We start from the raw sequence: 86,463 nt of genomic DNA, 5'->3' as shown, positions 1-86,463 counted from the left end.
CCCGGACGCGGGGAGCCGTACGGCTCCTTCGTGTGGCTTTCCGCGCCCATAAAAGCCCAAGGAGGGCAACCCATGACCACGGCAACCGCCCCGACCGCCGGCATCCCGGTGGGGCCTGGCCTGTCGATGTTCGACCCGATCTTCCTCGGCATCGACGAGTTCGGCCAGCCCGTCTACATCACCCTCGCCTACCGCAACCTCCTCGCCGGCGGTGAACCCGGTGGAGGCAAGTCCGGCCTGCTCAACGCCATCGCCGCTCACGCGGCGCTGTCGGCGGACTCCCGGCTTGTGCTGCTGGATGGCAAGCTCGTCGAACTCGGCCAGTGGGAAGACTGCGCCGACGCCTTCATCGGCCCCGACATCACCGCCGCTCTCGACGTCCTGCGACGTCTTCAGCAGGTGATGAACAACCGGTACGCCTGGCTGCGCGCCCACGGACGCCGCAAGGTCACCGCCCTCGACGGCCTCTCCGTCATCACCGTCCTGGTCGACGAGATCGCCTTCTACTCCGCCACCATCGGCGGCAAGCAGGAACAGGAAGAGTTCGTCGCCCTCCTGCGAGACCTGGTCGCCCGGGGCCGGGCCGCCGGCATTCCCGTCGTCGCCGCCACCCAGCGGCCGTCCTTCGACATCATCCCCACCAGCCTGCGAGACCTGTTCGGCTACCGCGCCGCGTTCCGCTGCACCACTCCGAACAGTTCAAACATCGTCCTCGGCCACGGCTGGGCCGAGCAGGGCTACAGCGCCACCGACATCGCTCCGACCAACCAGGGCGCGGCCTACCTCATCGCCGAGGGCGGCGTCCCCCGCCGCATCAAGGTCGCCTACCTGTCCGACGCCCAGATCGCCGGCATTGCCGACTACGCAGCCTGGATCCGGCGTCCCAGCGGCATCACTACCCCGACCGGCTCTCCTTCTGACTGGGGGATCGCGGCATGACCACCCGAGAGCGCACCGTCATCCGCATCAACAACCAGCGGGCCGCCCAGTACACCGAACTCTGGGTCATCGGCACCCCCGAAGACCTGGCCCTGATGTTCGAGGCCGCCAACCGCACCGGGCGACTCGTCTTCGTCTCCGCGCCCACCCCGATGGGCGGCGACGACACCCGCTTCCGCCGCTACGTGCGGCTGCGCAACCAGTAGCAGTCGACAGGACCGGACCACGCCTGGCAGCAACGCCGGTCCTGCCGACCTCCGCCAACAGCCCTCGAAAGGACGTGGCTGCCATGAAGGCTACCCAAATCCCACCCATCACCGGAACGGTCACTCCCGCTGACCTGCTCCGGATGGCTGCCCTTTATCTGCGCCGGCACGGCTGGCACCAGGGCACCTACTACGCCCTTACCACCGACACGGTCACCCCGCCGGCCTGCGCCGCCGGGGCCATCGGCATCGCCTGCGCCGGCCACCGGGTCGAGCACTTCTCCCAGCTCGACGGGGACGCCCTCGCCGACTACCTCACAACCCTGGCCGTGTTCGTCGACTATCTCGACACCCACGAGCCGATCTTCCACATCGACGAGGACGGCTACCTCGTCGACGAGCACACCTCGCCGTACTCGTGGAACGACGACCCCGGCCGCACTGCCAATGAGGTCATCACCGCCCTTGAAGCCGCCGCCGACGAGTGGGACCGCCTCCACACCACCGGGGGTAAGAACCGGTGAGCACTGTCAAGAAGACGTTGACGCCCCACCTGCCCCGGCAGAAGCGCCGGGAGGTTGTCGAGAACGACGAATTCGCCGCCTTCGCGCGGCGCATCATCCGCGCCCACGGCCGCCGCGTCGCCACCGGCGACGTCGAAGCCCTCCGCGACCTGACCGCTCTGTCCGCCGACCTCGACCAGGCCATCAGCGAAGCCGTCATCGGCCTCCGCGCCTTCGACTACTCGTGGGCCGAGATCGGCTCCCGGCTCGGTATCTCCCGTCAGGCCGCCCAGCAGCGCTGGGGAGACCGGCCATGACCACCACCACCTACCCGGCCGACAGCGCCGAGGAGTTCCCCACCTACCGCTACCGGCTCGCCCCTGCCGGGCTTGCCACCCGCCGGCAACTCCGCGCCGCCGGCCTCCGACCCGGAGGACATGACCCGGTCGCGCAGATCCTCTGGCGGCGCGGCAAAAGAGTCGCCTACCTCTACCGCCTCGACCTCGCCGCACCAAAGCGCACCGCCACGCCCGCCCAGCGGGCCGCCATCGACAAGGCCCTGCGCGCCCGACGCACCTGCGCCGTGTGTGGCCTGGTGCAGCCCTACTACATCCCCCGCCGCTACGGCTGCTGCCTCGACTGCCACGGAGGCCACTGACCATGACCGCGAAAACTCCGACCGCCGGCACCCGGGTCGAGGGTGTCGTCCTGGTCCTCATCCTCCTCATCGTCGCCGGCTTCGCCGGTGCCGCCTCGTTCACCCACGTCAAAGACTGGACCCTCGCCAACTCCCCGGCAGGCACCGGCGCATGGTTCGGCTGGGTTAACGCCGTCATCTCCGAACTCGTCCCCATCGCCTGCCTGTTGACCATCCGCCGACGCCGCCGCATAGGTGCGCCGATCGGCTACCCGCTGTTCCTGCTCATCGCCGCCGCCGGCCTCTCCCTGGCCGCACAACTCGCTGTCGCTAAGCCGGGCATCTCCGGCTGGCTCCTGTCCGCCGTCCCCGCCCTGGCGTTCATGGCCCTGGTCAAACTCGTCCTCGCCCCCACCAAGGGCACTGTGCCGGCTCCCACGCCGGTCAACCAGGCCGACCCGATCCGCGTCCAGGTGACCGAGCAGGTCACCACCGAACCGGCACCACCAGCCGCCATCACCCCGGCCCCGGCCACCGAGCCGGAACCCGTTCCCGCCCCGGCCGCCGAGCCGGAGCCCGTCGCTACCCCGGCCACTGAGCCGGTCGACGTTCCTACCCACCTGCTGCCCATGGCCCGCTTCGCCGCCGTGCAGCACGAACAATCCACCGGCACCCCGATTACCCCGGGAGAGCTGGCCGACCGACTCGACGTCACCCCGGCCGTCGCCGGGCGACTCCTCACCACCCTGACCGGTGGTGCCCGATGACCATCTACACCGTCGACGTTGTGCACGTCCTGCACACCTGCCCCGCCGAACCGGAGCCGCACCCCTACGACACCCGTCGGACGCTCGTCGACGTCATCCCCGGCGGACCCTGCCGGGCACCGGTCACCATCCGATGCGGCCAGGTGACCACCACCATTCCCTGCTCTCGGCACGAGCCGGCCAAACGCCAATGCGGCGCCTGCCGGACCATCGTTGTCGAACGCACCATCACCACCCGCACCCTCGACGCTGAGGTTGCGGCTTGATGGCCTCGACGCTGGACCTCACCCCCCGCGCCTCCGTGGCCCGGGGGGTGGGCTCGAACGCCGACACCATCCCGCCCGTCTACGGCTACACCGCCGCCGGATCCGCGTTCGAACGCGCCACCCGCCCGGACTACTTCGGCTGGATCGAACACGTCCGCGCCGCCGCCGGCTGCACCCGCCCCATCCGCCTCGCCGGCAGCCTCTACACCGTCGACGCCACCACCGGCAGGGTCATCGAGCAGCGGCACACCGACGCCATGCCCGACGCCGCGATCTACACCGCCTGCGGCAACCGCCGCGCCACGGTCTGCCCGTCCTGCGCGCAGACCTACCAGCGCGATGCGTTCCAGCTCCTGCGCGCCGGCCTGATCGGCGGCAAGGGCATCCCCGACACGGTCGCCCAGCACCCGGCGGTGTTCGCCACCTTCACCGCCCCATCGTTCGGCACCGTCCACGCCCGAGTGGTCAAGCGGCACACCTGCGCCAACCGGAAGCGCTGCGACTGCCGCGCCGAACCCTGCCACGCCCGCCGCGACGCCGGCCTCTGCCCGCACGGTCGGCCTACCGTCTGCTGGGCCAGGCACGAGGCCGGTGACGCGGTGTTGGGGCGGCCGTTGTGCCTGGACTGCTACGACCACGACCACCAGGTCGTCTGGAACCTCTTCGCCGGTGAGCTGTGGCACCGCACCAAACAAGCCGCGGAACGCTACCTGGCGAAGGTTGCCCGTCGCCGCGGCATCCCCCGCGTCGAGATCGTCACCGCCTCGGGCAAGACGCGGACAGTGTCGCCGGTCCGGCTGTCACCCGGGAAAGTCGCCGAACTCCAAGCGCGGGGAGCGGTCCACTTCCACGCCATCGCCCGACTCGACGGCGTCGACGCCCTGGACCCGGACGCCATCGTCCCCCCACCAGCAGGCTTCACCCTCGCCGACCTCGTCGACGCCCTCCGCCATGCCGCCGGACAGATCACCTTCCACACCCCGCCACATCCCGACCAGCCTGACGGCTGGCCCATCTGCTGGGGCGAGCAGGTCGACCTGGAGCCCATCGCCACCGACGGCACGGGCGAGGTCACCGACGGCATGGTCGCCGGCTACCTTGCCAAGTACGCCACCAAAAGCACCGAGGCCACCGGGCACACCAGCACCCGCCTCACCGCCGACACCATCGGCGACTACGCCGACCCCGACGGCGACCACACCGCCCGCCTCATCGACGCCTGCTGGCGCATCGGCCGACCCACCGGAAACCCGGTCCCCCTGTCCGAGCGACCCCGCGACCCTCGGCCCCGGCCCGGCTTCGTCCAGCCGTGGGAATGCCCCGACTGCGGCACCCACACCCGCTACGCCGCCTGCCCCACCTGCACCGCCGCCCGTCAAGCCAGCCTTGACACCCAACCGACGAAACCCGCGACGACCAACCCGTACGCACGGCTGCGCCGATGGGCGCACATGCTCGGTTTTGGCGGCCACTTCCTGACCAAGGGCCGCCGTTACTCGGTGACGTTCCAGCTCCTGCGGGACACCCGGGTGAACTTCCGGCGGCACGAGGACCAGGCCCACGAGCACCCAACCGCCGGCGGACAGCTCGTCGACGAGCGTCACGAAGACACCACGCTCATCGTCGGCACCCTCACCTTCGCCGGAGTCGGCTGGCACACCACCGGAGACGCCCTCCTCGCCAACACCGCCGCCGCCATGGCCCGCGAGCGAGCAGCTACCGGCCGCGAAGAAATGGCCCACGAGTTCGGCACCGTCCCGGCCGGCATCGCGCCGGCTGCTGCCCGATCCCGACAGACCTGGGGAGGTCATCCGTCATGAGCACCACCGTCCGCCCGAGTCCCGTCGTCCGGCTCGTCCCGCGCACCGGGGCAACCGTCGTCGGGCCGGTCACCTACACCGTCCGGGAGGTCTCCAAGCTGCTGGGCATCTCGCTGGGCAGCACGTACGCCCTTGTCCGGGACGGCACGATTCCAGCGACCCGCCTGGGTGGCCGCTGGCTCATTCCCCGTACCCGGTTCCACGCCTGGCTCGACGGCGTCACCGAGGAACCGGCCGCCGCCACCGGCACCGAGCACGGGCGGAGGCGCTGATGGGCTTTGTCCGCAAGACTCCGGCCGGCACCTACCGCGCCTGCTGGCGTGATCCTGCCGGCGGGCAGAAGTCCAAGAGCTTCCGCACGAAGCGGGAGGCCAGCGCCTACCTGACCGAGGTCGAGGGGAGCCTGAACCGGGGCACCTATGTCAACCCGCACGCCGGCCGTCTCCGCTTCGGCGACTTCGCTCAGCAGTGGCTCGCCACCCGGACCGTCGAGGCGCGCACCACCGAGCGGACCGTCTCCATGCTCCGCACGCACCTCCTGCCGAAGTGGGGTGACTGGCCGCTCGGGAAGGTCGACTTCATGTCGGTGCAGGAGTGGGTGGCGGGCCTCGGTCGGGTCCTCGCACCTTCCACAGTGGCCAAGTGCTATCAGCTCCTCTCGATGATCCTCCGGACGGCTGTTCAGGCTCGGCTGATCGCTACCAACCCGGCCGAGGGGGTGAAGCTGCCGCGTGACCGGTCCCGCGACGTCAAGCCGGTCACGATCAGCCGGGAAGACTTCCTCGGCCGGCTGCTGCCCGCCGTGCCGTCCCGACACCGGGCGATCGTCTGCACCGCCGCCGGGGCCGGCCTGCGCTGGGGTGAGTGCGCAGGCTTGACGTGGTCGTCAGTCGACCTCGACCGGGCATCGCTGCGCGTCGTCCAGGTGGCCGAGGAGACCCACGGCGGAATCGTGCTGCGCCCGTACCCGAAGAGTCGCGCCGGGGTCCGAACCGTTCCGCTGCCAGGCTTCCTCCTGGCCTCGCTCCGCGAGCTGCGCGCCGCCGCCGACGACCCGGACCCGCGCACGCTGGTCTTCCGTGACCGGGTGGGCCGCCCACTGCGCCGGTCGAACTTCCGCCGTCGGGTCTGGCTGCCGTCGCTGGTCCGTGCCGGCCTGCTCGGCCAGGTCGTGGCCACCGGCCCGCACCGGTACCGCGCGGTCTGGCCCGACCAGGACGGCGTCGAGTGGTCGGCCGAGTTCACCACGGAGCGGGAAGCCATCGCCTGCGTTGCGGCCAAGGCCGCTGGCGGGATGAGGTTCCACGACCTGCGGCACGCCTACGCCACCTGGCTGGTCACCGACGGCGTCCCGATCAACCTGGTGCAGCGGGTCATGGGCCACGAGCAGGCGTCCACGACGCTCAACCGGTACACCCACACCCCGGACGACTACGCGGCGCGCGTCCTGGAGGCGTTCGACGGCTCTGCTGCCTCCCTGCTGCCTCCGGGCGGGGAAACGCCGTCAGAAGGCCCTGTCTACGGGGACGGAGACGACATGTGACCTGCGGCGCAACGCTCAGCCGGGAAAGGGACGACCCCCGTCGGGGGGAGACGGGGGTCGTCGGGAGGTTCGGCTCCGGGGGGGTTTGAGCCGAACCGCTCAGCGGTTACGGGGGGTGCAACCGCCGAGGGTCTGCAACTGTCCGAGATATGAGCACTCGTCGTGATGACAAGCATGCCCGAGCGCGCTGTTCACGTCGAGTGGTGTCGACCCCACTCATCGCCAAAATGTGACCGAAGAGTGTGATCGTGATCACTCAGAGCAGGGAAGGGTGCGCCTCGGTGCCGGACCGGAGCTGCCGCGCGCCCCAGGCACCCCGCCGACGATAGATTATGGGACTAGACTTGCGCGCCGTGGGCCGAAGCGCCGCTTTCTTCGATCTGGACAAAACCGTCATCGCCAAGTCGAGCGCCCTGGCGTTCGGTAGGCCGTTCTACCGGGACGGTCTGATCACCCGGCGGGACGTGGTGAAGTCGGCGTACGCGCAGCTGATGTTCCGGCTGGGCGGCACCGACGAGCAGACCATGGCCCGCACCCGGGACTACCTGGCCACGCTCTGCAAGGGCTGGTCGGTGGACCAGGTCCGCCAGATCGTCGCGGAGACGCTGCACGAGCTGATCAACCCCTACGTGTACGCCGAAGCCGCTGCCCTCATCGAGGAGCACCAGGCCGCCGGACGCGACGTCGTCCTGGTCTCCGCCTCCGGCGAGGAGATGGTCCGGCCGATCGGGGAGTTGCTCGGTGTGACCGACGTGATCGCCACCCGGATGGCGGTCGAGGACGGCCGATACAGCGGCGAGGTGGAGTTCTACGCCGCCGGGCCGAGCAAGGTCGAGGCGGTCAGCGAACTCGCCACCGCCCGGGGCTACCACCTCGCCGACTGTTTCGCCTACTCGGATTCGTACAGCGACCGGCCGCTGCTGGAGTGCGTCGGCCATCCCACCGTGGTCAACCCGGACCGGGCCCTGCGCAGGCTGGCCACGGAGAACGCCTGGCCGGTGCTGGAGTTCCGGCACCCGATCCCGCTCGGCCGCCGGCTGCGCGAGCGCCCCGCCGTCCCGGTCGCGGCTGCCGCTCTGAGCGTGGGGGTGGGCGTGGCGATCGGCATCGCCTGGTACGGCCGCCACCGCCGCATGCGGACCGCTCCCGCCGCCTGACCCATCACCGTGGCCGAAGGGCGCGCCGACAGTGCCCTGCTCTTCGTGGGGCTGCCGGTGCTGCTGGCTGCGGCACTCGCCCTGACCCCAGGCCGCACGACGCACGGCCGGGTATTCGTCGCCACCACCATCGCGCTGCTCCTGGCGTCGGTGGCGCTGCAGGAGGGCGCGATCTGCGTCATCCTGTCCGCGCCGCTGGTGTACGCCATGGCGCACGGCACCACCGCCCTGATCCGGCTGGCCTGCCGCGACACCACCCGGGCGTACTCGCTGGTCGCCGTGCCCCTGCTGCTCGTACCGGGACTCGAGGGCAGCGGGATCGGCCCTCGGATAGCCCCGGAGCAGTCGGTCGAGGTGGTCCGCGTGGTGACGCTCCCCGCCCGTGCGGTCGAGGAGCGCCTGGCGACCGGCCCTCGCCCGGTGCCGGTCCGATCGGTGCCGCTGCGTCTGCTCGGCGTTCCCGTGCCGACCCGGGTCAGCGGCGACGGCCTCGCCACCGGCGACCGCTGGATGTTCGCCTACCACGGCAGCTCGCACGGCCCGGGCGGGCACCTGCTCACCGAGGTGACCGGCGCCGAGCCGGGCCGGGTCCGCTTCCGGTTCGTCGAGGACACCGCGATCACCGGCCGGTGGGTCACCTTCCGGCACGCGGAGGTGACCTGGCAGGCGGTGGACCGGGAGCACACCGAGGTGCGGGTCCGGGTGGCGTACGAGCGCGGCCTGGATCCCTCCTGGTACTTCGGACCGCTCCAGGACGGTCTGCTCCACGAGGGCGTGGGGCACCTGCTCGACATGCTCGTCCTGCGGTGACCGCCGCCCGGTGGCTCGCCCTGGGAGTACCCCTGCTGGCGGTGCTGGCCGCGGCACGGCTGGAACGCGACCGCCGGGCGCGGGGCGCCGCCCTGCTCGCCGCCGTGGCCGCCGCACTGGGCGTCGCCGCGCTGAACGAGGTGGCACGCCAGACGGGCTGGTACGCGTTCGCGCCGGTGGACGGGGCCTACCGGGGGATGCCGGTCGACCTGTGGCTGGGCTGGGCGGCGCTCTGGGGCGCGCTGCCGGTGCTGCTGCGCCGGTTCCTGCCCCTGCCCGTCACTCTGGGCCTGCTGCTCTGGCTTGACGTGGTGGCGATGCCGGCGTTGCACCCGCTCGTCGTGCTCGGGCCGCACTGGCTGGTGGGCGAGGTCGTGGGGCTGTTCGCCGTCGCGCTTCCCGCGCAGCTGCTCGGCCGGTGGAGCGCCGACGGGCGGCACCTGCGGGCCCGGGTGCTGCTCCAAGTCGCCGTCTTCGCCGCGCTGGTGCTGTGGTTCGTGCCCGGGGTCGCCTTCGAGCTGGGTGATGGCTCGTGGACCCCGCTCACCGGGCTGCCCCGGGCCGCTCTCCTGACGCTGGGCCAGGTCGCACTGCTGGTGGCCACACCGGCGCTGGCCGCGGTACGCGAGTTCGCCGGACGGGGCGGTGGCACCCCGTACCCGTGGGACCCGCCCGTCCGGCTCGTCAGCACCGGGCCGTACGCGTACCTCGCGAACCCCATGCAGGTCGGTGCGGCTGCCCTGCTCCTGCTGACCGCGACTCTCACCCGCAGTCTTGCGCTGGTGGCCGCGACGGTCCTCGCCGTCGCCTTCAGCGCGGCCGTGGCCCGGCCACACGAGGAGCACGACCTGATCCGCCGGCACGGGGACGCGTGGCGGGACTGGCGACGGGCGGTACGCGACTGGTGGCCGCGCTGGCAGCCGTACGCCTCGGGCGCGCCGGCGGTGCTGCGGCTCGACGCCGGGTGCAGACCGTGCGTGGGGGTCTGGCGGTTCCTGGCGCGGCGGGACCCGGTGAACCTGACGATCGCGCCGGCCGAGGAGGGGCAGATGCGGGCCGGATACACGGGCGGCGACGGCCACACGGAACGGGGGGTGGCCGCCGTCGCGCGCAGTCTCGAACACCTCAACCTCGGCTGGGCCTGGGTGGGTTGGACCCTGCGGCTGCCCGGCATGACATGGCTGGCGCAGTTGGTGACGGATGCGATGATCGCACCGCCACACCCGGCGGGAGGAAAGCGATGTCCGACACCAAGCGACGCCTGCTCGACGGCACGCTCGCCGCGATCCGCCGGCACGGCATCGCCGGCGTCTCGGCCCGCACCATCGCCGCCGCCGCCGGCGTGAACCAGGCGCTGGTCTTCTACCACTTCGGGACGCTCGACGAACTGCTGTCGGCGGCGTGCCGGACGGGCACGGCCGAACGGGTCACCCATTGGTCGGCCCGGCTGCGCCGGGTCGGGTCGCTGCGCGAACTGCTCGACGTCGGGCGTGGCCTGCACCAGGAGGAACGCGAGCTGGGCAACGTGTCCGTGCTGGCCCAGATGCTCGCGGGCGCACAGACCGACGAGCGGCTCGCCGGCCCCACCGCCGAGTCCCTGCAGCTGTGGGTGGACGAGATCGAGTCGGTCCTGCGCCGGCTGTTGGCCGGGTCGCCGTTCGCCGAGGTCGCCGACGTTCCCGGGCTCGCCCGCGCGGTGTCGGCCGCGTTCATCGGCCTGGAGTTGTACGACGGTGTCGATCGGCCCGCGGCCGAACGCGCCATCGATGCGCTGGACCAGCTCGCCGTGCTCATCGAGATCGTCGACGACCTCGGCCCGATCGCCCGGCGCGCCCTGCAGAGCAAGATCGGCAAAGCGACCGGACGCTAGGCCGCCGCGAGCACCTCGTCGCCGATGGCGGTGAGCTGGTCGGCGCCCACCTCGACGGCGGACATGTAGTGCCGCAGCCAGGAGCGCAGCCCGTCGGGGGTGCCGGTGGCGAACGCGCCCGCCGCTCCCACGTACTCGGGTTCCCGCTCGCGGTGGCCCACGTCGACGGCGACCAGCCCGCGCGGGTCGAAGCCACGGGACATCAGCACCAGGCGGGCGGCGGCCCGGGCCACCACGCCGGACGGCCCGGCGAACGGACGCAGGTTGAGCAGCTCGCCGTGCACGACGGCGGCCAGCACCAGCGGCGGAACGCTCGTCCCGCCGGCAACCAGCTCAGCCAGCCCGTTCAGCCGTGCGGCCACCACCGGGTCCGTCACCGGGCGACCCAGTTCGGCCTCGGCGACCACGTCGCGGGCGGCGAGCACGTGCAGCTTCGCCAGGGCCTGCCGGGGCGACTTCGGCCACAACTCGGTCAGCGCGGGCAGGACCCCGGCGATCCGCAGCGCGCCCTGCAGCACCGGCTCGGTGATTGTGCCGGCGCGGACCGCCTCACGCTCGTGGGCGTACCCCTCGAGGGCGGCGCTGGCCACCGCGGACCGGAGGCTGACCTCGGCCGCGACCTGGCCGCCGTGGCGGCGCAGCGCGCGGTGCCGCATCGCCTCGTCGACCCGCTCGCGGGCCCGCTGGACGGCGGGGGCGATGTCGGCGAGCGCGAGCAGCGGGGCGAGCGGATCGGTGGTCACCCCGCCACGCTAGCGACCGCGCCCAGGTTGCCGGCCGCCGCCCGGCCGCGACGCGACCGGCACCACCGCCGTCCGGTGAGGCAGCCGGCACGGGATACGGCAAGTGAGGCAATCCCGCGCCCGAGACACCGCCGCCCGCCGCAATCGGCCCCTGATGTGACGGGTTGCCGTCGGGCGCGTGGCGTGGGCCGCTGGGCGCGGACGGCGGGCAAGCCGTCGCGGGCGTCGAGCCTCCCGACTAGCCTCGGGCGGGTACGAGACGCAGGTCACAGGACGAAGGAGTCACCGCATGAGTGAGGCATTGGCCAACCTGCTCAACGAGACGCGCCAGTTCCCGCCGCCGGCCGCACTCGCCGCGGAGGCCAACGTCACCGCCGACGCGTACGCGGAGGCGGCTGCGGACCGGCTCGCCTTCTGGGAGAAGCAGGCCGGGCGGCTGACCTGGGCGCAGCCGTGGGAGCAGACGCTGGACTGGTCGAACCCGCCGTTCGCGAAGTGGTTCGTCGGTGGCCGGCTCAATGTGGCGTACAACTGTCTGGACCGGCACGTGGAGGCTGGCCGGGGCGACAGGGTGGCGATTCACTGGGAGGGCGAGCCGGGGGACACCCGCACCCTCACCTACGCCGACCTGCACCGGCTGACCTGCCAGGCGGCGAACGCGCTGACCGAGCTGGGGGTGACCGCCGGCGACCGGGTGGCGATCTATATGCCGATGATTCCCGAGGCGGCGGTGGCGATGCTGGCCTGCGCCCGGATCGGCGCCACCCACAGCGTGGTCTTCGGCGGCTTCTCCGCCGACGCGCTGACCAACCGGATCCAGGACGCCACCGCCAAGGTGGTGATCACCGCGGACGGCGGCTACCGCCGGGGCAAGCCGTCGGCGTTGAAACCGACCGTGGACGAGGCCGTGGCGAAGTGCCCGTCGGTGGAACACGTGCTGGTGGTCCGCCGCACCGGTGAGGAGGTCGCCTGGTCGGCCAAGGACCGCTGGTGGCACGAGACGGTGGAGGCGGCCTCGCCGGAGCACACCGCCGAGGCGTTCGACGCCGAGCATCCGCTGTTCATCCTGTACACCAGCGGCACCACGGCCCGACCGAAGGGCATCCTGCACACCACCGGCGGCTACCTCACCCAGGCGTCCTGGACGGCGCACGCGGTCTTCGACCTGAAGCCGGAGAGCGACGTGTACTGGTGCACCGCCGACATCGGCTGGGTCACCGGGCATTCGTACATCGTGTACGGCCCGCTCTCCAACGGCGTCACGCAGGTGATGTACGAGGGCACCCCGGACACCCCGCACAAGGGCCGGTTCTGGGAGATCGTCGACAGGTACAAGGTCACCATCCTGTACACCGCACCGACGCTGATCCGCACCATGATGAAGTGGGGCGAGGACATCCCCGCCGGGTACGACCTGACGTCGCTGCGTCTGCTGGGCAGCGTCGGCGAGCCGATCAACCCGGAGGCGTGGATGTGGTACCGGCAGCACGTCGGCCGGGGTGAGCTGCCGGTGGTGGACACCTGGTGGCAGACCGAGACCGGCGCCGTCATGATCTCCCCGCTGCCGGGGGTCACCGCCGCCAAGCCGGGTTCGGCGATGACCGCGCTGCCCGGGATCAGTGCGGACGTGGTGGACGACCAGGGTCAGCCGGTGCCGAACGGCGGCGGTGGCTACCTGGTGCTGCGTGAGCCGTGGCCGTCGATGCTGCGCACCATCTGGGGCGACGACAACCGGTTCATCGAGACGTACTGGTCCCGGTTCGGCGCGGGTGCCGGCTCGGGCGGCGAGGGTGACTGGGTCTACTTCGCCGGGGACGGGGCGAAGAAGGACGACGACGGGCACATCTGGCTGCTCGGCCGGGTCGACGACGTGATGCTGGTGTCCGGGCACAACATCTCCACCACGGAGGTGGAGTCGGCGCTGGTGTCGCACCCGGCGGTGGCCGAGGCGGCGGTGGTGGGTGCGACCGACCCGACGACCGGCCAGGCGATCGTCGCCTTCGCCATCCCGCGCGGCACCACGGACACCTCCGGCGCGGCGGGCGAGCAGTTGATCGCGGAGCTACGCAACCACGTGGCGAAGACGCTCGGCCCGATCGCCAAGCCGCGGCAGATCATGCTGGTGCCGGAGCTGCCGAAGACCCGCTCGGGCAAGATCATGCGTCGGCTGCTGCGGGACGTGGCGGAGAACCGGTCGCTCGGTGACGTGACCACGCTCCAGGACTCCTCGGTGATGGAGCTGATCTCCTCAGGAATGAGTGGCGGCAAGTCCGACGAGGACTGACGGCAGGCGTACTCCCGGTGGGTGGCGGTCCGCGCGGACCGCCACCCACCGTCGTCTTTTTCCGGGTACGGAAGCCGACCGGGGTGGCGATTACGGAGAGCACTCACAAACGGATCGAAATCTGTCACTTCTGTTGCCGCGACTCACATCCAACCTGCTCAGAAGGGGTGGCAAGGCGCAGAGCTGTGACAGTGAAAAGCGTTCCCATCAAGAAGTTGCAACAAACTGACGGGGGCATCTTCCCAGCGCTGCGGCCAATGTCTATCTTCACCATGAGTCCCACTGGTCTCACCCAGTTGGACGCCTACTACCGGCCCCTACCCCCGTTGGGCCGGTTCCCTCACACCGGAGGTACCACGTGCGCAAAGTCGCAGTGGGTGTGCTCGGGCTTTCGCTGACGGCGACAGTGCTGTTGACCAGTCCGTCGGCCAACGCCGCGCCGACGCCGAAGCCGGCGGCCCAGAACCCCGACCTCGCCCAACTCGACCACGATCTGCCCAACCCGCTGGAAACCAAGCGGCGGGCACTGCGCCAGGAGGGCCTGAGCAAGGTTCTCTCGGGCAAAGCCAAGGCGCAGCGGATCAACGGCAGCACGGTCGTCAAGGTCGGCAAGACCCAGGCGGAGGGTCGCAGCGCCCGGACGTTCGCGGCCAGCGCCCCGACGCAGGACCAGTACGTCGAGTTGTCCCGCGAGAAGACCGACCAGATCTTCGTGATCCTCGCCGAGTTCGGCAACCAGCGGCACCCGGACTTCCCGGACCAGGACACCGACCCGGAAACCGAGGGTCCGACCCGGTTCGACGGGCCGCTGCACAACGAGATCCCCAAGCCCAACCGGGCGGTGGACAACTCCACCGTCTGGCAGGCCGACTACAGCGCCGACTACTTCCGGAAGCTCTACTTCGGAACCGGTCAGGGCGACGAGTCGCTGAAGCAGTACTACGAGGCCCAGTCCTCGGGCCGCTACAGCGTCGACGGCACGGTCACCGACTGGGTCAAGGTCCCGTACAACGAGGCCCGGTACGGCCGCTCGGGCGGCTACCCCTGCGGCTCGAACGTCTGCACCAACACCTGGGCCCTGGTCCGCGACGCCGCCAACCAGTGGGTTGCCGACCAGAAGGCGAAGGGGCGCTCCGACCAGGAGATCGCCGCCGACGTCCAGGCGATGGACAACTGGGACCGGTACGACCACGACACCGACGGTGACTTCAATGAGCCCGACGGCTACATCGACCACTTCCAGATCGTCCACGCCGGCGGCGACGAGGCCGACGGTGACCCGCACCAGGGTGAGGACGCCATCTGGAGCCACCGGTGGTACGCCTTCGCCTCCGACCAGGGCAACACCGGCCCGGTGAACTTCCCGGCCGGCGGCACCCAGATCGGCAACACCGGCGTCTGGATCGGCGACTACACCATCCAGCCGGAGAACGGTGGCCGGAGCGTCTTCTACCACGAGTACGGCCACGACCTCGGCCTGCCGGACGACTACAACGTCACCAGTGGTGGGGACAACAACAACGAGCACTGGACCCTGATGGCCCAGAGCCGGCTCGGCGCCAAGAACGACGGCGGCATCGGCGAGCGCGGCGGCGACTTCGGCGCCTGGAACAAGCTCCAGCTCGGCTGGCTCGACTACGAGGTCATCGTCGCCGGCCAGAAGCGCACCCTGGAGCTGGGCCCGCAGGAGTACAACTCCGACAAGCCCCAGGCCGCGGTGGTGGTGCTGCCGGAGCGGGAGTACAGCTTCGACAACGGCAAGCCGTTCGAGGGCACCAAGCAGTTCTTCTCCGGCAACGACGACGACCTGAACACCTCGATGACGCGGACCATCGACCTCACCGGGAAGACCAGCGCCGCACTGTCGATGAAGGGTCGCTACAACATCGAAGAGGACTACGACTACCTCTTCTTCGAGGCGTCCACCGACGGTGGCCAGACCTGGGCGACCCTGCCGGGTACGGCCAGCGGCAAGGCCCTGAAGGAGATCTCGGCGGGGCGTTACGCCCTGGACGGCTCCAGCGACGACAAGTGGGTCGACGTCAAGATCCCGCTGAACGCGCTCGCCGGCAAGGTCGTGCAGGTCCGGCTGCGCTACCAGACCGACGGTGGTGTCTCCTCCGGCGGCTTCTTCGGTGACGCCCTCACCGTGACCGCCGACGGGCAGACGCTGCTCAGCGACGGCGCCGAGGCCGGCGCCACCGGCTGGACCCTGAACGGGTTCAGCGTGGTGGAGGAGACCTACAAGCGCAAGTTCGCCAACTACTACATCGCCGGCAACCGGTCGTACGTCTCGTACGACCAGTACCTGAAGACCGGCCCGTACTTCTTCGGCTACGCGAACACCCGACCGGACTACGTGGACCACTACGCGTACCAGGAGGGTCTGCTGATCTCCTACTGGAACCTCCGGTGGGCGGACAACGACACCTTCGTCCACCCGGGTGAGGGTCGTAACCTGATCATCGACTCGCGTCCGCGGCCGCTGTACAACCTGACCGGTAACCCGTGGCGGGCCCGGGTCCAGGTCTACGACGCGCCGTTCAGCCTGAAGAAGGCCGACTCGTTCACGCTGCACCTCAACAGCCAGCCGCAGTACGTCCGTGGCCAGGCCGCGCAGCCGCTGTTCGACGACACCCAGAAGTACTGGTACGAGGAGCTGCCGAACCACGGCGTCAAGCTCCCCGCCACCGGCACCAAGATCAAGGTGCTGGAGCAGAACGGCACCTCGGTGAAGGTTCGCTTCTCCTGATCTGCTGATCAGCGCAGTACCGATGCCCGGGCAGGTCACCTGCCCGGGCATCGCCCTGTCCGAGCCGCCCTGCCGACGCGCGGCCCGTCTGGCCGATGCCCGGCCCATGTCCGGCCCGCCCGGGCCGAGCCAAACCCGTGCCGGCCCTCGGAATGCGGCAGATAGCGGTATCGGCGTTGCCGGAAACCACGACCTGCCGCAATTCGCCGAGGCGCACCGGCGGGCGGGTGCGGAACGGAGCCGATCACCTGTCCGTGCCACAGCCGGCGTCGGGCGCTCGGTCGAACCGCGGATTACGCCCCAGGCCCTAGGCTGTGGCACATGACCGAGCAGCGTGGCGGGCCCCCAGACGAGTCCTGCGTCCTCACCGAGGGGCCGTGGACGCACCGCTTCGTCGGCGCGAACGGCAGCCAGTTCCACGTGGTGGAGGCCGGTGCCGGGCCGATGGTGCTCTTCCTGCACGGTTTCCCCGAGTATTGGTGGGCCTGGCACGAGATCCTGCCGGCGGTCGCCGACGCCGGTTTCCGGGCGGTCGCCGTCGACCTGCGCGGCTACGGCGCCAGCGACAAACCACCCCGGGGGTACGACGGCTACACCCTCGCCGCCGACGTCGCCGGGCTCATCCGCGGCCTCGGTGAACGTTCCGCTACGGTGGTCGGCAGCGGCGCGGGCGGCATGGTCGGCTGGACCGCCGCCGCCTTCCACCCGGCCCTGGTCCGCCGGCTGATCGTGCTCGGCGCACCACACCCGCTGCGGCTGCGGGCGGCTCTCTTCGCCGACCCGCGTGGCCAGTTCGCCGCCTCCACGCCCACGCTGAAGTTTCAGCTACCCAGGTACGAGCATGTGCTGACCCGCGACGGCGGCGCCGCCGTGGCCGAGATGCTGCGGCGTTGGGGCGGGCCACGCTGGGTCGACAGCCCGCAGTTCGAGACGTACGCCCAGCGTTGCCGGGAGGCCATCCAGATTCCGCAGGCCGCCTTCTGCGCCCTGGAGGGCTACCGCTGGGCGTTCCGGTCGGTGCTGCGGCTGCACGGCTACCGCTTCGTCCGGTTGATGCAGACACCGCTGGTCACCCCGACCCTGCAACTGCACGGCGCACTCGACGCCGCCTCGCTGCCCCGCACCGCGCAGGGTTCCGGCCGCTACGTCAGCGCGCCGTACGAGTGGCGGCTGCTCGACGGGGTGGGGCACTTCCCCCACGTCGAGGCCGGTGAGGTGGTGCTGGGCGAGATCCTGCGGTGGGCGAAGTCCTGACTCAGATCCGCTTCTGGCGCAGGTCCGCCACCTCGTTGGCCGGCGCCCAGCCCTGGTAGACGCCGAAGTCGAAGACCTCCAGCCCCAGCGCCTGCGCCACCGGCCAACGGCCGCCGGTGTACTCCACCCGCAGCCAGCCGTCGTGTTCGCCGAGCACGATGAACGGTTGGCCCTGCCAGGTGCAGGTGGTCCGCACGTACGCCAACTCCTCGACCTCGGTCGCGGAGAGGACCCGGACGTAGCGGCCGGGGCGTACCTCCTGGAAACCCTCGCCCGGCTCGGGCTGGTAGATCCGCACGTTGTCGCCGTCCGGGCTGGCCTGGTATTCCCGCCCGCGCCAGCGGGCCACGTATCCGTCGCGGGTCACGGCACCCCTACCTGTCGCCACAGCAGTGCGTCGGTGTCGAGGACGGCGACCAACCGTTCGGTGCCGTCCGCGCCGATTCGCCACAGCTGCGCGCCGTGCGGCAGCCGGGCGCTGTCCACCTTGAACTCGGCCACCACGTCGCTGCTCTCCCCCGGGGCGAAGCCGTTGCCCCGGAACGGCGCGCGCTCGATGACCCAGCCCTCCATCGCCCGCATGGCGGCCTCGTTCTGCCCGCCGTACGGGATGCGGTACAGGCTCGGCCGGTAGGCCGGCCACCGCAGCACATAGATCTTCTCGGCGTCCGGCGCGAAGGGCGAGTCGGGGTAGCCCAGGCCGAGCGCCTCGTGCAGCTTCGCCGGGGTGGTGAGGTGTGCCAGTTCGTTGGCCCGGTGCACGAAGCCGGAAACCCGGTCGTAGCCACGCTCCAGGTAGTAGGCGAGCTGGCTGGGGGCCACCGCCTTCTGCATGATCACCGGTTTGGTCGGGTCGACCGCCGGCGGAACGTGCCGGCGGGTGTCCGCCGGCGCCGGCGCGCTCGACGCCTCCGGCTCGCTGCCGGCGTCGTCGCCGAGCCCCACCTCGGCGGCCCAGTTGGCCAGCGCGACGATCTGCTCGCCGGGGAGTTTCGCCCCGACCGGGGTACCCGGGTTGACGGCGAAGGACCAGTCCTCCTCGGGCCAGCGCCGGATCAGCTGCACGAACCGGACCTCGACCGTCTCCACGCCCTCGCCGCCGTGATCGGTCAGGCGCTGGGGGGAGGTGTGTACCACCACGTACCGTTCCCCGTCCAACTCCTCCGTACGCCACACGAAACCGGGTTCGCCGGGGCGGCTGCCGGGTGCCGAATCCGGCGCGACCGGCAGCAGCACCCGAGCCAGCAGGAGGGTGGACAGGAAGGTGTCGGTGCTGCCGGAGCCGGCCGCGTCCAGCAGTTCCTGCTCCACCTCGTTGGCCGGTTGGAACGCCACGTCAGTGGTCGGGACGGTCGGCGACGGAGGCCCGGTCTGGCCCGAAGTGGACCGTTGCGGGTCCGCCGCGACGCCGACCGGCGCGGGGTCGGATTGGCCCACGGTGGAGGGTTCGGCGGACGTCGCCGCGGCCTGCGGTGCGGCAGGCCGGTCCGCCACCGCGTCGGCGGCCGTCGTTCCGGCAGTCGAAGACGGCGACACGCGCGCATCGGGGGACACCGCCGGGGACGGCGACACCGCCGCGTCAGGCGACACCGCCGGGGACAGCGACACGGTCGGCTCGGATGCCGGGGGGAGCGCGCCGGGCCGGACGAGCCGCGCGGTCGGTTCCTCGTCCGGAGGCACCGTCGTGGCGGGCTCGCCGGCCAGCCGCCAGGCGGTCGTGACGGGCTCGCCCGGGTCGGGCGTGGTCGGCTCACCGGTCGGCCGCCAGCCAGTCGTGGCGGGTCCGGAGCCGGCCTGGACCGGCGCGGTGCCGGGTCGGGCACCGGCGGAGACCGGCAGGTCGTGGGCCTCGATGACGACGCCCTCTATCACGATGGGCGAGAAACCGCGCCGCGACTCGGGCGGCGCGAACGAGGCCGACACCTCCTCCACGGCCGGCCCGTCGACCGGGGTGCCGGCACCCGAGGTCGAGCGCGCAGCCGGGTCGGGAAGCGGCTGGGTGGGTTCCTCGGCCGGACGTGGCGCGGGCGTGGGTGTACGTCGCGGCAGCGCCTGGAGGGACTCGGCGGCCGGCACCCGGAAGGCCCGGGTGGGTTCCTCCGTCGCCGGGTCGGGGCGCGGGCCGGGCGGCGCCGGATCGGGACGCGGGCCGGGCGGCGCCGGATCGGGACGCGGGCCGGGCGGCGCCGGCCGCCCTTCGGCCGGGTCCATCCGGAACGCGCGAGCCGGGTCCTCGCCGGGCGGCCCGGCCGGCCGGCGGCGGGGGAACGGCTGGCCGCCGAGCCCGGGACGCAGCGGCGGCGCGGCGCGTTCACCGGCGCGCAGCGGATTGTCCCGCATCGGCCGGGATGCCGCGCCTCGACCGGAGGCCGGCTCGAAAAACGAGTTACGCCCGTTGGGGGAGGCGTCGGACGCCGCGAGGCGAGCGCCCAACCCTTCACCGAGCAACCGCCGGCGGGGCGGGACCGGCCACGGCTCGCCGGGCCGGCCTGGGCCGCCGTGCGGATCCGTCCGGGTGCCCGTGCCGGGTTCACCACTGTCGGGCCGGGCGGCTGGGTGAGCGCCGGCGTCGGCCGGCACGGCCCGCGGACCCGGCCCGGGCACCGGGCTCGGGGAGCCGCCGTTGGTCGGACCGACGCCCGTGGTGTCGGGACGGGTGGGATACGGCTCCCCCACCGCGCCCGGCCAGCCGGGCGGGCGCTCCGCCGGAGCCCGGAGAGCCACCGGCGGCACCGGCTCGGGCTGACTCCAGGCGCCGCCGGCGTCGGTGGCCAGGGCCTCCGCGGGTGGCGGGGCCACCCGCGAGCGGGCTGCGGTGCGGCCAGGCAGTCGCACGTCCCCGCGGGAGAGTTGGGAGACGAACCAGGCCGGGAGGTAGCCCTCGACCGGCAAACCCGGGTTGACCGCCAGCCACCACTCGTGGTGGGGCCAGGCGGCGGCGAGCTCGGCGAACGGGACACGCCGGCTGGGACCGGCGTCCACCCCCAGGCAGGCTCGCATCGCCGTGGGCGAGGTGAAGGCCAGCACGTGGGTGCGGCCACCGGTCGTCCAGGTGCCCCAACCCATCGGCGCCTCACCGGCGAGGGCCTGGGCGGAGACCGGGAGGTACAGGTCGGTGCCGGCCAGGATGCGGAAGTAGCGCTCCTGGTCGTCGGCACGCAGCGCGTCCCGCAGCGCCGTCTCGGTTTCGGTAGCCGGCTCCCAGTCGGTCACGGCCACCTCTCCTCCCGCTAACAGGCCATAGGCATCGCGTACAACCTACAAGGTGAAGGCAAGATCACGGCGGGTCGACCGACGCCGGGCCACCCGCCGGTCCACCGGGCGCTAACATCCCGTTCCGACGTCGACACGATACGGAGGCGGTCGATGTATCGGCCCAGTGCGCGACCAGCGTCCGCAGCTCTGGCGGCGGTCCTGCTGACCGGGCTGCCCACCCTCGCCGTGTCGTCGGTCACCCCGGCCGGTGCGGCGGCGCCCGCCCGGGTGGCCGCGCCCCTCTGCTCGACCCCGCTCGCGCCGGCCCGCCCGGTCGCCGCCGTTCCCTGGGCCCAGCAGCGGTACGCCCCGGAGCGTCTCGCGCCGCTGGCCGACGGCGCGGGGATCACCGTCGCGGTCATCGACTCCGGCGTCGACCGCCGGCATCCACAGTTGGGCGGTCGGGTGCTCGACGGGACGGACTTCCTCGACCCGGGCGGCGACGGCAGCCGGGACTGCGCCGGCCACGGCACCGGAGTCGCCAGTATCATCGCGGCCGGCCCCGCCGTCGGGGTGGCCTTCGCCGGGCTCGCGCCGCAGGCCCGGGTGCTACCGGTCCGGGTCAGCGAGCAGCAGGTGGTCGAGGGGCGGGAGTCGGGGCGTACGGTCGGGGCCGCCGACTTCGCCCGGGCGATCCGGTGGGCGGTGGACCAGGGTGCCGACGTGCTGAACCTCTCCGTGGTGCTGTACGCCGACGACCCGGCCGTTCGGGAGGCGGTGGCCTACGCGTCGCGCCGGGACGTGGTGGTGGTGGCCGCCGCCGGCAACCTGCACGGCAGCGGTGACCCACGCCCCTACCCGGCCGCCTATGAGGGAGTGCTCGGGGTGGGAGCGATCGGGCCGGACGGCACCCGGGCCGACTTCTCCCAGACCGGCCCGTACGTCGATCTGGTCGCCCCCGGCAGCGACGTGCTGATGGCCGCGCCGGGACAGGGACACCACCGGGCGGAGGGGACCAGCTACGCGGCACCGTTCGTCGCGGCGACGGCAGCCCTGGTCCGGCAGTACCGGCCCGACCTGAGCGCCGCGCAGGTGGCGCAGCGCATCCTCGACACCGCCGATCCGGCACCTGGCGACAGTCGGAGCGACGAGTACGGCGCCGGCGTGCTCAACCCGTACCGGGCGGTCACCGACACCGGACCGGGATCGGCGGTGACGCCGGGCGGGCCGTCCGCGTTGCCGGCGGACCAGCCCGATCCGGCGCTGCTGGCCCAGCAGGCCCGGCGGGCGGCAGCCCGGGAACGCGCGCTGCTGGTGGCCGGGTTCACCGGTGCCGCGGTCGCGGCGGCGGTGCTGCTGGCGCTGGTGCTGCCCCGGGGGGCCCGGCGCGGCTGGCGCCCGGCCGGCCCCGCCTGACCCGCGCCCTGCGCCACGGCGGCCGCGCCGAAGGGTGGTCGGCGCAGCCGCCGTGGCGGACCCGGCGGAGGCCAGACGCCACCGCAGGGCAGGCTCCACCGGAGCGCACAGCCCGGTGGGGGGCAGAACTCACCGGAGGGTGGGGCTCACTGGAACAGGCCGGTGTTGCGCTTCTCGGTGTTGAGGTAGTCGACCGCCGAGTCGTCGACGGCGAACTTGATGTCGCGCAGCATCGCCTGGAGATCCTGTGAGACGGCGCGCCACCGCGCCTGCCGCTGCTCGTACGCCTGCTGCGCCTCGCCGGTCCAGGTGGCCACCAGTGGGGCCGCGTCCTTTTCCAGTTGGCCGAGCTGTGAGTCGAGCGTGTTCAACGCTTTCTGGATGTCCGCGCCGGCCTGTTGGAGCGCGGCGAAGTTGACGACCAGGACACCGTGGTCCATCGGATGTTCCTCCCCCTCGATCGGTGGTTACAGCGGCAGTTGGATGCCGCCCCGGTTCGTGCCGGCGATCCGGCCGGCGGCCTCGGTGTCCGAGACGTCGTACTGCTGGCCCGCGGTGCGGATCGCCGAGGCGGTCTCCCGCAGTGCCCGCTGCAACGCGGCCTGATCCTGCGACCACTGCTGCTTGACCTGCTCGAAGGAGCGCCCACCGGCGCCCCGCCATGCCTGCTGCAACACCTCCAGCTCGGCCATCAGGCCGCTGAGCATGCTCTGCAGCGACTGGTCCACCTGCTCGAACTTCGCGGCGGTCTGCTGCATCACCGCGGCTTCTGCCTGGGTCTGCGACACCTTGGACGTCACCTCGCCTTCCCGGTTGTGGCGAACCGTCGGCCTGTCCATCGTGGACCTGAAGAGCCGGGAGCAGGCCCGGCGGCCGCGGTCGGCCGAACTCGTCGCTGACGGTAGCGGTCAGATAGCGGTCGTGCTACCCCCCGGCGCTCCCCTGTGGACGACGCGAAGCCGGTCCGGCTCTTACCATGGGTCACGCCCCCGTCGCGCTGCGGCAGAGCAGGCGCGGTGCCGGGTTGGCACGTCGAGTGCGGAGGAGGCACGGTGACGGCGAGCACGACCGGAGAACCGGTCCGGGTGGTTTCCCGCCCGCCGGTGCCGGGGCGGTGGATCGGCGCGGGCCGGTCCGGCACCGCCGTGCGTGCCGGTCAGATCGTGGCCGCCCAGCTCGCGGTGGCGCTGGTCGTCGCCGCGTCCGGCCGGGGTCCGGCGCTGGTCGGGCTCGCCCTGCTGACCGCCGGTCTGATGGTCGTTACCGCCTGGGTGCGCTGGCGGGGCCGGTGGCTGTTCGAGTGGCTGATCACCGCCGCCGGGTACGCCGGCCGGCGGCACGTGTCCCCGCCGGCCGGCGGTCCGAATGCCCTGCTGGACCTGGTGCTCCCCGGCGCGGCCGTACGCCCGGTGGAGCTGGCCGGGGAACCGGCCGCCGTGGTCGACGACGCCACCGGGCTGACCGCGGTGCTGGAACTGGGCGACCCCGGCGACCTGCTGGGCGATGCCCGGCGGGCACTGCCCACGCCCAGCGCGCTGCTGCCGCCGGCCGACGGCGAGCATCCGCCGGTCCGGATCCAGTTGCTGCTGCACGCCGCGCCGGCCCCCGCGCCGGTCACGGCCGGCGGCACCGCGGGCACGTCGTACCGGCAGTTGACCGGGGGCCGGCTGCCGGGGCAGGAGCGGGCGCTGCTCGCCGTCCGGGTGTTGCGGGTCGACGGCTGGCGCGACGAGGAACTGCGGGTAGCCCTCTCCGGCACCGTACGCCGGATCGTCCGACGCCTCGGCCCGGCCGGGGGGCGACTCCTCGGTGAGCATGCCGCGCTGCGCGTACTCGGGGAACTGGCCCACCACGACGGCGCTTGGCCGACCCGCGAGACCTGGCAGGTGGTCTGTGCCGGCGGGCTGCTCCAGGCCAGCTTCCGGCTGCGCCGCTGGCCCGACCCGCACGCCGAGTTGGGCCGCCGGCTGGTGACCCGGCTACTGGCGCTGCCGGCGACCGCGACCAGCGTCGCGCTCTGCGCCGGCCCGCGCACCGGCGCCGACACCGCCGGGATGCCAGCGGAGCTGACGGTACGGCTGGCCGCCTGGACGCCCGACGAACTCGCCCTGGCCACCCAGGCGTTGGCTCGGCTCGTCGCGGACGCCGGGGGCGAGGTACGCCGACTCGACGGCGATCAGCTCGACGGGCTGGCCGCCACGCTGCCGCTCGCGGTGGCCGGCGCTGCGGTGGCCGTCGGTCCGGATCCTGAGCCGCTGGAACTGTCGATCGGGGGCGGCGGGCTGATGGTCGGCGCCAACCGGCACGGCGGTGCGGTCACCGTGCGGCTGTTCCGCGCCGAGGGCACCCGGCTGGTCCTCGTCGGCGGGGTCCGCGCGGCGCAGCTGCTGGTCCTGCGGGCGATGGCGCTGGGCGCGCGGGTGGCCGTACAGACCGGCCGCCCACGGGTGTGGGAGCCGTTCGTACGAGGGGTGGGCAGCACCGGTGGCGGCGTCGCGGTGCTGCCGCCGGGGCGCACGGTCGGCGGTGGCCCCGGCTCACCGATATGCCCGGTGCTGCTGGTGGTGGACGCGGGGGCGACGCCGACCGAACCGACGCCAGGGCCGGCCTGGCAGGCCACCCTGGTGGTACGCGACGAGCTGACCGCCGCCGACGTGGACGTCCTGGGCCGGGCGGACCTGGCGGTGCTGCAACCGCTGGACCCGCGGGAGGCGGCGCTGGCCGGGGCCGCGCTCGGGTTGGGCGGGTCGGCGGAGTGGCTGACCCGGATCCGCACGGACATGGTGGCGGTGGTGAACCGGCGGGCGTTGCGCTGGGCGCTGCTCTCCCCCACGGCGATCGAGTCGCAGCTGATCGGCCGACCGGGGCGGCGCTGAGGCCGGCGGTCATCCGCCGGCGGCCTGCCCAGAGGGTTCCCACAGTGGATCTCCCGTGACACCATCCCTGCATGAAGGGCATTTTCATCCGGCTGGGTGCCACCGCCGTCGCGTTCTGGTTGGCCACGCTGCTCATCCCCGGCATCTCCCTGGATTCCAGCTCGGCGGTCGACACGGTCGTCACGCTGCTGCTGGTCGCGGTGATCTTCGGAGTGGTCAACGCGGTACTCCAGCCGATCATCAAGACCGTGGGCTGCGGGCTGTACCTGCTGACCCTGGGGCTGATCGCGCTGGTCGTCAACGGCCTGCTGTTCCTGCTCACGAGCTGGATCGCCGGCGAGGCCGGGCTGCCCTTCCACGTGGACGGCTTCTGGCCGGCCGCCGTACTCGGCGCGCTCTTCGTCGGCATCGTGACCTGGATCCTGGGCGCGGTCCTCGACCGGGACTGAGCGCACCGGGGCGGCGACTGCACCGGGGCGGGCATACGGGTCACCAGTCACCGCAACAGCCGTTGGGACCGCGCTGCTCGGCTCGAACCGAAGAGCCAGGACGGCCGTTGACGGCAAGCAATAAGCCCCATTTGTCGGGTCACACCAATCGCCCTACGCCGATATTCTTGTCGGGCACCTCACAGTGAGCGCCGGTCATCTCTCTCTGCGTGCACCGAAGCAGGCTCACGCCGGCAGGAAATAATCGAAAAAGGGTGAATGCGCATGGAACGACGGGCCATCGTCTCTGCCATCGGAGCGTGGACCGCCTTTGCGGCGACCGCCTCCCTGCTGGGAGCGCCACCAACCGGCGCACACGCGGTACCGCCCATAACCCCGGCTTCCGTCGTCACACCGCCCGCGTCCGAGGCCAGGGCGCTCGCCGAGTCGGAGGTCACTCCCGCGGAGCGGGCCGAGGCACTCGGCGAGGACTGGCAGAAGTCGACCGACATCGCCTGGACGACCGCTGGAGACGACACCGGCTTCCATCTACTGATGGCGCCAGCGGCCAGCGGCTACGCCTGGCGCACCGTCGCCACACTACGTGAGGCCGGCATCGAGACCGACCGTTGGATCGGCAATGTCTGCCTGACCGAGTCCGGTCGTAAGGCGGTCGTCGTCTATGCCCCCCGCAGCTTCACCAACCGTGATCAGCTCTTCGACCGCGGTGCATTTACCGCGGTCGTCGACACCACCACTGGCGCTGTCACGAAACTGCCGGTCCGCGGTTCAATCGCCTACTTCGATCCAGGCTGCGGTGCTGGGGAGCGGGCGGTGATTACCCAGGCCCGCGGTGAAGTGGACCCGTCTGGCGCACCACCCGCGACCCGTCTGATCGCAATCGACGCGTCTACCGGCGAGGTGGTCCGCTCACACGAGCTACCCGGTCAGGTCACCTCGGCGGTACCCGCACCGGCCGACCGGATCGTCGCCGCGAACGGGGCAAGCCTGGTCTCGATCGACACCAGGGGTCGCCGTCGCACCCTCACCCGGACCTCGTCTGTTCCGTTCCGGCTGACCATCGATGGCGAGGGCGGCCTCGTGTACCTCGACCCCGGCACCCGTACCAGCACCCTGCGCCGCCTCGCGCACACGGCCGCAGCAGGCCGGCCAGTGACTCTGGCCTCCGGTCCGGTGGACCGACTCGATCTGAGGCCGGGCACCGGGCTTCGGGCGTTCGTCCTCGGAGAGGCGAACGTCACGGGTCGCCTACCAGCCGGGGCGAAACGCCTCGAGGTGCCCGCCACGTCGGAGCCGTCCACGGGCGGTGGGCTGGCAATTTTGCACTCGTCTAGGCCCAAGCCCAGTGCCGGCACCGACCCGCTGCCCAAGGCGTACGTGGACGCGATGACCAACCCTCATGCCTCGGCTTCGGGCACCCCCGATACGCTCACCCTGTCGACCCGTGTGCTGACCACCGGCCGTCAGGCGTCGTTCACGGTGCAGCCCGGCGTGCGGCCGGCGCCGCTGCTTTCCGATGGCTCGGCCCCGCACCCGCTCAACGCGGCACCGGCCGCCAATGCGCAACGTACCCGTGCCGCCTCCACGTCCTCACCGACCGACCCGGTTGACACCGACGCATGGTGCTCGGTGGCCCGCAACGACGCCCGCACGCAGACCTACCAGCCCACCGCCCGGCAGGTCGAGTGGGCGGCGGACCAAGCCGTGGTCGGCAACCTCAACCTGGTTCGGCCGTTGAATTGGAAGGGGTCCGGGCTTCCGTCCTACCAACCGCAGAAACTGTTCCCACCGTTGGCCCTGACCGACGGGGGCCGAGTCCCAGTGCAGATCTTCCTCGGCATCCTGGCGCAGGAGTCGAACCTCTGGCAGGCGTCGGGCCAAGTCAAGTCGGGCAGCACCGGCAACTCACTGATCGGTAATTTCTACGGAAGGGACACCTACAACAACGACGCAGGAGACGACTGGGTCATCAACTTCGCGGACAGCGATTGTGGGTACGGGTTGACCCAGATCACCGACGGCATGCGCAAGCCCGCGCACCCGAAGCCCGATGAGGTCATCCTCAGCACGACCCAGCAGCGCGCTGCGGCGCTGGACTACACGGCCAACATCGCCGGCGGCCTACGCATCCTGCAGTCCAAATGGAACCTGCTCAAAGCAAAGGGGATGCTGCCCAAGGACCGGTTCGACCCGAAGTGGCTGGAGAGCTGGTTCATGCCCGTTTGGGCGTACAACTCCGGCTTACAGCCCAATGCCGCCAACGGCAACACCTCCGGCTGCGACCCCGGGCCGACCTGCACCGACGCGCAGGGTAACTGGGGTCTCGGGTGGCACAACAACCCGGCGAACCCGAAGTACCCGCCGAGTCGCCTGTTCTTCAACGAGGACCCGCACGACGCCGCCCACCCGCAGGACTGGCCGTACCCGGAGAAGGTGATCGGTTGGGCCGCGTACTCGATCTCAACCGTCGACGGACCGGGCTTCCGACCGGCATGGTGGGTGACCGCACTCGACCGCCGGGCGGCGCAGCCGCCCCGGGGCTTCTTCTGCTTCCCCCAGGAGAACAAGTGCGACATCAACCACAGTGTCACCCCCGACGACCCCTCCGTGGTGGGTGAACCGGCCGGCCCATGCCTGAGCAAGAATGCTGCAGGCAAGTACGACCTGCACTGCTGGTGGCACTCGTCGATCGCCAACTACCGGGACTGCTCCTCCGGCTACTGCGGCAACGAGCTGCTGCGCTTCGACACCACGTACCCGGAACAGCCAGACGGCACGAACGACGAGCCCAACTGCTCCACCGCCGGGCTTCCGGCCGGCGCCAAGGTGATCGACAATTTGGCAGACTCGGTGCCCTCGATCCGCCGCCTCAACGACGGGTCGGCCTGTACCCGTCCCGCCTCGGCCGGCACGTTCGGCCTGATTTTCAACCGGGACGGCGCCGGCATGTTCCGCTCGAAGGTTGACTTCCACCAGCGCGGCGTCGGATTCGGCGGACACATCTGGTACAGCTTCACGCACACCCCAGACGGCCAGGGCACTCCCTTCGGGGTCACCGGCAAGTGGACGCTCAGCAGCGCAGTCAACGGTCCGGCCCAGATCCTGGTCCATGTGCCGAACACCGGCGCCCAGGCACGGGTACGTTACGACATCAAGACCGCCAGAGGCGTCCGGTCCCGTATGGTCAGCCAGGACAGCGCGACGAACCGGTGGGTGTCGCTGGGCGCGTTCCTGTTCAACGCGCCACCCGAGGTGACTTTGAGTAACCTCATTGACGGTGGCACCGGAGACGAGCCCGTCGCCTGGGACGCGATTGCGGTCGTGCCGATTTCCGGCACGTACCAGGAGAAGACCGTGGACGCCGTGGCTTACTTTGACGAGAACCAGGACATCAACACAACTGCACCGACCTCCTGGGCGGACACTCCGCTCGCCTCGCATCAGTCGCTTTACGACTGGGCGATGCAGATGTCGCTGCCACTCACCCGGATGCCCGTGTGCACTGGTAGCGGAAACGCGACCTGCGTTACCCCGAAGCTGCGCAACGCAATGCAAACCTGGCAGAACTGGGTGATTGCCTCGGGTACCAGTGCCACTTCCCACCCGGCTGGTTCGTCCGTGGCGGCGTGGATCAACTTTGCGAACAAGTACACCCAACGACCGACCACCGACAGTATGCCGGCGCACTTCCAGACCGACGACGCGAGCTTCAAGATCCGCGCTCAGGCGCAGGTATCGTTCGTCAAGACCGCCGACGGTAAGATCGTGCAGGGCAGCGAGTCGGTCGCCTACAGCCACCGGACCGCGGACACCCACCTGCCGGACTTCGTCCTGGAGACGTTCCGGGCGATCAACGCGGACTACGGCGTCCCGCTGCCCGACCTGTCGTACCGGCTACCGGACCTCAACACCCATGATGGTGTCGTCCGGCTAGCAGAGCCGCAGAAGGACGGAGTCCTGCCGGGGCGGGCGTACTCCTTCGCGGGCAAGAAGCCGACAGTGACCGACCTCAATGGCAATCCCACCACCGACGGCAACTGCGTCGCCGCCTTGTTCACCGCCGGCGGATCGATCGGGTATCGGCCGGCGTTGGGCACCTCGGTGTCGGCCAACTACCGTACGTGGAGCTCTCGCGTGAGGGGCGACTCGCGGGTACCGCCCGAGGTGGACGTCCTCGTGGAGAACATCTACAACCTGTTCTTCAAGGACGGGACGACCGGGTCGATCTTTGGCCAGTCCCCGCCGATTTGGCAGGAGCTGAACTTCCGCTACTGCGCCGACGGTTCACTCCGGAAGAACAGCGACCGACCGATCCTGCGGGCCAGCCTGATGCCCAGTCAGTACCTCTACGCCGACGGCAAAGCAATCAACGCCGACGGTGCCGCCCGAACCAGCGCGGCACCGCTATGGACAGGGGACTTCGCCGCCTTCAGCCGAGTGCCGGACCCCAACGTCGACTCCCCCCTGTGGCAGAACCCGTACGGCCCCTGCGGAGCCACGACCAACAAGAGTGGCAACCCGTGGGACATCACGGCGCTGCCGCCGGCCGATCCGCACGTCAACCCGTCCAGGGTCCACTTCTGCGTCGACCGTAACCTGACCGGCGACCCCGACTACAGCAGTCAGTAACCGAGAGGTAGCCCATGGTGATCACGGGTATCGCACTGGCCTGCCTGTTCGTCGCGATCGTCTGGACGGCGGCGGCATCGGTACCCATACGACGGCCGGCAGTGCAGTTGTCCTACCTGGCCCTGATGGTGGCGGCATCGGTGGCGCTGGTGGTGTGGCTGGTGGCAGGGCAGCGCGCCCCCCTCGCCCTCCCGCTGATCATCTTCGGTTGGGGTGGCGCTATCGCGCTGGTGCGGCTGGTGCTGCTGGTGATCCGAAGCCGCACCGCCGACCGATGAGCGAATGCCACGGTCACCCGGGCCGGTGGAGAAACCCCACCGGCCCGGCGCGGCCGGTGCACCAGGCGCAGTGGAACTGGCGAGTGGTGAACGAGGTCACCGGAAAGGATCCGATCGGCTCACCGGGCCTTACGGTGGAGGCGTGAACCAGACGCGACTCGGTTACCTCTACGGCTTCGGGGCGTACCTGACCTGGGGTTTCTTTCCGGTCTACCTGAAGCTGCTGCGCCCCGCCGGCCCGGTGGAGATCCTGGCCCACCGGATCGTCTGGTCGGTGCTCTTCGTCGCGCTGGTGCTGGCCGCCATGCGCAACGTCGGCTTCCTGCGGGCGCTGGTCCGCCGGCCCCGGACGCTGGCCGGGGTCGGTACGGCGGCGGCGCTGATTGCGGTCAACTGGACCGCCTACATCTACGGGGTGAACTCCGACCGGGTGGTGGAGACCGCCCTGGGCTACTTCATCAACCCGCTGGTCGTGGTGCTGCTCGGCGTCTTCGTGCTCCGCGAGCGGCTGCGCCCGGCGCAGTGGGTGGCCCTGGGCGTCGGCGCGCTCGCGGTGGCGGTACTCACCGTCGACTACGGCCGGCTGCCGTACCTGGCGCTGACCCTGGCGTTCACCTTCGCCGGGTACGGGCTGGTCAAGAAGCGGCTCGGACTGCCCGCCGCGGAAGGGTTCTTCGTCGAGTCCGCGGTGCTGGCACTGCCCGCCCTGGCGTACCTGGGCTGGCTGGCGGCCCGGGGCGGGTCCACCTTCGGCCACGTCTCGGCCGGGCACACCGTGCTGCTGGCGCTGGCCGGCGCGGTGACCGCCGTCCCGCTGCTGCTCTTCGCCGGGGCGGCCAACCGGTTGCCGCTGACCGGGCTGGGCATGCTCCAGTACCTCGCCCCGATCCTCCAGCTCGGCTGCGGTGTGCTGCTGTTCCACGAGCCACTGCCACCGGCCCGGCTGGCCGGTTTCGTCCTGGTCTGGGCGGCGCTGATGATCTTCACGGTGGACCTGCTGCGGCAGGGGCGCCGCAACCGGATCGCCGCCCGCGCCCCGGCGCCGGTCGCCGCCGGTTGACCCACCGGCGCGCCCCGAGCCGGCCGGGACCGGCCGGGGGCGACGCTCAGCGCACCTCGTAGTCCAGGACGGTGGTGCCGTCGGCGCGGATCAACTCCAGCCGGACCAGCTCCGCGTCGGTGAACCGGGTCGCGCCGGTGAGGCGGACGTCGTCGCCGGGGCCCGCCAGCCAGGAGGCGATCTGTTCGGTGGCGTCGTCCGGGCCGTACGCCACCAGCCGGAAGGTGTAGGCCTTGCCGTAGCCGGCCGTGGCGTCGTACCCGCAGTGCATGGTGATCTCGGTGCCCCACTTCTTGCCGGTCAGCCCGATTTCCGCGTGCACCGCGGGAGTCTTCGCCGACACCGGCGCCATGGAGACCATGCGGATCGCCTGCACGGTCGGCGTCGGCGTCGGACCAGGGGCCGGACGCAGCACGGTGGCCCCGCCGAAACCCACCACCACCGCGAACCCGGCGGCGACCAGCGCGGTCAGCGCGTACCTCAGCCGGCTGGCGGAGCGTTCCCGGCGGCGGCGCCTGCGCGCCACGGCGAGCAGGTCGGGCACCCGGTCGATCTCCGGCGGCGGAGGCAGGAACTCCGCCAGGTCGGTCGGGTCGAGCCGCCCCAGCAGCCCGGGCAGCACGGCGATCTCGGCGACCGCCTCCCGGCACTCGAAACAGCCGGCGAGGTGACGCTCGTAGGCCGCCCGGTCCGCCGGGGCGAGAGCGCCCAGAACGTACGCGCCGTCGTCGAACGCGAACTCGCAGCGGGTCATCCGGTCACCCCCATCTCAGCCAGGACCAGCCGTAGTGAACGCAGTGCGTAGTGGGTGCGGGACTTGACGGTCCCCGCCGGCACGCCCAGCCGGGCAGCCGCCTCGGACACCGAACGCCCCTGGTAGAAGCACTCGACGAGCACCTCGCGGTGGGTCGGGCTGAGCCGGTTCAGCGCCTCGGCGACGGTCCACGCCTCCACCGCGCGCTCGGCCTCGTCGACCGTCTCGGGCGGCTCGGGCAGTTCCTCGGTGAACACCTCACCCACCCGGGTGGACCGGCGCCGCCACGCGTCGATCGCCAGGTTCCGGGCGGTGGTGAACAGCCACGCGCGGACCGAACCGCGACGCGGGTCCAGCGACTCCGGATGGCGCCAGGCCCGCAACAGGGTTTCCTGCACCAGATCCTCCGCCCGGGTCCGGTCGCCGTTGACCAGGCGGAGCGCGTGCGCGTACAGCGCCTCGGCATGCTCGTCGTGCAACGCGCGCAGCAGTTGGGCATCGTGGTCGCTGACGGTGATCACCTCGCTCTGCGCGCCGGGTCGGACGGTGTGGGGTCCGCTTGTGGATACGCGCGACCCCACCGATCGGTTCATCCGCTCCCGCTGTTCACATGAGGTTCACACTCGCGCCGAGGCCCGCTCACCGCGCCCTGGCAGCCTCCGGCCGGTACGCACGTCCACCCGCTGTTCCGGCCGTGCCAGTGAACCTGCTTCCAGGAGGCTTCCCCGATGAGCGACCGTCCCCGGCTGCTCCCGCTGCTGGGCACCCCCCGGCACGGCAGCCGCGATGCGATGACCTGCCTGTACCGGTGCGGCAACGCCTGCGACCACCCCGTGCCCAACACCTCCGACAACGCGTACTTCGGCGACATCGTCTCCGCCGAGGTGAACCGGCGCGGCGTGCTGTCCGCCGGGGCCGTCGGTGCCCTGGTCCTCGGCTTCGGCACCGCCGCCGGCGCCACCGGCGGATCGGTTCCGGCCGCCGCCGCGCCCGCCGCCGCCGAGGTGACCGGCTTCCGCCGCCCCCGTCCGCCCGCCGGCACCGGAGCACTCACCTTCAAACCGATCCCGCCGAACAAGCTCGACACCCTGGTCGTGCCGAACGGGTACGACCACTCGGTGGTCATCCGCTGGGGTGACCCGGTCGTCCCCGGTGCCCCCCGGTTCGACCTGCGCAACCAGACCGCCGCCGCCCAGGCCAAGCAGTTCGGCTACAACAACGACTTCGTCGGGGTGCTGCCGCTGGACCGGCGTGGCCGGCGGGCGCTGCTCGTGGTGAACCACGAGTACACCAACGAGGATCTGATGTTCCCCGGCTTCACCAGCATGGACGCGCTCACGGTGGAGCAGTTGCGGGTGACCATGGCCGCGCACGGCATGTCCGTGGTGGAGCTGGAGCGGGTCGACGGCACCGGGCAGTGGCGTCCAGTCACCCAGGGCCGCCGTCCGTACAACCGGCGGGTGACCGCGCTGGCCACGAAGTTCGACCTGACCGGACCGGCCGCCGGGTCGGCCTGGTTGCGTACCGCCGCCGACCCGAAGGGCCGTACGGTCGTCGGCACGCTGAACAACTGCGCCGGCGGGGTCACCCCGTGGGGCACGGTGCTCTCCGGCGAGGAGAACTTCAACCAGTACTTCGTCGGCGGCGACGCCGTGCCGGAGGAGGTCAAGCCGAAGCTCGCCCGGTACGGCATCACCACCACCGCCCGGTACCCGAGCGGCAGCCGCAGGTGGGAGCGGGCCGACGAGCGGTTCGACCTGGCGAAGCACCCGAACGAGGCGAACCGCTTCGGCTGGATCGTGGAGATCGACCCGTTCGACCCGGAGAGCCGCCCGCGCAAGCACACCGCGCTGGGCCGGTTCAAGCACGAGGGCGCCAACGTGATCGTGGCGCGCAACGGTCAGGTGGTCGCCTACATGGGCGACGACGAGCGCTTCGACTACCTGTACAAGTTCGTCTCGGACAAGAAGTTCATGCCGGGTGACTCGTGGGTGGCCCGCAAGCACAACCTGACGCTGCTGGAGTCCGGCACCCTCTACGTGGCGAAGATCGAGCAGACCAGCGCCGCCGAGATCGACGGTTCCGGCAAGCTCCCCGCCGACGGCGCGTTCAACGGCCGGGGGCGGTGGATCAGGCTGGTCAGCGGCACCCGCTCGTACGTCGACGGGATGACCGCCGCCGACGTGCTCACCTTCACCCGGCTGGCCGCCGACAAGGTCGGCGCGACCAAGATGGACCGGCCGGAGGACGTCGAGGCGAGCCTGCTCACCGGCAAGGTGTACGTGGCGCTGACCAACAACACCGACCGGGGCAAGCCCGGGAAGGCACCGGCCGACGAGGCCAACCCGCGCAACCTCAACAAGCACGGCCAGATCCTGGAGCTGGTCGAGGACCGCGCCGACAACACGGCGGAGACCTTCGCCTGGTCGCTGCCGATTGTCGCCGGCGACCCGACCGACCCGTCGACCTACTTCGCCGGGTACGACAAGACGAAGGTGTCGCCGATCTCCTGCCCGGACAACGTGGCCTTCGACGCCGCCGGAAACCTGTGGATCTCCACCGACGGCAACGCGCTGGGCAGCAACGACGGTCTCTTCGCCACCCCCGTGGAGGGCCCGGAGCGGGGCCACCTCAAGCAGTTCCTGACCGTGCCGGTCGGTGCGGAGACCTGCGGCCCGTTCATCACCGAGGACAACCGTTCGGTCTTCGTGGCGGTGCAGCACCCCGGTGAGCTGACCGGGGCGAGCGTGGAAAAGCCGGCGTCGACCTGGCCGGACGGTGACTACGCCAAGCCGGGTGTGGTGGTCGCCTGGCGGCTGGACGGCGGCCCGATCGGCAGCTGACGTTCCCCTCCGGTGGCCTACCCCGGCCACCGGCCGACGGGCCCCGCTCTCCGCCCGGGACGGGGCCCGTCGGCGTGTCGGTGATCGGCCGGGCCGGGCGGGAGGTCAGGTGTCGGCGGTGATGATGTCGGCGAGGGACCGGGCGACGGTCAGCAGCTTGGCCCGTACCACCCGGGCGGAGGTCATCATCTCGCTGGCCGGCAGCGCGCAGGCCAGCGCCACCCGACGTTCGATGTCCTTGTCCGGGGCGACCAGCACCGCCGCGCAGGCCACCCCCTGCCGGAACTGCCCCAGCTCCAACTGCATGCCACGGCGTTCCCCGGCGGCCAGGTCCGCCTCGAACGCCTCCACCGTGGTCAGGGTGGCGGTCGTGAACGGGCGCATGCCGTACTCGCGCAGGTAGCGGAAACGCTGGTCGGGGGTGAGCGTGGCGAGCAGGCTCTTGCCGAGCGCGGTCGCGTGCGCGCCCTCGTCGAAGCCGGGCACCAGCTCCTCCAGGTGCGGCGAGCGGACGCCCTCGGCGACCGCGGTGACCGCCACCTGCCCGCCCACGAAGCGGCCGAGGTAGTGGCTCCAGCCGGTGTCGGCGGCGGCTCGGCGCAGCGTCTCCCCGACCGCCGGCGGCCCTCGGAAAGCGGTTACCAGCTCCCGGTACCGGTCGGCGACCTCCAGCCCGACGATGTAGGTGCCGTCCTCCCGGCGAATCACGTAACCCTCGTACGCCAGAGTGCGGACCAGGTGGTAGGTGGTGGCGACGGTCAGCTCGCACCGCCGGGCGATCTGCTTGACGGTCAGCCCCTTCGGGGCGCGGCCGACCGACTCGAGCACGCGCAGGGCGCGGGAGACGCTCCGGATGAGATCCGAAGGCTCCGCCAGGGGGTCGCGCACAACCACCTCCGCAGCCGGGGACTTACACCATATGAAAAAACGCCCAGGGACGGAACGCCCGTTCGGGTCGAGAATGCCAGACCAGCGTGTACGTGACGGGTATCGCTGCGCCACGTCGGGCGGTCGGAAAGCAGACTCACGTACGTTGGCCGCACCATGACCGACACCGACCTCACCTCATCCACGCACCGGCCCGAGGTACGCCCGCTGCGCGCCGGTGCCGGCGCCGTCGCCACCACCATCGCCTGCGTGCTGCCGGTGTTCCTGGTCGGTGGTCTGGCCGTGCAGATGGGCGACGACCTCCATTTCTCCCCGGCCGGGCTGGGGTTGGCCGTCGCGGTGTACTTCGGCGTCAGCGCGCTGGCCTCGGTCCCGTCGGGGCGTCTCGTCGAGCGGTACGGGCCGGTCACGGTGGCCCGCGCCGGCATCCTGCTCGCCGCTGCCTGCCTGCTCGCCATCGCGACGTTGGCCCGCTCGTACCCGGTGCTGGTGGTCCTGCTGGGGTTGAGCGCGGCGGCGAACGCGCTCGGTCAACTCGCCAGCAACGCGGCGCTGGCCCGGCACGTCCCGGCCCGCCGGCAGGGGCTCTCCTTCGGCGTGAAACAGGCCGCGATCCCCGCTTCCACCCTGCTGGCCGGCGCGGCGGTACCCGCCATCGCACTCACCGCCGGGTGGCGTTGGGCGTTTGTGGCCGCTTCGGTCGCCGCGCTGGCCACCCTGCCCGCCGTACCCCCGGGCGACGCCGGGCCGAAACGGCGCGCCGCGTCGGCGCGCGGCGGGCGGGCCACCGCGGCGCTCGTGGTGGTGGGGGTGGCGGCGACCCTCGCGGCGGCTGCCGCGAACGCACTGGGCACCTTCCTGGTCGACTCTGCGGTGGCACGTGGTCTCGCGCCGGGGCTGGCCGGGCTGACCCTCACCCTGGGCAGCGCGGTCTGCGTGACCGCCCGGGTGGGTGGGGGCTGGCTCGCCGACCGGCGTGCCGAGGGGCACGTCGCGCTGATCGCCGGAATGCTGGTGGTGGGCGCGGCCGGGTTGGGTCTGCTCGCGGTGGCCGGCACGGTGCCGCTGGTGGTGGGCGTGGTGCTCGGTTTCGGTTTGGGCTGGGCCTGGCCCGGGCTGATGAACTTCGCCGTGGTCAAGCTGCATCCGCAGGCTCCGGCCGCCGCCACCTCGATCACCCAGACCGGGGTGTACGCGGGCGGCTGCCTCGGCCCGCTCGGGCTGGGCACCATCGCCGCCGCCTTCGGCTACCCGATGATGTGGTTGGCCGCCGCCGCGGCCATGCTCGCCGCCGCCGCCTTCATGCTCACCGGCAGCCGCCTCCTCGCCCGCTGAGCCCGCGTCCGGCCAAGCCGCGCGCCGGGGGCGGTCAGCCGGTGCGGTCGGCGATGTGGTCGCAGAGCGATTCGAGGGCCCGGCGGGCCGGGCTGTCCGGCAGTGGGGCGAGTTGCGCCCGAGCGCCCTCGGCGTAGCTGCGTACCGTCTCCCGGGCCCGCTTGAGCGCCGGCGACTCGCGCAGCAGGCCGAGCGCCTCGGCGTGCAGCGCGTCGTCGACCAGCGGGCCGGTGGCCAGGATCTCCCGCAGCCGCACCGAGGCGGCATCCGAGTCGTCGGCGGCCCGGGCGTAGAGCACCGGCAGGGTCGGCACGCCCTCGCGCAGGTCCGTCCCGGGTGTCTTGCCCGACTGCCGCGACTCGCTGGCGATGTCGAGCAGGTCGTCGGAGAGCTGGAAGGCCACCCCGATGGTCTCGCCGTAGCCTGCCAGAGCCTCGGTGTGCGCGACCGACGCGCCGCCGAACATGCCACCGAAGCGGGCCGAGGTGGCGATCAGCGAGCCGGTCTTCTCCGCGATCACGTTCAGGTAGTGGGCGATCGGGTCCTCGCCGGCGCGAGGGCCGACGGTCTCGGCGATCTGGCCGTGGACCAGCCGGGCGAACGTGCGCGCCTGCAGCCGGACCGCCTCGGGGCCGAGGTCGGCGGCGATGTCTGCGGCCCGGGCGAAAAGGTAGTCGCCCACCAGGATGGCCACCGAGTTCGTCCAGCGGGAGTTGGCGCTCGGCGCACCGCGCCGGACGGCTGCCTCGTCCATCACGTCGTCGTGGTAGAGCGTCGCCAGGTGGGTGAGTTCCATCACCACCGCGGCCGGGATCACCTGCGGGGCCCCCGCGTCACCGAACTGGGCGCCCAGTGCCACCAGCAGCGGCCGGAATCGCTTCCCGCCGGCCTCCACCAGATGCCGCGCCGCCTCGGTGACGAACGGATCGGCGCTGGCCACGCTGGCCCGCAGCTCGGTCTCGACGGAGTCGAGCAGACCCAGCACGGACGACTCGACGTGCGGGTCGGCGAGATGAACGCCGAGCGCGCCGATCTGGCCCGTGCCCGCCCGGCCCCGACGACCGCCGGAACCGACCGCCTCTGAACGCTCGCCAGCCGGATTCACCACGCCCTCAACCATGCCACACCCGTTCGACCTGCTCCGGGGCGGGGATACGGCCCGGGGCCGGTGCGCCACCGCGCACCGGCCCCGGATCCGAGGAACGACGGTTCACCTGACGAACGTCGCGGCGTCTGTCGCCAGATCGAGCAGCGGCGCGGGAAGCACCCCGAGCACCAGGGTGGCCGCCACGCCGATCATGAGCGCGGTGGCGGTCAGCCCACCCGGCACGGTGACCGTCGGGGTGCTGTCCCCCGGCTCGGACAGCCACATCATCACCACGACCCGCAGGTACGGGAACGCCAGCACCATGCTGGTCAGCACACCGGCCACCACCAGCCACGCCTGACCGCTCTCCAGGGCGGGACCGAAGACCGCGAACTTGCCCATGAAGCCACTGGTCAGCGGGATACCGGCGAAGGCCAGCAGGATGAAGGTGAAGACGCCGGCGTAGAACGGCGAGCGGCGACCCAGCCCGGCCCAGCGGGACAGGTGGGTGGCCTCGCCGTCCGCGTCCCGGACCAGGGTCACCACGGCGAACGCGGCCAGCACCGAGAACCCGTACGCGGCCAGGTAGAACATCGTGCCCGCGACGCCCGCGCCGGTGGGCGCGAGCACACCTACCAGCAGGTAGCCGGCGTTGGCGATCGACGAGTACGCCAGCAGCCGTTTGATGTCGGTCTGGGTCACCGCCAGCACCGCGCCGACCAGCATGGTCAGCACCGCCACCACGCCGAGGATCGGGGTGAAGTCCCAGGCGGCGTCCGCGAACGCCACGTGGAACACCCGCAGCAGGGCCCCGAAGGCGGCGACCTTGGTGCAGGCCGCCATGAAGGCGGTGACCGGCGTCGGGGCGCCCTGGTAGACGTCCGGCGTCCAGACGTGGAACGGCGCGGCGGCGGCCTTGAACAGCAGGCCGATGGCGAGCAGCGCCATGCCGGCGAAGAGCAGCACCGGGCTGGCCGGCGAATCCTTCACCGCCGCGTGCACGGTGGCGAAGTCGACGCCCGCCGCCCGGTCCGGCATTCCGGCGGTGAAGCCGTAGACCAGCGCCACACCGAACAGGAAGAACGCCGAGGCGTACGCGCCGAGCAGGAAGTACTTCATCGCCGCCTCCTGGCTCAGCAGCCGCCGACGGCGGGCCAGCGCGCAGAGCAGGTAGAGCGGCAGCGAGAAGACCTCGAGCGCGATGAACATGGTCAGCAGGTCGTTCGCCGCCACGAAGATCAGCATGCCGCCGACGGCGAAGGTGGTCAGCGGGTAGACCTCGGTCGCACCGTTGCTCCCCTCGGCCTGCCGCCGGTCGTCGTCCGACTCGGCGGTCACCGCGGCCTGGGCGACGAACGCCCCGCCGCGTTCCACCGAGCGCTCCCCGATCAGCAGCAGCGCCATGGCGGCGAGCACCAGGATGGCGCCCTGGAGGAACAGCGTCGGACCGTCGACGGCGATCGCGCCACCGATGGTGACCAGCCGCTCGTCGGCGTTGAACACCACCATCACCAGTGCGCCGAGCACCGCCACCAGGGCGAGTGAGAGCTGCGTCAGGTGCCGGTGGCGGCGCGGCACGAAGGCCTCGACCAGCACCCCGAGCAGAGCCACGCCCAGCATGATCAGGATCGGGGAGAGCGCCGCGTAGTCGATCGACGGCAGTTTCAGCTCGGTCACTGGTCTGACCTTTCGTTCGCGACTGCGGGGCTCACTCGCTGCGCTCGTTCACTCCTCGCGCTCACCGGCTAGCCTCCTGGACGCTGCCGACCTCAGGGGCGGGATCGGTCTTGCCGACGTCCTGCATGGTCGCCTGGACGGCGGGGTTGATGACATCGGTGACCGGCTTCGGGTAGAAGCCGAGCAGCAGGACCAGGGCGATCAGCGGGGCGACCACGACCTTCTCCCGCAGGCTCAGGTCGCGGCGCATCGCCTCGATGCCGGTCAGCTCCGGGTTGAGGGTGCCCTGCGTGGTGCGCTGTACCATCCACAGCACGTACGCGGCGGCCAGGATGATGCCCAGGGTGGCGATCACCGCGACCGGCTTGTTCACCGTGAACGTGCCGATCAGCACCAGGAACTCGGAGACGAACGGTGCCGTGCCGGGCAGGGCCAGGGAGGCCAGGCCGGCGAAGAAGAGCACCCCGGCCAGCAGCGGCATCAGCTTGCCCGCGCCGCCGAAGTCCTTGATCAGCGCCGATCCCCGGCGGGCGATCAGCATCCCCACCACCAGGAACAGCAGGCCGGTGGCGAGCCCGTGGTTGAGCATGTAGAGCACCGCGCCGGTGCCGGCCTGGGTGGTGAAGGCGAAGATACCGACCCCGATGAAACCGAAGTGGGCGATCGAGGTGTACGACACCAGCCGCTTCAGGTCGGACTGCCCCACCGCCAGCAACGCCGCGTAGATGATGCCGATCAGGCCCAGCGCCAGCGCCCACGGCGCGAACCACTTCGACGCCTCGGGGAACAGCGGCAGGCAGTACCGCAGGATGCCGAAGGTGCCGACCTTGTCCAGCACCCCGACCAGCAGTGCGGCGGCGCCCGCCGGGGCGGCCCCACCGGCGTCCGGCAGCCAGGTGTGGAAGGGGAAGAACGGCGCCTTGATGGCGAAGGCGAGGAAGAAGCCGAGGAACAGCCAACGCTCGGTGCCGGTGGAGATGTCCACCTGGGTCAGCGTCTGCCAGTCGAGGGTCTTCCCGCCGACCACCCAGAGGCCGACCACCGCGGCCAGCATGAACAGACCGCCGACGAGCGAGTAGAGGAAGAACTTCACCGCCGCGTACTGCCGCTGGTGGCCGCCGTAGCTGCCGATCAGGAAGTACATCGGCACCAGCATGACCTCGAAGAACACGTAGAACAGGAAGACGTCGGCGGCGGCGAAGACGCCGATCATCGTGCACTCGAGGACGAGCAGCAGGGCGAAGTAGACCGGCACCGACCGCTTCGAGGACTCGGCGTCGTGCCAGGACGCCAGGATCACCAGCGGCACCAGCACCGCGATCAGCATCAACATGACCAGCGCGATGCCGTCCGCGGCGAAGGTGAAGTTGACCCCCCAGGTCGGGATCCACGGGTACGACTCACGGAACTGCAACCGGTCGCCGTCGACCTGGAACGACACCCACATGACCACGGAGAGCGCCAGCACCAGCAGTGACCAGCCGAGCGCCACCTGCTTGGCCAGCTCGGGCCGCCGCCGGGGCAGCAGGACCACCACCAGCGCACCGACCAGCGGCGCCACGGTGAGCACCGAGAGGAACGGGAAGTCGGACATTATTCGGCCTTACCTCCGTCGTCACTGCGCGGTCCGCCGACGACGGCCGCCTGAAGGTCGATCACGCCAACCACCCCGCCTGTACGGCCAGGAACGCCGCCACCACCAGCAGCGCGCCGGTGAGGATGGACGTCGCGTACGACCGGACGAAGCCGGTCTGTAGCCGGCGGAGCCGGCCGGAGCCGCCACCGACCGCCGCCGCCAGGCCGTTGACCAGCCCGTCGACGCCCCGGTTGTCCAGGAAGACCAGCGCCCGGGTGAGGAAGATACCGGGCTTCTCGAAGACCGCCTCGTTGAAGGCGTCGGTGTACAGGTTGCGCCGGGCGGCGGTGACCAGCACCCCGGCCGGCTGCGGCTCGGTGGCCGTACCGGCCCGGAACAGCATCCAGGCCAGCCCCGCGCCGAGCACCGTGACCAGCAGCGAGAGCACGGTGATCACGACGTGCGACAGGACGGCCTCGTGCCCCTCCGTCTGGCCACCCAGGCCGGCGGTGGCGGTCAACCAGTCCGGCACCGACGTGGCGAGCAGGAAACCGGCACCGACCGACCCGATCGCCAGCAGGATCAGCGGGATCGTCATCAGCTTCGGCGACTCGTGCGGGTGCTCGATGTCCTCGGTCCACCGCTTCGGTCCGTGGAAGGTGAGCACGAACAGCCGGGTCATGTAGAAGGCGGTCAGCCCCGCACCGAGCAGCGCCGCGCCGCCGAACAGCCAGGCCGTCCAGCCCTCCCGCTCGAACGCGGCCACGATGATCGGCTCCTTGGAGAAGAAGCCGGAGAAGGGGAACATGCCGATGATGGCCAGCCAGCCCATCATGAAGGTGATCCAGGTGACCTTCATGTACTTCGACAGGCCGCCGAAGCGGCGGATGTCCACCTGGTCGTTCATGCCGTGCATGACCGAGCCGGCGCCGAGGAACATGTTGGCCTTGAAGAAGCCGTGCGCCAGCAGGTGCACGATGGCCAGCGCGTACGCCCCGCCGCCCAGACCGACGCCGAGGAACATGTAGCCGATCTGGCTCACCGTCGACCAGGCCAGCACCCGCTTGATGTCGTCCTTGGCCGCGCCGATGAGGCAGCCCATCAGCAGGGTGACCGCGCCGACACTGACCACCACGAGCTGGAGCGTGGCGTTGGCCGAGAAGATCGGGTTCGAGCGGGCGATCAGGTAGACGCCGGCGGTGACCATGGTGGCGGCGTGGATGAGCGCCGACACCGGGGTCGGGCCCTCCATCGCGTCCGGCAGCCACGCCTGGAGCGGGAACTGGCCGGACTTGCCGCACGCGCCGAGCAGCAGCAGCAGGCCCAGCACCAGCACGGTGCCGCCGGCCAGCCCGCCGACGCCGGTGAAGACCTCGTCGTACTGGGTGGTGCCGAGGGTGGCGAACATGATGAAGATGCCGATCGCCAGGCCGGCGTCACCGACCCGGTTCATCAGGAACGCCTTCTTGCCGGCGGTGGCAGCGCTCGGCCGCCCGTACCAGAAGGAAATCAGCAGGTACGACGCCAGACCGACGCCCTCCCAGCCGAAGTAGAGCATCACGTAGTTGTTGCCGAGCACCAGCAGCAGCATCGCGGCGACGAACAGGTTGAAGTACGCGAAGAACCGCCGCCGGCCCTCGTCGTGCGCCATGTACTCGACCGCGTAGAGGTGGATCAGGAAACCCACCCCGGTGATCAGCAGGACGAAGACCGCGGCCAGCGGATCGAAGAGCAGCCCGAAGTCCACTCTCAGGTTGCCGACGGCGATGAAGTCCCAGAGGCTCAGCTCGACGGACTTGTTCTCCAGGCCGCGCAGCTGGAGGAAGGAGGCCACCCCGAGCACGAACGCGACGCCGATCGCGGCCACCCCGAGCCAGTGCCCCCAGCGGTCCGCCCGCCGGCCGAGCAGCAGCAGGATGGCTGCGCTGACCAGCGGAATCGCCACCAGCAGCCAGACGCTGCTCAGCAGACCGCTGGCCGCCGCGTAGGTGACGGCACCGGTCGGCTCTGCCTGGGCGTACGTCAGAATGTGATCCACCGCAGGGCCCCTTTAGTACTTCAGCAGGTTGGCGTCGTCGACGCTCGCCGAGCGCCGGGTCCGGAAGATCGACATGATGATGGCGAGCCCGATCACGACCTCGGCCGCGGCCACCACCATCACGAAGAACGCCATGATCTGGCCGTTGAGGTCACCGTTGATCCGGCTGAAGGTGACCAGCGTCAGGTTCGCCGCGTTGAGCATCAGCTCGACGCACATGAACAGCACGATCGCGTTACGCCGAACCAGCACGCCGACGGCGCCGATGGTGAAGAGCACCGCCGCGAGGATGAGGTAGTAGTCGGGGGTCATTTGTCAGTCCCCTTCAGGGAGGTTTCCTCGGCGGTCATCTCCCGCACCGGCAGGATCTCCGGGGTGCTGCGCTCGGTCAGCCGGCCGTCGGGCAGGCGGGCCGGGGTGGCCACCGAGGACGAGGTGGCGAAGACACCGGGGCCGGGCTTCGGACCCGGGTAGTTGCCGGGGCGGAACCGGGCCTTCATGGTGGCGACCTGGTCCATCCGGTCCTCCCGGCGCCGCTCGATGTGCGCCAGCACCATCGCGCCGACGGCCGCCGTGATCAGCAGCGCCGAGGTCAGCTCGAAGGCGAAGACGTACTTGGTGAAGAGCAGCCGCGCGATGCCCTGCACGTTCCCCTCGGCGTTGGCCTGTTCCAGGCCCACTCCGGCGGTCCCGCCGAGCGCCCGGTGCAGACCGGTGCCGATCAGGCCGGCGAAGCCGAGACCCAGCACCACCGCGGCGATCCGCTGCCCGCGCAACGTCTCGATCAGCGAGTCGGAGGCGTCCCGGCCGACCAGCATCAGCACGAAGAGGAAGAGCATCATGATCGCGCCGGTGTAGACGATGATCTGCACCATGCCGATGAACGGTCCGGCCTGAAGCACGTAGAACACGCCCAGGCAGAGCATGGTCAGCACCAGCCATAGCGCGGAGTGCACCGCGTTGCGGGCCCACACCATGCCGATCGCGCCGATCAGCGCCAGCGGGGCGAGGATCCAGAAGGTGACCTCCTCACCCCCGGACACCTCACCCGCCGCGGCGAGCACCGTAGACGTGGTCATGCTTCTGCTCCCTTGCCCGCCTCGGCCCGCTGGGCGTGCTGCTCGGCGCCGGGGAAGGTCACCCCCGGGTGTTCCTCGAGCTGGTAGCGGCCCGGGTTGTTGGCCGATCGCTCGGCACCGGCCGAGGTACCCGGGTTGTCCAGCGCGCCGACGTAGTAGTCCTTCTCACTGTCGCCCAGCCGCATCGGGTGCGGCGGCTGCTCCATGCCCGGCAGCAGCGGCGCGAGCAACTGCTCCTTGGTGAAGATCAGGTCCTGCCGGTTGTCGCGGGCCAGCTCGTACTCGTTGCTCATGGTCAGCGAACGGGTCGGGCAGGCCTCGATGCAGAGCCCGCAGAAGATGCACCGGGCGTAGTTGATCTGGTAGACGCTGGCGTACCGCTCACCTGGCGAGAAGCGTTGCTCCTCGCTGTTGTCGCCACCCTCGACGTAGATCGCGTCCGCCGGGCAGGCCCAGGCGCACAGCTCGCAGCCGATGCACTTCTCCAGGCCGTCCGGATGCCGGTTCAGGATGTGCCGGCCGTGGTAGCGCGGCGCCGAGACCGGCGGCTTGAACGGGTAGTCGGTGGTGACGACCTTCCTGAACATGTGCGAGAAGGTGACCCCGAAGCCCTTGAACGTTCCGGTGATCGCGCCCACGTCACACCTCCCTGGAGTCCGAGCCGGCAACGATGTTGGCCGGCTCCCGCTCGGCGACCACGCGCTTGGTGCGCGGGCTCGGTGGTACCTGAAGGTCCAGCGGGGGCAGCGGGAAGCTGCCCGGTGGACGGCTGTCGACCTGTTCCTGCAGAGTCGGTTTCGGCTTCGGCTGCCGGCTGGGCCAGAGGATCGTGATCAGCAGCAGCACACCCGCGCCGACGGCGGTGGCCAGCATCCGGTCCCGCGACTGCCAGTCCTCGATCGACCGCAGGCCGGCCAGGACCAGGATCCAGACCAGGTTGATCGGCAGCAGGACCTTCCAGCCCAGACGCATGAACTGGTCGTACCGGAGCCGGGGCAGGGTGCCCCGGAGCCAGACGAAGACGAAGACCAGGATCAGCACCTTGCCGAAGAACCACAGCATCGGCCACCAGCCGGAGTTGGCCCCCGCCCAGAAGGTGGTGATCGGGGCCGGGGCCCGCCAACCGCCGAGGAACAACGTCGTGGTCACCGCGGACATGGTCACCATCGCGACGTACTCGGAGAGCATGAAGAGCGCGAACTTCAGCGAGCTGTACTCGGTCATGAAGCCCGCGACCAGCTCCGACTCCGCCTCGGGCAGGTCGAACGGTGCCCGGTTGGTCTCACCGACGATGGCGATGAAGAAGATGATGAAGCTGGGCAGCAACAGGATCGCGTACCAGCCGGGGGCCGGGATCTCGAAGCCGCCGAGGCTCAGCGTGGTGCCGCTCGCCTGGGCGGCGACGATCCCACTGGTGGACATCGTGCCGGCGGTCATGAAGACCGCCACGATGCTCAACCCCATCGCGACCTCGTACGAGATCATCTGGGCGGTGGAGCGGAGACCGCCGAGCAGCGGGTAGGTCGAACCGGAGGCCCAACCGCCGAGCACGACGCCGTAGACGGCCAGCGAGGAACACGCCAGCAGCACCAACACCGCCACCGGCACGTCGGTGACCTGCAACGGGGTCCGGTGCCCGAAGATGCTCACCATCGGACCGAACGGGATCACCGACAGGGCGGTGACCGCGCAGACCACCGAGATGACCGGTGCGAAGAAGTAGACGACCTTGTCCGCGGCCCGCGGGAGGATGTCCTCCTTGAAGGCCATCTTCAGACCGTCGGCGAGGGTCTGCAGCAGGCCGAACGGGCCGACCTGGTTCGGGCCGGGCCGGACCTGCATGTAGCCGACCACCCGCCGCTCGAACCAGACGCCGAGCAGCGTGGCCAACAGGCCGAACACGAACGCGAACACGATCTTGCCGAGGACCAGCCACCACGGGTCCCGGCCGAAGTCGGCCAGCGTCGGGTCCTGCGCGAGGAGGACGGTCACCGTGCCCACCTTTCGTTCGCGACTGCGGGGCTGCCGGTCTCGTCCGCGGCGGCCCGTTCGGCCGGGATGGCCCCGGCGGTGGCCGCGGAGATCCGTACGACCGTGCCGGACGTCGCGCCGAGGCTGCGCCGCACGGTCGAGCCGGGTGAGTTGGTCGGCAGCCAGACCACGCCGTCCGGCATCTCGGTGATCAGCGTCGGCAGGGTCACCGCCCCCCGGTCGGTGCCCACCGTCACCGGATCGCCGTCGGCGACACCGAGCGCCTCGGCGGTGCCCTTGCCGAGCCGGACCACCGGCGGGCGGGCGGTGCCGGCGAGGTGCTCGTCACCGTCGATGAGGCTGCCCAGGTCGATGAGCTGGTGCCAGGTGGCCAGCACGGCCTCGCCCGGCCCGGGCCTCGGCACGGCACCGGGCTCGACGCTGGGGACGGCCGGCGAATTCACCCGGGTCGGCGGCAGCCCGCCCAGCTCGCGGCGGATGCTCGGCACGTCGCCGGTGCCGAGCCGGACGTCGAGCTGTGCGGCGAGCGCGTCGAGCACCCGGCCGTCGGAGAGCGCCCCGGTGTGCAGCACCTCCTCGAAGGTGCGCAGCCGCCCCTCCCAGTCCAGGAAGCTGCCGGCCTTCTCGACCACCGGCGCGACCGGGAAGACGACGTCCGCCCGGCGGGTCACCGCTGAGTTGCGCAGTTCCAGGCTGACCAGGAACGGCACCGCGTCGAGGGCCTGTTCGGCCAGGCGCGGGTCGGCCAGGTCGGCCGGGTCCACGCCGGCCACCACCAGGGCGCCGAGCCGGCCGTCGGCCGCCGCGGCGAGGATCTGGTCGGTGTCCCGACCGGCCTGGCTGGGGATGACCCCGGCCGGGATGTCCCACGCCTCGCCGAGTTCGGCGCGGGCGGCGGGCTCGGTCACCGGCCGCCCACCGGGCAGCAGGTTGGGCAGGCAACCGGCGTCGACCGCGCCGCGGTCACCCGCGCGCCGCGGCACCCAGGCCAGCTTCGCGCCGGTACGCCGGGCCACGTCCGCCGCGGCGGAGAGGCCGCCCGGTACGCTGGCCAGCCGCTCGCCGACGAAGAGGATGGCCCCCTCGGTGCCCAGCGCCTCGGCCACGGTGTGGTGCTCGGCGAGCACGCTCGCCTCCTCGCCCGGCACCACCCGGGCCAGCTTGGCGCCGAGCTTCTCCAGGCCACGGGTGGCGAACGGGGCGATCGCGTAGACCGTCAGCTTCTTCTTCAGGTACGCCTTGCGCAGCCGCAGGAAGAGGATCGGGCACTCCTCCTCCGGCTCCAGGCCGACCAGCACCACCGCGGACGCCTTCTCCACGTCGGCGTAGGTCACCTCGGTGGCCCCGGCGACGGTGCTGGCCAGGAAGTCGGCCTCCTCGCGGGAGACCGGCCGGGCCCGGAAGTCGATGTCGTTGGTGTGCAGGGCGACCCGGGCGAACTTCGCGTACGCGTAGGCGTCCTCGACGGTGAGCCGGCCGCCGGTCAGCACCGCCGTGCCCTGCCCGCCGTCCCGGGCGGCGCGCAGCCCCTCGGCGGCCCGGGTCAGCGCCTCGCTCCAGGACGCCGCCCGCAGCTCCCCGCTGTGCTCGTCACGAACCAGCGGGGTGGTGAGCCGGTCGACGGCACGGGTGTACTGGAAGCCCCACCGGCCCTTGTCGCAGTTCCACTCCTCGTTGACCTGCGGGTCGTCGCCGGCCAGCCGGCGCAGCACCTTGCCCCGCCGCCAGTCGGTGCGCTGGGCGCAGCCGGCCGAACAGTGCTCGCAGACACTCGGGCTGGAGACCAGGTCGAACGGCCGGGCCCGGAACCGGTACTGGGCACCGGTCAGCGCCCCCACCGGGCAGATCTGCACGGTGTTGCCGGAGAAGTACGAGTTGAACGGGACGTCCCCGGCGTCGCCTTCCTCGCCGTACTCCTCGTCCCGGTAGATGTTGATCTCCTCGGCGGACGAGCGGCCCATCAGGTCGATGAACTTGTCGCCGGCGATCTCCTCGGAGAACCGGGTGCAGCGCTGGCAGAGCACGCACCGCTCGCGGTCGAGCAGCACCTGCGTGCTGATCTCCAGCGGCTTCTCGTACTCCCGCTTGTGCTCGTGGAACCGGGAGTCGGCGCGGCCGGTGGACATCGCCTGGTTCTGCAACGGGCACTCGCCGCCCTTGTCGCACATCGGGCAGTCCAGCGGGTGGTTGAGCAGCAGCAGCTCCATCACCCCCTCCTGCGCCTTCTTGGCGACCGGGGAGGTGAGCTGGGTACGGACCACCATGCCGTCGGCGACCGTCTGGGTGCAGGAGGCGACCGGCTTGCGCTGGCCCTCCACCTCCACCAGGCACTGGCGGCAGGCGCCCGCCGGGGCCAGCAGCGGGTGGTCGCAGAACCGGGGGATCTCCGTGCCCAACTGCTCGGCGACCCGGATCAACAGCGCACCCTTCGGGGCGGTGACCTCGACGCCGTCGATGGTGAGCGTGACCGTCTCGGTCTGCTTCGCTACGTCGGTCATTAGTGGGCTCCCACCAGCTGCTTGTCGGAGAGCTTCGGTGCGGTACGTCCCTCGATGTAGTCGAGGTAGTCCTGCTTGAAGTACTTCAGCGACGAGGTCACCGAGCTGGTCGCACCGTCACCCAGGCCGCAGAACGAGCGGCCGAGGATGTTGTCGCAGGTGTCGAGCAGGGTGTCCAGGTCCTCGTGGGTGCCCTGGCCGGCGAGGATGCGCCGGTAGACCCGGACCATCCAGTAGTTGCCCTCCCGGCACGGGGTGCACTTGCCGCACGACTCGTGGTGGTAGAACTCCAGCCACCGGTAGGTCGCGTACACCGGGCAGTCCTGGTCGGAGAAGATCTGGGTGGCCGTGGTGCCCAGGATCGAGCCGGCCGCCGCCACCCCCTCGAAGTCCAGCGGCACATCCAGGTGCTCGGCGGTGAGCAGCGGGGTCGACGAGCCGCCCGGGGTCCAGAACCGCAGGTTGTGCCCGGGCTGCATGCCCCCGGCCAGCTCGATCAGCTCGCGCAGGGTGACCCCCATCGAGCACTCGTACTGACCGGGATGCGCGATCCGACCGGAGAGCGAGTAGATCATCGGTCCGGAGGACTTCTCGGTGCCCATGGTCTTCCACCACTCGGCGCCGCCCAGCACGATGTACGGCACGCTGGCGATGGTGCCGACGTTGTTGACCACCGTCGGGCTGGCGTACAGGCCGTGCGTCGCCGGGAACGGCGGGCGCAGCCGGGGCTGGCCCCGGAACCCCTCCAGCGAGTCCAGCAGCGCGGTCTCCTCGCCGCAGATGTACGCCCCGGCGCCCGAGTGCACCACCAGGTCGAGGTCGAACTTCGAACCCAGGATGTTCCTGCCGAGGTAACCCTTGGCGTACGCCTCCCGCACGGCGTTGCGCAGCCGCCGCGCGGCGTGCACCGCCTCGCCCCGGATGTAGATGTAGGCGCGGTTGGCCCGGATCGCGTACGACGCGATGATCACACCCTCGACCAGCGAGTGCGGGTCGTGCGTCATGAGCGGCAGGTCCTTGCAGGTGCCCGGCTCGCCCTCGTCGGCGTTGACCACCAGGTAGTGCGGCCTGCCGTCGCCCTGCGGGATGAAACCCCACTTCAGGCCGGTCGGAAAGCCGGCGCCACCCCGACCCCGCAGGCCAGAGTCCTTGATCAACTGGATGAGGTCGTCCGGGTGGGCCTTGACGGCCTTACGCAGCGCGGCGTAGCCGTCGAGCTTCTCGTAGGTGCCGATCCGCCAGGCGTCCGGCGACAGCCAGCGCTTGGTCAGCACCGGCGTCAGCTTGGCCAGCGTCTCCGGCCGGGGAGTGGTCACTTCTGGACCCCCGTTTCGCTCGCGACGGCGGAACCCGCGCCGGTGGCACCGGATCCTGCCTCGGCTTCTGAGAGGTTGCGCCGCTGCGCCCCGGCCTCGTCGCCGGCGGGCTTGCCGTCCCCGGCCGGCGGGTTGGCGGCGGCTCCGGCGGCCTGCGCCTCCTGCGCGTCGCGGGGCGACGGCGGGGTGGTGTCCGCCGGGACCTTGGTACCGGGCGCGTCGGGCACGGCGGTCGACGCGTCGGGCTGCCGGGTCTCGGCGGCCCGGGTCTCGGGCGACTTGTCGTCCGGTGCCTTGACGTCCGGCGCGGTGCTACCGGTGGCCTGCTCGGGCCGTGCCGGTGCGCCGGTGCCCGCGTTGCCGGCCGGTGCCGGGGCCGACTTCGTGGCCTCGGCCTTCGCCTTCGCCTCGGCGGCGGCCTTGTCTGCCTCGGCCTTGCTGCGGATCGGGGTGTTCGGGTCGAAGCCGGGCACCGAGATGCCGTGCTGCTCGGCCAGGCGCAGACCCCGCAGGGTCGGCTCCCCCGGCCCGCCGTCGGCGACCGCGCCCTCCCGCTCGTCGGCGAACCCGGCGAGCTGCACCGACATCTCCTTCAGGGTGCAGAGCCGGGCGCCCCGGGTCGGCATCGGCCGGCCACCGGCGCGCAGCTCGTCGACCACGCCGAGCGCGCTCTGCGGGTCGACACCGTCGAAGAAGTCGTAGTTGACCGTCATCACCGGCCCGTAGTCGCAGGCCGCCAGGCACTCGGCGTGCTCCAGGGTGATCTTCCCGTCGGCGGTGGTCTCGTCGTGCCCGACGCCGAGGTGCTCGGCGAGGGTGTCGTAGACCTCCTGGCCACCGAGCACGTTGCACATCGTGTTGGTGCAGACGCTGACCAGGTAGTCACCGGTGGGCCGGCGCTTGTACATGGTGTAGAAGGTGGCGACGGCGCCGACCTGGGCCTTGTTCAGGCCGAGCACCTCGGCGCAGAACTCCACGCCGGCCGGGGAGACGTACCCCTCCTCCGACTGCACCAGGTGCAGCAGCGGCAGCAGCGCCGACCGGGACCGGTCGGCCGGGTACCGGGCGATGATCGCCCGCGCCCGGGCCCGGGTCTCGTCACTGAAAGTCGTCGTCATCAGAGCCGCCCTTCGTTCGCGACTGCGGTGCTCCGCTTCGCTGCGCTCCTCGCGCTCACCGGCAGCCGCCCTTCGTTCGCGACTGCGGTGCTCCGCTTCGCTGCGCTCCTCGCGCTCACCGGCAGCCGCCCTTCGTTCGCGACTGCGGTGCTCCGCTTCGCTGCGCTCCTCGCGCTCACCGGTCACACCCCCCCATGACGGGGTCCAGCGAGGCGCCACCGGCGATCACGTCGGCGATCAGGCCACCCTCCGCCATCGCGGGCAGGGCCTGAAGGTTGACGAAGCTCGGTTCCCGGTAGTGCACCCGGTAGGGCCGGGTGCCACCGTCGGAGACGGCGTGCACGCCCAACTCGCCGCGGGGCGACTCGATGCCGACGTACACCTGGCCCGGGGGAACCCGGAAACCCTCGGTGACCAGCTTGAAGTGGTGGATCAGCGACTCCATCGACTGACCCATGATCTTCGCGACGTGCTCCAGCGAGTTGCCCATGCCGTCGACGCCGATGGCGAGCTGGGCCGGCCAGGCGATCTTCTTGTCGGCCACCATCACCGGGCCCGGCTTCAACCGGTCCAGCGCCTGCTCGACCAGCTTCAGCGACTCCCGGATCTCGGCGAGCCGGACCAGGTAGCGGCCCCAGACGTCGCCGTCGGTGTGGGTCGGCACGTCGAACTCGTACGTCTCGTAGCCGCAGTACGGCATGGTCTTGCGCAGGTCCCAGGCGAGGCCCGCGGAGCGCAGCACCGGGCCGGTCACCCCGAGGGCGAGGCAGGCGGTCACGTCCAGCACCGCCACGTTCTGGGTCCGCTCGGTCCAGATCGGCTGGCCGGAGAGCAGGTCCTCGTACTCCTTGAGCTTCTTCGGCATCATCGTGAGGAACTCGCGGATCTTGACGATCGCCTCGTCCGGCACGTCCTGCGCCACGCCACCCGGCCGGACGTACGCGTGGTTCATCCGCAGGCCGGTGATCATCTCGAAGATCTCGAGGATGTACTCCCGCTCGCGGAAGCCGTACAGCATGATCGAGATCGCGCCCAGCTCCATGCCGGTGGTGGCCAGCCACACCAGGTGCGAGGAGATCCGGTTCAGCTCCATCATCAGCACCCGGATGGTGTTGGCCCGCTCGGTCACCTCGTCGGTGATGCCGAGCAGCTTCTCCACCGCCAGCGCGTACGCCGTCTCGTTGAACAGCGGGGCGAGGTAGTCCATCCGGGTCACGAACGTCGAACCCTGGACCCAGTTGCGGTACTCCAGGTTCTTCTCGATGCCGGTGTGCAGGTAGCCGACGACCGAGCGGGCCTCGCGGACGGTCTCGCCCTCCAGCTCCAGGATCAGCCGGAGCACCCCGTGCGTGGACGGGTGCTGCGGACCCATGTTGACCACGATCCGCTCGTCGTTGATCGGGTCGGTGCCGGAGACGACCTCGTCCCAGTCCCCACCCGTGACGGTGAAGACCTTGCCCTCGGTCGTCTCGCGCTCGGTGGCGTAGTTCGACGCCGTCATTGGTACGACCTCCGTCGGTCCGGCGGGGGAATCTCCGCACCCTTGTACTCGACGGGCACGCCGCCGAGCGGGTAGTCCTTACGCTGCGGGTGCCCCTCCCAGTCGTCCGGCATGAGGATCCGGGTCAGGTTGGGGTGGCCGTCGAAGACGATGCCGAACATGTCGTACGTCTCCCGCTCCTGCCAGTCCGCGGTCGGGTAGACGGCCGTGACGCTCGGCAGGTGCGGGTGCTCGGCGGAGACGGCGGCCTCCAGCCGGACCCGGCGGCGGTACGTCATCGAGGTGAGCTGGTAGACCACGTGCAGCCGACGCTCGTCGGCGCCGAGGTAGTCCACGCCGGAGACCGAGGAGCAGAGCTCGAAGCGGAGCGCCAGGTCGTCGCGCATCACCTGGCAGACCTCGGCGATGCGCTCCGGGCGGACGTGCAGGGTCAGCTCGCCCCGGTCCACGACAACCTTCTCGATCGCGTCGCCGAAGGCCGGGTACGCCTCCTCCAGCGCGTCGCGGACCTCGTCGAAGTAGCCGCCGTACGGCCGGGGGGTCTCCTCGACCGGCTTGCGCTGGCGGACCAGGCCACCGAACCCGGAGACGTCGCCAGTGCCGTGGATGCCGAACATGCCCCGACCGGCCGGGCTGGACGGCGGGTGCTCGGCGGGGGCGCCACTGCTGGCACCTGCCGGGGTGACCGGTACCGGCACGCCCCCGTTGTCGTTCCTGTCGTTCGGCGCGCTCACTTCTGGACACCCCCGGGGTGGTGCAGGTGGTTCTGGGCCTTCATCCAGTTCTCGATCCGCAACTGCTCCTCGCGCCCCTCGCGGACAGCCTTGGTCCACTCGGCGCGCCGGGCCTTGTCGTTGCGGTACGACGACGGCATCGAGCCGTACGGCACGACGGGCACGTCGCCGCGCTCCTTGCGGGCCTCCAGCATCTTGCGACCGTTCGGGCCGAGCGGCTCGTACATGATCTTCTCGCGGAGCTTGAGGATCGCGTCGATGAGCATCTCGGGGCGCGGCGGGCAACCGGGGAGGTACATGTCGACCGGCACCACGTGGTCGACACCCTGGACGATCGCGTAGTTGTTGAACATGCCGCCGCTGCTGGCACAGACCCCCATGGAGAGCACCCAGCGGGGCTCCGCCATCTGGTCGTAGATCTGGCGCAGCACCGGGGCCATCTTCTGGCTCACCCGGCCGGCCACGATCATCAGGTCGGCCTGGCGCGGCGAGGCACGGAACACCTCCATGCCCCAACGACCCATGTCGTAGTGCGGGCCGCCGGCGGCCATCATCTCGATGGCGCAGCAGGCCAGGCCGAAGGTGGCGCCCCAGACGGACGACTTCCGCGACCAGTTGACCAGCTTCTCCACGGAGGTGAGCAGGATGCCGGCGGGGAGCTTCTCCTCGATGCCCATCTGACGTACCTCCCTCAGTCCCAGTCCAGGCCGCCACGCCGCCACACGTAGGCGTACGCGACGAAGACCGCGACGATGAACAGGACCATCTCCACGAAGCCGAAGATCGGCAGGGCGTCGAAGGAGACCGCCCACGGGTAGAGGAAGATGATCTCGATGTCGAAGACGATGAAGAGCATCGCCGTCAGGTAGAACTTGATCGGGAACCGTCCGCCGCCCACCGGCTGGGGGCTCGGCTCGATGCCGCACTCGTACGCCTCGAGCTTGGCCTTGTTGAAGCGCCGGGGACCGGCGAAGCGGGCGGCGGCCACGGAGAACAGCGCGAACGCCGCGGCGAGGGCGAACAGCCCGATGATCGGTGCGTAAGGCGAGAGCGACATCTCTTCTCCTGCTCGTCCTTCCCCTGCCCCTGGGTGCTTGGCGAAAATCACACTATTCGCGTCCTCGCTGACCAGCGTCAGCGGGGGTCGATCCCTGTTCGCGCCCGGGCCGACACCGGCGGCGGCGACAGGCACGGTCGTCCACTACACGGCCGGTGCCGCCTTCGTCATCGCGTTGATGACCCGGTCCATCGCGTCCCCGCCGCGCGGGTCGGTCAGGTTCGCCAGCAGCTTGAGCACGAACCGCATCAACGTGGGATGGGGCATGCCGTACCGGGTCGCCATCCGCATCACCTCGGGTCGGCCGATCAGTTTCACGAAGATCCCGCCGAGTCGGTAGTAGCCACCGAACCGGGCCTTCAGCTCCTGCGGGTACGCCAGCAGCGCCCGCTCCCGGTCGGCGCCGGCGGGCCGCGCGAGCGCCTGGACGGCGACCTCCGCGGCCAGCTCGCCGGATTCCATCGCGTACGCGATGCCCTCGCCGTTGAACGGGTTGACCATGCCGCCGGAGTCGCCGACCAGCAGCACTCCGCGGGTGTAGTGGGGGACCCGGTTGAAGCCCATCGGCAGCGCCGCGCCGAGAATCGGCCCCTCGGCGTTCGTCTCGTCGGTCATCCCCCAGTCCTCGGGGGTGTTGGCCAGCCAGTCGGTGAGCAGCTTGCGGTAGTTCGTCTTCCCGAAGGCCGACGACGAGTTGAGGATGCCGAGGCCGACGTTGACCCGGCCGTCACCGAGGCCGAAGATCCAGCCGTAGCCGGGCAGCAGCGTGTCACTGCCCTTGGCCCGCAGCTCCAGCCAGGACTCCAGGTAGTCGTCGTCGTGCCGGGCGGGCGAGCGGTAGTAGCGCCGCACGGCCACCCCGATCGGCCGGTCCTCCCGCTTGGCCAGCCCGAGGGCGAGCGGGAAGCGGCCGGAGACGCCGTCCGCGGCGACGACCAGCGGGGCGTGGAAGGTGGCGGGCTGCTTGTCCGGGCCGACCTCGGCCTGCACGCCGACCACCCGGTCGTCGGCGCCGAGCACCGGCCCCAGCACGGTGACCCCGGTGCGCAGTTCCGCTCCGGCCGCGACCGCGCGCTGGGCGAGCAGGTCGTCGAAGTCCAGCCGGGTACGGACCAGGCCGTAGTTGGGGAAGCTGGCCAGGTCGGGCCAGTCCAGTTCCAGGCGTACCCCGCCGCCGATCACCCGCAGGCCCTTGTTGTGCAGCCAGCCGGCCTCGGGCGAGGTGTCCACGCCCATCCGGACGAGCTGCCGTACGGCGCGGGGCGTGAGCCCGTCGCCGCAGACCTTCTCCCGGGGAAACTCCGTCTTCTCCAGCAGCAGCACGCGTACGCCGTGCCGCGCCAGGTGGTACGCCGTCGCCGATCCGCCGGGACCGGCGCCCACGACGATGACGTCGGCGTCGTTCTCCACCGCGGTCATCTGCGCCTCCTCCCGCACGCTCGTGAAATGGTTCACAAGCCGATCGGGTTGGAGTCTATGACCGGGGTTACACCGGAAGTGTGTGAGGGGTGCCTAACTTTTCGGAAACAGTCCCGGTGGGGGCGGTTCCGTGCTGCGGCGGGGCTCAGTGGGGCGTCGGGGTGTCGGCATCCAGCCCGGCGTCGGCCCGGATCGTCGCGGGCAGGTGTTCCCGTAGCGCACCGCCGGCCACCCGGTCGAGCGCCGTCAGGACCTCGGCGACGACCTGCCGCACGTCGGCGGGATCCGCCCCGGCCAACTCCCTGAGCTGAGCGACCAGTTCCGCGGCGTCGTCCCCGACGGCGTCGACCTCGGCGGCTGCGGTCGCGGGCTCGGCTCCCCTCATGCGGAGCAGCCTACGCCCCACACCCCCCCAAATCGGGCATTTGTCAGATTTGGGCGCTGGCTGGGGACCGGTCCGACCACGGGGAGAGATTCCTCACCCGCCCGTCGGCGGGGGTGCCCGGTCAGGTGCGGACCGCGCGGTGCAGCGCCACCACCCCGCCGGTCAGGTTGCGCCACGCGACCCTCGACCATCCCGCCGCACCGATCCGCGCCGCCAGCGCCGGCTGGTCCGGCCAGGCCCGGATCGACTCGGCGAGATAGACGTACGCGTCGGGGTTGCTGGACACGGCCCGCGCCACCGCCGGCAGCGAGCGCATCAGGTACGACAGGTAGACCGTGCGGAACGCCGGATTGACCGGGGTGCTGAACTCGCAGACCACCAACCGGCCGCCCGGCTTCGTCACCCGGGCCAACTCCCGCAGCGCCGCGTCGGTGTCGTTGACGTTGCGCAGCGCGAAGGAGATCGTCACCGCGTCGAAGCTGGCGTCGGTGAACGGCAGCCGCAGCGCGTCGCCGGCCAGCAGCGGCACGCCGGGCCGGGTGCGCTTTCCGGCGTACAGCATGCCGAGCGACAGGTCCGCGCCGACCGCGTACGCCCCGGACTGGGCGAGTTCCTCGGTCGAGACGCCGGTCCCGGCGCCCACGTCGAGCACCCGCTCACCCGGGCTCAGTGCCAGCGCCGCCCGGGTCGCCCGCCGCCAGGACCGGTCCTGTCCGAAGGAGAGCACCGTGTTGGTCAGGTCGTAGCGGGCCGCCACGTCGTCGAACATCGCGGCGACCTCGTGCGGCTGCTTGTCCAGGCTGGCGCGCTGGCCCTGCGGGGTACGGCTCACCCCTCCACTCTGCCAGCCGCGCCGACACGCGAAAGGGCGGGGTGGTCGCCCACCCCGCCCTTCCTGCGTCGTACCCGTCAGTCCTCGGACTTCTCGTCGCCCGGCGCCACCAGGACGACCTTGCGGCGACGGGAGAGGATCAGCAGCGCGCCACCGGCGAGCAGCACCGCACCACCGATACCGGCGATCAGGCCGGTCTGCGCACCGGTGTTCGCCAGCCCGCCACCACCGCCGCCACCCGAGGTCGGGCTCGCAGACGGCTGGCCGCTCGGCGGCGCGGTCGGGGTCGGGCTCGGCGAGCCCGACGGGCTCGGCGCCGGGCTCAGGTCGACGAAGACGTCGAACTGGGCGATGTTGTCGCCGTCGTCGGTCTCGGCGAACGCCTTGCGCTGCGCCGGGCTGGCGACCTCCGGCTCCTCCTCCGGCTCGCCCTCGGCGGCGTCCAGCCCCTTGCCCCAGAGGATGCCGGGGCGGAGCACCTTCTCGGTGGCCCCCGCCGCCACCTTCACCCGCACGTCGGCGGTGTAGAACTGCCCGGGCTTCAGCACCACGCCACTGTCCTCGCAGTACGCCTGGGCGAAGCCGCCCAACTCCTGCTCGACACAGCCCTCGGGAAGCTCGGCGAAGGTGACGTCCGCGGGCAGGGTGATGCCGTAGGCCAGACCGGTGGCCTTGCGGCTGCCGTCGTTGTAGACCGCCCAGTCCAGCGGGGCGGTCTGGCCGGGCCGCACCGGCTTGAGGTCAGCCTCGTCGGCCTCGTCGCCGTCGACCTCGACGTCGGCGTACACGTCCTGCACCCAGGTGGTGAGGTCGTAGCCAGGCTTGGCGACGGTGATGGCGTGCTCGACGGTGTTGTTCTCCGGGTCGGGGTCGGCGGTGGCCGCGCTGATCGTCACCACCAGCGTGCCGGCGGCGCCGCGCTTACCGGTGGAGAAGAGCGGGATGCCGAAGTCCTCGGTGGTGCCGGCGGGCAGGTCACCGAGGAGGCAGCTGAACCGGGTGCCGTCTTCCTCGCAGCCGTCCGGGACCACCACGCCCACCTTGCGGTCCTTGAGGCCTGCGGTCTCGACCTCGACCCGAACGCCCTTGGCGTCGACCGTGTCGCTGGTGTTGACGACCTGGAACTTGAACGGCTTGGCCTTGGCCTCCTTGACGCCCTTGGCCAACTGGTAGCTGAGCGGGATCAGCTCGAGGTCCGCCCCGTCGGCGGCGTGCGCCGGGGCGGCGACGCCGGCGAGGCCACCCGCGGCGAGCAGGGCCACGGCGCCGACCCGCGCCAGAGCCGAGCGGTGAAGCTGGGTCATCGATCCCCCGGGGGTTAGGGACAGGTGGATTGGTGTACGAACCGTGCGGACGGTATCGGAGATCAGCCTCCGTTCGCCAGCTACGTAACGCGATTCGCGGTGATCACTGACCGTACGGAGGAAACAGTGAAGGCGGGATGGTGAACCATCCCGCCTTCACTGCCGTGCATATATGTGAACGGCCCTCATGGGCCGATGGAGGACACGCCTCGGTGCGGGCCAACCGGCCCCGCCGCACCCGCCCAAGCTGCGAGGGAACGTGTGCGCGCCGCACGTTAGCGGCCCCGGACACGACGCCGCCACCCCCCGCGCCGCGCGGCGGCGGAACCGATGCGGGATCGTCATCCGGGATTATCGGATCGGCGACTCTCGCCGTGGCGCATCGGCCATGCTCGTCGCCCGAACGGTCACCACGAATGCCGTCCCGGCGACCATCGCCGAGCCATTCGGCCGGTCAGCGGGCCTCGACCAGTGGCAGCGTCTTGCCGGCACCGCCGCCCGGCATGGCGATCGAGGAGAAGTGCGAGACCACCCGCTCGTCGGTCGGGTCGTCGGCGGGCGTCCGGTGCACGGCAAGCCGCCGGTAGAGGGTGTCCCGCTGCGCGGGGATCCGGCCCGCCGAACGGATCATGCCGATCAGCTCGTGCAGGTTGGAGCGGTGTCGGGCGCCCGCCGAGGAGATGACGTTCTCCTCCAGCATGATCGAGCCCAGGTCGTCCACCCCCATGTGCAGGGCGAGCTGGCCGACGTCCTTGCCGGTGGTCAGCCAGGACGCCTGCAGGTGCGGCACCGTCTCGAAGAAGAGCCGGGCCACCGCGACCAGCCGCAGGTACTCCAGGGTGGTCGCCTGGGTACGGCCCTTGAGGTGGTTGTTCTCCGGCTGGTACGTCCACGGGATGAACGCCCGGAACCCCCGCGTGCGGTCCTGCACGTCGCGGATCATCCGCAGGTGCTCGATCCGCTCCGCGTTGGTCTCGCCGGTGCCCATCATCATCGTGGCGGTGGACTCGATGCCCTGCCGGTGGGCCAGCTCCATGACCTCCAGCCAGCGGGCGCCGGACTCCTTCAGCGGGGCGATCGCCCTACGGGGCCGGTCGGGTAGCATCTCGGCCCCGGCCCCGGCGATGGAGTCGAGCCCGGCCGCCTTGATCCGGGCGATGGCCTCGTCCAGGCCGACGCCGGAGACCTTGGCCATGTGCAGAATCTCGCTCGGCCCGATCGAGTGGATGGCGAGCTGCGGGTACGCCTTCTTCACCGAGGAGAACAGCTCCTCGTAGTACTCGACGCCGTAGTCCGGGTGGTGCCCGCCCTGGAGCATCACCTGGGTCGCGCCCAGCTCGACCGCCTCGCCGCAGCGGCGCAGGATCTCCTCGGTCGGGTGGGTCCAACCCTCCTTGTGCTTGGGCGCCCGGTAGAACGCGCAGAACTTGCACGCCGTCACGCAGACGTTCGTGTAGTTGATGTTGCGATCGATCAGGTACGTGACGATGTTGTCCGGGTACCGCCGCCGGCGGACCGCGTCCGCCGCCTCGCCCAGGGCGTGGAAGGGCCCCTCCGTGTAGAGCAGCAGGGCCTCCTCGGGCGTGATCCGCCCGCCGTCCGCGCCACGCTGCAGGATGTCGTCGATCTCCCGGCTCACCGTCACGCCTCCGAGGGTACGTCGCCGAGCATGTGCCCACCGCCCGGGCCGGGTGGCCTGCGGCGCTCCCCACAACCACCCCGGCGCACCCACGTCGTCAGGAGAGACCCGGGACTGGCCACGGGAAGGCCGATGTTCTACGAAGTCACGCGTCGTAGTCGACCGTGAGGGTGTCGGTGGTCGGGCTGGACTGGCAGGTGAGCACGTAACCAACGGCGACCTCGTCGGGCTCCAGGGCGTAGTTGCGCGCCATCGTCACCTCGCCGTCGACGACCTTCGCCCGGCAGGTCGAGCAGACCCCACCCTTGCAGGCGTACGGCAGCTCGCCACGGACCTTCAGCGCCGCGTCCAACACCCGCTCCGTACGGCCCATCGTGAAGGTGGACGAGCGGCCGTCCAGCACGATCGTCACCTCGGTGCCCGCGCCCGCCTCGGCGGCAGGGCGGCGTACCGGCTCCGGCGGCGCGTCGACGTGGAACAGCTCGGTGTGCACCGCCGACTCCGGCACCCCGCGATCGGCCAGCACCGCCTTCGCGTCCAGCACCATCCCGTACGGGCCGCAGAGGAACCACTCCTCGATCGCGTCGCCGGGCACCACGCTGTCCAGCAGCCGGGTCAGCCGGTCGGCGTCGATCCGGCCGGACAGCAGCGGCGACTCCCCGCGCTCACGGGAGAGCACGTGCACCAGGTGCAGCCGCGTCGGGTACCGGTCCTTCAGGTCGGCCAACTCCTCGGCGAACATCACCGTGTTGGCCGTGCGGTTGCCGTACACCAGGGTGAAGGTGCTGGCCTCCTCGACGGCCAGGGCGGTCGCGACCAGCGAGAGCACCGGGGTGATGCCGGAACCGGCGACCACCGCGCCGTAGCGACGCACCCGCTCCGGAGTGAACGCCGTGGTGAAGTGCCCCAGCGGGGGCAGCACGTCGACGGTGTCGCCGTGGCGCAGGGCGCCGCAGGCGTACGCGGAGAACGCGCCTCCGGGCACCTCCCGCACCCCGATCCGCAACCGCCCGTGGCGGGCCAACTCGCCGGGCGTCGAGCAGATCGAGTACGACCGGCGCACGTCCCCGCCGTCGGCATCGGTGGCGGCAGCCGGACGCCGCACGGTGAGGTGTTGCCCGGCGGCGAACGCGAACGTGGGCCGCAACTCCTCCGGCACGGCGAAGGTGATCGCCACCGCGTCGTCGGTGAGCCGGTCGACGGCGACGACCCGCAGCGGGTGGAAGACCGGCCGGCGGCGGACCGGGCGGGTGATTGTGACAGTCACAGCGCCTTCACCTGGTCGAAGGGTTCGGAGCAGGCGCGGCAGCGCCACAGCGCCTTACAGGCGGTGGAGCCGAAGCGGCTGACCTGCTCGGTCTCGGGCGAGCCGCAGCGCGGGCAGCGTACGGCGAGAGTCAGCGGCACGACGCCGTCGCCGCGCGCGGCCGGTGGCGGTGGGGCGATGCCGGCCGCGGCCAGTTTCGCCCGGCCGCGCTCGGAGATCCAGTCGGTGCTCCACGCCGGGGCGTGGACCGTGCGTATCTCGGCGTCCGGGTGACCGGCGGCGGCCAGTGCCCGAAGGATGTCCGCGCGGATCACGTCCATCGCCGGGCAGCCGGTGTAGGTGGGGGTGATGGTGACGATCACCCGGCCGGTCGCCGGATCCTCGTCGACCGATCGGAGGATGCCCAGCTCGTCGATGGTGACCACCCGGATCTCCGGGTCCACCACCGCCGCCGCCGCGTCCCTCGCCGTGCTCACCAGCGGGCTCCGGGGTGGGCGCGGTGCAGCACCTGCATCTCCGCCAGCAGGTACGACAGGTGTTCGGTGTGTACGCCGTCCCGGCCGCCGGCCGGCGTCCAGCCGGTCTCCGGCCGGGTCAACGTCGCCTCGGCGAGCACGGTCGTGACGGTGGTGTCGAAGTCGCCGCGCAGGGTGGCCGGGTCGACCGGTGCCGCCGGGTCCGCGGCGAACAGCTCGTGGACGTACGGCCAGGTTCCGTCGACGGCGGCCTGCATCCGGCGGTGCGACTCCTCGGTGCCGTCACCGAGCCGCCGCACCCACAGCGCGGCGTGGTCCAGGTGGTACGCGGACTCCTTGCGCGCCTTGGCGCCGATCGCGGCCAGCCGCTCGTCGGCGCAACCGGCCAGCGCGGTGTAGAGCGGAAGCTGGTACGCCGCCAGGAAGAACAGCTTCGCCATGGTGACCGCGAAGTCGCCGTTGGGCAGCTCCACCAGCAGGCAGTTACGAAACTCCCGGTCGTCGCGCAGGTACGCCAGGGCGTCCTCGTCCCGGCCGGCGCCCTCCAGTTCGCCCGCGTACGTGAGCAGCAGGCGGGCCGCGCCGAGCTGGTCGAGGGCGATGTTGGCCAGCGCGACGTCCTCTTCCATCTCCGGCGCCCGGGAGGTCCACTCGGCGAGCCGCTGCGCCGCGACCAGCGCGTCGTCGCCGAGGGAGACGGTGAACTCGAAGGGGCCGTTCACAGGTGGGCCACCCCGTCCGGTACCTCGTAGAAGGTGGGGTGGCGGTACACCTTGTCGGCGGCCGGGTCGAAGAAGGCGTCCTTTTCGTCGGGGCTGGACGCGGTGATCGCGCCCGCCGGGACCACCCAGATCGAGACCCCCTCCTGGCGACGGGTGTAGAGATCCCGGGCGTGGTGCAGGGCCAGTTCGGCGTCGGGGGCGTGCAGGCTGCCGACGTGGGTGTGCGACAGCCCGCGCCGGGCCCGCACGAAAACCTCCCACAGCGGTGCCGGTTCCCGCCCGCCGCGCTGACCGGTCGGCTCGTTCACGCCGCCACCTTCTCCTTCCGCCCGGCCCGCTTCGCCGCGTACGCCGCGGCGGCCTCGCGGACCCAGGCGCCCTCGGCGTGGGCACGCCGCCGGTGTTCCATCCGTTGTCGGTTGCACGGCCCGTCGCCGGAGATGACCCGCATCAGCTCGTCGTAGTCGGGCTGGGTGAAGTCGTACGCCTGCCGCTCGGGGTTCCAGCGCAGGCCCGGGTCGGGCAGGGCGAGGTTGAGGGCCTCGGCCTGCTGCACGCACATGTCCACGAAGCGCTGCCGCAGCTCGTCGTTGGAGAAGCGCTTGATCTTCCAGGCCATGGACTGGGCGGAGTGGGTGGAGTCGCCGTCCGGCGGGCCGAACATCGCCAGCGACGGGTACCACCAGCGGTCGACCGCGTCCTGCGCCATCGCCCGCTGCGCCGGGGTGCCGTGGGCGAGCGTGTGCAGGATCTCGTAGCCCTGCCGCTGGTGGAACGACTCCTCCTTGCAGACCCGGATCATGGCCCGGGCGTACGGCCCGTAGGAGCAGCGGCACAGCGGCACCTGGTTGACGATCGCCGCGCCGTCCACCAGCCAGCCGATGGCGCCGACGTCGGCCCAGGTCAACGTCGGGTAGTTGAAGATGGAGCTGTACTTCTGCCGGCCGCTGATCAGCAGGTCGACCAGTTCGTCGCGGCTGACTCCCAGGGTTTCGGCGGCGGCGTAGAGGTAGAGGCCGTGCCCGGCCTCGTCCTGCACCTTGGCCAGCAGGATCGCCTTGCGCTTCAGCGACGGCGCGCGGCTGATCCAGTTCCCCTCCGGCTGCATCCCGATGATCTCGGAGTGTGCGTGCTGGGCGATCTGCCGGATCAGCGTCCGCCGGTACGCCTCGGGCATCCAGTCGCGCGGTTCGATCTTCTGGTCGGCATCGATGACGTCGGCGAAGTACGCCTCGGGGTCGGCGTCGGGCGCCGCCGTGCCGCCGCGACCCCGGTCCGCCGCCGCCCGCAGGGCTGCCTCGGCGGCCTCGACCTGGCCGAGCAGGTCGCCGTCGGAAGCGTCCGCCGGGGCGAAGTCGTTGCCATACATGTCCCAAGTGTTACAGCTCGGGTCCATCGACACCAGAGGGTGTAACAGGCTTTCCCGCATTCCCCGGGCGACGGGCTGCCCCGACACCGCCGCAACCATCCGGAAGCGGTTATGACTTACACCACTTCGTCAATATGAATCCCCCCAAGACACACATTTGGGTCCTATAACTCGCCTTCACAGGAATTACATAAGTGTCGGAATCTGGCGTGTCGCCCTTCCGAAAGTAGACTTCCCCCGTCACACCGATCGGCTGCTGACAATCGCCGACCACGGCCACCATCCCCCGGCCGGGCGATCGAGCCGACCCATGACGGCACAGCCGGTCCCCCCGGCCCTGACATCTGGAGTTCACCCACTCATGCGATCTCGCGTGATCATGGTGCTCGCCGTGGCTGCGATCCTGCTCGGCGTCGGTCTGCTGGTTCCGACCGCGTACGCGCGGTTGTCCGACGGCGACGGCGGCCTCGGCGGCGGGGCGGAGCAGGTTCCCGTTCCCGCGCCCACCACACCGCCCGCACCGACCCTGGCCGCCGGCAAGGTCTCGGTGAACTTCAAGGGCGAGTACTTCGGCTGGGCCCTGATGGACCGGGCGACCGGCACCATCGCCGGCTCGCCGAACATGGCCGCGACCAGCTCGACCGAGTCCATGCTCAAGGTCTGGATCGTCTCGGACTACCTGCGGCAGCTCGGCGACAAGGAACCGTCGGCGGCGTTGAAGAAGGCGGCAAGCATCGCGATCCGGGACAGCGACGACACCGGGGCGAACAAGGTCTTCGCCGCCGCGGGCGGCGACTACGGGGTGGAGGGGAACGGGCAGCCCGACCCGGTCATCCAACGGGCCGTCCGGATCTGCGGCCTGACCGACACCAAACGGGGCAACGTGGCCGGCTACGAGGGCTGGTGGAGCTTCACCCGGATGTCCCCGCGCGACGCCGTCCGCCTCGGGGACTGCATCGCCGACGGCCGGGCCGCCGGACCGAAGTGGACCAAGTGGGTGCTGGACGAGATGGCCAAGGTCCGCGGCAGCATCGCCGACCAGCAGGCGCGGTCGGGCGGCGGCAAGTGGGGCATCGTCGACGGCCTGCCCGCCGCGATCAAGGCCCAGGGGCCGGTGAGCATCAAGAACGGGTGGACGGCATTGAACTATGACGGCAACTGGCACGTAAACTGCCTTGCCGTCACCGACAAATGGAGCCTCGCCGTAATGCTGCGCTATCCGCAGAAAAGCAAGCTCGAGTACGGCGCAAAGGTCTGCGCCAGCGTCGCCACCCAGTTGGTCACGCCGCAACCCGGCGCGGCCCTCAAGGTGCCGCAACAGCCGGTCGGGAAGCTCTGATGGCCGGCGACGGGCGCGGACGGCGCGGCGATCCCACCGTGCTGCGGTTGGCCGCCTTCTCCGCGTTGCTGATCGGCCTGGTGCTGGTGTCCCTGCGGCTGCTGCCCGGTTCCCCGCTGGCCACAGCGGCGGCGGCCCGCTGGGGCGATTCGTCTACTGCGGGGCGGGCCACCGGCCAGCCGGCCGACCGCAGCAGCCGGCCGGCCCCGTCCCCGACGCCGTCACTGGAACCGCTGCCTTTCAAGAACCGGCAGATCGACCTGGACCTCAAGGGTTGGTACGCCTGGAGCGTGCTGGACACCCGGACCGGGAAGTTCATCGGCTCGCAGAACATGGCCGAGACCAGCACCACCGCGTCGCTGATCAAGTCGTGGATCGTCGCCGACTACCTGCGCACCACGGCCGAGGACGGGAAGACCCCGAGCGACGCCAAGCTCGCCGACGCGACGCTGATCATCCGGGACAGCGACAACACCCGGACCCAGCAGTTCTACAACAACCTCGGGCAAACCGCCTCCATCAAGCGCATGATCTCGATCTGCGAGACCACCGACAGCAGTCCCGCCGCCGACAAGGGCTGGAGCCGGACGAACCTCTCCCCCCGGGACACCGCCCGGCTCGGCGCGTGCATCAAGGACGGTCGCGCGGCCGGCCCGAAGTGGACGAAGTGGCTGCTCAACGAGATGCGACTGGTCCGGGGCACCGGCGACTTCGGCATCCGCAAGGCGTTCCCGGCCGCCGAGCGCAAGACCATCGCGATCAAGAACGGCTGGGTCGACCGGACCCGGGAGCAGGAGATCCACGTCAACTGCCTGGCGATCGCCGACGACTGGACGATGGGCGTGATGGTCCGCTACCCCATCGGGCTGGGCTACGAATACGGCATGAAGAACTGCCAGAAGATCACCGAGGCGGCGCTCGGCGCGACGGTCTGAGCGGCCGGCCCGCTCAACCGGTGAAGAACCGCGGGCCGTTCGGCGGCAGCGGCGGGGCCTCGCCGGCCGCCGCGGCCCGCCGGGCGAACTCACGCAGCCCGGCCACCTGCCGCTCGCCGAGCGAGAAGTCGAGGATGCGGAAGTACGTGGCCAGGGTCGCGGCGTCGAACGGCTCCCAGCGGGCCGCCGCCTCGGCGACCTGGTCCAACTCCGCCAGGCAGAGGTCCCGGGAGCGCAGGAACGCCTCGTGCACCTCCTTGACCATGCCCGGGTGGGCGGCGGCGAAGTCTCGGCGTACCGCCCAGACCGCGAAGACCATCGGCAGCCCGGTCCAGTCCCGCCAAGCCTCACCCAGGTCGGTGACCTCCAGGCCACGGCGGGGCGCCTCGTACAGGGCGCGCAGCGCCACGTCCCCGATCAGCACCGCGGCGTCGGCTTCCAACAACATCTGCGTCAGGTCAGGCGGGCAACGGAAGTAGTCGGGACGGACGCCGTACCGCTCGGCGAGCAGGAGCTGGGCCAGGAGCACGCCGGTGCGGGAGGTCGAGCCGAGGGCGACCCGGGCGCCGTCCAGCTCCGCCAGGGGCCGGGTGGAGACCACGTTGACCGAGAGCACCGGCCCGTCGCTGCCGACCGCCAGATCCGGCAGCAGCAGCAGCTCGTCGGCGTGCCGCAGGTACTCCACCTGGGTGATCGGCCCGATGTCCAGGTCACCGGCGACCAGCGCGGCGCTGAGCCGGTCCGGCGAGTCCTTGTGCAGGTCGACGTCGAGCAGCGCGCCGGAACGCATCAGCCCCCAGTAGATCGGCAGACAGTTGAGGAACTGGATGTGTCCGACCCGGGGGCGGGCCACGCGTTCAACCATGACCCGACGGTATCCCCGTACTCCTCGTCCGGCTCAACGGCCCGGCCCTCAAGTGGCCAACTCCGCAGCGGTTGCCATGCGAGCACCGGACCGGCAAGCGCGCCGAGGCAGACCGCGGTCCGGCTGATCGCGCTGGCCCGCGGCAGCGCCTCCGACTGCGGGGAAGCGGCCCCTTCCGTCACCCGTGTGGGTCGGCACGGGCACGCTACGAACCTGATGACGCCGATGACTCAACCAGGCGGGGCCCGTGATCATCACCGGGCACCCGCGCATCGGTGAATCGTCTGCGACATCAGCTTCGTAGCGACGTACAGGGGTGCCGCACCACGCAGCGACGCAAGCGTGCGCAGCCGGGAGATGTGGGCGACGCGAGGCAGTGCGCCGAGCGGCGTAAATACGTGGCCGCCGCCGACGGCGGAGCGTAACGTGGAGCGCCGCGCGCGGACAGCGCGCCTCCTGCTCACCGGGCACAGCCGGTACCGCGTCTGACGGAGCGCCGGGCGGCCCAGGTCAACCGACTCACGAACCCCACCGAAAGGTCGCCTCGGATGACCCGTGCCGCCACGCCCCCCAGCGATCCGATCGACACGCTCGACGGGCAGCTCGCCGCCGAGCGGACCCACCTGGACGCCTCTCGCGCCGCGCTGCGGCGGATGCGGGAACGCGCCGAGGCGCTCTTCGCCACCGGCGACAAGGTCGCCGGGGACGCGTACACCGCCGAGCAGCTCGGCCGGCACATGGCCCGGCGGGTCAAGGAGCTGGCCGACGATCCGACCACCCCGCTCTTCTTCGGCCGGCTCGACTTCGGGCCGGCCGACCCCGACCACGCCGGACGGGAGTACCACGTGGGGCGGCGGCACGTCACCGACGACCTCGGTGAACCGCTGGTGCTGGACTGGCGGGCCCCGGTCTCCCGGTCGTTCTACCGGGCCAGCGCCCGTGATCCGCAGGGCGTCGCCGTCCGCCGCCGGTTCGGCTTCAGCGCCGGCGCGCTGACCAGCTTCGAGGACGAGCACCTGGACCGGGGTGAGGAGCTGGGCACCGCCAGCCGGATCCTCACCGCCGAGATCGAGCGGCCCCGCGTCGGCCCGATGCGGGACATCGTCGCCACCATCCAGCCCGAGCAGGACGAGCTGGTCCGGGCCGACCTGGCCGACTCGATCTGCGTCCAGGGCGCCCCCGGCACCGGCAAGACGGCCGTCGGGCTGCACCGTGCCGCGTACCTGCTCTACCTGCACCGGGAACGGCTGCGCCGGTCCGGTGTGCTGATCGTGGGGCCGAACCGGGCGTTCCTGTCGTACATCGCGGCGGTGCTGCCGGCCCTGGGCGAGGTCGAGGTCGCACAGGCCACCGTGGAGGACCTGGTCGCCCGGGTGCCGGTCCGGGCGGTCGACGATTCCGCCGTGGCGGTCCTCAAGCACGACGTCCGGATGGCCCAGGTGCTGCGTCGGGCCGTCGACACGCACATCGGTACGCCCACCGAGCCGATCATGGTGCCGGACGGCTCGTTCCGCTGGCGGATCGGCCTGGACCCGCTGCACCGGATGGTCGAGGAAACCCGTCGGGAGGGCCTGCCGTACGCCACCGGGCGGGAGCGGATCCGGGCCCGGGTGGTGGGGCTGCTGCAACGCCAGGCCGAGGCCCGCCGGGCCGAGTCACCCAGCGACGCCTGGCTGCGCCGGATGGCGAAGGCGCAGCCGGTCACCGCCCTCCTGGACGCGGTCTGGCCGGCGCTGACCCCGGAAGGGCTGCTGTACCGGCTCTTCTCCGACGCCGACGCGCTCGCGGCGGCGGCCGACGGGCTGCTCACCGCCGACGAGCAGGCACTGCTGCCCGGCGGCACGAAGCTCGGCCGCACCCCGAAGGCCACCCGGTGGACGGCCGCCGACGCGGTGCTCATCGACGAGGCCGCCGGGCTGATCGAACGCCCGGGCGGCTACGGGCACGTGGTGGTCGACGAGGCGCAGGACCTCTCCCCCATGCAGTGCCGGGCCATCGCCCGGCGCAGCGAACACGGCTCGATCACTCTCCTCGGCGACCTGGCCCAGGGCACCGCACCCTGGGCCGCCACCGACTGGCGGGACTCCCTGACCCATCTGGGCAAGCCGGACGCCACGGTGGTGCCGCTGAGCGTCGGCTTCCGGGTACCCGCCGCGGTGGTCGCGTTCGCCAACCGGCTGCTGCCCGCTCTCGCCGTGGACGTGCCGCCGGCCGAGTCGCTGCGCCGCGACGGCGCGCTGGACGTGCGTACCGTGACCGACCTGACGGCCGCGACGGTGGCCGAGGTACGGGCGGCGCTCGGCCACGACGGCTCGATCGGCGTGATCGCCACCGACGACGCGGTGGCCGGGCTCCGCGCGGCGCTGGCCGCCGCCGGCGTGCAGACCGCGACCGCCGACGACGTCGCGGCCGCGGCGCGGGTCACCGTGATCCCCGCGACCCTGGTCAAGGGCTTGGAGTACGACCACGTGGTGGTCGTCGAGCCGGCCGCGATCGTCGCCGCCGAGCCGCGCGGCCTACACCGGCTCTACGTGGTGCTGACCCGGGCGGTCTCCCGGCTCACCGTGCTGCACACCGCCCCGCTGCCCGCCCCGCTGGGCCGACCGGCGTCGCTCACCGACCGACAGCAGACGCACGACTGTTCGAGCGATACCTGAAACTAAACTCATTTCCCATTTACGTGGCGTCCAGTAAGGTTCCCCTGACCCTCGGGAGAGAAGACGCAGCACCCGTCGGAAGGCGGCACCTGGAACTACGGTTTCTGGGACGTCGAGCTCCGTTCTACTACACCGTCAACAAGTGCTACGGTTCGACGGTGGTCAAGCACATCGACGGCCGGGAGGTTGACCGGTCGCGCAGCGCCGACACCGCCTCTGGCAGGAAGTCCATCGCCGAGATCAACACCGTCAACTCGCCTGGCCTCGATGCGAGCTACTACTACCGCACCTGCTGACGGTGCTCTGACACCTGCGGCTCGGTGACATCGGTCGCCGAGCCACAGGCGTGTCACCCGGCTACTTCTCGACCAGATACATTGGAACACCGAACCCGTCGCGGCGCCCGAGCAGGCTGTCGATGGACTCACGTTCGGACTTTGATCCGTAGGTCACCTGGATGAGCGCACGGTCCTGGCCCTTGGGGCACGGCGAGCCCACATCAACGGAGATGCCCTTCCCCAGCGTCTCGATGTCGGTGGCGAGGGCCTGGTTTTTGGTGAGCGCCGCAGTGGCCTCGGCCGTGGTCGGCAGTTCCTCGCAAGGCGGGTGGGTGTCGCTCGACATCGCGAAAACACCGCCGAGCACCGCAGCCGTGCCCGCGCCGACGGCCACCACCAACACGGCGCCGATCGCGATCTTGGATACCAATGACATGGGGAGTCCTTCCGCCCTAGTGGGACTGACTGACGGGGTGCGGAGCAGTTCGTCCGCTCCCGATCTCGTGCCGGGAGCCGCATGCCTCGATCATTTCCGAGTCGTGCGTGGACACGATGACTGTGCAACCGCTCGCGGCGAACTCCGCGAACAAAGCGATGACCTTTCGCCGGTTGGCGGCGTCGAGCGACGCGGTGGGCTCGTCGACGAACACGACCGCGGCTCGCTTGTAGATGGCTCGGGCCAGCGCGAGCCGCTGTTTCTCACCACCGCTGAGGTGGCTGGCCAACTCAGTTTGGCGGTCCCCCAGCCCGGTTTGCTCGAGAACCTGCGCCAGCCGCTTCCCGTCACCGGTGGCCCACCGGCCCAACAGACTCGACTGCATGGTGACGTTGAAGGCTACCGACTCCTCATCCATGATCCCGTAGTCCTGCAACACGAACGCCGCCTGCTCCCGCCAGAACCGACGCCGCGCCGCCGAGCCGTACCTTGTGACGCCCTTTCCATCGATCAGGATGCGTCCCCGACTGACCGGGAGCAGCAGCCCGAGGCAGTGCAGCAGGGTGGTTTTCCCGGATCCGCTCGGGCCGACCAGGGCGGTCATCGTGCCGGCCTCACAGCGTACGGACTCGCCGTCGAGCACCTGGCGCCCGCCGATCGCCACGGAAACGTCCTCGGCCTCAACCAGCATTGGAACTCCCATCAGATGCGACGCCTACTGACGCCGGAGAAACACCAGTTCGCGGCCCACAGATGGCTCAGTGGGGCGATGAGCATCCCGAACAGCGCGGCCACCAGTAGGGCCCCTACGGCGTCGGGCCGCTGGAAGAGCGCAACGAGGCAGACCAGGGCCGCGCCGGCCAGCAGTTCCTTGACCACCCGGCTCTGCAGGATCCGCGCCCACGACCGGCCGGACAGCCGCAGCGGGAAATCGCGCTTCGCGTGCAACAGGGCCGTGATCAGTGCGCTGATCGCAGCCGCGACCGTGAAGGCGACGACGAGAGCGACGAGCGCGAGATTCATCAGACAGACCAGGTACTTCATGAACTGCGCCCGAAGAATCCCGTCCTCCGCGACGTAGACGATACCCAGTTCGCCCTTGAACCCCCGGTTGCTCAGGGCCTCTGCGGTCAGCCCGTTGCGCTCGAACAACGCCTGGGTGGTTGATACGCCGGTGAAAAGAATGTTCCTGCCCGAGGCCAGCGACGTCAGGTTCTGGTCATTGATCGCCGAGTGCAGAGACGGCATGACGACAACAAGGACGTCGGCCAGAAAACTCAAGCTGCCGCCACCCCGACCGACCGGTAGCCGGAATCCGTCCGCGGGCCGCAGGTATCCGAAGCCCGACAGGAGTTCCTCGCCAGAACGTCGGTCTCTGGAAAAGAGGGAGAACTGGTCACCGAGCTCTCGGGAGACCATGCCGTTCACATGCTCGTACGGCACCGGCGTGAGCGCATTCTCCGGCGCGCTCGTGGTCATCAGGTCGAGCCATCGTTGGTTCACAAAAGTGACCGCCGAGTATTCGCCGAAATCGCCTCCCCACTCCTCCGCCGAGAAGGTGTACGAAAAAGCGACCGCTCCGGCCGATTCACCGTCTTTGATCAGGTTGCCGATCCGGGGTTCGAGACTGGTCATCTCCTCATCGCTCATCCCGAACCTGATGGCGACCTGATCCGCGAGGTTCTTCCACTGCGCCATCTCGGCGGCGGTGGCGGACGAACTGCGGTACGCCGACCAGGCCGGTCCGGCCGCACTCACCACCAACAGGAAGGTCAGCGCCTGGAGGACGACGGCCGCCGAGCGCAGGCTCTTCACCGCGGGCTGGCGGGTGGCGAGCATGGTGGCGCTGGGCCAAGCGGAGGCCGACATGGCCAGGGCCACGAGCAGCGACACGGCGATGACCGCGACCTCCACGCCGGCCAGCACCTTGACGAAGACGCTGACGTACAGCCAGCCACGAGCAAGGCCCACGTAGCCGGCGGCCGCAAGAGTGACAGCGGCTGCCGGAACGAGCAGTGCGGCCACGAACCCGCCCAGGTCCTGTGCCTGGATGCGCAAGGTGGGGCAGCCACCGAGCACCCGGAGCGCGCGGCTGCGCGCCTTCATCGACAGCCAGAACAGCGCCAGCGCCGCGATGAGGGCGAACGCGGCCAGGACGGCGGCGGCGAAACCCCCCTCCCGCATGGTGAACCGCAGACTGTCGGTGACGGAGGCGTCGGTGCGGTTCACTCGTACGCCCGCGCTGCGCAGCCGACTCTCCAACTCGACCAGCCGGGCAGTCTCCCCGGTGACGAGGTAGGAGCCGTCGGGCGACGAGTTGGCCAGTCGGTCCCGGTCGACGACCCTTCCCGTGCCGGTGCCGCTGAACCAACGAAACGTCGCGGGCAGGCTCCCGTCGTTGAGGGCTACGAAGACCCGCTCGTCGCTGCCGCCAGCCAGGTCCGGTGCGATCCTGACCAGGCCGAGGTTCCAGTCGGCATCCATCTGCGCCAGTGCGGCGAACGCCTCTCGGTCGCTGAACTGCGATTCCCCGAAGTCCAGGCCCAACCTGCTGTGCGCGCCGATGGCCTGGGGAAAGTCCCGGTCGTGCAGATCGGTGACGATCACCGCCACCAGAGCCAACAGGGAGAACAGCGCCCCCGCGACCGCCATTACCACGCGCCTGTACAACGACCCTCCCGGGCGATCTCTAGAGACTCGTGCGGAAGGTGGTGCCCGCCCGCCGTACTCCAAACAACCACGCGGAGCCCGAGGGAACATCGGGCCGTGGGCGGTATCCGGAGTCCGTTGTCGGCCCTGAGCCCGTCAGACCGTGGTCCGATGTGCTGCCCGTAACCTCGCGTCAACATGATCTCGGGAACATAGACGCCTCTGGGAAGATTCGGAGAAAGGTAGGCTGCACCGCATGACCGAGAGCCGGCGTCGCTCCCGTCGATCATGGTTGCTGCTGCCGGCCGGTGCGCTGCTCATCGTGATAACGGCCGTCCCCGCGCTCGGACTCACCTGGCCGTTCGTCACCGTCCTGCTGCTCGGCTTCGCGGCGGTCTCCGTCTGGGCGATTGTCCGACTGCTGGTCGAGCGGGCCGAGCACGAGGCGGCGATGGCGCGCCGCGACATCGCGGAGGCGGTGCTCGCCGAGCGCCTGCGCCTCGCCCGCGACCTGCACGACATCGTCTCCCACGGCCTGGGCATGATCACCGTGCGGACCGCCGCCGCCGCGCACCTGCACGCCCGCAAGCCGGACGATCAGGCGCTGCTGGCCGCCATCGAGGATGTGGAGGCCATCAGCCGGAAGGCGACGGTTGAGCTACGCCGGATGCTGGAGGCACTACGGGAGGCCGACGACCGGCCCGCCCGCCACCCCACGGAGACCCTGGCGTCCCTGCCGGAGATCGTCGAGGGTGCCGGGCGGGCCGGCCTGCACGTGGAGTTGACCCAGGAGGAGCTCGGCGCGGTGTCTCCGGGCGTCCAGGTGGCGATCTGCCGGGTCGTCCGCGAAGGGCTGGCCAACAGCGCGCGTTACGCCGGCTCGACCACCGTCGACGTCCGTCTGACGCGAACACCGTCGGCGGTCAGCGTGACCATCGACGACGCCGGGCCGAACCGGAGCTGGGCCGTCCGGCCCGGCGCCGGCCACGGCCTCATCGGGTTGCGGGAACGGGTGAGCAGCCTGGGTGGGACGTTGACGGCGGAGCCACGGGCGAAGGAGCCGGGACGCCCTACGGGGTTCCGCCTCGAGGCCATCATCCCCGAGGGGGCGGCGTGACCGAGTGCGATCGACCCGTGCGGGTCCTTCTCGTCGACGACGAACCCCTGCTCCGGCAGAGCCTCGCTATGATCATCGATGCCGAGCCTGGTTTCGCCGTGATGGGGGAGGCCGGCGACGGTGTGGAAGCTGTCGCCACCGCCAGGGTTACCACGCCCGACGTGGTGGTCATGGATGTCAGGATGCCGCGGCTCGACGGCATCGAGGCGACCCGGAGCATCTGTCGGCTCCCGGAGCTCGCGCACACCCGGGTGCTGGTCCTGAGCATGTTCGATCTCGACGAGTACGTGTTCCACGCGTTGCGTGCCGGGGCCAGTGGTTTCCTGCTGAAAGACAGCCGCCCCGACGATCTGCTCGACGCCATCAGGCGTACGCACAGCGGTGAATCGCTCTTCGCCCCGTCGATCCTGGCGCGCCTGGTCGAGCACTACGTCCACCGGCGGCATCCCGTCGCTGCCGCTCCGGCACGGTCCCGGCTCAGCCAACTGACCGCCCGGGAGGACGAGGTGCTCGGCCTCATCGGGCAGGGGCTGTCCAACGACGAGATCGCCGGGCACCTCAGCATCGCCGTCAAGACCGTCAAGTCCCACATCTCGCACCTACTGAGCAAACTCGCGGCCCGTGACCGGGTGCAGTTGGTGATCGCCGCGTACGACGCCGGCCTGGTGAATCCCACGCCTGAACGACGGCCGTAGCGCTCACCATGCACGGGCGGTTTCCGTGGTTGGGCTGGCCGTGGCCCGGCTTGCCCGAATCAGTGATCATGGACGGTGACCATCCACGAGGGAGTGAACATGCACCTGTCACGACGGGGTTTACTGATGGCCGGGGCCGGCAGCGCACTGGCGGTCGCGGCACCACTGGCCGGCACGCCGCACCGGGCGGAGGCGGCGGGACGCCTGCCCGAGGAGGCGCTGGCCGCCGGGCTGTCCGCCGTCACCGACGCCGGGATGGTGGGCGTGTTCGCGGAGGCGCGCGACGGCGGCTGCCGCTGGCGGGGCGCGAGCGGTCTGGCCGGTGTGGACACCGGGCGGCCGATGCGGCATTTCCTCCAGCACCGGGTCGGCAGCATCACCAAGACGTTCGTGGCCACCACGCTGCTGCAACTCGTCGGCGAGGGCCGGTTGGCGTTGGACGCCCCGATCGGCCGTCACCTGCCGCAGTACGCCGTCGACGGGGTGACCGTCGAGATGCTGCTCAACCACACCAGCGGCATCGGTGACTACGACACCGTCCTGTTCACCTCCGGCGAGGACGTGGAGCGTCACCGGTACACCACGTTCACCCCGGATCAGCTCGTCCGGCTCGGGTTGGCCGCACCACGGACCGGCGCGCCGGGCGAACGGTTCGACTACTCGAACACCAACTACATCCTGGCCGGGCTGCTCATCGAGCGGCTGACCGGGCGGCCCGCCACCGAGGAGATCGACCGCCGGGTGATCCGCCCGCTGCGGCTGACCGACACGTACTTCCCCGGCCACCGCACCCGGATCACCGGTCCGCACAGCGCCGCCTACCTGCCCTGGTACGACGGCAACCTGCGGGACTTCAGCGTGACGAACATGTCGTGGGCGTGGACGGCCGGGGCGCTGATCTCCACGTCGGCCGACCTGAACCGCTTCTTCCGGGCGCTGCTCGGCGGCCGGCTGCTGCGCCGGGCCGAACTGGCCCGGATGCGCAGCACCGTGCCGCTGGTCCCCGAGCAGCCGGAGGCGGGTGGGTACGGCCTCGGCCTGTACTGGCTGGCCCTGCCCGGCGGGCCGTACTGGGGCCACGACGGCCTGGTCTTCGGCCACAGCACGATCTCGCTGCACAGCCCCGACGGCACCCGCCAGGTGACGCTAGGCAGCAATGTCACGCACTACGCCGCGCCAGGCGCCCCCGACCCGATCGCGGACGCCACCTTCGCCTTCCTGATCACGGCGCTCGGCGGTTCGTCGGCGCGCACGCCGGGCCCGGTCAGGGCACGTACCGTGGCCCCGCTCCCCGGCGGGCCGGCGCTGGTCCACCCGCTGCCGCCGGCAGCTGGGCGACAGACGGGCTGACCCGCACCACTCCACCTGACCAGTTGTCCGGTTTCCGCCCGACAGCCGATCCGGTGGTGCCACGATGCGGGCAGGGCGGGCAGTCCGGCCGCCTCACCGGCGAAAGAGGGGTCACCGTGAGCGGCGTCGAGCCTGGCACGCCCTGCTGGGCCGACCTGGCCACCCCCGACCTGGCGGACGCGAAACGCTTCTACCGGCAGCTGTTCGGCTGGACCGAGCGGGTGTCCCGGCAGCCCCAGGCGGACGGCTACATCACCTTCCTGTTGGACGGCCGGGCGGTGGCGGGAGCCGGTCCATCGGCCGCGACCGGCGAGATACCGGTCTGGTCGACGTACGTGGCCACCGACGACGCCGACCTGGCGGCCAGCCGGGTCCAGGCGGCCGGCGGGCAGGTGGTGGTCGCCCCCTTCGACGTGTTCGACCAGGGGCGGATGGGCGTGTTCGCCGATCCTGGCGGCGCCACGTTCAGTGTCTGGCAGCCGAGGGCGATGCGCGGCGCGGAGGTGTTCAACGTTCCCGGGTCACTCACCTGGAGCGAGCTGGTCACCCCGGACCCGGACGGCGCCCACCGCTTCTACGAACTGGTCTTCGGCTGGCATCTGGTGAACGGGCCGACGGGGCCGGTCAGCTACCCGGCCTGGCGGTGCGGGGCGCGGATCGTGGCCGGTGTGACGCCCCTGCGGGAAGGGCTGCCGGCACAGTTGTCCGCGTACTGGTCGGTGTTCTTCGCGGTGGCCGACGCCGACGCCGCCGCGACCCGCGCGGCGCAGCTGGGCGGCACCATCCTCGTACCGCCCGGAGACTTCCCCCAGGGCCGGCTGGCGACCCTCCGCGATCCGAGCGGCGCTCTCTTCTCCATCCTCGCCCCCGCCACCTGAGTCCACACCGGCCCCAGCGTCGTCAGCCGGCTCGGACGGGGACGACGAGGGGGCCGTGCTCGCCGGGAACGACCCGGACGCGCGCCCGATAGTGGGTGGCGAGCAGTTCCTCGGTCAGCACCTCGGTGGGCGGGCCGGCGGCGACCACCCGGCCGTCGGCGAGCAGCACCAGACGGTCGGCGTACTCCCCGGCGATGGAGAGGTCGTGCATGGTGGCGAGCACGGTCAGCTCGTGCTCCCGGCGCAGCTGGTCGACCAGCTCCAGCACCTCCTGCTGGTGGCCGATGTCCAGCGCGCTGGTCGGTTCGTCGAGCAGCAGCAGGCTGGCGCCCTGCGCCAGCGCCCGGGCCAGGAAGACCCGCTGCCGCTCCCCGCCGGAAAGGGTGGCCAGTTCCCGGCCGTGGAAGGCGGCCAGGTCCAGCCGGTCCAGCACCTCGTACACGACGGCCAGGTCGGCGGCGGACTCGCGGCCCAACGGCGGGATGTACGGGGTGCGACCGAGCAGCACGTAGTCGAGGACCGACATGCCGGCCGGCACCACCGGTGACTGGGCGACGGTGGCCACCACCCGGGCCCGCGCGCGGGGACGCATCGCCCGCAACGGCGTACCGGACAGGGAGACGGCGTGCCCGGCGGGGAGCAGGCCACCGACGGCCCGCAACAGGGTCGACTTGCCGGCGCCGTTCGGGCCGATCACGGTGACCCACTCTCCGGTGGCGACGGTCAGGTCGACACCGGTGAGGATCGGCGCTCCGCCCAGGGTGACGTGCAGGTCGCGCACCTCGACCGCCGGGGCGCTGCCGGTGCCGGCCGGGGTCACGACAGCACCCGCCGGGCGGTGCGCAGCACCAGGACGAAGAACGGGCCGCCGAGCAGGGCGGTGACCACACCGATCGGGATCTCGGCGGGCGCGGCGGCGGTCCGGGCCACCACGTCGGTGAGTGCCAGGAACGCCCCGCCGAAGATCATCGACAGCGGCAGGATCACCCGGTAGCTGGACCCGGCGAGCAGTCGTACGGTGTGCGGCACGATGATCCCGACGAAGCCGATCAGCCCGGAGGCGGAGACCGCGGCGGCGGTGCCCAGCGAGGCGGCGGCGATCAGCAGGTAGCGGGAGCGCTGCGGATGCAGCCCGAGGCTGGTGGCCTCGTCGTCGCCGACGGAGAGCACGTCCAGCTCCCGACGGTGCAGCAGCACCACGACGGCGGTCAACAGGAAGTACGGCAGCACGAGCAGGACGTCGTGCCAGCCGGCCGTGGCGAGCCGGCCCAGCAGCCAGGAGTAGACCTGCTGGATGCTGTCGGAGTGCCGTTGCAGCAGGTAGGTCTGCCCGGCGGAGAAGAACGCCGAGACGGCCACCCCGGCCAGGATCAGGGTCGCCGGGGAGCGGCCCTTCCCGCCGGCCGCGCCGAGCAGGTACGTCAGCGTCACCGCCCCGAGCGCGCCGAGGAACGCGGCCAGCGGCACGGTCACCGGCAGCCCGGCCAGCGGGTCGGTCGTACCGCCGAGCGCGATGACGGCGGTGACCGCCAGCCCCGCCCCGGCCGCCACGCCGAGCAGGTACGGGTCGGCCAATGGGTTGCGGAACACCCCCTGGTACGCCCCGCCGGCCAGGGCGAGCAGCCCACCGACGAGCAGGCCGAGCACCACCCGGGGCAGCCGGAGTTGGGTGACGATGGCGATCTCGCCGGCGGTCAGCCCGCTGTCGAGGTGCACTCCGGGCAGCAGGTTGAGCAGTTCGGCCGCGACCCGGCCGGGCGGCATGCTGACCGGGCCGAGGGAGACGCCGGCGACCAGCGCGACCAGCACGGACAGCACGGCGGCGGCGAGCCACCGTTTGCGCAGCCCAGCCGGGCGTGCCGTACCGCCGCAGGTGGTCGCGGCGGGCGGGCGGACCGGTCGGGCCGCCGTGGGCCGTGCCGTCACCGACGACGGACGGTCATGCGGGCACCTTGGCGACCGCGTCGACGATCGTGCGGAGCTGGTCGACCACGCGCGGACCCCAGCGCGACGCGATGTCGTCGTCGAGGGTCACCACCTGGTTGTTCCTGACCGCCTTGAGTCCGGCCCAGCCGCTGCGCGCCCTGACCGTGTCGGGGCTCTGCTGGCAGCACTTGGCGTCGGCCAGGAAGATGAGGTCGGGGTTCGCCTTGACGATCACTTCCTGGGAGAGCTGCGGGTAGCCGCCCGCCTTGCCGTCGGCGTCCGCGGCGTCGGCGATGTTCTCCAGCCCGGCGAGGGCGTAGATCGAGCCGATGAAGGTCTTGCTGGTCGCGGTGTACAGCTCCGGGCCCAGCTCGTGGTAGTAGGTGAGCTTCGTCGACCGCTGCGGCAGGTCCTTGGTGAGCTTGGCGATCTCGTCCTTCATCCGCCGGGTGACGTCGGCCGCCTCGGTCGGGTGCCCGGTCAGCGTGCCCAGGTCGGTGATCTGCCGGTAGCTGTCGTCCAGGGTGGCCGCCGCCGGGGTGAGCAGCACCGGGATCTTCAGCGCGGTGAGCTGGGCGACGATCTTGTTGGTGTCGTTGGCGAGGACCACCAGGTCGGGGCCCTTGGCCGCGATCGCCTCTGCGTTCGGCTGGAAGCCGGACAGCTCGCTCCTCGGTGCCTCCGCCGGGAAGTTGGATTGGTCGTCGACGGCGGTGACCTGCGGGCCGGCGCCGATGGCGAAGAGCATCTCGGTCGCGGTCGGCGAGAGCGAGACGATCTTCTCGGGCCGCTTCTCCAGCGTCAACCGGCCGACGGTGGCCGGGAAGGCGGCGCCCGTCGAGCTGTCGCCGGTGGCGGGGGTGTCGCTCGGGGCCTTCTCGGCGCAGGCGCCGAGGGTCAGCGCGGCCAGCGCGAGGGCGGCGGCGAAGAGCCGAGGGGTACGGCGGGACATGGTCCTCCTGTCGGTCGAGGTGGTGCTTCGCCGACCGGGACCGCTGCGCGTGCCCGTCCGCGAGGCGCCCTTCCTCGAGAGCGCGGGTCGCGACCGGCCCGCAGGCGACCTGGCTCGTCCCCGCCTCTGGGGCGGGGCATCACAGTTGCGGGACAGCGCCGGTTTCGCACCGGTTTCGCTGCGGGCTGATCGCTGCCACGGTAGCGCATGACCAGCGGAGATCGTTCCGACGGGAGGGTGCCGGTGGGGCCCCGAGGGGTGAAGGCCCCACCGGCGGACCGGGATCAGCAGTACTGGGCCTGCTTGCCGATCGCCCGGTACGGGCAGTCGGCGTACTCGGAGAGGAGCAGCACCGCGTCCTTGTTGCGGGCGGTCTCCCGGGGGATCACCTCGTCGGGCGGGTAGAAGCCGCCGCCGCTGCCGGACGATCCCGGGTACATCTCGAAGGTGTACGCCCAGATCTTGTGGACGCCCCACATCCAGTCGATGCTGGTGCCGTCGGCGACGTACAGGTCACTGGACTGTTCCGGGGTGTAGCCGTTGGTCGCCGCCATCTGCCGGCCGACGGCGGCGAAGGTGTTGTACTGGTCGGCGGTCATCCCGGTGGCGGTGTTCGCGGTGGTGTAGCCGTACGGCCAGAGCACCAGCTGCGAGTAGGTGTGGAAGTCGATGTTGGCCTTGATCTGCTGCACGCCGCCGACGACCCGGCTGTTGACGAAGTCCCGCAGCGCCCGCGACTCCGGCGCGGAGAAGGCCGACGGGCCCCGGTAGGTCAACGACGAGGTGGAACCGGACGAGCCGCCGCAGCAGCCCCACTGGTAGCTCCAGTTCCGGTTGAGGTCGGTGCCGACGTACGACGAGCCGCTGTTGGGCTGCCGGTTCTTCCGCCAGGAGCGGTACGACCCGGTGGCGATGTCGTACTCGCTGCCGTCGGGGTTGACCGTGGGCACGATCCAGATCTCGCGGGTGTTGACGGCGTTGGTGACCCGGGAGTCGGTGCCGTAGCTGTCGGTGAAGAGGTTGAGCAGGTAGATCGCCATCTCGACGGTCAGGTGCTCGCGGGCGTGCTGCTGGGCGTTGAACAGGATCTCCGGCTCGTTCTCGTCGGTGCCGACGTTGTCGGAGATCTTCACCGCCATCAGGTCGCGGCCCTCGTACGACCGGCCGATGCTGATCTTGCGGGCGATCGTCGGGTGGTCGGCGACCACCTTGTTCACCACGGCGGTCAGCTCGGCGTAGTCGTGGTAGTTGGCGTCGGCGGGCGGGAAGGCGAGAGTGCCCGCCTCGCCGCGCTTGTGGGGGTCCACCGTGGTGTCGGGTACCAGCCGGAAGCCGAGCCGGGTGATCGCCGCCGCCTCGGCCCGGGTGGCCGAGATGTGCAGGATGCCGTGCTCGGAGTAGTCGATCGAGGCGCCGGTACGGGCGACGGCGTTGCGGTCGGCGAGTGTGCGCGGGCCGAGCACCCGGTACGCGGCGCCGGAATCGGATTCCGGCGCGGCGACCGGCCCGGGTCGCGCGGCGACCGGCCCGGTGGCGACGGTGACGAGGCCGAGTCCCACGGCGATGGCCAGCACCAGCTGGTGTCGGATGGGAGACGTGCGGAAGGCCATGGACAACCTCCTGGGGAACGGGGCGATCCCGTGTCCGCACACTCCACCAGAGTCACATGGTCATATCAACATCCGTCGCTACGATGCCCCATCCCAGCCCGATCCTCCCGCCGGCAGTTGTCTTCACCTCCGCCGGGGCGTGCGTAACTTTCCTTCAACGGGTATCGGTCAGGCGCGGGGCTGGTCGCCGGGTTCCTCGCCGGTCGGCTGGTCGTCGCCGGCCAGGGCGGCACGCAGCCGCTCCTTCTCCGCGCGACGGCGCTCGGCCGCGACGGCCAGATCCTCGGCCATCTCGTCCCGCCAACCGCGGAGCAGGAAGAACGAGGCCGCGGCGGAGAACACCAGCGCCAGCATCAGCTTCAGGAAGATGTTCATCTCGACCGGCCACAGGGCCAGCACGACCACGACGAACAGGCCGATCCGGCCCAGCGTGTACTTGACCGCCGCGCTCACGTTCCCACTCCGTTTCTCCGCGCACCGGACCCCCGGGGCGGTGGTTCAACCCGTCCGCCGGGCCAGCCAGTGCACGCCCTCAAACCAGAGCACCGCGTACAGCACGGTGAACGCCGCCGCCGCCAGGCCACCGGTGGCCAGCGGCGCGAAACCGGCGGCCAGCCCGGCCACCAGCAGCCCCCCGACCACCGCGAGCACGCCGGCAGCCAGCGCCGCCACCACCCGGGCCGCCCCGAACTCCCAGGCCCGGAAGTCGTCCCAGAACAGCCAGGCCGGCAGGATGACCGCCAGCCAACCGTTGGTACGGCCGAACTCACCGGCGCCGATCAGGGCGAACGCCCAGTCGAAGAGGACCAGTGCCAGCACACCGATCAGCCAACCGGCGAGACTGACCCCGAGCAGGTCACCAAGGGTGAGCACCCGCCCGTCGGCGTCCCGCCGGGGAAACCCGGCCCGTTGCTCGGTCATCGCGCCCGTCCGGTCATGATGCTGTGAGGATACGGGTGGGCTCAGGCCCAGACCTGCTGCGGCTCGGCCCGCCGCTCGGCCAGCGACGGGGCCGGATCGTACTCCCGGACCACCTCGTAGCGGGTGTTGCGCTCGACCGGCCGGAAGCCGGCATCCCAGATCAGGTGCAGCAGGTCGTCGCGGTGCATGGTGTTCGGGGTCCCGTACGAGTCGGCGTCGTGGGTGATCTTGTATTCCACGACCGAGCCGTCCAGGTCGTCCACCCCGAAGTTCAGCGAGAGCTGCGCCACCGAGAGACCGTGCATCACCCAGAAACACTTCACGTGCGGCACGTTGTCGAACAGCAGGCGGGAGACCGCGAAGGTCTTCAGCGACTCCGCCGGCGAGGCCATCGTGGTCCGGGCCTGGATCCGGTTACGGATCTTGCCATCCGCCGAGTCGACGAAGTCGTGCTGGTAGCGCAGCGGAATGAAGACCTGGAACCCGCCGGTCTCGTCCTGGAGCTCGCGCAGCCGCAGCACGTGGTCGACCCGGTGCCGGGGCTCCTCGATGTGGCCGTAGAGCATCGTCGACGGCGTCTTCATCCCCTTCGAGTGGGCCAGCCGGTGGATACGCGACCAGTCCTCCCAGTGGCAGGCGTGGTCGACGATGTGCTGGCGGACCTCCCAGTCGAAGATCTCCGCTCCACCGCCGGTCAGCGACTCCAGGCCGGCGTCCATCAGCTCGTCGAGGATCTCGTCGGCGCTCAGCCCGGAGATCTTCTCGAACCACTGCACCTCGGTCGCGGTGAACGCCTTCAGGTTGACCTTCGGCAGCGCGGCCTTCAACTCCCGCAGAACCTTCGGGTAGTACCGCCAGGGCAGCGTCGGGTGCAGGCCGTTGACGATGTGCAGCTCGGTGAGCTGCTCGTCCTCCATCTCCTTGGCCTTGCGGACGGCCTCGTCGATGCGCATCGTGTACGCATCCTTCTCACCCGGCTTGCGCTGGAACGAGCAGTACGCGCAGGAGGCGGAGCAGACATTGGTCAGGTTCAGGTGCCGGTTGACGTTGAACATCACCCGGTCGCCGTTGAGTTCGGTGCGCCGATGGTGCGCCAGCCGCCCCAACCAGGCCAGGTCGTCGCTGTCGTAGAGGGCGACGCCGTCGGCACGGGTCAGCCGCTCCCCGGCGTACACCTTCGCTTCCAGCTCGCGCTTGAGTCCGGCGTCCATCGAAGCCACTTCCTTCCACCTGCGGTCCCGTCGAGCCTACGTCGCACCCGCGACCGTTCCGCAGGACGGGCACCGGCAGCGGCGACATTCACCGGACTCCCAGCGTCCCGTTACCTGCGCACGCATCGACATCGCTGCCGGGGTGCGGTAAGACAGGATGGGGGACGGAACTACTCACCGGTACCGTTCCGTCCCGCCGCGTCCATCCGTACGCGGCGACACCAGCCGGACGGGGAGCCACATGGTCGACAGCGGGCACGGGCGACGGCGGCGCGCGAAGCGGAGCCCGGTCGTCTCGCCGGTGCTGCGTCCCGCGCTCTGGTCCGCCCTGCTCGGCGCGGTCGCGGCAATGGCGCTGGCCACCCCCGCCTACGCCGATCCGCCGCTGCCCAACGCGGTCCCGGACACCGGCTCCCGCCCGGTCGTCACCGGCGGCCTGCAACTGCCCGGCTCGTCCACCACCCTTCCCGGCTACCCGGTCATCGGCCTGCCCGGCGGCAACACGCCGTCGGTCGGTGGCGCCGCGGCCGGCCCGCTGATCGCCCGGATCAACGAGCTGGAGGTGCAGCTCGGCCAGCTCGGTGACCAGCTACTCGAACTACGTCAGCAGCGCACCGACGCGCAGACGCAACTCACCGCCGCCGAGCGGGAGCTGGGGCTGGCCCGTGGGGCGCTGGCCCGGGCGCTGGAACAGGCCGACGAGGTCGCGGCCGAGGCGGTCAAGGCCGCCGCGGCGCTGCCGCCCGGCGAGATCGCCGCCGACCTGCACGGGCTGGACCGCCTCCAGCGGATCACCCGGGGCGAGCAGGCCGCGGGGACGACCACCGCCGCGGCCGGCGAACTGTCCCGGGCCCGCACCGCCGAGCAGGTCGCCGCCCAGGCGGTCACCGCCGCGAAGGACCGGGTCCGCCGCGCAGGCGAGCAGTTCACCGCGGTGGAGAAGGCGCTGCGGGACGCCGAACGCAAGCTGGTCAAGCTCCGGGCGGACAACCAGGCGCAGCTCATCGAGCTGGAGCGACAGCAGGAGGCCGCCGAGCAGAAGCTGGGCGAGGCGTACGTCGAGGGGCAGAGCAGCAACGGCCTGATCGCCAACCCGCAGGCGTTGGCCGCCGTCCGGTACGCGCTGGCCCAGCTCGGCGACCCCTACCTGTGGGCGGCCGAGGGGCCGAACCGGTTCGACTGCTCCGGCCTGATGTGGACCGCGTACCGGTCGGCCGGCTACTACGGGCTGCCCCGGGTCTCCCGCTACCAGTACTACGCCACCCGCTCCCGGACGGTGGACCGCAGCGCCCTGCTCCCCGGCGACCTGGTCTTCTTCGCCTCGGGGGCCAGCTGGACGACCGTCCACCACGTCGGGATGTACCTCGGCGGCGGCAAGATGGTGCACGCGCCCCGCAGCGGCGACGTGGTCAAGATCTCCACGGTTCCCTGGTCCCGCCTGTACGCGGCGACCCGGGTCGTCGGCGCGGTGCCCGCGCCGGCCACTCCGTCTCCGAAGCCGACCAAGCCGGCTCCGAAGCCGACCGGCTCCGGGTCGCCCAAGCCGACCCCGTCCCCCTCGACGTCGCCGAAGCCGTCGCCCAGCGTCACCCCGTCGCCGTCGGCTCCGAGCACCTCGCCGCCGCCGACCCCGTCCCCCTCGACCAGCCCGTCTGGATCCACCCCGACGCCGTCGTTCAGCTCGTCGCCGGCCGGCCAGCCGAGCCCGGAGACCAGCAAGGCCGAGCCGAGCACCTCCAGCCTCGCCCCGGAGACCAGCGCCTCGGCGTCGGCCTCGGCGAGCACCAGCGCCTCGGCGAACATCAACGGCTGACCTGCCGCGGCCGCGCCGGCTCGCCGTCCGGTACGCACTACTGCTGTGCCGGCGGGGTGTCATGTGGCACGGTGGCACTCAGGCACACCTTTCTCCGACGCCACGGAGGTGGGTGCGAACGCGGCGCGGAGGGTGAGCATGGGCGAGCAGAAGGTTCCGGCGGAGACGGTCGGCTCGGCCGGACCGTCCGCAGTCGACTCCGTCGCCACGGCCGGCCCACCCGACACCCCGGCAGGCTCCGTGGACGACCGGCCGGTGACCGCCGGCACCGGCACGGGCGGTGCCGTGCCGGCGCAGCGGGTTCTCGCCCCGCCGACGGCTGCCCGGGCCAGCGCCACCGTGCCGGGGGACAGCCGGATCCGCGCCGACGAGGCCGCCGGGGCGGCGCAGGCGATCGCCCGGGCCGGCGGTGCCGCAACCGTCTACCGGGCGACCCCGGTGAACCCGGAGCCGCCCGAACCGGCGCAGCCG

Annotated in this window: 75 protein-coding genes and 4 pseudogenes; 35 read left to right on the top strand and 44 right to left on the bottom strand. The window is 71.2% G+C overall.

The window, feature by feature from the left end:
- The first annotated feature begins 72 nt into the window (after positions 1–72).
- From E1166_RS03300 to E1166_RS03235, 14 genes and pseudogenes are all read left to right on the top strand, one after another.
- Positions 73–939: an FtsK/SpoIIIE domain-containing protein gene (locus tag E1166_RS03300; protein ID WP_132335653.1), complete on the top strand. Its 867-nt coding sequence runs from the start codon at positions 73–75 to the stop codon at positions 937–939.
- Positions 936–1,145: a hypothetical protein gene (locus tag E1166_RS03295; protein WP_132186659.1), complete on the top strand. Its 210-nt coding sequence runs from the start codon at positions 936–938 to the stop codon at positions 1,143–1,145. The genes E1166_RS03300 and E1166_RS03295 overlap by 4 nt, the downstream gene beginning before the upstream one ends.
- 83 nt (positions 1,146–1,228) lie before the next feature.
- Positions 1,229–1,669: a hypothetical protein gene (locus tag E1166_RS03290; protein ID WP_132335651.1), complete on the top strand. Its 441-nt coding sequence runs from the start codon at positions 1,229–1,231 to the stop codon at positions 1,667–1,669.
- Positions 1,666–1,965, top strand: coding sequence for a hypothetical protein (locus tag E1166_RS03285; RefSeq protein ID WP_132335649.1), 300 nt, complete (start codon positions 1,666–1,668; stop codon positions 1,963–1,965). The genes E1166_RS03290 and E1166_RS03285 overlap by 4 nt, the downstream gene beginning before the upstream one ends.
- Positions 1,962–2,306: an RRQRL motif-containing zinc-binding protein gene (locus tag E1166_RS03280; protein ID WP_132335647.1), complete on the top strand. Its 345-nt coding sequence runs from the start codon at positions 1,962–1,964 to the stop codon at positions 2,304–2,306. The genes E1166_RS03285 and E1166_RS03280 overlap by 4 nt, the downstream gene beginning before the upstream one ends.
- Positions 2,307–2,308: 2 nt before the next feature.
- Positions 2,309–3,052: a hypothetical protein gene (locus E1166_RS03275; RefSeq protein ID WP_132335645.1), complete on the top strand. Its 744-nt coding sequence runs from the start codon at positions 2,309–2,311 to the stop codon at positions 3,050–3,052.
- Positions 3,049–3,318, top strand: coding sequence for a hypothetical protein (locus E1166_RS03270; protein WP_132335643.1), 270 nt, complete (start codon positions 3,049–3,051; stop codon positions 3,316–3,318). Before E1166_RS03275 ends, E1166_RS03270 begins: the two co-directional genes overlap by 4 nt.
- Positions 3,318–5,138, top strand: coding sequence for a replication initiator (locus E1166_RS03265; RefSeq protein ID WP_132335641.1), 1,821 nt, complete (start codon positions 3,318–3,320; stop codon positions 5,136–5,138). The genes E1166_RS03270 and E1166_RS03265 overlap by 1 nt, the downstream gene beginning before the upstream one ends.
- A complete protein-coding gene (locus E1166_RS03260; protein WP_132335639.1) occupies positions 5,135–5,410 on the top strand; it encodes a helix-turn-helix domain-containing protein in 276 nt (91 codons plus the stop codon). Before E1166_RS03265 ends, E1166_RS03260 begins: the two co-directional genes overlap by 4 nt.
- The gene (locus E1166_RS03255) at positions 5,410–6,681 is read left to right on the top strand and encodes a site-specific integrase (RefSeq protein WP_207913965.1); all 1,272 of its coding nucleotides are present in this window, start codon (positions 5,410–5,412) and stop codon (positions 6,679–6,681) included. Before E1166_RS03260 ends, E1166_RS03255 begins: the two co-directional genes overlap by 1 nt.
- 344 nt (positions 6,682–7,025) lie before the next feature.
- Positions 7,026–7,838, top strand: a complete 813-nt coding sequence (locus E1166_RS03250; RefSeq protein WP_207913973.1) for an HAD-IB family hydrolase — start codon at positions 7,026–7,028, stop codon at positions 7,836–7,838.
- Positions 7,839–7,841: 3 nt separating this feature from the next.
- Positions 7,842–8,648 (top strand): annotated as a pseudogene (locus E1166_RS03245) (hypothetical protein); the annotation flags it as partial.
- Positions 8,645–9,994 (top strand): methyltransferase, encoded by a 1,350-nt coding sequence (locus tag E1166_RS03240; RefSeq protein ID WP_132335635.1) that lies wholly within the window; start codon positions 8,645–8,647, stop codon positions 9,992–9,994. The pseudogene E1166_RS03245 and the gene E1166_RS03240, both read left to right, overlap by 4 nt.
- Complete coding sequence (locus tag E1166_RS03235; RefSeq protein WP_132335633.1) at positions 9,889–10,518, top strand: TetR/AcrR family transcriptional regulator; 630 nt, start codon at positions 9,889–9,891, stop codon at positions 10,516–10,518. Before E1166_RS03240 ends, E1166_RS03235 begins: the two co-directional genes overlap by 106 nt.
- On the opposite strand, the gene E1166_RS03230 is transcribed toward E1166_RS03235, so the two are convergent.
- Positions 10,515–11,261 carry an oxidoreductase gene (locus E1166_RS03230; RefSeq protein ID WP_132335631.1) on the bottom strand — a complete coding sequence of 249 codons (747 nt, stop codon included), beginning with the start codon at positions 11,259–11,261 and terminating at the stop codon, positions 10,515–10,517. The genes E1166_RS03235 and E1166_RS03230 overlap by 4 nt on opposite strands.
- Positions 11,262–11,550: 289 nt before the next feature.
- On the opposite strand from E1166_RS03230, the gene acs reads away from it, so the two are divergent.
- From acs to E1166_RS03215, 3 genes are all read left to right on the top strand, one after another.
- A complete protein-coding gene (acs, locus tag E1166_RS03225) occupies positions 11,551–13,545 on the top strand; it encodes an acetate--CoA ligase (RefSeq protein ID WP_132335629.1) in 1,995 nt (664 codons plus the stop codon).
- Between the two features lie 373 nt (positions 13,546–13,918).
- The gene (locus tag E1166_RS03220) at positions 13,919–16,297 is read left to right on the top strand and encodes an immune inhibitor A domain-containing protein (protein ID WP_132335661.1); all 2,379 of its coding nucleotides are present in this window, start codon (positions 13,919–13,921) and stop codon (positions 16,295–16,297) included.
- A 321-nt stretch (positions 16,298–16,618) separates the two neighbouring features.
- The gene (locus tag E1166_RS03215) at positions 16,619–17,551 is read left to right on the top strand and encodes an alpha/beta hydrolase (RefSeq protein ID WP_132335627.1); all 933 of its coding nucleotides are present in this window, start codon (positions 16,619–16,621) and stop codon (positions 17,549–17,551) included.
- A gap of 1 nt (position 17,552) precedes the next feature.
- Here E1166_RS03215 and E1166_RS03210 read toward each other — a convergent pair whose 3' ends face one another.
- Both E1166_RS03210 and E1166_RS03205 read right to left on the bottom strand, forming a co-directional pair.
- Complete coding sequence (locus E1166_RS03210; protein ID WP_132260963.1) at positions 17,553–17,918, bottom strand: hypothetical protein; 366 nt, start codon at positions 17,916–17,918, stop codon at positions 17,553–17,555.
- A complete protein-coding gene (locus E1166_RS03205) occupies positions 17,915–20,764 on the bottom strand; it encodes an SseB family protein (RefSeq protein WP_132335625.1) in 2,850 nt (949 codons plus the stop codon). Before E1166_RS03205 ends, E1166_RS03210 begins: the two co-directional genes overlap by 4 nt.
- 153 nt (positions 20,765–20,917) lie before the next feature.
- On the opposite strand from E1166_RS03205, the gene mycP reads away from it, so the two are divergent.
- Positions 20,918–22,162, top strand: a complete 1,245-nt coding sequence (mycP, locus tag E1166_RS03200; RefSeq protein ID WP_132335623.1) for a type VII secretion-associated serine protease mycosin — start codon at positions 20,918–20,920, stop codon at positions 22,160–22,162.
- 146 nt (positions 22,163–22,308) lie between these two features.
- Here the strand turns inward: mycP and E1166_RS03195 are convergent, their stop codons facing one another.
- The gene (locus E1166_RS03195) at positions 22,309–22,602 is read right to left on the bottom strand and encodes a WXG100 family type VII secretion target (protein ID WP_132335621.1); all 294 of its coding nucleotides are present in this window, start codon (positions 22,600–22,602) and stop codon (positions 22,309–22,311) included.
- A gap of 27 nt (positions 22,603–22,629) precedes the next feature.
- Positions 22,630–22,950 (bottom strand): WXG100 family type VII secretion target, encoded by a 321-nt coding sequence (locus E1166_RS03190; protein WP_132260967.1) that lies wholly within the window; start codon positions 22,948–22,950, stop codon positions 22,630–22,632.
- 326 nt (positions 22,951–23,276) lie between these two features.
- On the opposite strand from E1166_RS03190, the pseudogene eccE reads away from it, so the two are divergent.
- The 5 genes and pseudogenes from eccE (at position 23,277) to rarD (ending at position 31,454) form a co-directional block, all read left to right on the top strand.
- Positions 23,277–25,038: pseudogene (eccE, locus tag E1166_RS03185) on the top strand (type VII secretion protein EccE).
- 71 nt (positions 25,039–25,109) lie between these two features.
- Complete coding sequence (locus E1166_RS03180) at positions 25,110–25,487, top strand: phage holin family protein (RefSeq protein ID WP_132260969.1); 378 nt, start codon at positions 25,110–25,112, stop codon at positions 25,485–25,487.
- 264 nt (positions 25,488–25,751) lie between these two features.
- A complete protein-coding gene (locus E1166_RS03175; protein WP_132335619.1) occupies positions 25,752–30,116 on the top strand; it encodes a hypothetical protein in 4,365 nt (1,454 codons plus the stop codon).
- Between the two features lie 14 nt (positions 30,117–30,130).
- On the top strand, positions 30,131–30,394 hold the full coding sequence (locus E1166_RS03170; protein ID WP_132335617.1) for a hypothetical protein: 264 nt from the start codon (positions 30,131–30,133) through the stop codon (positions 30,392–30,394).
- Between the two features lie 142 nt (positions 30,395–30,536).
- The gene (gene rarD, locus E1166_RS03165) at positions 30,537–31,454 is read left to right on the top strand and encodes an EamA family transporter RarD (protein ID WP_132335615.1); all 918 of its coding nucleotides are present in this window, start codon (positions 30,537–30,539) and stop codon (positions 31,452–31,454) included.
- A gap of 46 nt (positions 31,455–31,500) precedes the next feature.
- Here the strand turns inward: rarD and E1166_RS03160 are convergent, their stop codons facing one another.
- Both E1166_RS03160 and E1166_RS03155 read right to left on the bottom strand, forming a co-directional pair.
- Positions 31,501–32,208 (bottom strand): zf-HC2 domain-containing protein, encoded by a 708-nt coding sequence (locus tag E1166_RS03160; RefSeq protein ID WP_132335613.1) that lies wholly within the window; start codon positions 32,206–32,208, stop codon positions 31,501–31,503.
- Positions 32,205–32,699, bottom strand: coding sequence for a sigma-70 family RNA polymerase sigma factor (locus E1166_RS03155; protein ID WP_243705987.1), 495 nt, complete (start codon positions 32,697–32,699; stop codon positions 32,205–32,207). The genes E1166_RS03160 and E1166_RS03155 overlap by 4 nt, the downstream gene beginning before the upstream one ends.
- Positions 32,700–32,936: 237 nt before the next feature.
- Here E1166_RS03155 and E1166_RS03150 point away from each other — a divergent pair, with 237 nt between their 5' ends.
- Positions 32,937–35,051, top strand: a complete 2,115-nt coding sequence (locus tag E1166_RS03150) for a PhoX family phosphatase (protein WP_132335611.1) — start codon at positions 32,937–32,939, stop codon at positions 35,049–35,051.
- A gap of 105 nt (positions 35,052–35,156) precedes the next feature.
- Here the strand turns inward: E1166_RS03150 and E1166_RS03145 are convergent, their stop codons facing one another.
- Positions 35,157–35,939 carry a helix-turn-helix domain-containing protein gene (locus E1166_RS03145; RefSeq protein ID WP_132335609.1) on the bottom strand — a complete coding sequence of 261 codons (783 nt, stop codon included), beginning with the start codon at positions 35,937–35,939 and terminating at the stop codon, positions 35,157–35,159.
- A 156-nt stretch (positions 35,940–36,095) separates the two neighbouring features.
- On the opposite strand from E1166_RS03145, the gene E1166_RS03140 reads away from it, so the two are divergent.
- Positions 36,096–37,274 carry an MFS transporter gene (locus E1166_RS03140; protein WP_132335607.1) on the top strand — a complete coding sequence of 393 codons (1,179 nt, stop codon included), beginning with the start codon at positions 36,096–36,098 and terminating at the stop codon, positions 37,272–37,274.
- A gap of 34 nt (positions 37,275–37,308) precedes the next feature.
- On the opposite strand, the gene E1166_RS03135 is transcribed toward E1166_RS03140, so the two are convergent.
- From E1166_RS03135 to paaA, 25 genes are all read right to left on the bottom strand, one after another.
- Positions 37,309–38,394 (bottom strand): polyprenyl synthetase family protein, encoded by a 1,086-nt coding sequence (locus E1166_RS03135; RefSeq protein WP_132260977.1) that lies wholly within the window; start codon positions 38,392–38,394, stop codon positions 37,309–37,311.
- A 90-nt stretch (positions 38,395–38,484) separates the two neighbouring features.
- Positions 38,485–40,038, bottom strand: coding sequence for an NADH-quinone oxidoreductase subunit NuoN (gene nuoN / locus E1166_RS03130; protein WP_132260978.1), 1,554 nt, complete (start codon positions 40,036–40,038; stop codon positions 38,485–38,487).
- 61 nt (positions 40,039–40,099) lie between these two features.
- Positions 40,100–41,632, bottom strand: a complete 1,533-nt coding sequence (locus E1166_RS03125) for an NADH-quinone oxidoreductase subunit M (protein WP_132335605.1) — start codon at positions 41,630–41,632, stop codon at positions 40,100–40,102.
- 61 nt (positions 41,633–41,693) lie between these two features.
- On the bottom strand, positions 41,694–43,652 hold the full coding sequence (gene nuoL / locus E1166_RS03120) for an NADH-quinone oxidoreductase subunit L (RefSeq protein WP_132335603.1): 1,959 nt from the start codon (positions 43,650–43,652) through the stop codon (positions 41,694–41,696).
- 12 nt (positions 43,653–43,664) lie between these two features.
- A complete protein-coding gene (gene nuoK / locus E1166_RS03115; protein ID WP_132260981.1) occupies positions 43,665–43,964 on the bottom strand; it encodes an NADH-quinone oxidoreductase subunit NuoK in 300 nt (99 codons plus the stop codon).
- A complete protein-coding gene (locus E1166_RS03110) occupies positions 43,961–44,731 on the bottom strand; it encodes an NADH-quinone oxidoreductase subunit J (RefSeq protein ID WP_132335601.1) in 771 nt (256 codons plus the stop codon). The genes nuoK and E1166_RS03110 overlap by 4 nt, the downstream gene beginning before the upstream one ends.
- Positions 44,728–45,369, bottom strand: coding sequence for an NADH-quinone oxidoreductase subunit NuoI (nuoI, locus tag E1166_RS03105; RefSeq protein ID WP_132335599.1), 642 nt, complete (start codon positions 45,367–45,369; stop codon positions 44,728–44,730). The genes E1166_RS03110 and nuoI overlap by 4 nt, the downstream gene beginning before the upstream one ends.
- Position 45,370: 1 nt before the next feature.
- Positions 45,371–46,723 carry an NADH-quinone oxidoreductase subunit NuoH gene (gene nuoH, locus E1166_RS03100; RefSeq protein WP_132335597.1) on the bottom strand — a complete coding sequence of 451 codons (1,353 nt, stop codon included), beginning with the start codon at positions 46,721–46,723 and terminating at the stop codon, positions 45,371–45,373.
- Positions 46,720–49,221 (bottom strand): NADH-quinone oxidoreductase subunit G, encoded by a 2,502-nt coding sequence (locus E1166_RS03095; RefSeq protein WP_132335595.1) that lies wholly within the window; start codon positions 49,219–49,221, stop codon positions 46,720–46,722. The genes nuoH and E1166_RS03095 overlap by 4 nt, the downstream gene beginning before the upstream one ends.
- The gene (gene nuoF, locus E1166_RS03090; protein ID WP_132335593.1) at positions 49,221–50,537 is read right to left on the bottom strand and encodes an NADH-quinone oxidoreductase subunit NuoF; all 1,317 of its coding nucleotides are present in this window, start codon (positions 50,535–50,537) and stop codon (positions 49,221–49,223) included. Before nuoF ends, E1166_RS03095 begins: the two co-directional genes overlap by 1 nt.
- Complete coding sequence (gene nuoE / locus E1166_RS03085) at positions 50,534–51,655, bottom strand: NADH-quinone oxidoreductase subunit NuoE (RefSeq protein ID WP_132335591.1); 1,122 nt, start codon at positions 51,653–51,655, stop codon at positions 50,534–50,536. The genes nuoF and nuoE overlap by 4 nt, the downstream gene beginning before the upstream one ends.
- 175 nt (positions 51,656–51,830) lie before the next feature.
- Entirely contained in the window at positions 51,831–53,156 is a 1,326-nt protein-coding gene (locus E1166_RS03080) for an NADH-quinone oxidoreductase subunit D (RefSeq protein WP_132335589.1), read from the bottom strand.
- Positions 53,153–53,890 (bottom strand): NADH-quinone oxidoreductase subunit C, encoded by a 738-nt coding sequence (locus E1166_RS03075; RefSeq protein ID WP_132335587.1) that lies wholly within the window; start codon positions 53,888–53,890, stop codon positions 53,153–53,155. Before E1166_RS03075 ends, E1166_RS03080 begins: the two co-directional genes overlap by 4 nt.
- Complete coding sequence (locus E1166_RS03070; protein ID WP_132335585.1) at positions 53,887–54,567, bottom strand: NADH-quinone oxidoreductase subunit B; 681 nt, start codon at positions 54,565–54,567, stop codon at positions 53,887–53,889. Before E1166_RS03070 ends, E1166_RS03075 begins: the two co-directional genes overlap by 4 nt.
- A 14-nt stretch (positions 54,568–54,581) precedes the next feature.
- The gene (locus tag E1166_RS03065) at positions 54,582–54,947 is read right to left on the bottom strand and encodes an NADH-quinone oxidoreductase subunit A (RefSeq protein WP_132260991.1); all 366 of its coding nucleotides are present in this window, start codon (positions 54,945–54,947) and stop codon (positions 54,582–54,584) included.
- Between the two features lie 144 nt (positions 54,948–55,091).
- Positions 55,092–56,366, bottom strand: coding sequence for a geranylgeranyl reductase family protein (locus E1166_RS03060; RefSeq protein WP_132335583.1), 1,275 nt, complete (start codon positions 56,364–56,366; stop codon positions 55,092–55,094).
- 145 nt (positions 56,367–56,511) lie between these two features.
- Positions 56,512–56,751, bottom strand: a complete 240-nt coding sequence (locus E1166_RS03055; protein WP_132335581.1) for a hypothetical protein — start codon at positions 56,749–56,751, stop codon at positions 56,512–56,514.
- A gap of 121 nt (positions 56,752–56,872) precedes the next feature.
- Entirely contained in the window at positions 56,873–57,583 is a 711-nt protein-coding gene (locus E1166_RS03050) for a demethylmenaquinone methyltransferase (protein ID WP_132335579.1), read from the bottom strand.
- 77 nt (positions 57,584–57,660) lie between these two features.
- A complete protein-coding gene (locus E1166_RS03045; RefSeq protein ID WP_132335577.1) occupies positions 57,661–58,887 on the bottom strand; it encodes an LPXTG cell wall anchor domain-containing protein in 1,227 nt (408 codons plus the stop codon).
- Between the two features lie 454 nt (positions 58,888–59,341).
- Positions 59,342–60,532 carry a cyclic dehypoxanthinyl futalosine synthase gene (gene mqnC, locus E1166_RS03040; RefSeq protein ID WP_132260996.1) on the bottom strand — a complete coding sequence of 397 codons (1,191 nt, stop codon included), beginning with the start codon at positions 60,530–60,532 and terminating at the stop codon, positions 59,342–59,344.
- A 139-nt stretch (positions 60,533–60,671) separates the two neighbouring features.
- Complete coding sequence (gene paaE / locus E1166_RS03035) at positions 60,672–61,793, bottom strand: 1,2-phenylacetyl-CoA epoxidase subunit PaaE (protein WP_132335575.1); 1,122 nt, start codon at positions 61,791–61,793, stop codon at positions 60,672–60,674.
- The gene (paaD, locus tag E1166_RS03030; protein WP_132335573.1) at positions 61,790–62,269 is read right to left on the bottom strand and encodes a 1,2-phenylacetyl-CoA epoxidase subunit PaaD; all 480 of its coding nucleotides are present in this window, start codon (positions 62,267–62,269) and stop codon (positions 61,790–61,792) included. Before paaD ends, paaE begins: the two co-directional genes overlap by 4 nt.
- Positions 62,266–62,991 carry a 1,2-phenylacetyl-CoA epoxidase subunit PaaC gene (paaC, locus tag E1166_RS03025; protein WP_132335571.1) on the bottom strand — a complete coding sequence of 242 codons (726 nt, stop codon included), beginning with the start codon at positions 62,989–62,991 and terminating at the stop codon, positions 62,266–62,268. The genes paaD and paaC overlap by 4 nt, the downstream gene beginning before the upstream one ends.
- On the bottom strand, positions 62,988–63,299 hold the full coding sequence (gene paaB, locus E1166_RS03020) for a 1,2-phenylacetyl-CoA epoxidase subunit PaaB (RefSeq protein WP_132335569.1): 312 nt from the start codon (positions 63,297–63,299) through the stop codon (positions 62,988–62,990). Before paaB ends, paaC begins: the two co-directional genes overlap by 4 nt.
- Positions 63,296–64,360: a 1,2-phenylacetyl-CoA epoxidase subunit PaaA gene (paaA, locus tag E1166_RS03015; protein ID WP_132335567.1), complete on the bottom strand. Its 1,065-nt coding sequence runs from the start codon at positions 64,358–64,360 to the stop codon at positions 63,296–63,298. Before paaA ends, paaB begins: the two co-directional genes overlap by 4 nt.
- A gap of 361 nt (positions 64,361–64,721) precedes the next feature.
- On the opposite strand from paaA, the gene E1166_RS03010 reads away from it, so the two are divergent.
- Together E1166_RS03010 and E1166_RS03005 are read left to right on the top strand one after the other, a co-directional pair.
- On the top strand, positions 64,722–65,699 hold the full coding sequence (locus tag E1166_RS03010) for a hypothetical protein (RefSeq protein WP_132335565.1): 978 nt from the start codon (positions 64,722–64,724) through the stop codon (positions 65,697–65,699).
- Positions 65,699–66,634: a hypothetical protein gene (locus tag E1166_RS03005; protein ID WP_132335563.1), complete on the top strand. Its 936-nt coding sequence runs from the start codon at positions 65,699–65,701 to the stop codon at positions 66,632–66,634. Before E1166_RS03010 ends, E1166_RS03005 begins: the two co-directional genes overlap by 1 nt.
- 13 nt (positions 66,635–66,647) lie before the next feature.
- Here the strand turns inward: E1166_RS03005 and E1166_RS03000 are convergent, their stop codons facing one another.
- Positions 66,648–67,499 (bottom strand): menaquinone biosynthesis protein, encoded by an 852-nt coding sequence (locus tag E1166_RS03000; RefSeq protein WP_132335561.1) that lies wholly within the window; start codon positions 67,497–67,499, stop codon positions 66,648–66,650.
- 548 nt (positions 67,500–68,047) lie between these two features.
- Here E1166_RS03000 and E1166_RS02990 point away from each other — a divergent pair.
- A complete protein-coding gene (locus E1166_RS02990; RefSeq protein ID WP_132335557.1) occupies positions 68,048–70,156 on the top strand; it encodes an AAA family ATPase in 2,109 nt (702 codons plus the stop codon).
- A 158-nt stretch (positions 70,157–70,314) separates the two neighbouring features.
- Complete coding sequence (locus tag E1166_RS31745; protein WP_243710123.1) at positions 70,315–70,452, top strand: hypothetical protein; 138 nt, start codon at positions 70,315–70,317, stop codon at positions 70,450–70,452.
- A gap of 61 nt (positions 70,453–70,513) precedes the next feature.
- Here E1166_RS31745 and E1166_RS02980 read toward each other — a convergent pair whose 3' ends face one another.
- Genes E1166_RS02980 through E1166_RS02970 form a run of 3 tightly spaced genes read right to left on the bottom strand, consistent with a single transcriptional unit; the run spans position 70,514 to position 73,522 of the window.
- Positions 70,514–70,870, bottom strand: coding sequence for a hypothetical protein (locus tag E1166_RS02980; protein ID WP_132335555.1), 357 nt, complete (start codon positions 70,868–70,870; stop codon positions 70,514–70,516).
- A gap of 16 nt (positions 70,871–70,886) precedes the next feature.
- The gene (locus tag E1166_RS02975; protein ID WP_132335553.1) at positions 70,887–71,561 is read right to left on the bottom strand and encodes an ATP-binding cassette domain-containing protein; all 675 of its coding nucleotides are present in this window, start codon (positions 71,559–71,561) and stop codon (positions 70,887–70,889) included.
- A gap of 11 nt (positions 71,562–71,572) precedes the next feature.
- Positions 71,573–73,522 carry a hypothetical protein gene (locus E1166_RS02970; RefSeq protein WP_243710126.1) on the bottom strand — a complete coding sequence of 650 codons (1,950 nt, stop codon included), beginning with the start codon at positions 73,520–73,522 and terminating at the stop codon, positions 71,573–71,575.
- A 253-nt stretch (positions 73,523–73,775) separates the two neighbouring features.
- Here E1166_RS02970 and E1166_RS02965 point away from each other — a divergent pair, with 253 nt between their 5' ends.
- The 4 genes from E1166_RS02965 (at position 73,776) to E1166_RS02950 (ending at position 77,559) form a co-directional block, all read left to right on the top strand.
- The gene (locus tag E1166_RS02965) at positions 73,776–74,636 is read left to right on the top strand and encodes a histidine kinase (RefSeq protein ID WP_132335551.1); all 861 of its coding nucleotides are present in this window, start codon (positions 73,776–73,778) and stop codon (positions 74,634–74,636) included.
- Positions 74,637–74,653: 17 nt separating this feature from the next.
- Positions 74,654–75,331 (top strand): response regulator transcription factor, encoded by a 678-nt coding sequence (locus E1166_RS02960; protein WP_279433203.1) that lies wholly within the window; start codon positions 74,654–74,656, stop codon positions 75,329–75,331.
- A 99-nt stretch (positions 75,332–75,430) separates the two neighbouring features.
- Complete coding sequence (locus E1166_RS02955) at positions 75,431–76,681, top strand: serine hydrolase domain-containing protein (RefSeq protein ID WP_243710121.1); 1,251 nt, start codon at positions 75,431–75,433, stop codon at positions 76,679–76,681.
- A 116-nt stretch (positions 76,682–76,797) separates the two neighbouring features.
- A complete protein-coding gene (locus E1166_RS02950; protein ID WP_132335547.1) occupies positions 76,798–77,559 on the top strand; it encodes a VOC family protein in 762 nt (253 codons plus the stop codon).
- A gap of 22 nt (positions 77,560–77,581) precedes the next feature.
- Here E1166_RS02950 and E1166_RS02945 read toward each other — a convergent pair whose 3' ends face one another.
- The 7 genes and pseudogenes from E1166_RS02945 to mqnE all read right to left on the bottom strand — a co-directional run bounded on the left by E1166_RS02945 (position 77,582) and on the right by mqnE (position 84,179).
- Positions 77,582–78,379: an ABC transporter ATP-binding protein gene (locus tag E1166_RS02945; protein WP_132335545.1), complete on the bottom strand. Its 798-nt coding sequence runs from the start codon at positions 78,377–78,379 to the stop codon at positions 77,582–77,584.
- Positions 78,376–79,404, bottom strand: a complete 1,029-nt coding sequence (locus E1166_RS02940) for an iron ABC transporter permease (protein WP_243710125.1) — start codon at positions 79,402–79,404, stop codon at positions 78,376–78,378. Before E1166_RS02940 ends, E1166_RS02945 begins: the two co-directional genes overlap by 4 nt.
- 94 nt (positions 79,405–79,498) lie before the next feature.
- On the bottom strand, positions 79,499–80,437 hold the full coding sequence (locus E1166_RS02935; RefSeq protein WP_132335541.1) for an ABC transporter substrate-binding protein: 939 nt from the start codon (positions 80,435–80,437) through the stop codon (positions 79,499–79,501).
- Positions 80,438–80,724: 287 nt separating this feature from the next.
- Positions 80,725–82,047 (bottom strand): annotated as a pseudogene (locus tag E1166_RS02930) (M14 family metallopeptidase); the annotation flags it as partial.
- 168 nt (positions 82,048–82,215) lie between these two features.
- Positions 82,216–82,500 carry a DUF4229 domain-containing protein gene (locus tag E1166_RS02925; protein ID WP_132335539.1) on the bottom strand — a complete coding sequence of 95 codons (285 nt, stop codon included), beginning with the start codon at positions 82,498–82,500 and terminating at the stop codon, positions 82,216–82,218.
- A gap of 45 nt (positions 82,501–82,545) precedes the next feature.
- Positions 82,546–82,968: a hypothetical protein gene (locus E1166_RS02920; protein ID WP_132261017.1), complete on the bottom strand. Its 423-nt coding sequence runs from the start codon at positions 82,966–82,968 to the stop codon at positions 82,546–82,548.
- A gap of 41 nt (positions 82,969–83,009) precedes the next feature.
- Complete coding sequence (gene mqnE / locus E1166_RS02915; protein WP_132261018.1) at positions 83,010–84,179, bottom strand: aminofutalosine synthase MqnE; 1,170 nt, start codon at positions 84,177–84,179, stop codon at positions 83,010–83,012.
- Positions 84,180–84,420: 241 nt separating this feature from the next.
- Between mqnE and E1166_RS02910 the strand changes: the two genes are divergently transcribed.
- The gene (locus tag E1166_RS02910) at positions 84,421–85,992 is read left to right on the top strand and encodes a C40 family peptidase (RefSeq protein ID WP_132335537.1); all 1,572 of its coding nucleotides are present in this window, start codon (positions 84,421–84,423) and stop codon (positions 85,990–85,992) included.
- A 138-nt stretch (positions 85,993–86,130) separates the two neighbouring features.
- Positions 86,131–86,463: pseudogene (locus E1166_RS02905) on the top strand (hypothetical protein); the annotation flags it as partial.

The sequence above is a fragment of the Micromonospora sp. KC213 genome, from assembly GCF_004348325.1.
Lineage (GTDB): Bacteria > Actinomycetota > Actinomycetes > Mycobacteriales > Micromonosporaceae > Micromonospora.
The sequence above is the reverse complement of the archived record's forward strand: the minus strand, read 5'-3'. Positions and strand labels throughout refer to the sequence as shown.

What these genes read in the sequence shown, in the direction of transcription:
- nuoK (WP_132260981.1), bottom strand. Translation starts at nt 43,964, where the DNA reads ATGACCCCCGACTACTACCTCATCCTCGCGGCGGTGCTCTTCACCATC.
- E1166_RS03045 (WP_132335577.1), bottom strand. Translation starts at nt 58,887, where the DNA reads ATGACCCAGCTTCACCGCTCGGCTCTGGCGCGGGTCGGCGCCGTGGCC.
- E1166_RS03160 (WP_132335613.1), bottom strand. Translation starts at nt 32,208, where the DNA reads ATGACCCGCTGCGAGTTCGCGTTCGACGACGGCGCGTACGTTCTGGGC.
- E1166_RS02975 (WP_132335553.1), bottom strand. Translation starts at nt 71,561, where the DNA reads ATGCTGGTTGAGGCCGAGGACGTTTCCGTGGCGATCGGCGGGCGCCAG.
- E1166_RS03000 (WP_132335561.1), bottom strand. Translation starts at nt 67,499, where the DNA reads ATGGTTGAACGCGTGGCCCGCCCCCGGGTCGGACACATCCAGTTCCTC.
- E1166_RS03195 (WP_132335621.1), bottom strand. Translation starts at nt 22,602, where the DNA reads ATGGACCACGGTGTCCTGGTCGTCAACTTCGCCGCGCTCCAACAGGCC.
- E1166_RS03275 (WP_132335645.1), top strand. Translation starts at nt 2,309, where the DNA reads ATGACCGCGAAAACTCCGACCGCCGGCACCCGGGTCGAGGGTGTCGTC.
- E1166_RS03095 (WP_132335595.1), bottom strand. Translation starts at nt 49,221, where the DNA reads ATGACCGACGTAGCGAAGCAGACCGAGACGGTCACGCTCACCATCGAC.
- E1166_RS03265 (WP_132335641.1), top strand. Translation starts at nt 3,318, where the DNA reads ATGGCCTCGACGCTGGACCTCACCCCCCGCGCCTCCGTGGCCCGGGGG.
- E1166_RS02910 (WP_132335537.1), top strand. Translation starts at nt 84,421, where the DNA reads ATGGTCGACAGCGGGCACGGGCGACGGCGGCGCGCGAAGCGGAGCCCG.
- E1166_RS03260 (WP_132335639.1), top strand. Translation starts at nt 5,135, where the DNA reads ATGAGCACCACCGTCCGCCCGAGTCCCGTCGTCCGGCTCGTCCCGCGC.
- E1166_RS03070 (WP_132335585.1), bottom strand. Translation starts at nt 54,567, where the DNA reads ATGGGCATCGAGGAGAAGCTCCCCGCCGGCATCCTGCTCACCTCCGTG.
- acs (WP_132335629.1), top strand. Translation starts at nt 11,551, where the DNA reads ATGAGTGAGGCATTGGCCAACCTGCTCAACGAGACGCGCCAGTTCCCG.
- E1166_RS03065 (WP_132260991.1), bottom strand. Translation starts at nt 54,947, where the DNA reads ATGTCGCTCTCGCCTTACGCACCGATCATCGGGCTGTTCGCCCTCGCC.
- E1166_RS03055 (WP_132335581.1), bottom strand. Translation starts at nt 56,751, where the DNA reads ATGAGGGGAGCCGAGCCCGCGACCGCAGCCGCCGAGGTCGACGCCGTC.
- mqnE (WP_132261018.1), bottom strand. Translation starts at nt 84,179, where the DNA reads ATGGACGCCGGACTCAAGCGCGAGCTGGAAGCGAAGGTGTACGCCGGG.
- E1166_RS02990 (WP_132335557.1), top strand. Translation starts at nt 68,048, where the DNA reads ATGACCCGTGCCGCCACGCCCCCCAGCGATCCGATCGACACGCTCGAC.
- E1166_RS03140 (WP_132335607.1), top strand. Translation starts at nt 36,096, where the DNA reads ATGACCGACACCGACCTCACCTCATCCACGCACCGGCCCGAGGTACGC.
- E1166_RS02970 (WP_243710126.1), bottom strand. Translation starts at nt 73,522, where the DNA reads ATGGCGGTCGCGGGGGCGCTGTTCTCCCTGTTGGCTCTGGTGGCGGTG.
- E1166_RS03180 (WP_132260969.1), top strand. Translation starts at nt 25,110, where the DNA reads ATGAAGGGCATTTTCATCCGGCTGGGTGCCACCGCCGTCGCGTTCTGG.
- paaA (WP_132335567.1), bottom strand. Translation starts at nt 64,360, where the DNA reads ATGTATGGCAACGACTTCGCCCCGGCGGACGCTTCCGACGGCGACCTG.
- E1166_RS03290 (WP_132335651.1), top strand. Translation starts at nt 1,229, where the DNA reads ATGAAGGCTACCCAAATCCCACCCATCACCGGAACGGTCACTCCCGCT.
- E1166_RS03300 (WP_132335653.1), top strand. Translation starts at nt 73, where the DNA reads ATGACCACGGCAACCGCCCCGACCGCCGGCATCCCGGTGGGGCCTGGC.
- E1166_RS03080 (WP_132335589.1), bottom strand. Translation starts at nt 53,156, where the DNA reads ATGACGGCGTCGAACTACGCCACCGAGCGCGAGACGACCGAGGGCAAG.
- E1166_RS03005 (WP_132335563.1), top strand. Translation starts at nt 65,699, where the DNA reads ATGGCCGGCGACGGGCGCGGACGGCGCGGCGATCCCACCGTGCTGCGG.
- E1166_RS03010 (WP_132335565.1), top strand. Translation starts at nt 64,722, where the DNA reads ATGCGATCTCGCGTGATCATGGTGCTCGCCGTGGCTGCGATCCTGCTC.
- E1166_RS03110 (WP_132335601.1), bottom strand. Translation starts at nt 44,731, where the DNA reads ATGACCACGTCTACGGTGCTCGCCGCGGCGGGTGAGGTGTCCGGGGGT.
- E1166_RS02935 (WP_132335541.1), bottom strand. Translation starts at nt 80,437, where the DNA reads ATGTCCCGCCGTACCCCTCGGCTCTTCGCCGCCGCCCTCGCGCTGGCC.
- E1166_RS03270 (WP_132335643.1), top strand. Translation starts at nt 3,049, where the DNA reads ATGACCATCTACACCGTCGACGTTGTGCACGTCCTGCACACCTGCCCC.
- E1166_RS02955 (WP_243710121.1), top strand. Translation starts at nt 75,431, where the DNA reads ATGCACCTGTCACGACGGGGTTTACTGATGGCCGGGGCCGGCAGCGCA.
- nuoE (WP_132335591.1), bottom strand. Translation starts at nt 51,655, where the DNA reads ATGACGACGACTTTCAGTGACGAGACCCGGGCCCGGGCGCGGGCGATC.
- E1166_RS02920 (WP_132261017.1), bottom strand. Translation starts at nt 82,968, where the DNA reads ATGACCGAGCAACGGGCCGGGTTTCCCCGGCGGGACGCCGACGGGCGG.
- E1166_RS03170 (WP_132335617.1), top strand. Translation starts at nt 30,131, where the DNA reads ATGGTGATCACGGGTATCGCACTGGCCTGCCTGTTCGTCGCGATCGTC.
- E1166_RS03060 (WP_132335583.1), bottom strand. Translation starts at nt 56,366, where the DNA reads ATGACCGCGGTGGAGAACGACGCCGACGTCATCGTCGTGGGCGCCGGT.
- E1166_RS03125 (WP_132335605.1), bottom strand. Translation starts at nt 41,632, where the DNA reads ATGTCCGACTTCCCGTTCCTCTCGGTGCTCACCGTGGCGCCGCTGGTC.
- E1166_RS02965 (WP_132335551.1), top strand. Translation starts at nt 73,776, where the DNA reads ATGACCGAGAGCCGGCGTCGCTCCCGTCGATCATGGTTGCTGCTGCCG.
- E1166_RS03235 (WP_132335633.1), top strand. Translation starts at nt 9,889, where the DNA reads ATGTCCGACACCAAGCGACGCCTGCTCGACGGCACGCTCGCCGCGATC.
- E1166_RS02980 (WP_132335555.1), bottom strand. Translation starts at nt 70,870, where the DNA reads ATGTCATTGGTATCCAAGATCGCGATCGGCGCCGTGTTGGTGGTGGCC.
- E1166_RS03215 (WP_132335627.1), top strand. Translation starts at nt 16,619, where the DNA reads ATGACCGAGCAGCGTGGCGGGCCCCCAGACGAGTCCTGCGTCCTCACC.
- E1166_RS03255 (WP_207913965.1), top strand. Translation starts at nt 5,410, where the DNA reads ATGGGCTTTGTCCGCAAGACTCCGGCCGGCACCTACCGCGCCTGCTGG.
- E1166_RS03150 (WP_132335611.1), top strand. Translation starts at nt 32,937, where the DNA reads ATGAGCGACCGTCCCCGGCTGCTCCCGCTGCTGGGCACCCCCCGGCAC.
- E1166_RS03175 (WP_132335619.1), top strand. Translation starts at nt 25,752, where the DNA reads ATGGAACGACGGGCCATCGTCTCTGCCATCGGAGCGTGGACCGCCTTT.
- E1166_RS03295 (WP_132186659.1), top strand. Translation starts at nt 936, where the DNA reads ATGACCACCCGAGAGCGCACCGTCATCCGCATCAACAACCAGCGGGCC.
- mycP (WP_132335623.1), top strand. Translation starts at nt 20,918, where the DNA reads ATGTATCGGCCCAGTGCGCGACCAGCGTCCGCAGCTCTGGCGGCGGTC.
- E1166_RS03135 (WP_132260977.1), bottom strand. Translation starts at nt 38,394, where the DNA reads ATGGTTGAGGGCGTGGTGAATCCGGCTGGCGAGCGTTCAGAGGCGGTC.
- E1166_RS03280 (WP_132335647.1), top strand. Translation starts at nt 1,962, where the DNA reads ATGACCACCACCACCTACCCGGCCGACAGCGCCGAGGAGTTCCCCACC.